Source organism: Curtobacterium sp. BRB10 (assembly GCF_031844325.1).
GTDB classification, from domain to species: domain Bacteria; phylum Actinomycetota; class Actinomycetes; order Actinomycetales; family Microbacteriaceae; genus Curtobacterium; species Curtobacterium poinsettiae_A.
In genome coordinates, this window is record NZ_JAUZVA010000006.1 from 57,216 (window position 1) to 170,501 (window position 113,286).

The window sequence follows — 113,286 nt, forward strand, 5'->3', positions numbered from 1 at the left end:
CTACGGCGGCTGGATCACGGCGGACATCGTCGGGCCGTTCAAGGGCGCGCCCGGCACGCTCGGCTGGTGACCCGGCTTCGTCAGGCGGGGCAGCCCTGACCCGGACCGACCCCTTCCGCGCGCGACGGGCCGGACCCGACCCGGGCCTCCCGGCCGGACGGCGTCAGCGGTAGGCGTACGGCGACCAGAACGGCGGCGGGAACGCACCGCCGGTCACGATCACGAGCACCTGCCAGACGAGCATGACGAGCCCAGTGCTCCCGATCACGATGCCGATCCACGACCACACCTGCACCGCGCGACGGCGACCCGCGATCCGGATCGCCCGCCAGCCGCTCAGCACGCACACCAGCCCGAACACCGCGCCGAGCAGCACGTGCCGCACGGTCGACTGCGCGGGCACGATGATGCCGAGGTAGAACGCGACCGGTCCGAGCAACACCGCGAAGGTCGCCGGGGCGGCCGGCGGTTCGTGGTCCCGAGCGACTGCTCCCATGGACGGCATGATAGCGAGTGAACCTCGCTTCGAGCGCGTCCAGGTCGCGCAGCGCGGGCACCCGACCGCGGGAACGGGCACCATGGAGGCATGCGTTCCTTCTTCCGCGTCCTGCTCGGCCTGGCCCTCGTCGTCGCGGGTACGAGCCACCTCACCTTCGCGCGCAAGGAGTTCACGGCGCAGGTGCCCGACTTCGTCCCCCTGGACGACGACACGACGGTGCTCGCGTCGGGCGTCGCCGAGATCACGCTCGGCTCGGCCCTGGTGCTCGCCCCGAAACCGGCCCGCCGCTTCGTCGGCTCGGTCGCCGCGCTGTTCTTCACGGTGATCTTCCCCGGCAACCTGTCGCAGTGGGTCAACCGTCGCGACGCCTTCGGCCTGGACAGCGACGAGAAGCGCTTCGTCCGCCTGTTCGGCCAGCCCGTCCTCATCGCGCTCGCCCTCTGGTCGACGCGCGGCCGGCGCTCCTGATGGGCGCGCCCGCAGGACAGACCGGCCCGGCCACCGGAGCGGGTTCCGGCCCGGCCCCCGGGACGGGTCCTGGGGCGGGTCCTGCGTCGGGTCCCGATCCGCTCGGGTCCGGCCCGGCGCGCTTCGGTCGGGAGGCCCGGCACCCCCTGGCAGGTCGCGCTCGTGTCGCGGACGTGGTCACCTCCACCGCGCTGCTCGTCGTGCTGACGGTCGGTGCGTTGGCAGCGGGGTGGGGGATCAGGCTCATGTCGCTGGCGTTCGTGTCGTGTGCGGCGCCCGGCAACACCTGCAACGAGACGCTGGGGGACTCGGTCGTCGTCGTGGGACCGATCGTCGTGGCGGCGGTGCTGGTCGCGACGATCGCGGTCTGCGTGCTGCGGCTCGTCCGGCGGCGGCTGACCTGGCCGGTGGTGCTCGTCGGCATGGCGGCGATCGTCGCGGTGTTCTTCGCCTCGCTGTTGCTCGTCGACAGCTCGGTCACGCACGGCATCTGAGGGACTCTTCCCGCACAGGCTGGGTTCGCGGAGCGGCTTTCCACAGCCCCCGGACCGTGCCTCGGGCGGTGGCTTCCGGTTCGCCACGCTGGAGCCATGCCTGACACCGAGATGCTCGACCGCCTGATCCGTGAACCCGTCCGCACCGACGACGACGTCGTCCGACTCGTCCAAGCCGTCGTCGAACGGCCGCTGCGACGGCAGTGCTGGGTGCTGTTCCTCGACGACCGCGGGATGTCGATCCCGTTCCTGCTGCCGATCGCTGACCTGCCGTACTCCCCGGACGAACACGTCGACGACTTCGCGGCCCTGATCGCCGACATCGTGGCGCAGCTCGGGGCCGTCGACGTCGTGCTCGTGTGGGAACGCCCCGACGCCGACCGGCTCTCCCCGGTGGACTGGGAGTGGGTCGACGCCTGCGCGTGCGCCCTCGACGAGCACTCGGTGCGGCTCCGTGCCCAGGTCGTCGTGCACTCCGGGGGAGCCGCGATCGTCGAGTTCGACGAGGAGACGCAGGCGGTGGCCTCGTGAGCGGTCAGCCCTGGGGAGCGACGTCCGGCACGTCCTGGCCGGTGAGCTCCTCGACGATCGCCTTCGCCTGCGGCCACGACTTCGCGTAGTGGTCCGGATCGGAGTTGATCTGCACCGCGTGCGCCATCTGCGTCGGGGTCATCGTCTTCCAGCCGGGGACCTTCACGAGCTTCGTGTAGAACATCGTCGCGGCCGTGTACGGGTCCATCCGCTGCTCGTACGTGCCCCAGGCGCCGTTGTCGCGCTGCTGGAACAGGCCACGGCTGTCCGGGCCCGCGGCGTCGCCGTGGTCCAGGTTCACCAGGCTCGACTCGCCGATCGCGGTCATCACCCCGACGGCCTGCGTGTGCGGCCCGATGCCGAGCGCCTGCGCGGCTTCGATCACGGATGCGGCGTTCACCAGGCGGTCCTGGCAGAAGCCGCCGACGGGTCCGGCCGGCACGACCATCCCGCCGATCGTCTTCGAGGCGACGGCCGGGCACGCGGGAGTCGGGGTGGCGGCGCTCGACTTCGCGATGCCGGCGAGCGAGTTGACGGCGATCACCACGAGGACGACCACGCCGATGCCGACCGCCACGATCCCGGCGCCGAACACCGAGGCGAGGGTGATGCCGACACGGCGCATGACGGGACCTCTCGACGGGCTGGGCGGGTGCTGGGCGGGCGGAGCGGGAAGAGCAGCACGAGCGTACGGGCGCCTCCTGGGAAGCGAGCGGCGGCCCGCCGTGGTCGCACGTTCGGGGTTCGGGGTTCGGAGTTCGGGGTTCGCACTTCGGGGTCCGCGGTTCGCCGCCGGTCGCTCGCCGCCTGGAAGGTGCGTCCCCGGCAACGAGTGACGGCTCTGGTTCATGAAGCGAGGGCTTCGCGAACCAGAACCGTCACGGGTCGTTCGTGCGCCGCGGTCACCGCCCGCGTCGACCGTCCCGTCGACCTCGACCCCGACCCAGGCGCCAGCCTCCGGCGGACAGCGACAGCGCGGCGATCACCGCGATGACGATGGTCCAGATGACACTGGTCGCGTCCATCAGACGTCGCGGTGGTCGTGCGGCGGGCGCTGCACCTTCGTCGGCTCCGTCACGAGCCCGGTCGGGGCCTTCTCGGCCTGCTTCCGTCCGTGGGTGAACCAGGTCAGGACCCAGAGCAGCACGCCCAGCGCCAGCAGCGCACCGGCGATCTGGTACTGCTGTGGGTCACGACCGGACGAGAACGGCATGACGAGCCACAGGCACGTGACGACGCCGATGACCGGGATGACGACGCCGGCTCGGAAGTGCTTGTGGTCGACCTTGTCGCGGCGCAGCACGAGCACGGTCACGTTCACGACGGCGAACACCGTCAGCAGCAACAGCGAGGTGGTGCCACCGAGCACGACGACGATGGGCGACTCCGGGTCGAGCGAGACCCACCCGATCAGCAGCAGCGAGATGAGCGTGGTGAAGACGATCGCGGTCGACGGGGTGCGACGGGCGGGGGAGATGCGGGACAGGAAGCCCGGCAGCACGCCCTGCTTGCTCATGCCGTAGAGCAGGCGCGACGCCATCATCATGTTGATCAGTGCGGTGTTGGCGACGGCGAACATCGAGATGAAGGGCAGCAGGTCGGCGATCGGGAAGTCCGGCGCGGCGGTCTGCACGACGGTCACGAGCGGGGTCTCGTTGCCGGCGAGCTCACCGATCGGCACCACGGCCACGGCGCAGATCGACACGAGCACGTAGATCACCGCGGTGATGCCGAGGCCGGTGAGCATGATCTTCGGGAAGATGCGCGAGGGGTCCTTGGTCTCCTCGGCCATGTTGACCGAGTCCTCGAACCCGACCATCGCGAAGAACGCCAGCGACGTCGCGGTGCTGATCGACAGCAGCAGGGACTTGTCCTCCGGCGTCTCGAACATCACGACCCGCGAGAAGTCCGCGTTGCCGCCCGCGATCGCCCAGAACCCGATCAGGATCACCATGACGAGACCGGACAGCTCGACCAGCGTCAGCACGACGTTCGTCTTGACGCTCTCGCTCACCCCGCGGAAGTTGATGAACATCACCGCGAGCATGAAGCCCATCGCGATGAGCATCACCACGCCGTTCGGCAGTTCGATGCCGAACCCGGCACCCAGGTTCGCCGCGAACGCCCGCGACGCCGTCGACGCTGACGTGATCCCGGAACACATCACGATGAACGTCACGATGAAGGTGACGAAGTGGATGCCGAACGCCTTGTGCACGTAGAGGGCGGCACCGGCGGTCTGCGGGTACTTCGTCACGAGTTCCAGGTACGAGAACGCTGTCAGCAGCGCGACCGCGAACGCGATGAGGAAGGGGAGCCATGCTGCCCCGCCGACCTCGGCCGCGACCTGGCCGGTCAGCGCGTAGACACCCGTGCCGAGGATGTCGCCGACGATGAAGAGCAGCAGGAGCTTGGGACCGATGACCCGGCGGAGCTCGTGCTGCTCCTGCTGTGGGCGGTCCGTCTTGGTGGTGGCCATGCGTCACCCTTTCGCGCGATGTGCCTTCCTGTCCAGTCCCACAGGGAGGTTTCTCGCGATCGCAACACGGTCGCTCGGCGACGGATACGCTCCGGCCATGGACCAGCAGTCGAACACCACCGAGGAGCCCATCGAGTTCGCGGACTTCAACGCGAAGCTCCTGGTGCTCGACGTCCTCTGCTACGACCTCGACGTCCTCGACCCCTACGACCCGGACGCCGAGGACGAGACCGACGAGGACCTCGACGTCGACGGGCAGGACGACCGGGCGCGCGAGTACTACGACGACCTCGACCTGCTGCCGTCGCACCTGTCGCTCGTCACCGAGATCACGGTGGACTCCGACCTCGAGGTGCTGCAGGACGTGCACCCCGGCTGGGACGGCTCGGACGACCGCTTCGACCCGCAGAACTGGGACGACCTGCTCGACCTGCCGGAGCTCCGCACCGTGTACGCAGCCGCGCCGCTGCCCGCCCACGTCACCGAGCGGCTCGCGGCCAAGGGCATCGAGGTCCGCTCCGCCTGAGCGGGTCTCAACCGGGACGGACCGACGGTCAGCTAGCGGTCCAGCGCCCGCAACTGTTCGGTGAACTCCTTCGCACCGCCCTGCGCCGGGTGCCGCACGGCGGTCGCCTCGATGCCGGCCAGCGCGAGTGCCCCCTGCGCCTTCCGACCGACCGCGACCACCCGGACCCGGTCCACGCCGCCCAGGGCCTCCAGCAGCGCGAGGGCGACGGGCGCTCCCGAGCGGACCTCGGCGGGTCGGGGCGTCCGGTTCGTCAGCCGGTCCGGTGCCACGAAGGGGTGGTGCGGGAAGATCGCCCACGCGACGGGGAGCGCACCGCGCCAGCCGTCCAGTGCCGCGTGCACGACGCGCGACGACGCTTCCCACGGTGCGGTCGGTTCCGGCGGGACGAGGTACTCGGGTCCGAGCTCCCGCATGCTCGTGAACGGCACACCCGTGTTCGTCATGCCACGCCAACCCGGGGCCTCGGCCACGAGCAACGTGTCGGCCCCCGACCCGGACTGCTCCAGGTACCGTGTCAGGTTCGCTCGCCGCAGCCGTCCCTCGGCCGATCCGACGTCGTACAGCGCCTCGGCGTCCGACTCGACGGGCACGGCGTCGAGCGCCGCCCAGAACGCGGCGAACCGCCCGTCCGTCTCGCTCACGGGCGCCCGAGCACCCGGCGGTAGACGTCCTCGAGCCCCGCGGCCGACCGCTCCCAGCTGAGGCGCTCCGCGTGCTCCCGCCCCGCAGCGGCGAGTCCGGCGGCGTACGGCGCATCCGTCAGGATCCGCTCGATCTCGGCAGCCCACGCCTGCGGGTCGCGGGACTCGAGGACCACACCCGTCTCCCCGTCGACCACCGCTTCGCGCAGGCCCCCGGCAGCGGCGGCCACGACCGGCACCCCGGAAGCGGAGCCCTCGAGCGCGACGAGCCCGTACGTCTCGGAGTGGGACGGCACCAGCACGGCTGCCGCGCCGCGGAACAGGAACGCCAGGTCGGCACGTGACTGCGGCCCGATGAAGGTGACGTGGTCGGCGATGCCCCGCGCCTCGGCGAGCCGACGCAGTTCGTCCACGTAGTCGCCCGCCTCACTCGAGACGTCGCCCGCGATGACCAGGGTGGGGCGGGCCTCCAGGCTGATGTCCGCGATCGCCTCGATCGCCAGGTCCAGGCCCTTGAGCGGCTGCACGCGAGCCGCCGCGACCACGTAGGGGGTGGCGGCGCGGCGCGCACCGACCGCCGCGGGGCGGAAGACGGACCCGTCGACCCCCGGCGGCACGATCCAGATGCGGGCGTCGTCACCGCCGAGCCGTGTGCGCACGGTCGACGCCTCGGCCTCGGACACCACGACGACGGCGTCCGACTCGCGGGCCAGCAGTTCCTCGCCGGCGATGCGGCCCGCGGACTCGGGGCGTTCGCCCTCGGACAGCGGCGTGGCCGGGTCGGCGGCGATGGAGTGGAACGACTGCACGTGGGGGACGCCGCGCTCGCGGGCGACGGGCAGCGCGGCCGCGCCGGAGAACCAGTGGTGCGAGTGCAGGACGTCGAACGGCCCGAGCTGCTCCAGCTCGTGACGGAACGGCTCGATGAACGCGTCGTGCTCACCCTTCGGCACCGGTTCGGCCGGCCCCGCGGACAGGAACCGCAGGCACACGCCCGGCACGAGCGACACCGAGTCCGGCTGCGTCGGGGCGGACCGGCGGGTGATGATGTCCACGTGGTGGCCTCGGTCGGCCAGCGCCTCGGCCTGGTGCCGGACGACGACGTTCATGCCGCCGACCTCGCCCGAACCGGGTTCGTCTCCGGGGGAGGTGTGCAGCGACACCAGCCCGATGTGCAGGGGTTCGGTCGTCGTGCTCACCGCTCAACCCTAGCCGCGCGGCCTCCGCTGCGACGGGCGCGCGGGTGCCACCACGACGGGCCGGCGGCCCGCCTCGTCCAGCGGGTCGGACGGGAGGCCCCGATCACCTCCCAGGATCTGCACGCGCTGGTCGCCGTGTCGCTCCCAGAACGCCGCCGTCCACGCGCACAGGGCGCCGTCGAGCAGGTCCTCGCGGTGCTTGTGCGTCGGACCGTGCAGCACCGACGGGTCGGCGAGCCGCCGCGTCAGCGGGTGCGAGTCGAGCAGCAGCGGCGGGTCGAGCGGGGTCTCGCGCAGCCGCCGGATCAGCTCGTCGAAGGCCTCGGCACGACGGGCACGTGCCTCGGCAGCGGGGATCCGGAGATCGAGCCGCTTGTACCGGGGCCGTTCCACGTCGTAGCCGAGCTCCTCCACCCCGACCAGCGTCGTGTACGGGTAGCACTCGAACATCGCCGGACCGGTGCGTCGTCGCATCGAATCCGTGTCGGAGACGTACCCGACGCCCAGCGCGGTCAGCCGGTCGAGCAGCGCTGAGCCGGCGCTCGCCGCCGATGCCTGGTTGGTCGGGTTCGCGGCGACCTTCCACCGGCCGTAGCGCTGCCCGACCTGCCGCTCGGACTCGCGGATGCCCGTCGGGTTCGTCACGACGAGCGAGGCGTCCACGGCGATCAGGGATCGTGGCCCGAGGTGCTGGGCGATCCAGTCCGTGACGGCGTCGACCCCGCGGGCCCACCCGGCGTCGGTGATCGTGCCGTCGTGGTCCATCGCCACCAGCCCGGTCTCGTTCGCGGCCTTCCGCTCGGAGCCGAGACCCCACGCCAGGTCGATGCCGAGGTACGCGTTCACCCGCCCATCCTGCCGACCCCGGCCGCAATACACCGGTGTCCGCGCGCTGAACACCGGCGTGCGCGTGTTCGACCTGGGAACACCGGTGTCCAGCGGGAGCGCGTCGGCGCACACCCGGCTGCGGGCGGGCGGCTGCCACGCGTGTACGGTCCGCTGCATGGCGAGCGAAGCGACGACGGTGCGGGTGCCGGGGCCCGACGGTGACCGCGAGGTCCGGGTCAGCAGCCCCGCGCGGGTGCTCTGGCCCGAAGCGGGCATCACGAAGCTCGACCTGGCGGAGTACCTCGTGACGGTGGGCGACGCCTTCGTCCGGGCGAACGGCGACCGGCCGATCTCGCTGCAGCGGTTCCCGGGCGGCGTCGACGGCGAGCAGTTCTTCTCGAAGAACCCGCCGAAGGGTGCGCCCGACTACGTCCGCTCGATCACGGTGACCTACCCGAGCGCCCGCTCGCACCCGCAGCTCGTGATCGACGAGCCGGCGGTGGCGGTGTGGGCCGCCCAGATGAACACGGTGGTCTTCCACCCGTGGGCCTCTCGTGCCGAGGACAGCGATCACCCGGACCAGCTGCGGATCGACCTCGACCCGCAGCCCGGCACGGACTTCGGCGACACGGTGCCGGTGGCCGAGGAACTCAGGAAGGTCCTCGACGAGGTCGGCCTGACCACCTGGATCAAGACGAGCGGCAACCGCGGCCTGCACGTGTTCGCGCCGATCCGGCCCGAGCACGAGTTCCTCGAGGTGCGGCACGCGGTGATCGCCGCGGCGCGCGAACTCGAACGCCGGATGCCAGACCGGGTCACGACGGCGTGGTGGAAGGAGGAGCGGGGGCAGCGGATCTTCGTCGACTTCAACCAGGCGAACCGCGACCGCACGATGGCCGGTGCCTACAGCCCCCGAGCTCTCGCACACGCCTCGGTGTCCACGCCGATCACCTGGGACGAACTGCGCACCGCGGACCCGACGGCCTTCACGATCCGCACGGTGCCGGAGCGGCTGCTGACCACGGGTGACCCGTGGGAGTCGATGGGGGAGCAGCCGGGCAGCATCGCCCCGCTGCTCGAGTGGTGGGAGCGGGACCTGGCGAACGGCGAGGGGGAGCTGCCGTTCCCGCCGGACTTCCCGAAGATGCCCGGGGAGCCGCCGCGTGTGCAGCCCTCACGGGCGAAGAAGCCCAGCTGATGCCGAGCGGCCGACGCTGAGCCTCAGGCTGCGGAGGAGACGTCCCGCTGACGGTCCGGGTCCTCGACGCGCGTGGTGTGCGTCGGCAACCCGATGCTGGCGGTGTGCAGGCGGGTGAGCCGCGACCAGGTGCCGCGGTGCACGTCGGTGATGCCGTCGACGATCACGAGCCGAGTCCGACCGTGACGAGTGCGAGCGCCGTGGCGGTCACGCCGGCGATGGCGCTGATGACCGCGCTGAGCTGCAGGACGCGCTGGCGCCGTGCCTCTCGGACTTCTGTGAAGGGGCTCCGCCGCGGGTGGCGGACAAGCGTGCTGGTGCTCATGTCGACCGCTTTCGATCCGGGCGTCCGGACTGGACGCCTCGTGCTGCTGACATCATCCTGGCACGGCTTCGCTAGTTCGGCTAACTACTTTTCGCCGAACGTGACAGAACAGCGACAAACGGACACCACAGTGCGTTCCGCGTCAGGACAGCACGTCGCTCAGGTCGTACGCACTCGGCACCTCGAGCTGCTCGAACCCGCACGACTTCGCGTCACGGTCGGGTCGCCACCGCTCGAACTGCACGGTGTGCCGGAACCGGTCGCCCTCCATCTGGTCGTACCGGACCTCGAGCACCAGCTCCGGCGCCAGCCGGACGAACGACGTGTCGCGACCCGACGAGAACCGTGACCGTTCCCCGTCACCGGTGACGGGCCTCCCGTCCGCATCGCGGAGCACGACGGGCTCGAGCTCGTCGATCAACGCGGCCCGGCGCTTGTCGGAGAAGGCGGAGACGCCGCCGACCTGGCGGAGCTCGCCGTTCGCGTCGTACAGGCCGACCAGCAGGGACCCGACGCCGGAGCCGCTCTTGTGCACGCGGTAGCCGATGGCTACGACGTCGGCGGTGCGGTGGTGCTTGATCTTGAGCATCGAGCGCTTGTTCGGTTCGTAGGGCCGTGCGCGCGGCTTCGCGACGACGCCGTCGAGCCCGGCGCCCTCGAAGGTGGTGAGCCATTCGCGCGCCTGTTCGACGTCCAGCGTGGTGCGGGTGACGAAGAGCGGGTCGGTCATCGCGTCGCCGAGTTGCTCCAGGCGCTCGCGGCGCTCGTCGAAGGGCAGGTCGAGGAGCTCCTGTCCGTCGACCGCCAGCAGATCGAACGCCACGAACTGCGCCGGGGTCTCGACGCTGAGCTTGGCGATCCGTGAGGCCGCCGGGTGGATGCGCTGCGACAGCGCCTCCCAGTCCAGCCGCTCGGCGCCGGGCTCGCCGGAGCGCAGGATCACCTCGCCGTCCAGGACGACCGGGTGGTCGCGGCCGCCGAACTGCGCGCGGAACGCCTCGACGAGCTCGGGGAAGTACCGGGTGAGCGGCTTGGACCCGCGACTGCCGATCTCGACGTCGTCACCGTCGATGGTCACGATCCCACGGAAGCCGTCCCACTTCGGTTCGTACCGCAGCCCGCCCTTCGTGCTGTCCGGGTCGGGGACGGTGGCGACGGCCTTGGCGAGCATCGGTGCGATCTCCATGCGTCCTGTCTACTCGCGCGCGTCGGCAGGGCTGTCTGCCTGGAGGCCCGTGCTCCGCCCGGTGGATGTGCTCGGTGAGCAGAAATGGTCGGGTCCAGTGCCGGCACCCGACCATTTCTGCTCACCATGCACTGCAAGCGTGTTCAGCGTCGGCAGTCCGGCTCCATCTCCACCTGCGTGTGCGTGTTGGCGGTGTACGAGCGGCCTTCGGCTTGGTAGTCGATGAAGATGGGTCCTGTCGAACCTGATGTTCCCTTGTCGCGTGACAGGTGGATGGCGAGGTCGAAGTGCTCACCTGCGGGAACAGACCGGCCGATCGCAGACCTCGGATCGCCCCATTCCTCCGCCAACGGCCACGACACCGACCCGGTCCTGCTGTACGGGGAGACCGGAACCAGCAGGACTTCGTGCGTCGTCACGCCGATCTGCTCCGGAGTTCTGATGCCGGTGACCACGACGGACGGGCCGCTTTCCCTGTCGATCGGGATGCCGATCGAACCATCGAGGCGGGCGCTCTGGCACCAGACAGTGCCGCTGTCGGTGAACCGGAGCGGTCCGTTCGTCGACGGTGTGCACGAGGTGATCCCGAGCGTGAGGGCCACCGCGAGAGCGGGAACTCCTGCACGTTTCACTTGGTCACCGCCCGGATGGGCGTGCCTCCCCAGTAGCCGTGTGTGCCGCAGATGCGTTTGTTCGAAGATGAGTTGTTCGTGTACGACATCGAAGCCGAAGACGACCAACCGGTCTTCGCCGTGAGGTTCACTCCGAGCGGTCCGCTGAAGTTGACTGCATTGCTCCACGTGTTCGACGTCGTCGTCTTCCGCGTGACCGTGTCTCGTCGGCTCAGCGGTGTGCAGTACTTTGCCGATGGAACAGGAGCCCTCCTGACGGAGGAGCCACCCGCGTAGCCGTTCGCCTTCACGACGTGGTTGTACACGTTGTTCTTCGAGCTCCCGAGCGGACGGCACCACTGGGCGTACTGACCGTAGGTGAAGTACGTCGAGTACGCATTGCCGCCAGTCCGCGATCCGAAGCTCACGCCTGCGGTCGACGAGCGACTTGTCGTGCCCGCCTTCGACCAGGTGCCGCCTCGCCCGCTGGCCGAGTACGCCACTCCGAGGCTGGACGAAGCCCCGGCCTTGTACGTGAACCTCCCGGTCGTCGAGCCGGCCATCGCGTAGGTCGCCCCGACCAGCACGCGACGGGTACCCAGATTCTTGGTCTTCGTCTCCCCGCACACCTGCGTCATCGGCGCTGCGCCCGAACCTTGGACCGCCGGGGCTGATCCCTCCGCGATCAAGCCGGCTTCCAGTGGAGATTCGATGGTGGTGGTTCCGGTGATCTGCAACGGTTCGGTCGTAGCTGCCCGAGCCGGCGACGTCTCCTGGTCGAAGGCAGGGTCAACCAGGAGCACTCGACCGTCGGCGTGGACGATCTTGCGGCTGATCGAGAAGGGGGCCAGTGCAGTCCCGTCCACGGCGCGGACCTCGAAGTCGACGACGGCGGACTCGTCCGCCAACGCTTCGACCGTCGCGATGTCGCCGATGGTCAACTCGAAGGCCCCACTCGCTCCGACGCGGGATGTCGCGACGCGGACGGACTCGACGGTCCGGCCCACCGTGGAGTCGGCATGGTCTCGAGCAGTTGCGAACAGTGCGACGGGCGCGCCCCTCGAGAACGGCGATCCGTCCGCCCGTGTCGCGGTTCCGTCGATCGTCGGCCCGGGGGAAGCGCTCGCTGCTGCGAACGGGGAGATCGTCATCGATGTGGCCGCAAGACCGATGCTCGCGATCAGGACTGTGAACTTGCGCATGGATTCCTCTCGTCGGGATCAGCGATCACGTCTGAACATAGTGGAATACCAAAGGTGAAACAATAGATTGCACGGCACTGCTCCTGCAGCATGAACCCGCGGCGTCGGTATCGTGGCGAGCGTGACGACCGTGCCCCCGCCGGCAGCGCCGGCCCCGGAACCGATCAGCCCCGTGCAGGCCGCCGCGCTCCGCGACGGCGTCCTGCCACCCGTCGAGCAGGTCCGGCCGGGCATCTGGACCCTCGCGGTGCCGTTCCGGTTCGGGGTGCCCGACGCGACCCTGGTCTACGTCGTCGAGGGGTCGGACGGCTCGCTCGCGGTGATCGACCCCGGGTGGTCGGCCGACGGTGGGCTCGCCGAGCTGCGGGACGGGCTCGCAGCGATCGGACGCACCCTGGACGACGTGTCGCTCGTGGCCGTGACGCACCTGCACGCGGACCACCTGGGTGCCGCGGCGGCCGTCCGCCGGGCGACGGGTGCACGTGTGGCGATGCACGGCCTCGAGGTGCGCGCGCTCGAACGGGAGCGCACCGACGCGAAGCGGAACGACGCCGACATCGCGACGTGGGGGCTGCCCGAACACCTGCGGGCCGGGGTCGTCGAGGCGTGGGGCAGCGGTCGCCGGATCGGGATGGGCCGGATCGAGGCGCCGTTCGCCGACGTCCTGCTCGAGGACGGCGACCCGCTGCCGATCCCCGGCCGGACGATCCGCACACTGTGGACTCCGGGGCACACGGCCGGGCACGTCTGCTTCCTCGACGAGCCCGACGGTCTGCTGTTCTCCGGCGACCACGTGCTGCCGCGGATCAACTCCGGCATCGGGCTCGGAGGCCGGACCGGCACGAACCCGCTCGGGGACTACCTCGCCTCGCTCGCGCGGCTCGAGCCGTACTCCGACCTCGAGGTCTGCCCGGGGCACGAGTACCGGTTCCGTGACGTCGTCACCCGCGCGCAGACCCTGGCCCGGCACCGGGAGGAACGCTCACGTCACGTCGCGGCGGCCCTCGACGCGCTGGCCCGTCCGACGCTGTTCGAGGTCGCCGCCCGGGTGCCCTTCAGCGGTGGGATCGAGTCGATGACCGGGTTCCTGCTCGCGAGCGCGCTGACGCAGACGGCCTTCCACGCAGACCTGCTCGGGCGGGCCGACGAGGTCCGGCCCGCCTGACGAGCGCCACGGACGCGCGGGTCAGCCGAGCGTCGTCGCGAGCCGCTCGATCGTCGTCTTCGCGTCGGCGAACTCCGCGGCGGCGTGCTCGGCCAGCGGTGCGAGATCCGGCAGCCGGTCGGCCAGGGTCGCGCTGACGGTGATCGGGTACAGCTTCATGCCGAGCGCGGTGCCGAGCACGATGTGCAGGACGGGGGAGCCGTGGTCCCAGCCCTCGGTCGGGGTGCCGGCGTCGTAGGTGGCTCCGCGGCTCACCACGGTGACGACGGGGCGGCCGGCCAGGGGCTGCACGCCGCCGGTCAGGATGCCGGGCACGTGGATGCGGTCGATCCAGGCCTTCAGGGTCGACGGCACGGTGTAGTTGTACAGCGGCGCACCCACCACGACGACGTCGGCGGCCAGGAGCTCGTCGATGACCGCCTGGCGCAGGGCCTCTGCCTCGGGCGCGACGGTCTCCTCCGCGGTGCGGTCGGCGGCGGCCCAGTGCAGCGCCGAGCTCTCGAGGTGGGGGAGCTGGTCGACGTGCAGGTCCCGCCGGACGACCGTGTACTCCGGGCCGCGGGCGCGCCAGGCGTCGGCGAAGGCCGCGGTCAGGGCACGCGAGCGGGAGTGGGACAGGTCGGCCGAGGAGTCGATGTGCAGCAGCGTGGGCATGTCGCCAACGCTACCGGCGCGGACCCGGCCGGGCGCGGATGCGGAAACGGCCCCGCCTGCTCCGGTGGAGGAGCAGGCGGGGCCGTCACGGGCCTCCCGTCCACCGCGCGGGCACGCGACGGACGGGAGACGTCTCAGGGTGTCAGCGCTGGGCGCGGCGACGGCGCGCGAAGCGGGCGCCGATGAGGCCGGCACCGGCGACGAGCAGGCCCAGGGCCCACGGCAGTGCGTCGGTGGTGTCCGAGCCGGTGTAGGCGAGCTGGCCACCGGTGTTGACCGGGGCGACCGGGGCCGCTGCCGGCGCGACCGGGGTCGGGTCGGCGATGCCGGCGACCGCGGTCGGCTGGACGTCGACGGCGAACGACGTGCTGAACGAACCGAAGGCGACGGACAGGTTGTGCACCGAGGCGTGCGGGAACGTGACGCCGACGATGCCGAAGTCACCGAGTTCGGGGTCCGGAGCGATCACGTCGCTGGCGACGTCCGACGTGACGGTCGGCAGGACCGTCTCGTCCTCGTCGGCCAGGATGTCGTTGCCGTACCGGTCGACGAGCCCGCCCTGGACGACGAGCGTGCCGCCCTGCTTCACGGTCGGACGACCGCCGTCGGTGAACACGACCGAGAAGGAGTCGTCGGTGGACTCGGCGTCGACCGTGTAGACGGAGCCGTCGGGCGCGATGACCCACGAGCGCTGCTTCTCGGCTTCCAGCTGCGAACGGTCGATCGTGTAGACCTGCACGCCGAGCGGAGCGCCGGCTTCGACGGTGAGTGACACGTACTGGGTGACGGACTCGGTTCCGCTCGTCGCGGTCACCGCGAACTCGTAGTCCCACGCGTCGGTCGTGACGCCGCTGAGTTCACCGGTCGAGGCGTCGAAGGTCAGACCGTCGGGGAGCTGGTCCTCGGGGGCCGCCTCGTCCTCGGGGAACTCCTCGGCGTACTCGGCATCGTCCTCGGAGAACCAGGCGAGGCTGTACTTCGGCTCCGGGAAGCCCTGCGCACGGAAGGTGTGCGAGAAGGCGTCACCGGCGGCGGTGCTCAGCTCGAGCGGGCTGTCCTGCGTGGCGCCGGCCTCGGTGGGCTGGCCGTCCTCGCCGAGGAACGCCGGCGTCTGCGTCACGGCCGCGGTGGCCTCGGACTCGACCGTGGAGGTCTCGGTCGCGCCGGGCAGCGTGCCCGTCACGGCGACGGTGATGGTCTTGCGGACGTCGGTCGGGTCGACGACGTAGCTCGCGGCCTTCGACAGGACGTTGCCGTCCTGGTCGGTCCACGAGTACTTGTACCCCGCCTCGTCGTCGAAGCCGGTGACGACGGCGACGAGTCGGGTGCCGACCTTCGCCGTGCCCTCGATGGTGACGGTGGCGTCGGCGGCCTTGGCCGTGACGTCGGGCTTCGGCGTCTCGGTCGGCTTCGGGGCCTCGGTGGCGGCAGGCGCGGTGGTCTCCGGTGCGGCCGGCTCGCCGGCCTCGGGGGTGGGTGCCGCCGGGGTCTCCTCGGCCGGAGCCGGGGTCTCGGGCGCGGTCTCGGCGGGCGGGTCCGTCGGCGTGGGCGTCTCGTCGGAGACGACCGGGGCGGGCGTCTCGGCAGCCACGACCGGCTGCGTCGTGTCGAGCGTCTCGGCGTTGGCGGCCGTCGCGGTCATGATGCCGAGGCCGGTGGTCAGGCCCACCAGTGCGACGGTGGTGCCGACGGCGCAGGCGCGACGGACGGTGGAGGTGCTGCGGTGCACGGGTTCCCCCCAGGGGTCGGTCCGGGCTCTTCGCCCGGATCATGTGAATTTGCCGAGAATGTCGGCGCTCTCGGATCGTAGCGGGATGACGTTGCCGGGCTGTGACGATTCACCGGAATGTGACCCGGGTTGGGGGTGCGTGCGGGAAACCGCCTGACCCCCGCACGCGCGGCGCGTCCTGTGGGTGCGGAAGGGCGGACGGGAGGCGCGGTGCACGCCCGCACCGCGCCTCCCGTCCGTTGGGGCCGCGTCTCAGGCGCGACGGCGACGCAGACGGTGGACCAGCAGACCGCCGCCGGCGGCGAGCAGGCCCAGCGCCCACGCGAGCGGCCCGGAGGCGTCGGCGCCCGTGTAGGCGAGGTGCCCGCCGCCTGCCGTCGGGGTCGGGTTGCCGACGGTCGCGACCGTCGGCCGCACGTCCACGTCGAACGTGGTCGAGACGTCACCGAGGGCGACCGTGATGGTGTGCGGCGAGGCGTGCGGGAACCCGACGCGGGGCTCCCACTCGCCGTACGGCAGCGTCACTTCGTCGCTGGCCACGCTGCTCGTCACGACCGGCTGCGCGCCGTCGGACTCCTTCGTGCTGTTCCCGAACGCGTCGAGGGCCGTCACCCGGACGACCATCGTCGACCCCTGGGCCACCGGGACGGCGTCGACCGGGATCGACTTCGGGCTCTCCGCGAAGACCTCGCGCAGGCCCTCGGCATCCCGGAGCCACCCCTTCGGGGACCCGATCGTGCCGACGAGCAGGCTGAGTTCCTTCGTCGCGGCGGGACGGATGGACAGGTGGACGTACTGGGTGGCAGCGCGGGACCCGTTCATGGCCATGACCTGGAAGTCGTACTCGCCGGCCACCGTCGGGGCACCGCTCAGGACCCCGCTCGTGTCACCGACGGCGAGGCCGAGCGGTGCGATCGGGTGTTCGTTGCCCGGCACGGGGAACGCCGTCGGGCCGGTCAGCAGGACGTAGTGCAGTTCCGTCGACGACCCCGTCGCGGTGAAGGTGCGCTCGATCTGCTCGCCCGCGGTGGTCTCGATGCGGATGGGCGACTCGGGCGTCGAGGGTTCCGTGAACGTGATGGTGTCCGGGGCGGCGGGCTCGTCGGTGTCCTCGCCGCCGACCACGACCTCGAACGACGTGGAGACGCCCCCCTCGGAGACCGTCACGGTCCGGGTGCCGGTGCCGCCGAAGGTCACGGTGTTCGAGGAGCCCCCGTCGTTCCACACCGCCGCGTCGGAGTCGTCCGTGCTCGTGACCGTCGACCGGGGGTAGTCCGGACCCGGCGTGGTCCGGTTGCCGTACGCGTCGACCGCCAGGCCGGCGAGCGTGAGCGGGGTTCCCTCGGCGACCGGGATGTTGGGCACGATGCGGACGCGGCCCTGCCCAGCGGCCTGTTCCCAGATCGTGCCGTCGGTCTCGACCTGCCACAGCCCGTCGTGGTTCGGGGTGGCGACACTGAACGTCACGCCCACAGGGTCGCCGGGTGCGACCGTCAGCTCGACGTACTGCGTGATCTCCGTCGAGCCGCTCAGGGCGACGACCTGGAACCGGAAGGTCCCGGCCTCCTTCGGGTCGCCGCTCAGGACACCGGTGTCGACGTTGACCCAGTAGTCGGAAGACGGGGCGTCCTGGATGGCGTAGCCGACGGTGCCGTCGCCGCCGGTGGTCTCGAAGATGCGGGTGAAGGGCGTGCCGCTGGTGGCGGTGAGCTCGATCGGGTCCTCGGCAGTGGACGGTTCCGTGAAGGCGAGGTCGCTGCCGTCCTCGGCGGCCGGGGTCGGCTCGGCCGCCGCCGGCGCCGCTGGTGCCACAGGCGTGGCCGGTGCGGTGGGTGTCGTGGGCTCTGGTGCCGGCGTTCCTGGGACGGCGGTCGGCGTCGGGTCGGTGGAGGGGCCTCCCGGCTGCTCGTCCGTGTCGACCGTCGCGACGGGCGCGACGGGCGCGACGGGCGCGACGGGCATACCGGGTGTCGCCGTGCTCGTGGTGGTCGTGGGCTCGGCCGCGACGGCGGTCGCGGTGCCGATGCCGAACGCCGACGACGCGGTGACGATGGCGACGGCTGCGCCGATGGCGGCGACCCGTCGCGTGGTGGCGGTGCAGGGCTGGTTCATGGGATCCCCCTCGGATGCGGTCGGGGCACCGGCAGGTGCCCTCATCCAGGAGATGTCCGCGTCCACGAGATCCTGACGGATGCACAGGTCTCGATCCGGTCACGGCGCTGGAGGGAGTGCGCTGGATGGCGTGCGCTGGACGGCGTACGCGCCGGCGGATCAGTCGGCGACGGCTGCTGCCGCACGCTCGAGCGCGTCGCGGAGTGCGCGGACCGCCGGGGACGACGACCCCGCGGACCGCACCACCGTGAAGATCGTGCGTCGGGGGCCCTCCGGCAGCTCGAGCAGCCGACAGGTCGTCGTCCGACCGGTCCACATCAGGTCCGGCATCAGGCTGACGGCGTTGCCCGACTCGACCAGGCGGATCTGCGTCTGCAGGTCGGCGGTCTCGTACCGGACGTCGGGCTCGAAGCCCCAGCGCCGACAGACCTGCTCGGCGAAGTGCCGCGACGCGGTGCCCCGGGGCTCCATCACCCAGGGCATGGTGCGCGCGTCCTCGAGCGACCCCACCGGGCGCAGGGCCGTGTCGAGCGGGGGCAGGGCGAGCCGGACCGCATCGGTCGTCAGGTCGGAGCGGTCGAGCCCGGGCAGGTGCGGAGCGGCATGGGCCGGGTACTGCTCGGCGATCACCATGTCGAAGTCGCGAGCCCACGTCTCGTTCAGTGCGGTCTCCGGTTCCCGCTGCACCATCTCGACCCGGACGTCGGGGTGTTCCGTGGCCATCTCGTGCAGGGCGCTCGGCATCAGGGCGAGGGCCGCGGACTGGAACACGGCGACCCGGACGCGGCCCTGCACGGACGACAGGGTCTCCTCGACCTGCGACTGCGCGTGCTCGAGGACGTCGAGCACCTGGCCCGCCGCGGCGACCAACACCTCGGCCTGCGGGGTGAGCTGCAGCCGTCGCCCGGCCTTGCGGAGGAGCTGCACGCCGGCCTCCCGCTCCAGGGCGCTCAGCTGCTGCGAGACCGCCGACGGGGTGAAGTTCACGGCCTCGGCGACGGCCGCGATCGTGCCGCGGATGGACAGCTCACGGAGGAGCACGAGACGGCGGACGTCGAGCATGGTCCGACGCTAGCCGGGCCGAGCCCGGAACGGTAGCGCAACTGAACGGTATCCATCAGGAACGCTCACTTCCGCTACTGCATCCCGGACCTCCACACTGAACCCATGACGACGTTGCACGAGGACTCCGCCATCGACCACGACGCCCTGGCGGACCAGTCCGTCGCGCTCGTCCGACAGTGGCTCGCCGAGGCCGAGACCTACCCGGTCGACGGCTCCGCGAAGCAGCTCGCCGGGGTGCTCGCCGACCCCGCGGGACTCGACTTCGCCGTCGGGTTCGTCGACGGGGTCGTGCGACCGGAAGACCTCGCCGTCGCCGCCCGCAAGCTCCGACAGATCGCCCCGGACGCCCCCGGGTTCCTGCCCGCCGCGCTCCGCGGACTCGTCCGACTCGGCGGCGGCATGGCCCCGGTGCTGCCGAACGTCGTCGTCCCCATCGCCCGACGCGTCCTCCGCAACATGGTCGGCCACCTCATCGTCGACGCCACCGACTCCAAGCTCGGCCCGGCCATCGCCGGCATCAAGCGCGACGGCGTCCGCCTCAACGTCAACCTGCTCGGCGAGGCCGTGCTGGGCGAGCGCGAAGCCGCCCGCCGACTCGAGGGCACGCACAAGCTGCTGGCCCGCGACGACGTCGACTACGTCTCGATCAAGGTGTCCTCGACCGTGCACCCGCACTCGCCGTGGGCGTTCGACCACGCGGTCGACGACATCGTCGAGCAGCTCCGACCGCTCTTCCAGCGCGCCGCAGCCGCCAGCCCGGCCAAGTTCATCAACCTCGACATGGAGGAGTACAAGGACCTCGACCTCACCATCGCGGTCTTCACGAAGCTCCTCGACGAGCCCGAGTTCCTCGGCCTCGAAGCCGGCATCGTGCTGCAGGCGTACCTGCCCGACGCGCTCGCCGCGATGCAGGAGCTGCAGGAGTGGTCCGCCGCCCGCCGTGCCCGTGGTGGTGCCGGCATCAAGGTCCGGCTGGTCAAGGGCGCGAACCTGCCGATGGAGCAGGTCGAGGCCTCGGTGCACGGCTGGCCGCTCGCCACCTGGCACACCAAGCAGGACTCCGACACCAACTACAAGCGCGTGCTCGACTGGGCGCTCACCCCCTCGCGCGTCGAGAACGTGCGCGTCGGTGTCGCCGGGCACAACCTGTTCGACGTCGCGCACGCGTGGCTGCTCGCCGGTGAGCGCGGGGTGCGGGACGGCATCGAGTTCGAGATGCTGCTCGGCATGGCGCAGGGGCAGGCGTCGGCCGTGAAGAACACGGTCGGCTCGCTCCTGCTCTACACGCCGGTCGTCCACCCGGGCGAGTTCGACGTCGCGATCGCCTACCTGATCCGTCGTCTGGAAGAGGGCGCGTCGCAGGACAACTTCATGTCCGCGGTCTTCTCGCTGGTCTCCTCGCCGCCGCTGTTCGCCCGCGAGGAAGCCCGCTTCCGCGCCTCGCTCGAGCCGCTTGCGCAGCCCGGCGGACTCGACGCACCGCCGTCGCACCGCGTCGCCGACCGGTACGCCGCCGTCGGCCGCCCCGGCCCCGGTCACTTCGAGAACACCCCGGACAGCGACCCCTCGGTCGGCGCCGTCCGCGCCTGGGGCGACGCCATCACCGCGCGGGTCGCCTCGTCGACGCTCGGTGTCCGGGCCGTCCAGGAGGCCCGGGTCGACTCCGCCACGGCGCTCGACACCGCGCTCGGCCGCGCCAAGGCCGCCGGTGCGGTCTGGGGCACCTGGTCCGGTGGCGCACGTGGCGCCGTGCTCCACGCCGTCGGCGACGCACTCGAGGCGAACCGCGCCGCGCTCATCGAGGTCATGGCGTCGGAGACCGGCAAGACCATCGACCAGGCCGACCCCGAGGTGTCCGAGGCGATCGACTTCGCGCACTTCTACGGCACCCTGGCGTCCTCGCTCGACGACGTCGACGGTGCGACCTTCACGCCCGCGGCGCTGACCTTGGTCGCGCCGCCGTGGAACTTCCCCGTGGCGATCCCCGCCGGATCGACCCTCGCTGCGCTGGCGGCCGGGTCGGCCGTCGTGCTGAAGCCCGCGCCGCCCGCCGAGCGCTCCGGGGCAGTGCTCGCCTCGATCATCGAGACCGCGCTCGACGCGCACGGGGCCCCGGCCGACGTGCTCGCCTTCCTGCAGGTGTCGGAGAACGACCTCGGGCAGCAGCTCATCGCGTCCCCGATGGTCGACCAGGTCATCCTCACCGGTGCGTACGAGACGGCCGAGCTGTTCCGCTCGTTCCGTCCCGACCTGCCGCTGCTCGCCGAGACCTCGGGCAAGAACGCCGTGATCGTCACGCCGTCGTCCGACCTCGACCTCGCCGTGAAGGACGTCGTCGCATCGGCCTTCGGCCACGCCGGCCAGAAGTGCTCGGCCGCGTCCCTCGTCGTCATGGTCGGCTCGGTCGCCAGGTCGAAGCGCTTCCGGAACCAGCTGCTCGACGCGGTGGCCTCGCTCACGGTGGGCTACCCGACCGACGCCGCGACCCAGATGGGCCCGGTCATCGAGCCGGCCTCGGGCAAGCTGCTCGACGGCCTGACGAAGCTCGGCGCGGGGGAGTCCTGGGCCGTCGAGCCGAAGCAGCTCGACGAGACCGGCAGGCTCTGGAGCCCGGGTGTCCGACAGGGCGTCCGCCGTGGCTCCGAGTTCCACCGCACCGAGTACTTCGGCCCGATCCTCGGCATGATGACCGCGGACTCGCTCGACGAGGCGATCGACATCGTGAACGAGGTCGACTACGGCCTGACCTCGGGCCTGCACTCGCTCGACCCGGCCGAGATCGGCACGTGGCTGTCGCGGATCCAGGCGGGCAACCTCTACGTCAACCGCGGCATCACGGGCGCCATCGTCCGCCGTCAGCCGTTCGGCGGCTGGAAGAAGTCGGCGGTCGGCGCGGGCACCAAGGCCGGTGGGCTGAACTACCTGCTCGGGCTCGGGTCGTGGACGCCTGCGCCGGCGGTCGCCGCGTCCGGTGTCGCCGTGTCGGGTCCGGTCTCGGCGTTCGTCCGGGCGGCCGAGGTGAGCTCGGAGGCGCTCGACCGCTCGCTGGCTTCGGACGAGCAGGCGTGGTCGACGCTGTTCGGCACCGCGATCGACGTCTCGGCGCTCAGCGCCGAGCGGAACATCGCGCGGTACCTGCCGTTCCCGTCGGTGCAGGTGCGGCTGGCCGCTGCCGACGAGGACGCTGTCCCGGAGCTCGTCCGCGTCGTCGCCGCTGCACTCCGTGCCGGCACGACGATCGAGGTCTCCACGGCCGCGACGCTGCCGTCGGCCGTCGCCTCGGCGATCCGCTCGCTGCCGATCGTCCGCTCGCTGTCGCAGACGGTGTCCGACGAGGCCTTCGCGAGCTCGGTCGCCTCGGGACCGTCGACCCGGGTGCGGCTCATCGGTGGCGACACCTCGGCGCTGTACTCGGCCGTCGGAGGCCGTCCGGACGTCGCGGTGTACGGCGGCCCAGTGACCGAGGCCGGGCGGCTCGAGATCCTGCCGTTCGTCCGCGAGCAGGCGGTGTCGATCACGGCGCACCGCTTCGGCACGCCGAACCACCTGACCGACGACCTGATCTGACCGGACCGCGGCGCTGGCGTTCGGGTCCAGCGCCGCTTGCGCAACCGAAGTGCCCCCGAACCGCGCGATCGCGTGGTTCGGGGGCACTTCGGCTCTGCGGCGTGTGGAACGTCGTGTACGTGGCTGTCCGGTCGCCGCACGGCCTCGGGTGCTTCGGAGGGACCGAGCGTTGCCTCGGGAGCGCGTCGCAACCACGGCGCGCAACCCTGAGGAGCTCCACCATGACCGAACCGTTCGCACGCCCGACCGCCCTGGCCCACGTCCGCGTCACCGTGACCGACATCCACCGCAGCAAGGCGTTCTACCAGCAGCTGCTCGGCACCGACCCGGCGATCGACTTCAGCGACCAGGTCGACGAGCCCGGCGTGCGCGAGGACCGCGAGCGCTTCTACGGCGGCTCCGTGTTCCAGCTCGGCGACCAGGTCTTCGGCCTCCGCCCGGTCGCCCCGGCGGGGCAGACGTTCAACCCGGACACCGTCGGCCTCGACCACGTGAGCTTCGTCGTGGGGTCGGTCGACGAGCTGCACCAGGCCGCTGCACGCCTCGACGCCGCGGGTGTCGAGCACGGCGAGGTGACCGACCTCGGGGACGCCGGCATGGTGATCCTGTCCGTGCAGGACCCCGACGACATCAACCTCGAGCTCGCTGCTCTGAAGGAGTGAGGTCCTCAGTCGGCGGCGGCGGGCTGTGACGCGACCATCGAGCCGGTCACGAGCTCGCGGAGTTCTGCGGGCAGCGGGACCGGACGGCGGGCGCCCTCGCGGTCGATGATGACGTGCACGAACTCACCCGTGGCGAGCAGGGCATCGTCGGACTGCCGGAACAGGCCGAACTCCCACGACAGGCTCGTGGTGCCGAGGTGCTTCGAGCGCATCCCGACCTCGATGACGTCCGGCCAGACGGCGGACTCGACGAACCGGCAGCTCGACGACACCAGGACGGCGATCCACTCCGACGAGAACGGGTCGAGCCCGGCGACCTCGCGGAACCAGTACGTCGACGCGTTGTCCATCGCCGAGTAGTAGATCGTGTTGTTCACGTGCCCGAACATGTCGTTGTCGTTCCACCTGGTGGGGTAGGTCCGACGGAACGGGTACTCGGCGATGGTCATCGGTCTCCGATCGGTGGTGCGGGTGTGGCGTGCACCGCGTCGGGCCGCAGGACGTACTCGAACGCCGCACGGGCCCGGTCGGGATCAGGGGTCTCACCGGAGATGAACTCGGCGTAGGTGAACGACTCGGAGATCCGGACGAGCAGCCGTGCGAGCTCCTCGGCCGACAACGGTGCCGGGTCGAACGTACCGGACGACTCCTGCTGCTCGATGAGTGCGGTGACCCGGGCGACGAACCGGCTCTGCACGTCGCTGTCCGAGGTGGTGAGCAGACGCATCGCCCGAGCGGGTTCGCGGGTCAGGAACGCCCGGAAGTACGGGGCGTCGATCAGGTCGGCGGTGAACCGGTCGAGCACGACGACGAGCCGGGCCGCTCCGGTCGCCCCGATCTCGTCGGCGGCGTGGGTGGCCCCGTCGAGGGTCGGGACTGCGAGGGACCACAGGATCTCGGACAGCAACCGGTCACGGTTGCCGACCCAGCGGAACAGCGACGTGCGGTCGACGCCGAGTGCTGCAGCCAACGCCCCCATGTCGATCCGTGAGCCGGCGATGAAGGTGTGACGGGCCTCCCGGAAGGCGCGCAGCGCTGAATCCGATGTGTACACGCGATCCTCTCTTGCAACGTTTTCGAGAATGATGCATCGTGGTTGCCATGTCAACGACCGTGCCCGCGACGCCCCTGCTCGAATCGGACTTCTACGGCTTCCAGCAGCAGCTCACGGAGCAGGAGCGCACGTCGCTCGGGCAGCTCCGGCAGTACCTCGAGCGCGAGGTCGCGCCCATCGCCGACGAGTACTGGGCGCGCGCCGAGTTCCCGATGCAGGTGATCGCGCCGCTGGCCGAGCTCGGCATGTACGGGCCGGGCGTCCCGCTCGTGCGGCAGTTCGAGAACTCGGCCGTGTACCGCGGCTGGGCGGCCCTCGAACTCGGACGTGTGGACGCGAGCGTCGCCACCTTCATCGGCGTGCAGTCCGGCCTGGCGATGAACTCGATCGCGGTCGCCGGCAGCGACGAACAGCAGCGCGAGTGGCTCCCGCGGATGGCCACGGGTGAGATCGTCGGGGCGTTCGGGCTCACCGAGCCGTACTCCGGCAGTGACTCGGCGAAGGGCCTGCGCACCACCGCCCGGCGCGAGGGCGACGAGTGGGTGCTCGACGGCGAGAAGCGCTGGATCGGCAACGCCACCTTCGCCGACGTCGTCGTGATCTGGGCGAAGGACGTCGCCGACGGTCAGGTCAAGGGCTTCCTCGTCACCACCGACACCGCGGGCTTCACCGCGACCAAGATCGAGGACAAGATCGCCCTGCGCGGCGTGCAGAACGCCGACATCGTCATGCAGGACGTCCGGGTGCCCGAGTCGCGTCGGCTGCAGAACGCGACGTCGTTCCGCTCGACCGCCGAGGTGCTCCGACTGACCCGCACCGAGGTCGCCTGGCAGGCCGTCGGCATCGCCGTCGGGGCGTACGAGGCCGCGCTGGCCTACGCCCGCGAGCGGATCCAGTTCGGTAAGCCGATCGCTGCGCACCAGCTCGTGCAGGACCTGCTCGTCAAGTCGCTGTCGAACATCACGGCCTCGATCGCACTGTGCACGCAGGCCTCGGCCATGCAGGACGCCGGCGTCGGCGGCGACGAGCACTCCGCGATGGCCAAGGCGTTCGCCACCGCGAAGATGCGGGAGACCGTCGCCTGGTGCCGCGAGGTGCAGGGCGGCAACGGCATCGTGCTCGACAAGGGCGTGGCCCGGTTCTTCGCCGACGCCGAGGCGATCTACTCGTACGAGGGCACGCGCGAGGTCAACACCCTGATCGTCGGTCGGGCGATCACCGGGCAGGCCGCGTTCGTCTAGCGGCCCGCCCGGCCCGCCCCGGATCGCCGGACGGGTGCGCTACCCGAGCAGCGCCGGCCGCTCCCACTCCTGGTCGAGCACGTGCTGCCCGAGGAACGCGAACACCGTCTCGTACCAGACCACGGCGTGCTGCGGAGCGAGCACCCAGTGGTTCTCGTCCGGGAAGTACAGGAACCGGTGCGGCATCGAGCCGTCGGGCGCCGCGTGGTGCTCCGCGAGCTCGGACCAGAGCCGCAGCCCCTCGCCGATCGGCACCCGGTAGTCCTTGTCGCCGTGGATGACGAGCATCGGTGACGTGATCTCGGCCACGAACCGGTGCGGGTCGTTCGCCGCGATCCCCTCGGCGTCGAAGATCGACGACCAGTACTGCGACGAGTCCGTCGTGCCGTTGAACTGCTCGAGCGCCCACAGGCTCGCGTGGGTGACGATCGCGCGGAAGCGGTCGGTGTGCCCGGCGACCCAGTTCGCCATGTACCCGCCGAACGACCCGCCCATCGCAGCGGTGCGGGTCGCGTCGATGTCCGCCCGCGCCTCGACCACGTCGGTGATCGCCATCAGGTCGGTGTACGGCGCCTGCCCCCAGGCGTTCCAGCCGCGGTTCACGAAGTCGAGTCCGTAGCCGGTGGACAGCGCGGGGTCCGGCAGCAGGACGGCGTAGCCCCGGGCTGCGAGCAGCATCGGGTTCCAGCGCCACGACCACTGGTTCCACGAGTTGAGCGGTCCGCCGTGGATCCACAGGACGAGCGGGTGCGGTCCCTCACCCTCGGGCACGACCAGCCAGCCGCGCACGCGGACGCCGTCGGCTGCGGTCGTCTCGACCTCTTCCAGGTGGGCGGGCACGTCCGGCAGGGGCGCCGGCGTCGCCAACGGGGTCACCGTGCCGTCCGCCGCGATCCGCACCGGGTGCAGCGGGGCCGCCCAGGAGGCCCGGAGCGCCACCACCACGCCCGTCGCCGCCGCCACGCGCAGGCTCGAGTACGCCCAGTCGTCGTGCGTCAGCTGCTCGACGGCTCCGCCGTCGAGGGGGATGCGGAAGACCGGCGCGCGGCCGTCCTGGTCGGCGACCGCCAGGAGCGCGCGGTCGCCGTGCTCGAACACGAGCTCGCTCGGCCAGCGGTCCCAGTCGGTCGCGACGCGGCGGGCGTCGGAGCCGTCGATCTCGGCGACCCAGACCTCCTGCTGGTTCGCGCCGGCCGGGGTGGAGCGGACGGTGCGGACCCAGGCGATCGTCCGGCCGTCGTGGCTGAGTGTCGGCATCTCGTGGTCGACGTCGACGTCGTCGAACAGCACCGTGCGGTGGCCGGTGGACAGGTCGATGGTGACGAGGGTCGAGCGGTCCCCCCGGGCCTCCCGGACGCCCACGGATGCCAGCAGGGCCGAGCCGTCGGGCGTGAGCGCGCCGCTGACGTGGTCGAGCGAGCGGCCGGGGGCCGGTGTGCGGTCGACGGGCCGGACGTGTCCGGCGCTGGCGCCGGCTGCGTCACTGTCGGTGTCGTCGCCGGCCGTGTCGGTGTCGTCGCCGGTCGTGTCGAGCGTCAGGACGTGCGTCTGCGCCGGGCCGAGGTCGTGGTCCCAGTACCGGACCGGGTAGGTCTCGTGCAGGATCGCGCGGACCTGCTTGGCCTTCCGGGTCTTCCGGAGCTCCGCGTCGGCTTCGAGCACGGTCGCGGGGTCGGACCCGGCGCCCGGCAGCAGGTCGGCGGTCAGTGCGACGACGTCCGACGACGCCGCGGTGGCCAGGACCCCACCGACGCCCCCGGCCAGGCGGGTGAGTGGGCGGGCCTCGCCACCGGTCGCGGGCAGGACCCAGAGCTGGGCCGCCTCGAGGTCGGTGGCGTCGGCGTCGGGCCGGGCGGAGACGAAGAGCAGGTCGCCGGTGCGGGTGAAGGCGATGCCGCCCTCGCCCTTGGCGGATCGCGTGAGGCGGACCGGGCGCGTGGCGGACGCGCCGGCGTCGTCCGTGTCCTCGGCCGGGGCTGCTGGCACCTGCCAGATCGACCGGCGGTACCCGGTGCCGTCCGCGTCGAGTGCACTGACCGTCAGGGCGACGCGGGTGCCGTCGGGACTGATGTCGATGCCGTCGACGCGGGGGAGCGCGACGTACTGGTCGAGGTCGGAGAACGGGGTGCTCATGCGTGCACGCTCGCCAGGTCCTCGGCCCAGAAGGCGGCGACCTGCTCGGCGACCGCGGTGCCCTGGGCGTGTCCGGCCTCGGCCGACGGCGCCTGGGTGGCGAGCGAGAGCGAGTTCGTGCCGAAGGCCTGCTGGGAGGCGCTGTCGGCCACCACGACCTCGACCGACGAACCACCGGCGCGCAGGGCCTCGACGGCGACGTCGAGCCACGGCCCGCACGGTGACGGCCCTTCGGGGCCGCAGGCGATGACGAGCACGCGCTCGTACCCGGCAGCGGCGTCGGCGTTGGTGCCGGAGCGGACACCACCGTCGACGTACGGGCGGCCGTCGATGACGACCGGTGTCCAGACGAAGGGCACCGAGCAGCTCGCCGCGACCGCGCGGGGGAGCGGCACGCCGTCGGCCGCCGTCAGCAGGCGGAAGGTGCCGTCGGTGGCGTCGACCGCGGTGACGGCGAGCGGCTTCTCCGGCCACTCGGTGGACGGGAGCGTCTCGCCGAAGGTCACCGTGCGCTCGTCGTCGCTCTGTCCGCCGACGACCTGCTGAGCGGCCTGACCGAGGCGAGCGCGGGCGTCCTGCTCGCCGGTCGCGCCCTGCAGTGCTGCGCCGATGTGCTGCTGCACAGCCTCGACGTCGATGGGGGCCGGCTCTTGGTAGGTGGTCGGCGCCGGGGTGTGCTGCTGGTCGTAGGCCTGCTGGACGGCACCGTTCCGGACGAACGCGCCGACAACGCTGCCGGCGCTGGTGCCGACGACGAGGTCGGCGGCGTCGAGGTCGACGCCGGCTTCCTGCAGGGCGACGAGGACACCGACTTCCCACGCGATGCCGGCGACACCTCCGCCACCGAGGACGAGGGCTCTGGATCCGGGAACGGGCGTGCTGACGTCGGTCATGTGTCCTGCTTACCAGCTGCGTGCGACGGGCTGGTCGAGCCCGGTGCGTCCTGTGGAGGATCCGCCTGTGGACAACCCCGTCCGCGTCGGTGGCGTGACCTAGCGTCGTGGTCATGGGGAACCAGCGTTCAGGACGGGTCGGCACGGTCGTGTGGCCGATCGTGGTGGCTGCTGCGCCCACCGCGGCGTTCCAGCTGCCGAACCTGTTCGTCGCGCCGGCGGTCCGACTGTCGCTCGTCGCGTTCGGGCTCGTCGTGCTCGTCGGAGCGGTGACGGTGCAGGTGGTCCGGACCCGACGCAGCGACGCTGCACGGTCGGTGGCCGAGGACAACGCCACCGCGGCGGAGCTCGAGCAGTCGACGGCGGTCCGGTACGCGTTCGGCCAGATCGCCACCCGGCTCGTCCGGTTCACCGAGCTGCCCAGGTCCGAGCGCCACGGCGAACTCGCGGTCGTCGCCGACCGCGTCGCCGTGGCCCTGGCGTTCTACCTGCTGCCGAAGGTGCCCGACGTCCGCGCCAACGTCTACCAGCTGTCCACCGATCTGCGGGCGCTCGAGCCGATCGGTCACGGTGGGGCCGGCGACACCGCCGGGGTCTTCCGAGCGGGCACGCCCTACGGTGACCGCAACCTCGAGTGGGTGCTGGTCGGGGGATCGCCCCGCATCGTCGGTGACCGCTCGGCCGATGTGGACGTCGACCAGGACCTGCCGGGCTTCGAGCCGCGGTACACCTCGTACGTCTCGGTGGTGATCCGGTCCGACCAGTACTCGTTCGGCATGCTCACCGTGGACTCCCCGGTCCCCGACGCGTTCACCGAACTCGACGCCAAGAACATCGCGATGATGGCGTCGTTCATGGCCGTCGCGTTCTCGCTGACCTACTCGTTCCCCGAGCGCGACCGCAATCCAAGGAAAGGCCCGTGATGCTCACACGCTCTGTCGGACGCTCGACGTACGATGCCCCCATGACGACCGTGAACCCTGCTCCGCCGTCGTTCGGGCGTGCCCGGATCTCCTCGCCGAACTGGAACGACACCACCACCGACGCCGACTACGAAGACCTCGACGTCATCGCCGCCAACATCGAACGCGAGCGCGCTGCAGCCCGGCTCCGGGTCACCGCAGCCATCGCCGCGCGTCTGGGGCGCTGACCCCTCCCGCATCGTCCACGACGAACGGCTCCCACGCGTGCGTGGGAGCCGTTCGTCGTCTGCGGAGCCCGAGCCGGATCCGGTGTCGCAGCTACGGCGCCTCGGACACGTCGATGAGCACCTTGCCGACGGTGTCCTGCTCGACCGCGTCGTGCGCCTGGGCGGTCTGCTCGAGCGCGAACCGGGTGAGCGGGAGCCCGGCGTCCTCGCCGACAGGCAGCACGCCGTCGTGCAGCGCCTCGGTGACGTCCGCGGCCGCCGCGGACAGCGCCTCGTCGCCGATCGTGTAGAGCAGCAGGAACTGGTAGCGGGCGTTCACGCTCATGTTCGGGCGGATCGGCAGGCTCGCCTCATCACCGCCGTTGTTCGCGTAGATCGACACGACGCCGTGGTTCGCCAGCACGTCGGCGACCAGCGCGGCGTTCTGCGGGATCGACACCTCGACGACGATGTCGACACCGTCCGGCGCGATCGCCCGGATGCGCTCGGCGGCGTCCTCCTCGCGGTAGTTCACGACGTGGTGGGCACCCGCCGCGGTCGCCAGTGCTGCCTTCGCGTCCGAGCTGATCGTGGTGATGACGGTCGCTCCGGCCCAGCGGGCGAGCTGGATCGCGGCGTGCCCCACGGCACCGGCTCCGCCGGCGACGAGCACGGTGAAACCGTCGAGGGCTCCGGGGCCCAGGCGTGCAGGGCCGTCCTCGTGGGTGGTGAGGGCCCGGTGCGCCGTCATCGCGGGGACGCCGAGCGAGGCGCCGACGTCGAACGAGACACCGTCGGGCAGCGGGACCACGCGCGACTCGGGCACGACCGTGTACTCCTGCGCGGTGCCGGTCGGCCGGGACGCCGCCGCCATGAAGAGCCAGACGCGGTCGCCGACGGCCAGTCCGTCGACTCCGGGGCCGACGGCGTCCACGACGCCCGCGCCGTCCTGGTTCGGCGTGATCTCGGGGAACGGCAGCCCGTCGCCGTACGTGCCGCCGGCGCGGGCCTTCCAGTCGGTCGGGTTGACGCCGGAGACGACGACGCGGACGCGGACCTCACCAGCGCCGGGTTCCGGGATGTCCCGCTCGACGAGTTCGAGGACGCTGCTGGCACCGGGCTTCGTGTAGACGATCGATCGCATGTCCCCAGGCAACCACTCGTCGCCGTCGGGGATTCCGGACGGGGGACACCGGGCCACATCGTGAGCGGAAGGTGTCGCGCGCGATCCTCGGACACGACCGTTTCTGCTCACCAGGGCCGGGGCGCACCGCGCCGCGCCTCAGCGCGCGTCGTACCCCTCGCGCGCCTCGGCGACGTCGGGCATGTGCGAGGTGGCCCAGTCCTCCAGCGGCACGAGCACGGTGCGCAGCGACCGCCCGAGCTCGGTCAGCTCGTACTCCACGTGCGGGGGGATCTCGGGGAACACCGTCCGCGTCACCATGCCGTCGCGTTCGAGCGCCCGCAGCGTCTGGGTGAGCATCTTCTGCGAGACCCCCTGTACCCGGGCCGCCACCGCCGAGTAGCGTGCGGGACCGTCGGCGAGGGCGCCGATCGTCAGCACGCTCCACCGGTCGCCGATGCGGTCGAGCAGCTGCCGACTGGGGCAGTCCGCCGCGTAGGGGCTGTACTCGAGTGCTGACATGGTGTCCTCCGTCACGCACCGCCAGGTGCCTACTTACTCGAAGAGAGTAACTCTTGTACGGTGACTGTCAACGTCACTGACGCCCAGCACGTCCACGAAGGGAACACCATGACCAACATCGTCGTCTTCGGAGGCACCGGCTACGCCGGCTCCGCCATCACCCACGAGGCACTCTCCCGCGGCATCGCCGTCACCGCGGTCGCCCGCGACACGAGCAAGCTCGAGCCGGCCGAGGGCCTCACCCTGGCGCAGGGTGACGCGTTCGACGCCGACTTCGTGTCCGAGGTGACCAAGGGCGCCGACGTCGTCATCGTCTCGCTCCACGCCGTGCAGGCCGACGGCAGCGAGTTGAAGGACAAGTTCCAGCACTTCGTCGACGCCGCCGCTGCAGCGGGTGCACGGCTCGGCATCGTCGGCGGTGCCGGCTCGATGCGCGTGTCCGAGGACGGCCCCCGCCTCTTCGACACCGACGGCTTCCCGGACGCTTTCAAGGGCGAGGCGAAGAGCCACGCGCAGATCCTCGACGCCCTCCGCACGTCGGACACCCAGGTCGACTGGTTCTACGCGAGCCCCGCCGCGGCCTTCGGCAGCTACAACCCGGGCGAGCGTCGCGGCACCTACCGTGTCTCGGACGAGGTCCTGCTCGCCGACGCCGAGGGCAACTCGGACATCTCCGGTGCCGACTACGCCATCGCGTTCGTCGACGAGATCGTCACCCCGGCGCACCACCAGACGCGCTTCGGCGTCGCCTACTGAGGCACTGCGCCTCGCAAGACACCGGTGTTCACGCAACACACCGCGGGATCCCGCGGCGTCGAGCGTGAACACCGGTGTTTTGCGTACCGCCGGGCGCGTCCAGGGCCCCCGTCAGTGCGCGACGATCGCCGGCACCGGCAGGTGGTGGCGCATGCGCACCGCCAGGTGCAGGCCGCCCCGACGGGCGAGCACGAGCGCGATGACGGCGGCGGCAGCGGCCGGCACACCACCGGCGACCATCATCCCCACGTGGGCGCCGAAGTGGTCGACGATCTGACCCATCAGCGGCCCACCGATCGCCTGCCCACCGAGCAGCACCAGGACGTACAGCGACATCACCCGGCCGCGGATCGCCACGTTCGACGACAGCTGCACGAGCGAGTTCGACGCGGTCTGGAACAGCAGTTGCGACATCCCGACGGCAACCAGCGCGACGGTGAACGGTGCGATCGCCGGGATCGACCCCGAGACGACGAGCAGGGCGCCCGTCCAGAACACCCCGCCGACGATGGTGCGGAGCCGGACGACGGCCCGGCGGGTGGACAGCAGCGCGCCGACCAGGGCGCCGATCGCCACCGCGGAGTTGAAGACCCCGTAGCCACCGGCACCGACGTCGTACACCTGTGACGCGAAGGCGGAGAGCAGCACGGGCATCGTCAACGCGAACACCGAGAAGAACGCGACGAGGATCACCGGCACGATGATCGTCGGCTTGTGCACGGCGTAGCGGAGGCCCTCCACGAGCTGGCCCTTGCCTCGCGGCGCCGGTGGTGTGCGGTGCAGTTCGGAGACCTTCAGGAACCCGAGCGTCACGATGACGGCGACGCAGGCGATCGCGTTCACGCCGAACGACCACCCCGCGCCGACCGCGACGAGCAGTGCCCCGGACAGCGCCGGACCGATCATGCCGCCGAGCTGGAACACCGACGAGTTCACGCTGATGGCGTTCCGCAGGTGCTTGTGGCCGACGATCTCGGTGACGAACACCTGCCGTGCCGGGTTGTCGATGACGGTGACCATGCCCACGAGGAACGCGATCACCCAGATGTGCCACGCCTCGACGACGCCGGCGAGCGTCAGGACGGCGAGCAGCGCGGACAGCACGGCGAAGGCGCCCTGCGTGATCATCATGAGCGCACGCTTCGAGAACCGGTCGACCAGGACGCCGCCGAGCAGCCCGAACAGCAGCATCGGTGCGAACTGGCAGGCGACCGTGATGCCGACCTGCGCGACCGACCCGGTCAGCTGCAGCACGAGCCAGTCCTGGGCGATCCGCTGCATCCAGCCGGCGGTCATCGCCACCAGGTTCGTCGCCGTGAACAGCCGGAAGTTCGGCACGGACAGGGCGATGAGCGTGTGGCGCCACGGGGGTCGCGTGGCCTGGATCGGGAGCGGTTCGGTGGGCGGGGGGAGGGTCGTCGGTGACGCGCTCACGGTGCGGGGTTCTCCGGACGTCGGTGTGGATCTGGTACCCCAACGAAACTACGTGGCCCCGGCCCATTCGATACCCCTATGGTGGCTATCACTCCATTGCGATGTCGAATGAGGTCGCACCGACGGAAGGCGCGACGTGCTCGATCCGGTCCTGTTGCAGACGTTCCTGGCCGTGGCGGAGACCGGCAGCTTCACGCAGGCCGGCACCCGGCTCGGCATCAGCCAGCCGACGGTGTCGCAGCACGTCCGGCGCCTGGAGACCGCCGTGGCGCGCACCCTCGTCGCCCGGGACACCCGCGGGGTCGCCCTGACCGACAACGGGGACGCGATGGCCGGGTTCGCGCGGACGATCCTCGCGGCGCACGCCACGGCCGACGCCTACTTCTCCGGCGCGGCCACCCGCGGGCGGCTGCGGTTCGGGGCGGCGGACGACCTCGCCATCACCCAGCTGCCGCGGATCCTGCGGGACTTCCGACGCCTGCACCCGCAGGTGAACCTCGAGCTCACGGTGAACCAGTCGTCGCCGCTGCTCCGCCGGGTGCACGCCGGCCAACTCGACCTGGTGTTCATCAAGCAGACGGCGGGGGAATCTGCCGAGGGCACCCGGGTCGCCACCGACCAGATGGTGTGGATGGCGCAGGACGGTATCGCCCTGGAACCCGGCGAACCCGTCCCGCTCATCGCGTACCAGGCGCCGAGCATCAGCCGGCAGATGGCGATCGACGCCCTCGAGGCCGCCGGCCGCACCTGGCGGATCACCTGCAACACCCGCGACGTCAACGGGGTGCTCGCCGCGGTTCGCGCGGGCATCGGCGTCGCGGTGTTCCCGCACTCGCTGATCCCGGCAGACCTGGTGAAGGTGTCGCAGCGGCTCGGGCTGCCGGACCTACCGGCGGTGGACTACGTCCTCATCGCGAACCCGACGGTGCAGCGGGAGCCGATCGACGCCCTGACGAACGCGATCCTGTCCCGCGGGGTCGTCCGCGCCGTCTGAGCGCTCGCCGCGCTACGGGCCGAGCGTCGGGGTCGTTCCGGTGCCGGTGACGTCCGGCAGCGTCACGCCCGCGAGCGGCAACAGCGCCGCCGCGACCGCCCACAGCAGCACGACCGTGCCGACGGCACCGAGCACGGTACCGAGCAGCGCGACCGGCCGCTGCCACGTGGCCGTCCGGTCGCGCAGCGTCACGATCGAGAGCACCAGCGCGAGCAGCCCGAGCACAACGCCGACACCGTGCACGGTCGCGGGAGCGGAGAACCACCAGGCCGCCAGACCGAGCGTCGCGATCCCGGTGACGGCACCGAGCACCGCTCCGGCGGTCGCGCCGAGCGGACGGCGCGGCTCCGGCACGGCGGCTGCGGGCACGGGCTGGTCGAGCAGTTCGGTCGGGAGGCCCGCCTCGCCCCCGCCGACACCCTGCGGCACCGGGGTGGGTGCGACCACGGCCGTGCTCGCGTCGGCGTGCCGGGTCGCGACGGTGGGGCCTCCGGGGGCGGTGGCTGGCGCAGCGTGCAGCACGGCGTCGAACGACCGTGTCGGTGCGGGTGCGGGTGCGGGTGCGGGTGCGGGTGTGGCGGACCGCGCGGCGGCCTGCTGGTGGGCGAAGCGTCGGGGTGTCCGGTAGCCGATCGGGCCGACGGGTTCGGGTTCGGTGCCCTCGACGACCACGTGTTCGAGGCCGGGCACCGAGAACCGGGGCTGTCCGGCGACGGGCACCGCGGGTGCGGCGGTCGGCGGCGCCGGGGTGGCCTCCGGCGACGGGGCGGTGAGCGGTGCGACGAGCGGTGTCGCGTCCGCCGAGGCGGGTGCGGCGGCGACCGGGGAGACCGGCACCACGAGCCCGGACGCAGGGACGACCGACGACGGCGGCACCGCGGGGGTCTCGAACGGCACGGTGTGCACGTTCGGTGACGTCGGGGCCGGGGGCAGCAGTTCCTGCTGCGGCGGGAAGTCCGGCACGGGGGCGTCGGCCTCGACCAGTGCGGCGATCGACGCGGGTTCGGACGTCGCTGCGTGCGCGTCGGGCGCATGCGCTGCGGGTGCCGCCGCGGCGGGTGCCTGCGCTGCGGTGGCCTGCGCTGCGGTTGTCTGCTCCGCGGTTGCCTGCGCTGCGGTTGTCTGCTCGACCGCGGTGTTCCCGGCCGGGGTGACCGTGGTCGGTGGGACCGGCGCCGCGTGAGCGGCGCGTGACGAGCCGGGGGTGGGGCGGGCCTCCCGTCCGGAGGCGTTCACGTGACCGGCAGCGGCGACTCGCTCGGCCGCGACCTCGTCGACGGGCGGCGCGGTCACCCAGGCCGGGACGGGCCGACGGGGCCGGTCCGATTCGGGCATGCGATGCGCTGCCACTGCGGCGCTCCTTCCGTCGACTGATCCATGCTCAGTTGTAGCGGCAACCGCTGGGAGGATCGCAGCCCCAGTTCGGGGTCGCCGGTACGTTCGGGTGATGACCGGAATCGAACACCGTCCCCTGGGCCCCTCGGGGCTCGTCGTCTCCACCGTCGGCCTCGGCTGCAACAACTTCGGGCGGCGGGGAACCGCGTCCGAGTCGCAGGAGGGCACCGACGCCGTCGTCGCCGCGGCACTCGACGCCGGGGTGACGCTCTTCGACACCGCCGACATCTACGGCGGCGTGCCGGGCATGTCCGAGGAGATGCTCGGACGCTCGATCCGCGGTCGCCGTGACGAGATCGTCCTCGCCACGAAGTTCGGCATGGACATGCAGGGTGCGAACGGGCCGGACTGGGGTGTCCGAGGGTCCCGCCGGTACGTGCGGCTCGCGGTCGAGTCGTCGCTCCGCCGCCTCGGGACGGACTGGATCGACCTGTACCAGATGCACCGGCCCGACGACGTGACGCCGATCGAGGAGACCCTGTCGGTCCTCGACGACCTGGTGCGCGAGGGCAAGATCCGGTACGTCGGGCACTCGAACTTCGCCGGCTGGCAGATCGCCGAGGCCGAGCTCACGGCGTCGATCGCCGGCACCACCGCGTTCGTGTCCGCACAGAACGAGTACAGCCCGCTCGCCCGGGATGCCGAGGCCGAGGTCCTGCCGGCCGTGCGGGCGTACGCGCTCGGGTTCCTGCCGTTCTTCCCGCTGTACAACGGGCTGCTCACCGGCAAGTACACGAAGGCGGGCGGCCCGGCCGACGGGCGGCTGACGACCTCGAAGCCGCAGGTGCTCGAGGACGCCCCGTGGGACGTGCTCGACGACTACCAGCGGTTCTGCGACCTCCGGGGCGTCACGATGCTGCAGGCGACGTTCGCGTGGCTCCTGGCGCAGCCGGGGCTGTCGAGCGTCATCGCGGGGGCGACGAAGCCGGAACAGATCACGCAGAACGTCGAGGCCGGCACGACGTGGACGCCGACCGAGGACGACATCGCCGACATGACGACGATCTTCGACCGGGCCTGAGCACGCGGGGCCGGTTCGCGCCGGCTGGACCCGTGGACTAGCGGGTCGCGGCGGCCAGGGCGTCGCGCAGCTCGGCAGCGGTCATCCGCGGGCCGTAGCCGGGGGTGTCCCGCTGGATGCGCCAGCCCTCGGCGAGCGGACCGGCGTCGACGACGTCGAAGCCGAACGCGTCGATGAGCTCGGTGACGGTCTGCTTGGCGGAGTCGTCGTCGCCGGCGATGACGAGGGCACGTCGGTCCGGGGTGCCGGTGGGCGTCGCGTGGCCGGTCAGGTCGTCGGCGCCGATGTGGTTGAACGCCTTCACGACACGGGCGCCGGGCAGGTGGTCCTGCAGCATCTCGGCGGTGGTCGTGGACTGGTCGTCGAGGGCGGCGATGTGGCCGTCGCGCTCCCAGTAGTAGTTGTTCGTGTCGATGACGACCTTGCCGACTAGGGGCTCGACGGGGATCGTCTCGATCGCGGCGAGCGGCACCGTCACGACGACGATCTCGCCCGCTGCTGCTGCCTCGTCGCGGGTCGCTGCGCGTGCGTCGTCGCCGAGTTCGGTGACCAGGTCGGTGAGGGTCTCCGGGCCGCGGGAGTTCGCGATGACGACCCGGTGGCCGTTCCGTACCGCGAGTCGTGCGAGCTGGGATCCGATGTTGCCGGCGCCGATGATTCCGATGGTTGTCATGGTGTCCCAGCAACGCTGCTCGACGTCGTGCATTCCCGGGGGCACGAACGCCTCGCCGGGAGCATGATGGCGGGCATGGACCACGAGTTCCGCGACGAGACCGACCAGGACCGCTACGCGATGTACGTCGACGGTGAGCTCGTGAGCGTGCTCGACTACCGCGTCAACGGTGACGCTGTTGCGTTCCCGCACACCTACACGGTCCCGAAGCACCGTGGCCACGGCTACGCGGCGCAACTCGTCGAGTACGCCGTCGCCGACGTCGAGTCGTCGACCACGAAGCGCATCGTCCCGATGTGCTGGTTCGTCGGCAAGTGGTTCGACGAACATCCCGAGAAGGCCGACCTGCTCAGCCGCGGCGCCGCGGACTGAGCACCGAACGAAGGGGCTCTCGTGCCCACCATCACCCCGTTCCTCTGGTACGACGACCAGGCCGAACAAGCGGCCGAGTACTACGTCGGACTGTTCCCCGACAGCCGCGTCGACAGCGTGAGCCGGATGCCCGACGGCCGTGCCCTGGTCGTCGAGTTCACGCTGCTCGGTGCGCCGTACCGCGCGATGAACGGCGGTCCCGGGCACCCACACACCGACGCGGTCTCGTTCCAGATCGACGTGGACACGCAGGACGAGCTCGACCGTCTGTGGGACGCCCTGCTCGCCGACGGCGGGAGCCCGATGGCGTGCGGCTGGTTGACCGACCGTTGGGGTCTGGCATGGCAGGTGACCCCGTCGATGCTGGGCGAGTTGATGAGCGGATCGGGTGATCCGGAGGCCAACGCACGCGTGTTCGAGGCGATGATGCAGATGGTCAAGCTGGACATCCCCGCACTGCAGGCCGCGGCGGCCGGTCGCTGACCCCGGACCACACGGAGCCGCCGGTAGTGTGACCGGACCAGGAGACCGCCGGCAGGCGCCGGCACAGACAGGCTGGAGCCACCATGGACCACCCGAGTTCGAGGGTCCGCAACAGCGACATCAGCCGGGCGTACACCGAGCTCGCCCGCATCACCCGTCGGGCGAGCATCCGCGCCCGTGGCTCGGACCAGGTGTTGAGCGTCGTCGACCAGTCCCTCGTCGACTTCGTCGTCCAGCACCCGGGCTGCATGGCCATCGACATCGCCCGCTACCTGCGGTTGAACCGTTCGACGATCTCGCGGCAGCTGTCCGGGCTCCTCGCGGCCGGACTGGTGCGGACGACCGACGGCGGCAGCGGCAACGCGAAGCCGCTCGAGGCGACCGACGCCGGCCGAGCGGCTCTGGAGCGGTCGGTGCAGCTGCACCGCGACGCGCTCGAGGAACGGCTCGCCGACTGGTCGGACGACGACATCGCGCTGCTCGCCGGGCTGCTGGAGCGCCTCGGCGCGTCGGACGAGGCCGGGCTCCCGATGCCGGCACCCACCGAGCCGTGACGACGTCGTTCGTCCTGCTGTCCGACACACACCTGCCGAAGCGCGCGAAGGACCTGCCGCCCGGGCTGTGGGCCGACGTCGACGCGGCCGACCTCGTGGTGCACGCGGGGGACTGGGTCGACCTGGCCACCCTCGACGCCGTGCAGGCGCGGTCCCGCCGGTTCGAGGGCGTGCGGGGCAACAACGACGGTCCGGAGTTCGACGACCGGCTGCCGCTCGTCGCCCGGTTCGGTGTCGAGGACCTGCGCTTCGCCCTGGTGCACGAGACCGGTGCCGCGACGGGTCGGGAGCGGCGGACGGACGCCGAGTACCCGGACACCGACGTGCTCGTCTTCGGCCACTCGCACATCCCGTGGGACACCGTGGCGCCGTCGGGGATGCGCTTGCTGAACCCCGGTTCGCCGACCGACCGACGTCGCCAGCCCGACCACACGTGGATGCGCGGCACGGTCAGCGGCGCCGAGCTGTCCGTCGAACTCGTGCGGCTGCCCCCGGTCGCCCGCTAGCCCCGGTCGCGTGCCTCCGTCGGCATCCGGAAGAACGCGAGCTCCCACTCCGCCGACCGCCGGAACGCCCGCGCCATCCGCCCGCGCTCGTCGGGCGTCGCGGCACGGGCCAGTTCCTCGACGAGCCGGGTCGCCTCGGCACTCGACGCCGCGAACCCCGGGTCCCCGTACGCCGTGATCCAGTCCGAGAAGGCGTGCCCGTCCGGAGCGACCCCGAGCTGCGACCCGACCCAGGCGTAGACCCGGAAGCAGGGCAGCACCGCGGCGGCGAGCACCGCACGGGAGCCGGAGTCGGCGGCCTCCTGCAGGTGTGCGAGGTACCCGGAGCACGTGGGGTGCACGGGATCGTCGGCGTGCGAGCCGGCCAGCCGACGGTGGTGCAGGTCGCGCGCCTCGTCGGCACACCCCTGCGCTGCTGCCGCCCAGAACGCAGCAGCATCGTCAGCAGCGCCAGCGCCAGCGCCAGCGCCAGCGCCAGCGCCAGCGCCGATGCCAGCGCCAGCGCCAGCGCCGGCACCGGCATCGGCGCAACCGACCCCGAGCGCCGCCAGGTGCCCCTCGTACGCCCGCAGGTAGTGGACGTCCTGCGCCAGGTACCCCGCGAACACCTCCGGTTCGAGCGTCCCGTCGCGGAGCCCCACCAGGAACGCGCAGCCGATCGTCTCGTCCAGCACCGACGCCGCATCCGCCCACCACACGTCCGTGTAGGACAGTCCAGGCAGGGCCGTCCGTGCCTGCGCGCCGTGGTCGACCGGGCCGTTGCCGGTCCCGACCGACAGCGCATCCGCTCCGCGCAGCGCCGCCGTCAGCCACTCCTTCGCCACCCCGACCGCGAGGTCCCAGTCGCCGAGCCGCGCGGCGAGCGTCGCGATCGCACTGGAGAGCGAGCACCCGGTGCCGTGGGTGTTCGTCGTCGCGACCCGGGGGCCGGCGAACACCCGCACGGTGCCGTCCGGTGCCACGAGCACGTCGTCGGAGGTCGGCCCCTCGTCGTGGCCGCCCTTCGCCAGCACCAGGACGTCCCACCGCGCCGCCACGGCACGCGCGGCATCCAGCGACGAGGCCGACGTCGATGCAGACGAACCGGAACCAGCCGCGCCCGACCCGGCCAGCTCCGCCAGCACCACGAGCTCGGCCTGGTTCGGTGTCACCAGGTCGGCGAGCGCGAACAGCGCCCCCATGGCCGACGCAGCGTCCTCGTCGAGCAGCCGGTCCCCGCTCGTCGCCACCATCACCGGGTCGACGACGACCACCGGCGGCCGGTGCTCCCGCAGCCAGTCCGTCACGACGCGCACGATGCCGGCGGTGCCCAGCATCCCGATCTTCACCGCGTCGACCACGACGTCGTCCGACACCGCGTCGAGCTGCTCCCGCAGGAACCCGACGTCCGGCACGTGCACCGACCGCACCCCGTGCGTGTTCTGTGCGACGAGCGCCGTCACGACCCCCATCCCGTACCCGTCGTGCGCGGCGATCGCCTTGAGGTCCGCCTGCATCCCGGCGCCGCCCGTCGGGTCGGTCCCGGCGATGCTCAGCACCCGTGGGACGCTCATGCGTCCGCCCCGTGGTGCGTGGCGTCGGACGGGAGGCCCGGCACGGCCCCCGCGGACCGGCCCGCCCCCGCCCCGTGGTCGGGACCCGGACCGGGTCCACCGTCCCACGCGGCCACGTACGCCGCCGCGGCGGATCCGGGGTCGGCCGCGGCGCAGATGCCCGACACGATCGCGACGCCCGCGGCACCGGCTGCCCGGAGCGGCACGACGTCGTCGAGGGTCACCCCGCCGATCGCCACGCACGGCAGGTCGGTGGCGGCGGCCAACCGGGCGAACCCGTCGTGGCCGAGGGCCGGCGGGTGGTCGGCCTTCGTCGCCGTGGGGTGCACGACCCCGACCCCGAGCAGGTCCACGGTGCCGCGCGGGAGTCGTTCGACGGCAGCCAGGTGCGCGAGCGTGTTCGCGGTGAGGCCCACGTGGGCGTCCGCTCCGAGCAGGGCACGGGCGGCCGTGACAGGGACGTCGGACTGGCCGAGGTGCACGCCCGCGACCCGGTGTCCCGCCTGCCGTGCGGCGAGGACGACGTCGAGCCGATCGTCGACCACCACCCTCGCGCGGTCCCCGACGGCGTCGGCGACCGCGGCCGCCAGGGCGAGCAGGTCACGCGCGGAGGCGTCCTTGTCCCGCACCTGCACGATCCGCACCCCGGCATGGACGGCGGCGCGGACGACCCCGAGCACCCCGATGCCGTGCCGGTCGGCCAGGGCACCGTCGGTCACCAGGTAGACGCCGAACCCGACGGACCGCAGCCCGCTCATGCCGACACCGCCCGGGCATCGACAGGAGCGGTCTCAACCGTGATCCGGGCCTCGCGGACGACGTCCTCCGGGGTCAGCGACGCCAGCCGGTCGAGGAACAGCGGCTGGAAGGTCCCCGGTCCGCCGGCGTCCCGTGCCGCCAGCTCGGCGGCGATCGTGTGCACCGCGGTGGCGGCGACGGCAGCGGCACCCGCGTCCTCCGGCGCGACCGACGTGAACGCGGCGACGACCGCGCCGAGCGCGCACCCGCCACCGGTGATCCGCGTCAACAGGTCGGTGCCGTTCGCCACCCGAACCACACCGATGCCGGGCGCGACCAGCAGGTCGACCGCACCCGACACGGCCACCGCGGCCACGAGCCTCCCGTCCGACGCAGCGACGGACGCGACCCGGGCGCCGTCCGTGCCCACCGTGCTGTCGACCCCGCGGCCACCGGCCGAGTCACCGAGCAGGGCGAGCACCTCGGACGCGTTGCCGCGCAGCACCGTGGGGTGCAGCGCGAGCAGGTCGCGCGCCAGCGCGGTCCGCACCGGCAGCGAGCCGACGGCCACCGGGTCGAGGACCCACGGGGTGCCCGCGTCACGGGCCGCGTGCACGGCCTCGAGCGCGGCGACCCGCGGTTCGGCGTGCGGGGTGCCGGTGTTCACCAGCAGGGCATCCGCGACGCGGGCGAACGGCCCCGCCTCGGTCGCCACGTCGACCATCGCGGGCGAGGCCCCGAGTGCGAGCAGCACGTTCGCCGTGACGTTCTGCACGACGGTGTTCGTGATGCACTGCACCAGCGGGGCCCGGGCACGCACGGCCTCGAGCAGTTCGGCGGTTCGGTGGGCCCAGGCAGGGGAGGGCGCAGCGTTCTCCATGGACGATCCCTTCGCGAGTACGAGCTCGAGCAGGTTCGACGGGTGTGATCTCAGCCGCTGGATGCGGCACCCCGTGTCTCGAGCGACACCGTACACGACGCCCGGTGACCACTTCGAGGCCCGCTCCGGGCACCGTGTGCCAGGGTTGGACCGTGCCAGATGCAACGCCCCCCGGGCCCCCGCCCGGCCCCCGCGACCCCGGCGACGCCTGGGCGGTCGGCCCCGACGGCACCAAGGCGTGGGGACGCTTCGGCGCCGCCGGCCTGCTCGTCGACGACGGCACCGGCCGCGTGCTCCTGCAGCACCGCGTCGAGTGGAGCCACCACGGCGGCACCTGGGGCATCCCCGGCGGCGCACGGCACCAGGGCGAAGCAGCGGTGACCGCCGCCCTCCGCGAATCCGCCGAAGAGGCCGGTGTGCCCGACGACGCGATCGCCCTGCGCCACACCGCCCTGCTCGACCTGGGGTTCTGGACCTACACGACCGTCGTGGGGCGCGCCTCCCGACCCTTCGAACCCGTCATCGCCGACCGCGAGAGCCTCGCCCTGTCGTGGATCCCGATCGACCAGGTCGACGACCTGCCCCTGCACCCCGGGTTCGGCAGGTCGTGGCCGGCGCTCCGCGCCACGGTCGCCACCACGCCGCACGTCGTCGTCGACGCGGCGAACGTCGTCGGCAGCGTGCCCGACGGCTGGTGGAAGGACCGAGCCGGCGCCGCATCGCGCCTGCTGGCGCAGGTGTCGGCGCTCGCCGCGGGCGGGGTGTCCGCGTCGTTGCTCGACCTGCCGTTCGCACGGTGGTGGCCGCGGTGGACCGTGGTGCTCGAGGGGGAGGCCCGGGCCGCTGCGGACGTGGGCGGTGCTGGTGGAGACGGCGGCGCGGACCGCGGTGCCGCCACCGGCGCCGTGGACGTCGTCCGTGCTCCGGCCTCCGGCGACGACGCCGTCGTCGAGTCCGCGCGGGCCGCGGTGCAGGCCGGCGACGGGCCGGTCGTCGTCGTGACGGCCGACCGCGAGCTCCGCGACCGCGTCGAGGCCCTCGGAGCGGTCGTCCGCGGGCCGTCCTGGTTGCGCGACCAGCTCTGAGGCACGCTCGGCAGCGAGGACCCGCGCGCCGTGTTCCGGATGGTCGCCGAGCGGCCGTCGATCGCTGCCGGTACGCTGGCCCTCCGTCAACGGAGACGCAACACGCAGGAGGTTCCCCTTGGAGCGCATCACCAGGGCCGACGACCGAGTCCACCGCCCCGCCGGGCCGTGGACCCCCACGGTGCACCGGCTGCTCGCCCACCTGCACGAGCAGGGGTTCGTCGCAGCCCCGGAACCGATCGCCCTCGGTGACACCCTCGAGACGGTCTCGTTCGTCCCGGGCGTCGCCGGGGAGTACCCCTGGACCGAGGACATCGCCAGTGAGGCAGCCCTCGTGACCAGCGCACGCCTGCTCCGCCAGTTCCACGACGCCGCCGCGAGCTTCCCGCGCAGCGCCACCGACGACCTCTGGTCGCAGGCCGACCGTGCCCCGGTCGAGACGATCGTGCACGGCGACTTCGCCCCGTACAACTGCGTCTACGACGGCATCGCCGCCGTCGGCCTGATCGACTTCGACACCGCACACCCCGGGCCCCGCGTCTGGGACGTCGCGAGTGCCGTCTACCGGTTCGCGCCGTTCACCACCGGCGCTGTCGAGGGATCGACCGCTCGCGCCCTCGACGAGCGGCTTGCGCGGGCTGCCGAGTTCTGCCGTGCCTACGCGCTCGACGAGCGCTCCCGCAGTGTCCTGGCCGAGACGATGATCGCGTCACTCGTCGCGCTCGTCACGACGATCGAGCACGAGGCCGCCGCCGGCAACCCCAAGTTCGTCAGCGACCTGCAGCACGGCCACGCCGACCTGTACCGCGCCGACGTCGCCTACCTCGAGCAGCACGCCGACGCCGTCACCGCCGCCGTCGCGTGACCACCAGCCCCGCGCGGCTCCGCACGGCGCGGTTCGCGGCGCAGGGCATCGCGGCGCCGGGGCTGCGCCCCGCCGAAGCAGTCGAGCGGATGCTGGCGGTGCAGGGGCAGGACCTCGGCCAGGTGCTCTGGGCCATCGGGGTCCGCGCTCCGGGATCGACGCGGGACGACGTCCGCGCCGCATTCGACCGCGGGGAGCTCGTCCGCTCGTGGCCGATGCGCGGCACCCTGCACGCCCTGCGCCCCGACGACCTCCGCCTGCTGCTCTCGCTCACCGCCGAACGGACGCTCCGCACGATCGCCCGACGCGCCGCCGAGCTCGGCATCGACGACGCCCTGCTCGGCCAGGCCCGTGACGCGACGATCGCGGCCCTGGTCGGTGGTCGAGCGCTGGTCCGTGACGACCTGTTCGCGGCGTACCGCGCTGCCGGCATCGACCCGTCCGGAGGTCGCGGCTACCACCTGGTCCTGCAGCTCGCGCAGGAGGGCCTCGTCGCGTGGGGCCCCACCGCCCGCGTCGGGCAGGGGCTCGTGCTGCTCGACGAGTGGGCACCCGCCGCCGGTGCGTTGCCGGACCGCGACGAAGCCCTCCGCCGGGTCCTGCTCGGGTACCTGCGTGGCCGTGGCCCAGCGACCGAGGTCGACGCCGCGAGCTGGACGAAACTGCCGCTCGGTGACCTCCGCCGGGCCCGGGCCGCGGCTGGGGACGCGGTCGAGGACCTCGGCGACGGACTCCTCGACCTCGCCGACCGGCCGGCATCCGCCCGCCCGGCAGCCGCGCGCGTCCCCACCGGGCACCTGCTCCCCGGCTTCGACGAGTACCTGCTCGGGTACGCCGACCGGTCGGCGCAGCTCGACCCCGCCCTCGCCGACCGGGTCGTCCCCGGCGCCAACGGCATGTTCCTGCCGATGGCCGTCGTCCGGGGTCGCGTCGTCGGCACGTGGAAGCGCACCGAGCGCCGGGCCGGGCACCTCGTCACCGTCACACCCTTCGGTGCCCTCGACGCGTCGTCCGTCCGTGCGCTCGAGGCAGCGGCCGCGCGGTACGCGGGGTTCCTCGGCGCGCCCGTCGCGACCACGGTGGTCTGACACGACCACCTGCGGGCCGCGCGCGGACGCTGCCCGGCTGCACCGGCCCTCTCCCACCGGTACGGCCACCCCGCCGCTGGCGCGTCGGTGCGGAACCGGCGGCACGGGCCCAGACCGTACCCAGCAACCATGCGGCGGACTCCGACACTGCCTCCGGTAATGTCGCAGGGCCATGACGGACAGCCCGGCCGACGCCACCCCCTACGAAGTCCTCGGCGTCCCCGCGACGGCTGATGACGAAGCGCTCCGCCGCGCCTATCGGCGGGCCGCCCGCGAGACCCACCCCGACCTCGGCGGCGACGCCCAGCGCTTCCGGCAGGTCCAGCTCGCGTGGGAGCGCATCGGCACGCCGGCAGCCCGGCGCGCGTACGACGTCGGGTTCCGCGCGTCCGGCATGTCCGGTCCGTCCGCGGCCGCCGCCGGCAGGGGTGACACCGGTCGCGACGCCTACGCACCCCCGGCAGCGCGTCGCGACACCCGCCCCCGGGCCCGGTCCCACGGACACCCCGGCGGTCGGTCGCGCGAGGTCTTCCTGCAGGCCGAACGCGAGTGGGTCGGGCTCGGCGACCCCATCGAGGACCCCTACGATCCCACGCTGATCCGCTCCGCGCCGCGGCACATCCGGCGCCTGCTCGCCGAGGCCCTGGCCGAGGAGACCACAGCCTCGATCGTCTCCGACATGGGGATCGGTGTCACCGTGTGGCACGACCTCGACGCCGGGGCCGAGGGCAAGCTCGACCACGCCGTCCTGACCCCGAGCGGACTCTGGGCCGTCGAGTCCATCGACTGGGGCGCTCCGGTCCGCATCGAGCACGGCGAGATCGTCGGCGAGACGCTCGCGCCGGGGGAGCGACCCGTCAAGGAACTCGTCCGCGCCGCCCGTGCCGTGCAGAAGCAGACCCGGGTGCGGTTCTCCGGGCGGCTGCTCGTCGTGCCGGACGCCGCCGTCACCGAGGACGTGCAGCTCGTCGGCTCCCCGAAGAAGCCCACCGCGCTCGTCGTCCGCCGGAGCGCGCTCGCCCAGGTGCTGAACGGCGTCCGGTCGCCGGCCGGTTCCGTCGACGTGTTCGAGATCCGCGACCGCCTGCAGCAGACCGTCCGCTTCGTCTGACCCGCTGACTCAGTAGCCGCGGAGCTTCTCGAGGTCGCGGCGCTCCCGCTTGCTCGGCCGACCGGCGCCGCGCTCGCGCATCGGCACGAACCCGGCCTCTTCCTTCGACAGCCGCGGCGGGGTCTTGTCCTCGAAGTGCTTCGCGGCCTCGGGGGCGCTCGTCCGCTTCAGGATGATGCCGGTCACCACGACGATGCGGTCGAAGCCGTTCTGCCGCACCCGCACCTCGTCACCGGGGCCGATCGGCTGCGCCGGCTTCGCGCGCTCCCCGTTCACCCGGACGTGACCGGCCTTGCACGCGGCGGTCGCGGCCGACCGGGTCTTGGTGATCCGGACGGCCCAGATCCAGCTGTCGACCCGGGCCTTCTCCATGCCGACACTCTAGGCGGCCCGTACCCTGGGCCGGTGCATGCGGACGAACAGGCGGCGATCGCGCGGGCCCGTGCGCTCGGGGTGCTGCACGATGCCGCGATCGGTGACCGCCTGGTGGTCCGGGCGCACCACGGGGACGGCGCGCAGGACGCCCTCGGCGACCTGGTCGCCCGGACGCCCGACTCCGTGACGATCGCCACCCGCCGCGGCCCGGTCGAGGTCCGGCTCGCCGACGTCGTCGCCGCGAAGCCCGTCCCGCCGCCCCCGCCCGCGCGGCGCTGACGCGCTCGGCTCGTCTGGTGCGAGGTGCCGTCCTCCGTGCGACCGCTCGTGGGTCGCACGGAGGACGGCACCTCGCACCACTCGCTCAGCGCCTCGCACGGTGCGAGCCCACCCCGGCGAGCCGCAGGCCCCCGCACCCTGCTCCCGACATACGCTCATCCCATGGCAGTCCCCGTCCCGCTCGGCACCGAGGACCGCACCGCCCGCCTGACCCTCCGCCGCCCGGACTCCTGGCGCCGCGAGGACTCAGCCCAGGCGGACCTGCGCGTCACCGGCGACGACGTCGTCCTCACTGTCCGATCCCGCCCCAGTGACCGCGCGATCGGCGACGAGAACACCGGCCTGCTCGAACGGCTGCCCGGCTCCGTCGAGGGCCTGCTGCTCGTCGGCTGCGACCCGTGGACCACCGCCGGCGCCCCGGCCCGGTTGGTCGAGTACGTCCGGCCCGACGAGCACGGCGACGTCGCCGGCACCCACCTGCTCTTCGTCACCGGTCGGCACCGCGTCGACCTGACGATCGAACGCCCGCTCGCCCGGCTGCTCAAGACCGACGACCTCGTGCTCGCGGTCCTCGAGAGCGTCCGCGCCACCGAGACGGTCCCGGTCCGCCCCGAGCGCAACCTCGAACCCCTTCCGGCCCCCGCCCCGACGACACCGCTCGAGGGTCCCCGGCTCAGCGCGGACGCGATCGGCACCCTGCAGAGCCTCGCCGGACGCCGGTGGAACCCCACGCTGCTCCGCACCGCGGCGGGCCGCGAACTCATCGAGGCGGGCCTCGTCGGCCGGCTCGGCACCCTGCCGGAGTCGACCCAGACCCTCCTCGAACCCTGGCAGGGCGATGCCCAGCCGGTCACGCTGGAACAGCACCTGCCCGACGGAGGCGAGTCGCGCCTCCAGGCCTGGTCGCAGACCGTCGTCGACGGGACCGACGCGGCGGGCGCCGTGGTCGCGTCCGTCACGCCGGACCGGGCCGTCGCGCTGCTGGCCGGGAGGCTCGGCATCGGTCCGACGTGGACCTTTCCGTTCCGCACGGGGTCGCTCCCAGGGCACCTGCTCGGCCGCAGGCTGGCCGGCGGTCCGGACGCACCGGACCTGCCGGAGGCCCTCGTCGAGGCGGACCCGCGCCTCGCGCGGTTCTGGGCCGCGCCGTGGACCGTCTCGTACCTGCGTCGACCCGGCAAGCCGAAGCCGATCACGATCGTGCGTGCCGAGGGGCATGGGTTCGCGCGGGTGGGCGCGACGAAGGCCGGGGAGACCGCCTTCCGGACGGACTCCCCGGCCAACGTCTACCGGTCGGTGGTGCGGGCGCTGCTGGGCTGAGCGCGCCCGGGTTCTCCCACTACGCGGCGGGGCCGGCGGTCAGGGTGATCGTGACCGTCTTCGCGGCGCCGGTGCTGTCGGTGTAGCGGACGCTCACCTCGTCGCCCACCGAGTGAGACTGCACGACCTTGGTGAGCTGGTCCGAGCTCGTGACCGCGGTGCCGTCGATGCTCGTGATCGTGTCCCCGGCGGTCAGGCCGGCGCTCGCGGCGCCGGAGCCCTCGACCGTGCCGGCGACGGCGACGCCGCCCGTGGTGCCGGAGGTGTTGCTGACCTCGACCCCGAGGAACGCGGGCAGCCCGATGGTGATCGTGCTCGAGGACTCCCCGGCGAGGATCTTCTCGGCGATCGTCTTCGCGGTGGTGATCGGGATGGCGTAGCCGGTGACGTCGGCGGTGCCGGAGGACGCTGCCGTGGCCATGCCGACGACCTCGCCCTCGCTGTCGAGCACCGGTCCGCCGGAGTCGCCGGAGACGATGTCCGCCGAGATCTCGATCAGGCCGGTCAGGGACTCGGTGCCAGTGCCGGACTCGCTCTGCACCTGGATGTCCTGGTCGGTCGCGGTGACGGTGCCCTCGGCGGCGACGAGGTTGCCGGTGCCCTCCGCGTTGCCGACGTCCTTGACGGTGTCACCGGTGCTCGGCTCGCCGTCGTCGTCGAGCGTGACCGTGGACAGCCCGGAGGCGTTCTCGAGCTTCAGGACGGCGACGTCGTTGGTGGCGTCGGCCCCGACCACGTCGGCTTTGTACTCCTTGCCGGTGGTCTCGTCGGTGACGGTGATGCTCGTCGCGCCCTGGATCACGTGGTTGTTCGTCAGGACCGTGCCGTCGGAGGTCAGGACCATGCCGGTGCCGGCCGCCTGTGATGACTCGTCGTAGTTCAGGACGGTGTTGATCGTCACGACGCCCTTCTTGTCGGCGGCCGTCGCTGCGGTGGCGGGGGACTGGGTCGTGCCGGTGCCGGTGCTGCCGTCGCCGCTGGTGCCGCTGCCGCTGCCGTCGCCGGGCACCGTGAAGCCGTTCGTCCCGTCGCTGCTGCCGGTGCCGCCGGTCCCGTCGGTGCCGGATCCGGTGTCGGGCAATGTGGTGGTGCCCTGCGACTGGCTCGACGTCGTGGTCGTCCCCTGCGACGACAGGCCGAGGGCGGTGCCACCGGCCGCACCGACGATGGCGAGTGCAGCGATGCCGGAGCCGATCATCAGTCCCAGCCGACGCGGGCGCTTCGTCGTACCGGAGTGGTTCGCGGTCGCCGCCGAGTACGCCCAGGCGTGGTTCGCGCCGGCGAGGGCGGGGCTGCCGATCAGGTACGGGCCGCGGCCGTCTGGCGTGTAGGCGTAGGGGCCGGAGCCGTCCGGACCGTAGAGGTAGGGACCCGAGCCGTCGAACGCGTACGCCGGGCGCAGGGAGGCCGGGTCGGCGTGCGGCGCCTCCCAGTGCATCCCGGGAGCCTGCTGCTGCGCGGCGGGGGTGCCGTCCTCGTCGTGGTCGGCGGCTGCGGGGTTCGGGGTCTCGTTCATCGGTGCTCTCCGGTCGTCCCTCGACGGCCCGGTCGGGCGTCGATGGAGACCAGTACAGGGCGCTTTCCCATGACGAGCCTATGAACGAACCCTGCGCACGCTCCGGGCTTGCTCGGGGGACGCCGAGTGGGGCTCCGGCGTTAGGGTGGCCTTACTTCCATGCCTCCGTCGACGTCCACGCCTCCGGCTCCCAGCTCCGTCCCCCGACTCGTCGGTGCGACCGTGCTGGCGGTCGTCGTCCTCGCCGTGGCCTGCGCGCTGTCGATCGCGTACGGCTCGCGGCCGATCCCGCTCGGCACCGTCCTCGACACGGTGCTGCACCCCGGTCGGAGCGACGAGGTCGGGCTCATCGTGCTCGGCAATCGCGTGCCCCGCACCGTCGTCGGACTGCTCGCCGGAGCCGCGCTCGGAGTGGCCGGAGCGGTCATGCAGGGCGTGACGCGGAACCCGCTCGCCGACCCGAGCGTCCTCGGCATCAACTCCGGTGCGACCCTGGCCGTGGTTGCCGGGATCGCGGTCTTCGGGGTGAGCGGCACGGCCGCCTACCTGCCCTTCGCGTTCGTCGGGGCCGCCCTCGCCGCCCTGCTCGTGTACGGGATCGCAACCGTTGCCCGGCGCGGCCTCTCACCCGTCGGACTCGCCCTCGCCGGAGCCGTGGTCGCCGCGGCGCTGTCGTCGGTCACCACCGCGGTGCTCGTGACCGACCAGAGCCTGCTCGACCAGTTGCGGTTCTGGCAGGTCGGTGCCCTCGCCGGCAAGGACCTCGGCACGGCGGGTATCATCACGGCGCCGGTGCTCGTCGGGCTGGTGATCGCGTTCGGTCTCGGTCGGTCGCTCAACACCCTCGCGCTCGGGGACGAACTCGCGGCGTCGCTCGGGCAGCGGGTCGTGCTCGTCCGCGCCGTGGGCGGCCTGGTCGCGGTGCTGCTGGCCGGGTCCGCGGTGGCCGCCGCCGGTCCGATCGCCTTCGTCGGGCTCGCCGTGCCGCACGCGGTCCGCCGCCTCTCCGGACCGGACCACCGCTGGACCATCCTGCTGTCGGCGATCGTCGCCCCCGCACTGCTGCTCGTCGCCGATGTGATCGGTCGCGTCGTGGCGTACCCGGGGGAGCTGCAGGTCGGCATCGTGACGGCGTTGATCGGGGCGCCGGTGTTCATCGCGCTCGTGCGGTCGAGGGCGGTGCGGGGACTGTGAGGCAGTCGTTCAGCTCCGGGCGTCCCCGGTCTGGCGGTCTGCGCCGCTCGGCCGGGCTCCGCCGTGAGGTCGCGGTGCTCGTCGCCGTGGTGGCGGTCATCGTGGTGCTCGTCCTGGTCGGGCTCGGCGCCGGGTCGATCCCGCTCACCCCGGGGCAGGTGCTCGCCGCCCTGTTCGGCCAGGGGGACCGGATCTCGGACTTCGTCATCGGGCAGCTCCGCGGGCCGCGGGTGCTCGGTGCCGTCCTCGTCGGCGCCAGCCTCGGCGTCGCCGGTGCCATCGTGCAGAGCGTCGTGCGGAACCCGATCGCGAGCCCCGACGTCATCGGCATCACCTCGGGGGCCAGCGCCGCCGGACTCACCGCCATCGTGCTGTTCGGTGCCAGCGGCGGCACCCTCTTCTCGGTCGTGCTCGTCGGCGCCGTGGCGGTCTCGATCGTCATCGCCGGGCTCGCCTGGCGACGGGGGATCACCGGTAACCGGGTGATCCTCGTCGGGATCGGCGTCGCGGCGATCTGCCTGAGCGTCACCGGCTGGATGCTCACGAGCGGCACCGTCACCCAGGCCGGCACCGCGCTGCTCTGGCTCTCCGGCAGCCTGAACGCCGTCGACCGCGACCTGGTCGGAGTCCTCGGCGTCGCGTTCGCCGTGCTCGGCGTGCTCGCGCTGCTGCAGTCCGCCCGCCTCCAGGTGCTGAGCCTCGGGGACGAGGTCGCCGCCGCGCTCGGACTCCGGCCGGACCGGGCGAAGGTGCTCCTGCTCCTCACTGCCGTGTGCCTGACCGCCGCGGCCGTGGCCACCGCGGGGCCCGTGTCGTTCGTGGCGCTGATGTCCGCACCGATCGCCCGACGCCTGGTCGGCGGCGGACGGGTGGCTCTCGCGCCGGTCGCCGCCGTCGGTGCCGCGATCACGCTCGGCAGCGACCTGCTGGCACAGTTCGCGATCCCCGGCAACGCACTGCCCGTGGGCGTCGTGACGGGCGTCGTGGGGGCGCCCTACCTGCTCTGGTTGCTCGCGCGGGGACGGTGACGTCGGGTCGCACGGGTCGCTGACAGCGCTCGGGCGTTCGCGGATCGCGGAAGTCCCTCCACAGTCCCAGATCGGGGCTGCCGCTCGGGCCTTCGTTTCCGATACGCTGGTGGGCCAAGAGGAGGAGGTCCACCGATGCCAGATCCAGTGGTCCCGCAGCCGGGCGGTCAGAAGACCCCGGAGCAGCGGCTGGTCGACACCACGCTGACCTTCAGCATGGACATGGGCGCGGCGCTCACCGCCGAGTCCGGTGTCTCGACCGAAGAACGTGAAGCCGTCAACGCCCTGCCCTCCGGGTCGGCGTTGCTCGTGGTCCGTCGTGGCCCCAACGTGGGTGCGCGGTTCCTCCTCGACTCCGACGTCACGACGGCCGGTCGGCACCCCGACGCCGACATCTTCCTCGACGACGTCACCGTGTCGCGCAAGCACGCGCAGTTCCTGCGCCACGGCACGAGCTTCAGTGTCAAGGACAACGGCTCGCTGAACGGCACGTACTTCGACGGTGTCCGCATCGACGAAGCGCTGCTCACCGACGGGGCCGAGGTCCAGGTCGGCAAGTTCCGCCTGACGTTCTACGCATCTCGGGTCGACCTGGCGCGCCTGGCGAACGCGTAGTGGCCGCACGGTCCGCTGCGGCCCGGGCGGGGTCCGCGGCGCCGGACCTGCTCACCATCGGGCAGGTCCTCGCTCGCCTCAAGCCCGAGTTCCCGGACCTGTCGAGCTCCAAGCTGCGGTTCCTCGAAGAGCGCGAGCTCGTCACGCCGATCCGCACGGCCAGCGGGTACCGCAAGTTCTCCGCTGCCGACCTCGAGCGGCTCCGGGTGATCCTCGGACTGCAGCGTGACCACTACCTGCCGCTCAAGGTCATCAAGGACTACCTGGCCGATCTCGATGCCGGGCGCGAACCCGTCCTGCCCGGCGGTGGAGACGCCCCGAAGCCGTCGATCCTCGGTCGCGAACGTCGGTACACCCGCGACGAAACGGTCCGGGCAGCCGGCGCCTCGCCGATGCTCCTCGCCGACGCGGTGTCGGCGTCGCTGCTCCCGGCCACCGACACCTACGGCGACGACGGCGTCTCCGTGCTGAAGGCCCTGGTCGAACTGCAGCGCACGGGTATCGAGCCGCGACACCTCCGCACGCTGCGCAGCACTGCCGAGCGCGAGGTCGGTCTCATCGAGTCCGCCCTCATGCCGGTGTCACGCCGGGGCGACGCGACCTCGCGGGCCAAGGCCACCGAGCTCGCGCGTGAGATCGCCGGGCACCTCGAGATCATCCGGTCTAACCTCATCCGCCAGGCCATCGGTCGTCTCGACGCATGACGCCGTCCGGTGCTCCGACAGGGCTTGTGTGTCAGTGGTCGAGGCGTATCCTCGACACGCCGGACGCGCCGGGTCGGATGTCCCGCGCGGGAGCGGTCGGAGTCGCTACCGTGGACCTCGGAACAACTCTCAACCCGTCGTTGAAGCTTCGGGTGGGAGCTCGATCGTCGTGGAAGGCAAGCTCATGAGTGGGAACGACACCCCTGGCACCGAGTCCGATGTGACCCGGTACGACCTCGGGCTGCTCTTCACCGATGGTCTGCCCGAGCACGACGAGCAGAACGGCTACCGCGGCACCGTCGCCGCACGGGCAGCCGGCATCTCGTACCGACAGCTCGACTACTGGGCCCGCACCGAGCTCGTGCAGCCGACGATCCGCGGGGCCGCCGGGTCCGGATCGCAGCGCCTGTACGGGTTCCGCGACATCCTCGTGCTCAAGCTCGTGAAGCGCCTGCTCGACACCGGCATCTCGCTGCAGCAGATCCGCACCGCGGTCAACCAGCTCCGGGAGTCCGGCGTCTCCGACCTGGCGCAGACCACACTGATGTCCGACGGCGCTTCGGTGTACCTGTGCACCTCCGACGACGAGGTCATCGACCTCGTGTCCCGCGGCCAGGGTGTCTTCGGCATCGCGGTCGGCAAGGTCCTGCGCGAGGTCGAGAGCTCCCTGGTCGAGCTCGACGCCACCGCCGCGGCCGACCCCTCCGACGAGCTCGCCGCTCGTCGCGCTTCCCGCGCTTCCTGACGAAGTTCTCGTCCCGCGGCTCGCCAGCGCGGTCACGAACCGTCGCCTGCGTGTCGCCGAGTGGTCACGAACTGTCGGCTGCGCGGCCGTCGGCCGACAGTTGGTGACCGCTCGGCGGACGTGAGCGGCATGTCGTGACTGCTGGGCGAGCTGGAGTCGGGATTGTCTGCCGGGGCTGGGGTGGGCCTCCTGGCAGTCGCCGTGTGGTCACGAACCGTCGCCTGCGTGTCGCCGAGTGGTCACGAACTGTCGGCTGCGCGGCCGCCGGCCGACAGTTCGTGACCACTCGGCGGACGTGAGCGGCACGTCGTGACCGCTGGGCGAGCCGGAGTCGGGCGTGTCTGCCGGGGCTGGGGTGGGCCTCCTGGCAGTCGCCGTGTGGTCACGAACCGCCGTGGGCGTGTCGCCGAGTGGCCACGATCTGTCGGCTGCGCGGCGGCGGACCGACAGTTGGTGACCGCTCGGCGGACGTGAGCGGCATGTCGTGACCGCTTGGCGAGCTGGAGTCGGGCGTGTCTGGCGGGGCCGGGGTGGGCCTCCTGGCAGTCGCCGTGTGGTCACGAACCGCCGTGGGCGTGTCGCGGAGTGGCCACGAACTGTCGGCTGCGCGGCGGCCGGCCGACAGTTGGTGACCGCTCGGCGGACGTGAGCGGCATGTCGTGCCCGCTCGACCGCAACGACCTACGCGGCGCCGCCCTCGGCGTACGGACCGATCTTGCCGGTGCGCATGATGCGCTCGAGCAGCTGGTCGAAGTTCTTTGCCATCTCCTGCGCGGACTCACCGGGCCAGACGTGCAGTGGCTTCGCCGCACCCTGCGCCTGCTGCAGCGACGTGCGCTCCGGCAGCTGCGGGGAGAGCACGAGCGGGCCGAACATGTCCCGGAGCTCCTTGATGCGGAACTGGTGCTCGAGCGACTGCACCCGGGCACGGTTCACGATGATGCCGAGCGGCTGCAGGCGCGGGGAGAGTCCGCGGCGGATCTCCTCGATGGCGCGGAGCGCACGGTCGGCGGCGGCGACGGAGAACAGGCCGGGCTCGGTGACGACGGTGACGCGGTCGGACGCGGCCCACGCCGTGCGCGTCAGGGCGTTCAGCGACGGCGCGCAGTCGATGAGGACGAGCTCGTAGTCCTGCTCGACGTTGGCCAGGGCCTCTTCGAGCTTCCAGATGTCGCGGATCGACGGGTGCGGCCCGTCGAAGTTGATGGCGGAGGGCGACCCGACCATGACATCGATCTTGCCCTGCGACCCCTTCGTCCAGCCCGAGGGGGCGATCGCCTGACGGACGATCTTCTCCTTCGGGTTCTCGAGGACGTCGGCGACGTTGAGGTGGCCGGCGAGGTTGATGTCGAGGCCCGTGGAGACGTCGGACTGCGGGTCCAGATCCACCACCAGCGTGCGCAGTCCCTTGGCGAACGCGGCCGAGGTCAGGCCGAGCGTCACCGTCGTCTTGCCGACACCACCCTTGAGGGAGCTCACGCTGAGTACATGCACGTTGAGCAACGTTACCGCCACTAGGGTTGTCTCACCTCAACCCGGGCTGAAAGGGACGTCGTGTTCACGAAGATCCTCGTTGCGAACCGTGGCGAGATCGCCATCCGCGCGTTCCGTGCCGCCTACGAGTTGGGGGCCCGTACGGTGGCCGTCTACCCGTACGAAGACCGGAACTCCCTGCACCGCCTCAAGGCCGACGAGGCCTACCTGATCGGGGAGCGAGGTCACCCGGTCCGGGCGTACCTGGACGTCTCCGAGATCATCCGCGTCGCCCGCGAGTCGGGGGCCGACGCGATCTACCCGGGGTACGGGTTCCTGTCCGAGAACCCGGAACTCGCCGCGGCAGCGGCCGCGAACGGCATCACGTTCATCGGTCCGGGCGAGCACGTACTCGAGATGGCGGGCAACAAGGTCACCGCCAAGGAACACGCGATCGCGGCCGGCGTCCCGGTCCTCGCGAGCACCCCAGCGAGCCGCGACATCGACGAACTGATCGCCGGCGCCGACGCGATCGGGTTCCCGGTCTTCGCCAAGGCCGTCGCCGGTGGCGGCGGCCGAGGCATGCGCCGGGTGGAGACGAAGCCCGAGCTGCGCGACGCACTCGAAGCAGCGATGCGCGAGGCCGACAGTGCGTTCGGCGACCCCACGATGTTCCTCGAGCAGGCCGTCATCCGTCCGCGCCACATCGAGGTGCAGATCCTCGCGGACGCAACCGGCACCGACGCGGGCACGATCCACCTGTTCGAGCGGGACTGCTCGGTGCAGCGGCGCAACCAGAAGGTCGTCGAGATCGCGCCGGCACCGAACCTCGACCCCGCGATCGCGCAGGCACTGCACCGTGACGCCGTGGCCTTCGCCCGGTCGATCGGGTACGTGAACGCCGGCACCGTCGAGTTCCTGCTCGACACCGAGGGTGAGCGCCAGGGCCAGCACGTCTTCATCGAGATGAACCCGCGCATCCAGGTCGAGCACACGGTCACCGAGGAGGTCACCGACGTCGACCTGGTGCAGTCGCAGATGCGCATCGCGGCGGGGGAGACCCTCGCCGACCTGGGCCTGGCACAGGGAACCGTCGCCGTGCACGGCGCGGCGCTGCAGACCCGCATCACGACCGAGGACCCGACGCAGGGCTTCCGTCCGGACACCGGCCGGATCAGCACCTACCGCAGCCCCGGCGGCGCCGGCGTCCGGCTCGACGGCGGCACGGTCGCCACCGGCGCGCAGATCAGCCCGCACTTCGACTCGATGCTCGCGAAGATGACGTGCCGCGGCCGGGACTTCCCGGCGGCGGTGTCCCGGGCCAAGCGCGCACTCGCCGAGTTCCGCATCCGCGGCGTCAGCACGAACATCCCGTTCCTGCAGGCCGTGCTCGAGGACCCGGACTTCGCCCGCGGTGACGTCTCGACGAAGTTCATCGAGGAACGCCCGCAGCTCTTCGGCGGTCACGTCTCGAAGGACCGTGGCACGAAGGTGCTCACCTGGCTCGCCGACGTCACGGTGAACAAGCCGAACGGTGAGCGGTCGCCGCTGGTCACCGACCCGGCCGACAAGCTCCCTTCCACCGACCTGACGGCCCCGGTCCCCGCGGGGCAGCGCGACCGCCTGCTGGCGATGGGTCCGGCCGAGTGGTCGAAGGCCCTGCGTGCCCAGACGGCCCTCGCGGTGACCGAGACGACGATGCGTGACGCCCACCAGTCGCTCCTCGCCACCCGGGTCCGCACGAAGGACCTCGTCGCCGTCGCACCGCACGTCGCGCGGCTCACCCCGCAGCTGCTCAGCGTCGAGGCCTGGGGTGGTGCCACGTACGACGTGGCACTCCGGTTCCTCGGGGAAGACCCCTGGGAGCGCCTGGCCTCGCTGCGCGAAGCGATGCCGAACATCCCGATCCAGATGCTGCTGCGCGGCCGCAACACCGTCGGGTACACGCCCTACCCGACCGAGGTCACCGACGCCTTCGTCGACGAGGCGGCTCGATCCGGCGTCGACGTCTTCCGCGTGTTCGACGCGCTGAACGACGTCAGCCAGCTGCGTCCAGCCCTGGAGGCCGTGCTCGCGACCGGCACGGCCGTCGCCGAGGCGGCGCTCTGCTACACCGCCGACCTCCTCGACCCCGCCGAGGACCTCTACACGCTCGACTACTACCTCCGGCTGGCGGAGCAGATGGTCGAGGCCGGCGCGCACGTCATCGGCATCAAGGACATGGCGGGGCTCCTCCGTGCCGGTGCGGCCGAGAAGCTCGTCACCGCCCTGCGCGAGCGCTTCGACCAGCCCGTGCACGTACACACCCACGACACCGCCGGCGGCCAGCTCGCGACCCTGCTCGCCGCCTCGCGCGCCGGGGCCGACGCCGTGGACGTCGCCGCAGCACCGATGGCCGGCACGACCAGTCAGCCGAGCATGTCCGCCCTGGTCGCCGCCCTGGCCCACACCGAGCGCGACACCGGCCTGTCCCTCGACGCCGTCGGTGACCTCGAACCCTACTGGGAGTCGGTCCGTCGCGTGTACGCACCGTTCGAGTCCGGGCTCGCCGGGCCGACCGGGCGTGTCTACAAGCACGAGATCCCCGGCGGTCAGCTGTCGAACCTCCGGCAGCAGGCGATCGCCCTGGGGCTCGGCGACCGGTTCGAGCAGGTCGAGGACTGGTACGCCGAGGCGAACCGGATCCTCGGGCGCCCGACGAAGGTCACGCCGTCGTCGAAGGTCGTCGGCGACCTCGCGCTGCAGCTCGCAGCGGTCGGTGCCGACCCGGTCGACTTCGAGCAGAACCCCGACAAGTACGACATCCCGGACTCCGTCGTCGGGTTCATGGCCGGCGAGCTGGGCGACCTGCCCGGTGGCTGGCCCGAGCCGTTCCGCTCGAAGGTCCTGGCCGGTCGCGACGTCCGACTCGAGATCACCCCGGTGCCCGCCGACGAGCGCGCGCACCTCGAGACCCGCGGGCCCGGGCGTCAGCAGGCCCTCAACCGCCTGCTCTTCCCGCAGCCCACGCAGCAGTTCCAGCGCGTGCGGGAGCAGTACGGCGACCTGTCCGTCGTCCCGACCGTCGACTACCTGTACGGGCTGCGCCCCGGACAGGAGCACAGCGTCCCGCTCGGCAAGGGCGTCGACGTGTTCGTCGGGCTCGAGGCGATCGGCGAGGTGGACGCCAAGGGCATCCGCACGGTCATGGCGACGATGAACGGGCAGCTCCGCCCGGTCGCCGTCCGAGACCGTTCGGTCGAGGTCGAGACGAAGGCGGCCGAGAAGGCCGACGCGTCCGACCCGAAGCACGTGGCCGCGCCGTTCTCCGGCGTGGTGACGCTCAAGGTCGCCGTCGGTGACGTCGTCGAGGCCGGTACGCCGGTGGCGAGCATCGAGGCGATGAAGATGGAAGCGGCCATCACGGCGCCCGTGTCGGGCACCGTCGGCCGACTCGCGATCCCGGTGACCCAGCAGGTGGACGCCGGCGACCTCCTGGTGGTGCTGCAGTAAATTGACCGTTCGTCCCATCCGCCTGTTCGGCGACCCCGTCCTCCGTTCGCCGGCCGACCCGATCCGACCCGAACTGCTCGGGAGCGCCGGGGTCCGTGACCTCGTGCAGGACCTCATCGACACCGTCAAGGAGCCGGGGCGTGCCGGGGTGGCCGCGCCCCAGATCGGCGTCGGGCTCCGTGCGTTCTCGTACAACGTGGACGGTGCGGTCGGCTACGTCCTCAACCCCGAGCTCGTCGAGGTCTCCGGGGAGCCCGAGCTCATGGAAGAAGGGTGCCTCTCCGTCCCGGGGCTCGGGTACCCGACGCGTCGCTTCCCGTACGCGAAGGTGCGGGGTGTCGACGTCGACGGCGCGGAGGTCGTCCTCGAGGGCACGGGCCTGATGGCCGAGGCGCTCCAGCACGAGTGCGACCACCTCGACGGCACCGTCTACGTGATGACGCTCGACCCCGAGGTCCGCCGCCAGGCACTGCGAGACATCCGCGCGCAGGACTGGTTCCACTGAGCGCTCCCACAGTCCCGCGTTCGCGAGCTGTGAACAGTGGTGTGACACCCCCACGGGGGATTGTCGCTTTGTCCTGACGAGGGGGTACCGTGCTGCTGTCGGCCTCCCACCGACGACCATCCCATCCCCCCAGGACTCCCGCATGACCAGTCAGAATGACGAGCTCAGCTCGCACCGCACCCGCACCAACCGTCGACCGGCCGAGACCACCGTCACGACCGGTTCGACCGCCGTCCTCGACGCCCCCGCGACGGAGCAGTCGCCGGAGGCCTGAGCCCCGCAGGCGCCCCCGGCGCCCACTGCGCGGCCTGGAGGCCCGGATCACGTCCGACGCACGTGATCCGGGCCTCTCCCCATCGGTACGGCCGACCCGCCGCTGGCGCGGCGCGTCGGAACCGGCGACGGTGGCCCAGGCCGTTGCGTCCACACCCGCGCGCACCCGGCGGGATCGGGCGTACCTGGTCGAAAGGAACGACCAGGTACGCCCGAATCGACCCGGTACGCCCGAAACGACCCGGTACGCCCGAATCGACCCGGTACGCCCGGCGAGTGCTACGAGCGACTGCGGCGCCGACCCTCGATCACCGGCGTCGCCGTCGTCTGCACCTTCGACCCGGAGTAGATGTGGTCGATGTCCGCGGCGAAGTCCTGCAGGATCACCGACCGCTTGATCGTGAGCTTCGGTGTGAGGTGCCCGGAAGCCTCGGTCAGGTCCGTGTCGAGGATCGTGAACGACCGGACCGACTCGGCGCGGGAGACCCGGCCGTTGGCGGCGTCGATGGCCTCCTGGACGGCGGAGAGCACGCGCTCGTCGTACGCGGCCTCGTGCCCGCTCAGCGTCGGGGTGATGCCGCGGGACTCGCACCAGCCGGGGAGCATCTCGCGGTCGAGCGTCACGAGTGCTGCGACGAACGGCTTGCCCTCGCCGACCACCACGACCTGGCCGATGAGCGGGTGCTCGCGGATGCCGTCCTCGAGCGGTGCCGGCGCGACGTTCTTGCCGCTCGCGGTGACGATGAGCTCCTTGGCGCGGCCGGTGACGGTGAGGACCCCGTCGGCGTCGAGCCGGCCGAGGTCGCCGGTGCGGAACCAGCCGTCGGCGAAGGCGTGCTCCGTCGCCTCGTCGTTCCGCCAGTACCGGTCGAAGACGTCGACGCCGCGGATCAGGATCTCGCCGTCGTCGGCGATCCGGACCTCGATGCCGGGCAGCGCGCGGCCGACCGTCCCGATGCGGAGTTCCCGGGCGCGGTTGACCGTGGCGGGAGCGGTGGTCTCGGTCAGGCCGTACCCCTCGAGGATGAGCACGCCGATGGAACGGAAGAAGTGCGAGAGCCGGGGGGAGAGCGGTGCCGAACCGCTGACGGCGTACTCGACCCGTCCGCCGAGGGCGTCGCGGAGCTTGGCGTACACGAGCCGGTCGAACAGCTTGAACTTGAGCCCGAGCAGGAACGGCACCCTGCCGGCTGCGAGGGCCTCGGAGTGGGCGACCGCGGTGTCGGCCGCCGCCCGGAAGATCCTGCCCTTGCCACCGAGGTCGGCCTTCTGCTCGGCGGAGTTGTAGATCTTCTCGAACACCCGCGGGACAGCGAGCAGGAACGTCGGCTTGAAGGTCGACACCGCTCGCATCAGGTCCTTGGTGTCCGGCTCGTGGCCCACGAGGACGCCGGCGGACACCGACATCGCGGCGATGAACCGGGCGAAGACGTGGGCCAGTGGGATGAACAGCAGGGTCGAGGCGCCGTCGGCGACGACCTCGGGCATCGCCTCGCTCGCGCCCTCCACCGTGGCGGTGAAGTTGTCGTGCCGCAGGACGCAGCCCTTCGGTCGGCCGGTGCTGCCCGAGGTGTAGATGATCGTGGCGTCGTCGTGCCCGTGCACGTTCGCCGTCCGGGCGTCGAGTTCTTCGTCGGTGACGTCCTCGCCGAGCCGGGTCAGGTCGTCGAGGCCGCCACCGTCGATCGTCCAGTGCTGGCCCAGGGACGGCAGGTCGGGCGCGATGGAGGCGACGCGGCGTGCGTGCTCCTCCTGCTCGACGACGATCGCGACCGACTCGGAGTCGGACAGGATCCAGCGCACCTGGTCGGGGGAGCTCGTCTCGTAGACGGGCACGGACACCAGGCCGGCTGTCCACACGGCGAAGTCGACCAGGGTCCACTCGAGCCGCGTGCGGGACAGGATCGCGACGTGCGCGCCCGGTTCGAGCCCGGCTGCGACGAAGCCCTTCGCGATGCCGCGCACCCGGGCGAGCGTCTCCGCCGCGGTGAAGGTGGTCCAGGCGTCGCCGTGGCGCTGGGCCAGGATCGGACGGTCGGGCGTCAGGCGGACGCGGTCGCCGAGGAGCCGCGCTGCCGAGCCGTGGTCGGGGGCGACGGGACCTGCGCTGGGGGGTGTGGCGTGCCTCCCGGCCGACGGCGTGGTCCCGGTGGCGGCACTGCCAACGCTGGACGTGTCGGTGGAGGCGCTGCTGCGTGCAGGACGCTGATCGTTCACGGTGACTCCCTTGTCTGCCGATTCGACTCGAGTGCGCCTCAACACCGAGGCGACACCGCCAGCATAGGACGCGTCACCGGGCGTTCCGCGACTTCGCGGCGAACCGGTAGGCTCGTTGCTCGTGCACGCCATCGGAATCGACATCGGGGGCACCAAGATCGCGGGTGCGGTCGTGACGGAACTGGGCGAGATCGTCGCCGAGGACCGCGTGGCCACCAACGCTGCGGACCCGAACGCCATGCTCGACGACGTCGTCTCGATGGTCGAGCGACTCAGCTCGCTCCACCAGGTCGGCGCCGTGGGGGTCGCCGCCCCCGGGTTCATCGACGCCTCGCAGTCGATCGTCTACTACACGCCGAACATCCGCTGGCGGAACGAACCGCTCCGGCAGAAGCTGCAGCAGCGCCTCGGCGACCTGCACATCACGGTCGACAACGACGCGAACGCCGCCGGCTGGGCCGAGTTCCGGTTCGGCGCCGGTCGGCTCGTGTCCGACATGACCATGCTCACCATCGGCACGGGCGTCGGCGGGGCCATCGTGACCGAGGACCGCCTGTTCCGCGGGGGCTTCGGCACCGGCGGCGAGATCGGCCACCTGCGCATCGTCCCGAACGGGCTGCCCTGCGGCTGTGGCGCCCGAGGCTGCATCGAGCAGTACGGCTCGGGCCGTGCCCTGCAGCGCATGGCGAACGACGTCGCCGACGCCGGCGGCATCGGTTCGGCCCTGGCCGACGCCCGCGCGGACAACGGCGGCCAGCTCGACGGCAAGATCGTCGGCGACCTGATCCTGGCCGACGACCCGGGTGCCCTCGCGGCCCTCCGCCGGCTCGGTCGGCACCTCGGCGAGGCATGCGCGTCGCTGTCCGCGGTGCTCGACCCGCAGCTCTTCGTGTTCGGCGGCGGCGTCGCCAGCGCGGGGGACCGGCTGCTCGACCCGATCAAGCAGGCGTACCTCAACAACCTCCCGGCCCGCGGGTACCACCCGGAGCCGGACTTCGTGATCGCCGAGCTCGTCAACGACGCCGGCGTCGTCGGTGCCGCCGACCTCGCCCGCATCCACGCCCGCACGGCGTAGGGTCGGGCCTCCCCATCACCCGGGCCACCCCCTTCTCACCACCTGGAGTCGTCGATGACCTACTGGCTGCTGAAGAACTTCGTGCTCGGCCCGCTCATCCTCACCCTGTTCCGGCCGTGGGTGGTCGGGCGTGAGCACGTCCCGACCTCGGGCCCGGTCATCTTCGCGTCGAACCACATCTCGTTCATCGACTCGGTGATCCTGCCCGCGGTGCTCGACCGTCGACTGTCGTTCCTGGCGAAGAGCGACTACTTCACTGGCCGCGGGCTGAAGGGCTGGGCGACGAAGACGTTCTTCAACGCCATCGGCCAGCTGCCGATCGACCGCTCCGGCGGCAAGGCCTCCGAGGCATCGCTCCGCACCGGCCTGCAGGTCCTGGCGCGCGGTGAGCAGCTCGGGATCTACCCCGAGGGCACCCGCAGCCCCGACGGCAAGCTCTACCGCGGCCGCACGGGCATCGCCCGGATGATCCTCGAGGGGCGCGTGCTCGTCGTCCCCGTTGCCATGGTCGGCACGCGCGAGGTGCAGCAGATCGGGCAGCGCTTCCCGAAGATCAAGCGCGTCGGGGTCGTGTTCGGCAAGCCACTCGACTTCTCGCGGTTCCAGGGGTTCGAGACCGACCGCTTCATCCTGCGCAGCGTCACGGACGAGGTCATGCACGAGCTCGCAGGCCTGAGCCGTCAGGAGTACGTGGACGTCTACGCCACCAGCGTGAAGGAGCGGGCGAGCTCCGCGCGCGAGGCCGTCATGCGGGAACGGAAGTCGACGCCTGCACGTTAGGCTCTGATGGTCCCGGCACCCCGCCGGGACGCCCATCGACGACGCGTGGCCCGGTGCCGCTCAGCGTCGTCGGGCCGCCCGCACAGAACACCGAGGTAACGCCCTTGCCCGAGTCGACCGACTTCGTCGCCCTGCAGGATCCGGACGTCATCGAGGGGCTCGACTATTGGCGGACGCTCCCGATCAAGCAGCAGCCGACCTGGCCGGACGCCGCCGCTGCCGAGGCCGCCTCGGCCGAGATCGCCACGCTCCCGCCGCTCGTGTTCGCGGGCGAGGTCGACAAGCTCCGCGAGCGGCTCGCCGCAGCCGCGCAGGGCAAGGCCTTCCTGTTGCAGGGCGGTGACTGCGCGGAGACCTTCGCCGGGGCCACCGCCGACTCCATCCGCGACCGGGTGAAGACGATCCTGCAGATGGCCGTCGTGCTGACCTACGGCGCCTCGATGCCCGTCATCAAGATGGGGCGCATGGCCGGGCAGTTCGCCAAGCCCCGCTCGAGCGACTTCGAGACACGTGGCGACGTCACGCTGCCCGCCTACCGCGGCGACATCGTGAACGGCTACGACTTCACGCCGGAGAGCCGGACGGCCGACCCGCGCCGCCTGGTGCAGGGGTACCACACCGCCGCTTCGACACTGAACCTGGTCCGTGCCTTCACGCAGGGGGGCTTCGCCGACCTGCGCCAGGTGCACTCGTGGAACAAGGGCTTCGCATCGAACCCCGCGAACGCCCGCTACGAGCACCTCGCCAAGGAGATCGACCGCGCGATCCGCTTCATGGACGCCTGCGGTGCCGACTTCGAGGCGCTCAAGCACGTCGAGTTCTACGCCTCGCACGAGGGGCTGCTGATGGACTACGAGCGCCCGATGACCCGCATCGACTCGCGTTCCGGCCTGGCGTACGACACGTCCGGTCACTTCATCTGGATCGGTGAGCGCACGCGGGACATCGACGGCGCCCACGTGGACTTCCTGTCGCGGGTGCGCAACCCGATCGGAGTGAAGCTCGGCCCGACGACGAGCGTCGACGACATGAAGGCGCTCGTCGACAAGCTCGACCCGAACCGTGAGCCGGGTCGCCTGACCTTCATCACGCGGATGGGCGCGGGCAAGATCCGCGACGAGCTGCCCAAGCTGCTCGAGGCGATCAAGGGCATGGACGCCAACCCGCTGTGGGTCACCGACCCGATGCACGGCAACGGCCTGACCACGCCGACGGGCTACAAGACCCGCCGCTTCGACGACGTCGTGGACGAGGTCCTCGGCTTCTTCGAAGCCCACCGCCAGGTCGGCACGTACCCGGGCGGCATGCACGTCGAGCTCACCGGTGACGACGTCACCGAGTGCCTCGGCGGCTCGGAGCACATCGACGAGGCCACCCTCGCCACCCGCTACGAGTCGCTGTGCGACCCGCGCCTCAACCACATGCAGTCCCTCGAGCTCGCCTTCCTGGTGGCCGAGGAACTCGGCGCGCACCAGCCCGACCGCGCGTAACGCAGGAACCGTCTCGTCGAAGCGACAGAACCCCGCGGCGTGTTCGCGGGGTTCTGTCGCTCTCGTGTGTCGGACGGGAGGCCCGTGGCGGCGTCGCCACGGGCCTCCCGTCCGTCCTGGGGTCGCGGCCGAGGCCGAAGGTGCGGAGCGTCGTCATCTGCTGCTCGCGAAAGCGACAGTGTGCCGCCGAACGGTGGGAGCACACTGTCGCTGCCGCGACCGTGTCGGCGCGACCCATGCGGCGCCTTGCCGGCGCTACTGGTCGTAGGACAGGGTGATCGTGTCGCCGCGGTGGACGGTGGCGCCGGCGCCCGGGTCGGTGCCGGTGACCGGCAGCTTCGACTTCCAGTCGTAGAAGCCGCAGAGGATGTTCGTGCAGTCGGGCACGGAGACCTCGAGACCGAGGTCCTCGAGGGTCTTCGTCGCCTCGTCGATCGTGGGCCGTTCCGCTCCGAGGTCCGGCACGGTGATCGGCGTCGGCCCCTTCGACACGACGACGTCCACCGCCGACCCGCGCACGGCGGGGGAGTCCTGCACGGCGGCGGAGACGATCTGACCCGCGGGCACGGTGTCGCTGTACTCTTCGGTGCGGGCACCGAGGATCAGTCCGACCTCGTCGAGCGCGGCGGAGGCCTCGTCGACCGTCTTGCCGACCACGTCGGGCACCGGGCCGAGCGACACGGTCAGGGTGACCGGTCCGGTCTCGCCGTAGGCCTGCACCGTCGTGAGGTCGAGCGCCTTGCCGCCGGGCGCCCGACCGGTCGCCGCGACCACGGTGTCCTTCGGGGCGTCGGCGGAGAACTCGTACCGGTCGTCCTGCAGCTCGAAGTCGTCGTCGAGCGCCGCCGTCACGGTGGAGAGCGGCTGACCGACGATCGCCGGCAGCGGGATCATCCGGGGGCCGTTCGACACGACGATCTGCACCGCCGTGCCCTTCCGCACCACGCGCTCCGCGGCCGGCTTCGTCGTGGAGACCTGCCCCTTCGCGACGACGGCGTCGAACCGTGTCCCGGTCTTCGACGCCGCCTGCAGGCCCTGTGCTTCGAGCAGCTGCCGGGCCTGCGAGACCGACTTGCCCGTGACTTCCGGGATGCGCACGTTGCCACCCGGCCCGGGGCCGAAGTACCAGCCGAAGCCGGCTCCGATCAACGCGAGCACGACGACCACGGACAGCAGGATCCAGCCGCGCTTCCGACGCTTCGCCGACTGGTCGGCGAGCCGCTGTCCGGCGGGGGAGAGCACGCCGGGCTGTGCCCCGGTACGACGGGGGCCCGGAGCGTTGCCGCGGGCACGGGCGGGCGCTCGACCGCGGTCGCCGGTGGCCCGGTCGCCGGACCGGTCGATGATGGCGGTCTCGTCCGCTCCTGCTGCTCCTGCGGCCCCGACCGAGGCCGCGGCGGCTGCGGCGCCGAGCGTGCCGGCGCCACCGGAGGGCAGGATCGCGGTCCCGTTCTCGGGGCGGAGCACGGCCGTGCGGTACTGGCCGGTCGCACGCTGCTGGTTCCCCGACACGTGGTCGAGCATCTCGCGGGCGTCGCGAGGGCGGTCCTCGGGGTCGCGTGCGGTCGACCAGGCGACCAGCTCGTCGAGCTCCGGCGGCACCCCGGACACCGCGGCACTCGGCGCCGGCACGGAGTCGTTGGCGTGCTGGTAGGCGATCTGCATCGGCTGCTCGCCCTTGTAGGGCTGCTCGCCGGTGAGCATCTCGTAGAGCATGATGCCGAGCGCGTAGATGTCGCTGCGCGAGTCGGCGGCACCGCGCGTCACGAGCTCGGGGGACAGGTAGGCGATCGTCCCGAGCAGGGCCGCGCCGGTCGCCGTGTTCGCGGTCGTGGCCCGGGCCAGGCCGAAGTCGCCGAGCTTGATGCGGCCGTCGTCGGCGAGCAGGACGTTCTCGGGCTTCAGGTCGCGGTGGACGATCCCGGCGCGGTGGGCCGAAGCGAGGCCGGCCAGCACGGCGCGCAGGATGTCCGTCGCCTGCTCGGGCGTCAGGGCGTGGTGTTCCTGCAGCAGGTCCCGCAACGTGATGCCGGGGATGTACTCCATGACGATGTAGGCGATCTCGCCCTCGGCGCCCTGGTCGTAGACGCCCACCAGGTTCGGGTGCGACAGCCGTGCGGCCGAACGGGCCTCCTGGATGAAGCGCTCACGGAACGCCTGGTCGTCGGCCAGGTGCCCGTGCATGATCTTGATCGCGACGCGTCGCTCGAGGCGCACGTCGGTCGCGAGGTAGACGGTCGCCATGCCCCCGCGCGCGATGCGGGAGCGGACGCGGTACCGCTGATCGATCATGCGACCGATCATCGGGTCCGTGGCGGCGTTGGTGGTCATCGGCGGCATTCTACGAATCGAGACCGTACTCGGACGCCCCGGCGCACCGGCCGTGACCCAATCTCGATCTTCCGGATGAGGCTCAGAGGGTCGCCAGCCAGCCCTCGGCGGCGCTTGCCCAGGTGGCGTAGGCCTTCGGGTAGGCGGAGAGCTGCACGGCCTGGGCCGCGTCGGTGATGCTCATCGACGACCAGCCGGGCACGTCGAGCAGCCCGCGGGTCGTGCCGGCGTTCGGGTTGTTCCGCCCGCCGAAGAACAGCGCGGTGGCGTGCGCCGGGTCCTGCAGTGCCGCCGCGCTGCCCCAGCCCTGGCTCGGACGCTGCTGGAACAGACCGACCGAGTCGCGGTCGCCGTGCGCCAGGTTCCGGAGGCTCGACTCCTGCATCGCTGCGGCGAGGGCCACGACGATGCCGCGGTCCGGGACGCCGAGCGATCGACCGACGGAGACGATGGTCGCGGCGTTCTGGCGCTGCTCGGCGCTCAGGCCGACGGCGCCGCTCACCGCAGCGCTGGCAGCGACCGCGGGGGCGGCGGTGGCGTTCGACGACGGGATGACGAGCGTCTTGCCGGCGTAGATCGTGCTCGTGTACGACAGGCCGTTCGCCGACAGGAGCGACTTGACCGAGACGTGGTGCGCGGCGGCGATCGACGCCACGGTGTCGCCGGCGCTGATCTTCACGCTCGACTTGGTCGACGGGGCCGAGGCGGTCGACACCGACGGCGTCGACGACGAGCCGTGCGGCACCTGCAGCGTCTGGCCGGGGTAGATGACGCTGCGCTGCGACAGCTTGTTCGCGCTGAGGAGCGCCGTGGTCGACACGCCGACGCGGGACGCGATGCCGGAGACGGTGTCGCCGTGCTTCACGTGGTAGCTCGAGGTGTCGGCCCCGGAGCCGCCGGTCGACCCGGAGGTCCGCACCGCGGTCGTGGTGACGGCGGGCGTCGATGCCAGGTGGAGCGTCTGCCCGGGGTGGATGATCGTGTTCCAGCCGAGGCCGTTGCGCACGAGGATCTCCTGCGCGGACAGGCCGAAGCGGGCGGCGATGCCCGAGACCGTGTCGCCGTGGTGGACGGTGTAGCTCGTGGGCACAGCGGCGGTGGGGGCCTTCGTGGTGGCGGCGACCGTGCGCGCGACGGTCTGCGACGGACGGGCGACGGCGGTGCCGAACACCGGGCGGTCGGTCACGGCGCGGTCCTGGTCGACGTGGCGCTTGTGATTCGCGTCGGCGTCGTCGTGCCGCGGCTCTGCGTGCGCGACCGGGCCGGTCAGACCGGCGGTCACGGCGATCGTGCCCGCGAGCACGATGGGCATGGTGGCGAACCGGGCGGATCGTGCGCGCCGGGCGACTTCGTCTGCAGCGTGGTCCACGGGTTTCTCCTGATCTCGACTGAGCCGTGCGCACGCGTGCGCGCACTCACAGGTGCCACAACGCTGGCATGGCCTGATTCCCAAGTCAACCAGAGAGTCAGATGGGGTGGATGTGACGAATGTGACGAACGAGGCGGCTTCACTCCGGCGGTCACTCTGGCACCATGGGCGTGTGAGTGCCGCACCCGCCGACGACCTGTCCCTCTCCGAACGCTGGCTGACCGTCCCCGAGCTGGTGGACATGTTCAGCACGAGCCCCGGACGGATCCACCGACTCTTCGAGCAGAAGACCCTGCTGGCAGCCCGCGTCGGCGGTGTGCTGCGCGTGCCGGTCGAGTTCCTCGAGGACGGCGAGCCCATGCCCGAACTCCGCGGCACGCTGATCGTGCTCGGCGACAACGGCTTCACCGACGACGAAGCGGTGCGCTGGATGCTCACCGTCGACGACGCGATGGGCACCACGCCGATCGCGGCGCTGCGCGCCGGCCGCAAGGCCGAGGTGCGTCGCATCGCCCAGTCGCTGCTCTAGACGCGTTCCGGACGGACAGGAGGCCCGGTGCCAGCTGGCGCCGGGCCTCCCTTCCGTCGTGTGGCCGTGTCTAGGACGACCGGCGGCTGACCGTGTCGGCCAGCGACGCGAGCTGCTCGCGCGCCGACGGCGTCAACGGCGAGGCGTCGAGCGCCGCCTTGGCGCGCTGGACGTGCCGCTCGATCGACCGCTCCACGGCGGCCACGGCACCGGACTCGGTGAGGGTCGCGCGGAGCATCTGCACCTGCTCCTCGTCGAGGTCGGGGTCACCGAGGAGCTCGTCCAGGAGCTGCCGCGGACCGCTCGCCAGCGTCTTGCGCGCCGAGGCGATGAGGACGGTGCGCTTGCCCTCGCGCAGGTCGTCGCCGGCCGGCTTGCCGGTGACCTCGGGGTCGCCGAAGACCCCGAGCATGTCGTCGCGGAGCTGGTACGCCACGCCGAGGGGGAGTCCGAAGGCGCGGAGGCCCTCGAGCTGGGAGTCGCTCGCGCCGGCGACCAGGGCGCCGACGACCAGCGGGGCCTCGATCGAGTACTTCGCCGACTTGAAGACGATGACGCGCTGGGCGCGGAGCAGGTGCTCGGACTCGTCGATGACGGGCCAGGCGGTCTCCTCGTGCACGTCGAGGTACTGCCCCGCCGTGACGTCGAGGCGCATCGCGTGGAACTCCTGGCGGACGATGCGGGCCCGCACCGGGTCGAGGAGCGCGAGGCCCTCGTCGAACACTGAGTCGCTCAGCGAGAGCAGCAGGTCGCCGAGGAGCAGCGCGGAGTTCGTGCCGTACTGCCCGCGGTCGCCGACGAAGCCGGACTCCTCGTGCAGGGACTCGAAGCGGCGGTGCGCTGCCGGACGCCCACGACGGGTGTCCGAGCGGTCCATGATGTCGTCGTGCACCAGGGCTGCGGCGTGGAAGACCTCGAGCGCTGCGGCGACCGTGACGACCGCCTCGGCGGTGGTCTGCCGCGAGCCCTCGGCGAGAGGGTCGAACGAGCCGGAGCGCCCCGCGACCGACTGCCATCCCCAGTAGCAGAACAGGGCCCGGAAGCGCTTGCCGCCGGACAACAGGTCTCGGGCGTACCGGTCGAACGGCGCGAGGTCGGGGCTGATCGCGAGGAGCCGTTCACGCTGCTCGTCGAGTGCCCGGTCGATACGCGCCGATACGAGGTCCACTAATCGCGTACTCTCAGCCACGATCCCTACCCTAGTGGAGTGGTCGGGGCATAGAATCGGCCCACTCAACCCGTGTTTTCCAACCCCGCGTCGATCCCAGGAACAGAGGGAACCAAGATGCCGCTCTCGGAACAGGAGCAGCGCCTTCTCGAAGAGATGGAGCGCAGCCTCTACCAGAACGATTCCGATTTCGTGGCTCGTGTCACACGTCGACAGGGTCGTCCGACGTACACAGCCATCACGCTCGGGGTGCTCGGCGCACTCGCCGGGGTCGCCATCGTCATCGTCGGCCTCGTCATCAAGGCGCCGCTGCTGGGCATCCTCGGCTTCGTCGTGATGCTCGCCGGTGTCCTGTTCGCGCTGCGCCCGGGCATGCGTGCCCCGAAGGCGAAGCCCGCTCGGCCGGGCAAGCCCGCGTCCGGTGGGTCGGCGCGCCCGTCCACCGGTGGTGGCGGGTCCTTCATGGACCGGATGAACGAGCGCTGGGACAAGCGCAACGACCAGAGTCAGTAGCTGCCGGGGTTCAGCAGGACTCCCTCCACACTCCTCCACGGGGTCGGCCTTCGGGTCGGCCCCGTTTCGTGTTCACGGGGCCGGCGGGGTCCTTGCTGCGGTGTCCGGCCGGGGTCGTGTCCGCGCGAGTGGTCACGACATGCCGCGTGCTGGCCGCCGGGTGTGCAGGAACCGTCGGCTGGGGTCCGAGCGAGCGACAGTTCGTGACCACTCGGCGTCGCGGCGGCAGCACGTCGTGACCATGCGCTGACCGGCGGCCGGGCGGGGTGGAGCCGACCGCGCGCCCGCGGGAGCACCGCGGTGGTGGTGGGGCGGGCCTCCCGGCCGGTGGTGGACCGCCGCCGGTGTCCGCGCGAGTGGTCACGACATGCCGCGTGCTGGCCGCCGGGGGTGCAGGAGTCGTCGGCTGGGGTCCGCGCGAGCGACGGTTCGTGACCACTCGGCGTCGTGCGCCCGCGGCGCGCCCCGGAGTGCTCCACCGGCTGCGAAAGTCCTCCACTTTCCTCCACGCCGGCTCCGGTGCCCGTGAACCGCATGGATCCGGGCATCTGCGGCCGTCCCCGCGGGTTGCGTGCCGCTCTCCGTGCCCCCAGTAGGGGTGTCTCGGGCGGAAAAGGGAGCGGATTCCTGGGCGTGGGGAGGGGAGTGGAGTAAAGTGGGGCTCGCAACGGTCCGGTGGAGCGGAGGGGAGGCCCGACGTGCTGCTCGGTACTCATGCCCCGAAGCTCGACGAGAAGGGTCGCGTGATCCTCCCCGCCAAGTTCCGGGACGAACTGTCCGGCGGGCTCGTGATGACCCGCGGCCAGGAACGCTGCGTCGTGGTCTTCAGTGCCCGGACGTTCGAGGAACTCCACGAACGCATCCGGACCGCCCCGATGACGTCGAGGCGCACCAGGGACTACATGCGTCTGTTCCTCTCGGGAGCCAGCGCCGAACAGCCCGACAAGCAGAACCGCGTGACGATCCCGCAGAACCTCCGCGAGTACGCGGGGCTCGAACGGGACCTCACGGTCATCGGCAGCGGTGACCGTGCCGAGATCTGGTCCACCCCCGCGTGGGAGGCCTACTACGCCGAAGCCGAAGAGGCATTCGCCGACAACGACGAGGAGGTGATCCCGGGGATCTTCTGATCCGCGGATCGGGACTCCCAGCCGTGAAGCCCTGACGCCACTTCCCCGGTGTCAGGTCGCATGGATGGGGATCCGGACCCACGGCCCAGGAGACGAGGGGCTGCACATGGCCGAGAACGACAACGAGACGCCACGCTTCCCGCACACCCCGGTGATGCTCCAGCGCATCGTCGACCTCTTCACGCCGACGCTCGAGGGCCCGGGCAAGGTCGTCGTCGACGCCACGCTCGGCATGGGCGGCCACTCCGAAGGCCTGCTCGAGCGGTTCCCGGAGCTCACGCTCATCGGGCTCGACCGCGACACCGACGCACTCGGCATCGCGGGGGAGCGCCTGGCCCGCTTCGGCGACCGCGTCCGGCTCGTGCACACCGTGTACGACGGCATCGTCGACGCGATCGAGGGCGAGGGCTTCACGAAGGTCGACGGCGTGCTCTTCGACCTCGGGGTGAGCTCGCTGCAGCTGGACCGTGCCGACCGCGGGTTCGCGTACAGCCAGGACGCCCCGCTCGACATGCGGATGGACCGGACCGAGGGGCAGACCGCCGCCGACGTCCTGGCCACCTACGACGAGGGCGAACTCCGCCGCATCTTCCAGCGCTACGGCGAGGAGAAGCTCGCCGGCCGCTACGCCCGAGCGATCGTCGAGCGGCGGGCGACGAAGCCGTTCGAGATGTCCGGCGACCTGGTCCAGGTGCTGCACGACGCGACCCCGGTCGCCATCCAGCGCCAGGGGCACCCGGCCAAGCGTGTCTTCCAGGCGCTCCGCATCGAGGTCAACGCCGAACTCAGCGTGCTCGAGCGGGCGATCCCGGCGGCGCTCGACGCCATCGCGGTCGGCGGCCGGATCGTCGTCGAGTCGTACCAGTCCCTCGAGGACCGCATCGTCAAGCGGGCACTGGTGGAGCGCACGAAGTCGAGCGCCCCCGCCGGCCTGCCGGTGGAGCTGCCCGAGCACGCCCCCACCTTCTCCCTGATCGTCAAGGGCGCCGAGCTGGCCGACGAGGCCGAACGCGCCGCCAACCCCCGAGCAACCCCCGTGCGCCTGCGCGCGGCCGAGCGGATCCGGAACTGACATGAGCACGAACCTCGCACTCGTCGACCCTGCGGTCGTCCCGTCGCGGGCCCCGCGCCCCGACCGTCAGCACCGTCCCGAGCTGGTCGAGGTCACCCCGACCGCGGCCCAGCGCCGGGCACGCCCCCGCATCGGGTACGCCGTGGTGGCCGTCGCCGCGCTCGGGATCCTGCTGCTCGCGCAGCTCGGCATCAGCATGGTGCTCAGCCAGGGCGCGTACACGCTCAACTCGCTGACGGCCGAGCAGACGAACCTGTCCCGCACGCAGCAGTCGCTGTCCGAGCAGCTCCGGGTCCTCGACTCGCCGCAGAACCTGGCCCGCAACGCGCAGTCGCTCGGCATGATCGCGAACTCGACGCCCGTGTACCTCGACCCGAAGACCGGTCGGGTCTACGGCACGCCGACGCCGGCCAAGCCCGACGAGGCCACGGCGTCCACCGAGAACCAGGTGCCGAACTCGCTGCTGAACGACGTCCCGCTGGCCACGAAGCCGGGCGACACGTCGACGAGCAAGGAGACGGGCACGACGAGCGCGACGAGCGCGACGAGCGCGTCGAGCGCGTCGAGCACGTCGAGCAGCACGTCGGGCACCACGAACGCCACGGGATCCACCGACAGCACCGCCACGTCTGAGAAGACGAGCGGTGCCAGCGCGTCGGACCAGGGGACGGCGAAGTCGTCCGTAGAGTCCGACGCGAACCCGCTCCAGGCGCCCTCCACCCGGTGACCGGCGGGTCCGCCGCACCCTCAGCACCGCCCGGGAAGGACCGCACCGCGTGACGAAGACGATCCGCAACCGACGCCTGCGCTACAGCATCGTGATGCTCGCCGTGATCGCCCTCGTCGGCGTGTTCGTGGTGCGGCTCGTCGACATCCAGGTCGTCCAGGCGTCCGAGCTGAACAAGGCGTCGGCGCAGAAGCGCAGCATCCCCGTGACGATCTACGGCACCCGCGGGTCGATCGTGGACCGCAACGGCACCGAACTCGCCGACAGCGTCACCCGGTACAACATCACGACCTCGCCACGCCTGGTGAAGGGCTTCGAGGGCAAGCTCGGCGGCACCCGCATCAAGGACGTCAGCGTCGGCACCGCCCTCAGCGCGCTGGCGAAGGCCTCCGGCGGTGACGTCGCGACGATGCGGAAGAACATCGCCGCGAACCCGAAGTCCGACTTCGCGTACCTGGTCAAGGGCCTCGACGTGCAGCACTACGAGGCCGTGCGTGCACTCGGCATCCCCTGGCTGTACCCGGAGCCACAGGCAGCGCGGGTGTACCCGACGGGTGCGACCACGGGCAACCTCACCGGCTTCATGGGCACCGACGGCGCCCAGGCCGGTCTGGAGTACTCCTACAACCAGTGCCTGGCGGGCACGAACGGCTCCGAGACGTACGAGCGCGGCGAGGACGGCGTGCAGCTCCCGGGCAGCACCGTGACCACGAAGAAGGCCAGGGACGGCGGCACGCTCGAGACCACCATCGACAGCGACCTGCAGTACATGGCGCAGCAGACCATCGCGTCCGCCGCCAAGACCCTGCAGGCGGAGTCCGCGACGGCGACGGTGACGAGCGTCAAGACGGGCGAGCTGCTCGCGGTCGCCGACTACCCGACCGTGGACCCCAACGACGTCGACGCCACGACCGACAAGGGCGCCTTCGGGTCCCGCGCGTTGACGGCGTCGTACGAGCCGGGCTCCACGATCAAGGCCGCCATCGCCGCTGCGCTGATCGACCAGGGCAAGTCGAACCCCACCGACCAGGCCGTCGTGCCGTACTCGCGCACGTTCCCCTGGGGTGGCACGATCCACGACTCGGAGTTCCACGCTACCGAGAACCTCACGCTGACCGGCATCCTGCAGAACTCGTCGAACGTCGGCATCACCGAGCTCGGCGCACGACTGACGGCACAGCAGCGCTTCGACTACATGAAGAAGTTCGGACTGTTCGAGCCCGAGACCGCGATGGACTACCCGGGCCAGCCGTCGATGGACTACGGCACGAGCCCGGACTGGGACCAGCAGACGAACATCAACTCGATGTTCGGGCAGGGCATCTCGACGACCGCGGTCCAGGTCGCGAGCGTGTTCCAGACGATCGCGAACGACGGTGTCCGGATCCCGCTGCACTTCGTCAAGGGCTGTACCACGGCCGACGGCAAGACGATCGACGCGCCCGACGTGCAGAAGCAGCGGGTCGTCTCCGCAGCAGCCGCCACGCAGGTCACCGACATGCTGCAGAGCGTCGTCACGGGTGGCACGCTGGTGGGCATGAAGCCGATCTCCGGCTACAACATCGCCGCGAAGACGGGGACCGCCGAGGTGGCCGAGGGGTCGCAGGGCTACGGCGGTCAGCGCATCACGTCGGTGGCCGGAATGGCACCCGCCGAAGACCCCCAGTATGTTGTCACGGTGACGTTCACGAAGCCGCAGACCAACAAGTGGTCCAGCGGAGCGGCTCCGGCGTTCCGCACACTCATGTCCCAGGTGCTCGAGAAGTACCGAGTAGCCCCCTCCGCGTCCGAGGCGAAGCTCTACCCGTCCACGTGGTGAGGAAGAAGGAACACTTGTCCGCACGGATCCCCCCGGTCCTCCGACCCGAACACCCGACCCCGAGGGCCGTCTCCGAACTCGCCAACGCGTTCGGTCTGCGAGTCGTCGGCTCGGTCGACAGCATCGAGACCACCGGGGTCACCCTGAGCGCCACCGAGGTGCAGCCGGGTGACCTGTTCGTCGGCGTGCACGGTGCGAACCGGCACGGCGCACAGTTCGCGACGGAGGCCGCCGAGCGCGGCGCCGTCGCCGTCCTGACCGACCAGGACGGCGTCGCACTGGTCGAGCCGTCCGGGCTGCCGGTGCTCGTCGTCGACGACCCCCGCGCTGCCCTCGGCGACGTCGCGGCGTGGGTCTACCGCACGCACCCCGACGAGGCCACCGACCTGCCGCAGCTGTTCGCCGTCACCGGCACGAACGGCAAGACGAGCACGTCCTACATCCTCGAGGGCATCCTCAAGCAGCTCGGCCTGGTCACTGGCCTGAGCTCGACCGCCGAGCGCCACATCGGTTCGCTCAGCGTGACGAGCCGCCTGACCACGCCCGAGGCCAGCGAGATGCACGCGCTCCTCGCCCGCATGCGCGAGAGCGAGGTCCGCGCGGTCGCCGTCGAGGTCAGTGCCCAGGCCCTCAGCCGGCACCGCGTCGACGGCATCGTCTTCGACGTCGCGGCCTTCACGAACCTGTCGCACGACCACCTCGACGACTACGCCGACATGGAGGAGTACTACCAGGCGAAGCTCCCGCTGTTCCAGCCCGAGCACGCCCGTCGCGGCGTCGTCTCGCTGGACACCGACTGGGGTCACCGCGTGGTGCAGGACTCCCGCATCCCGGTCACCACGATCACCGTGCACCCCGACGTCGAGGCCGAGTGGCACGTCGACATCGTCGAGGCGCACGCCGCCTACACCGAGTTCCGTCTGACCGGCCCCGAGGGCCGCGAACTGACCACCCGTGTGCCGCTCATCGGCTGGCACATGGCGGCGAACGCGGCACTCGCGATCGTCATGCTCGTCGAGGGCGGGTTCGAGCTGGGTGCCATCGCGCACGCGCTGGAGAGCAACCACCGCCGCTACCCCGACGAGGACGACGCGAGCGAGCGCGACGGCGGGACGCACCGCGTCTCCGCCATCGAGTGCTACCTGCCCGGCCGCACCGAGCGCGTCTCCGGCGAGCACGGCCCGAGCGTCTACGTCGACTTCGGCCACAGCGCCGACGCCTTCGAGAACACCCTCGCCGCGGTCCGGCAGTTCACCTCCGGCAAGGTCCTCATGCTGTTCGGCGCCGACGGCGACCGCGACACCACGAAGCGCGGTGACATGGCCCGCGTGGCGGCGGCCGGCAGCGACATCCTCGTCGTCACCGACCACCACCCGCGCTTCGAGGACGCCGCGTCGATCCGGAAGACCCTGGTCGACGCCGCACGTGCGGCGTACCCCGACCACGAGATCCACGAGGTCAGCCCGCCCGAGGCGGCGATCCGCACGGCTGTGAGCCTGGTCGGCGAGGGGGACTCGATCCTCTGGGCCGGCCCGGGGCACCAGGACTACCGCGACATCCAGGGCGTCCGCACGCCGTACTCCGCCCGCGACGAGGCCCGCGCGGCCCTGCGCGAGGCCGGCTGGGAGCCCAACTCCGGTCCGGCGGAGGACGTCCGATGATCGCCATGACCCTCGCCGAGATCGCCACCGCGGTCGGCGGCGAGCTGATCGGCGGCGCGCAGGCGACCGACGTCGCCGAGCCCGGCGACCTGGTCGTCGAGGGCTCGGTCGAGACCGACTCGCGCCTGGTCCGCCCCGGCAGCGTCTTCTTCGCCCTGCCCGGCGAGGTCACCGACGGCCGTCGCTTCGTGCCCGCAGCGGTCGACGCCGGTGCCGCCCTGGTCGTCACGCCCGACCGCGTGGACACCAGCGCGCCACAGATCGTCGTCGCCGACGGGTACGAGGCCCTCGCTGCGCTCGCCCACGAGGTCGTCACGCGCGTCCGGATGAGCACCGCGGACCGCGTCGACGCCGACGGTCGCCCGGCGCCCCTGCTGGTCGTCGGCATCACCGGCTCGAACGGCAAGACGAGCACGAAGAACATGCTCCGCACGATCCTCGAACAGCACGGCGCGACCGTCGCGCCCGAGGGGTCGTTCAACAACCACGTCGGCGCACCGATCTCGATGCTCCGCATCACGGACGACACCCGGTACCTGGTGGTCGAGATGGGTGCGAGCGGCGTCGGCCACATCGCCAAGCTCGTGTCGATCGCCGAGCCCGACGTCGGCGTCGTCCTCAAGGTGGGCCTCGCGCACGCCGGCGAGTTCGGCGGCATCGAGGCGACGCAGCGTGCGAAGTCCGAGATGGTGACCGACCTGCCCGAGACCGCCACGGCCCTGCTCAACGTCGACGACGACCGCGTGGCGTCGATGCGTGACCTGACGGCCGCGCGGGTGGTGGGCTTCGGCACGTCGGCCGAAGCCGACTACCGCGTCTCCGGCATCGAGACGGACCGCAGCGGCACCCGCTTCACCCTCACCGCGCCTCCCCGCCGCCCCGAAGGCGACCGCCCGACGGACGCGACCCTGACTGGAGGCCCGGATCACGTCGACGTGCGCCTCGCGATCCTGGGTGAGCACCACGCGATGAACGCGTCCGCCGCGCTCACCGTCGCCCACCTGTGGGGCGTCCCGCTCGCCGACGGCGCCGCGGCGCTCGCGTCGATGACGCGGGCCGAGCGCTGGCGCATGGAGCTGCTCCAGGGCGGCCCCGAGGGCGTCACCGTCATCAACGACGCCTACAACGCGTCGCCCGACTCCACCGCGGCGGCGCTGCGGACCCTGGCGCAGATCGTGCGCCCGGGGGAGCGGACCGTCGCCGTGCTCGGTGAGATGGCCGAGCTCGGTGAGTACTCCGTCGAGGAGCACGATCGCATCGGTCGGCTCGTCGTCCGCCTCGGCATCGGACAGCTCGTGGTCATCGGCCGCGGCGCGATGCCCATCCACCAGGCCGCCACCCTCGAGGGATCGTGGGACGGCGAGTCCGTGTACATCGAGGACGTCGACGACGCCGTCCGTGCCATGCAGGAGATGCTCCGCCCCGGCGACGTCGTCCTCGTCAAGTCCTCGAAGTCTGCCGAACTGCGATTCCTCGGCGACCGCCTCGGAGGTGTCACCGAATGATCGCGCTCCTCGTCGCCGGCGCCACGTCGCTGGTGTTCACGTTGCTGCTCACCCCGTTCTTCATCAAGCTCTTCCACCGTCTCGGGTGGGGGCAGTTCATCCGTGACGACGGTCCACAGTCCCACCACACCAAGCGCGGCACAGCCACCATGGGCGGCATCGTCCTGATCATCGGTGCGGTGATCGGGTACTTCGTCGGTCACCTGGTCGGGCGTGACTCGATCACGCTGTCCGGTCTGCTCGTGCTGTTCCTGATGGTCGGGCTCGGGTTCGTCGGCTTCATCGACGACTTCCTCAAGGTGCGGCGTCAGCGGAGCCTCGGGCTCGGCGGCTGGGCGAAGATCCTCGGCCAGGTCATCGTCGGCGTCATCTTCGCCACGATCGCCCTGGTCGTGCCGACGTCGAACGGCAAGCCCCCGGCGTCCACGATGATCTCGGCGATCCGCGACGTGCCGTGGCTCGACTTCATGGCGCTCGGCACGGTCATCGGCACCGTGTTGTTCCTCGCCTGGATCGTGCTGCTGACGGTGTCCACGTCGAACGGCGTGAACGTGGCGGACGGGCTCGACGGCCTGGCGACGGGATCGAGCATCCTGGCGATCGGCTCGTACGTCATCATCGGCTTCTGGCAGTCGAACCAGATGTGCGGCGGCGCCCGCCTCGACTCGAACACCGAGCACGCCTGCTACACGGTGTCCAACCCGCTCGACCTCGCCGTGGTGGCGGCCGCGGTCTGCGGTGGGCTGATCGGGTTCCTCTGGTACAACACGTCGCCCGCGCAGATCTTCCTCGGGGACACCGGCTCGCTCGGGCTCGGCGGCGCCCTGGCCGGTCTCGCGATCCTCAGCCGGACCGAGCTGCTGCTCATCCTCATCGGTGGCCTGTTCTTCATCGTCACCGGCTCCGTCATCCTCCAGCGGGCCTACTTCAAGATCACCCACGGCAAGCGCATCTTCCTGATGAGTCCGCTGCACCACCACTTCGAACTGAAGGGGTGGGCCGAGGTGACCGTCGTCGTCCGCTTCTGGATCATCGCCGGACTCTTCGTCGCGGCGGGGGTCGGACTCTTCTACCTCGAATGGATCGCACGCGTTGGTTGACCCGGTGTCCTCGCCGTCCCGCCTCCACTCCCTCGACAGCTGGTACTCCGAGGGGTGGAAGGGGCTCAACGTCGCCGTCCTCGGCCTCGGTGCCACCGGGTTCTCGGTCGCCGACACGCTGGTGGAACTCGGCAGCGAGGTGACGGTCTACTCGTCCGACGCCCCCGCCGACAGCGTCGAGCTGCTCGACGTGATCGGTGCCCGGTTCCTGCAGACGCCGCTCGACACCGTGCCGGACGCCCTCGTGCGGCAGGCACCCGACGTCGTCATCGTGTCGCCGGGGTTGCCCCCGCACAACGCCACCGTGCAGTGGTCGGTGACGAACAGCACCGTCTGGGGCGACATCGAGCTCGCCTGGCGCGTGCGCGACAAGGTCGTCCGCGGCCCGGTCGCGGCCCCCTGGATCACGATCACGGGCACGAACGGCAAGACGACGACGACACAGCTCACGACCGCGATGTACGAGGCCGGCGGCCTGCGTGCCGTCGCGTGCGGGAACATCGGCGTACCGGTGCTCGACGTCGTCCGCGACCCGGTCGGCTACGACGTGCTCGTCGTCGAGCTCTCGAGCCACCAGCTGCACTACGCGGCCTCCTCCGGCGACGGCGCCGTGGTGCCGCTCGCCAGTGCCTGCCTGAACATCGCGGACGACCACCTGGAGTGGCACGGCTCCGCCGAGGCGTACCGCGCGGCGAAGGCCAAGGTCTACGAGCGCACCGTGATGGCGTGCGTCTACAACACCTCGGACGAGGCCACCCGGCAGATGGTGCAGGAGGCCGACGTGGTGGAGGGCTGCCGTGCGGTCGGCTTCACCCCCGGCGTCCCCGCTCCCGGCGACGTCGGCATCGTCGAGGACGTGCTGTGCGACCGGGCGTTCACCGAGGACCGCCGCAACAGCGCGCTCGAGCTGTCGACGATCGCCGACCTCGAGGCCGCCGGGCTCGCCAGCCCGCACATGACGATGAACGTCCTGGCCGCCGCTGCCCTGGCCCGTGCTGGCACCGTCCAGCCGAGCGCCATCCAGTCGGCCGTCCGGGCGTTCCGCGCCGACCACCACCGCACCGAGCTCGTGGCCCAGGCGGACGGCGTCGCGTGGGTCGACGACTCGAAGGCCACCAACCCGCACGCCGCCACCGCGTCGCTGGCGTCGTTCGACACCGTCGTGTGGATCGTGGGCGGCCTGTTCAAGGGCGTCGACATCGACGGCTTGGTCGAGCGCTTCGGCCCCGGCGTGCGCGCCGTCGTGGTGATCGGCACCGACCGGACCCCGGTCCTCGAGGCATTCGCGCGACACGCGTCCACGGTCCCGGTGCTCCAGGTGGAGACGACGGACACTGATCAGGTCATGCGCGAGGCGGTCCGGCATGCCGCATCGGTCGCGAGGCCGGGCGACACCGTCCTCCTCGCCCCGGCGGCGGCGTCGTTCGACCAGTTCGGCTCCTACGCCGACCGGGGGCAGCGTTTCGCGGCCGCGGTCAACGAGCACCTGGGAGGAGAAGTCGATGGCGACGACACCGACGGATCTTCCGAACAGCCGTAACGGCCGGACCGCGTCGACCCCACGACGGACCAACGGCGCGATCGTCGCCGTCAAGAACGTCTTCGTCGCGGAGTCCAGCACCTTTTACACGATCCTCGGCGTCACGCTGTTCCTCGTCGTCTTCGGCGTCGTGATGGTGCTGTCCTCGTCGAGCGTCGAGGAGTACGCGGCGACCCACGACTTCTTCGGGGCGGCGTCCCGCCAGGGCCTGTACGCCGTGCTCGGCGTGCCGCTCATGCTCATCGCCAGTCGGGTCCCGACCCGGATCTGGCGGAAGTGGGCGATGCGGCTGCTCGGTGCTGCGCTCGTGCTGCAGCTGCTCGTGTTCACCCCGCTCGGCATCGACATCCAGGGCAACCGGAACTGGATCGGGCTCGGGTCGTTCACCGCGCAGCCGTCCGAGGTCGTGAAGCTCGGCCTGGTGCTCGGCATCGGCGCCATCATCTACGTCAAACGGGACAAGCTCGACGACTGGAAAGAGGTGTTCATCCCGATCGGGATCGCCTCGATGCTCTCGCTCGGCCTCGTCGTCCTCGGCGGTGACCAGGGCACCGCCATGGTCATGCTCATCCTCGTGTTCGGCGCGCTGTACATCGGTGGCGTCCGCGCGCGGCACCTGCTCGTCGGCCTCGGTGCGTTCGCCGTGATGCTGCCGTTCGTGACGATGGCGTCGGCCTCGCGTTCGACCCGCATCAGCGCCTGGTTGTCCGGGTGCACCGACACCAGCCAGTACCAGGACATCTGCTGGCAGCCGGTGCACGGCATGTGGGCGCTGGCGTCCGGCGGCGTGTTCGGCGTCGGCCTCGGCAACTCGAAGGCGAAGTGGTCGTGGCTGCCCGAGGCGGACAACGACTACATCTTCGCGATCATCGGCGAGGAGCTCGGCCTGATCGGCGCCGTCGTGGTGCTCAGCCTGTTCGTGGTGCTCGCCGTCGGCATGATCAAGATCATCCGGCAGTCCCGCGACCCCTTCGTGAAGACGGTCACCGGTGGCATCCTCGCGTGGATCATCGGCCAGGCGCTCATCAACATCGCCGTCGTGCTCGGCCTGCTGCCCGTGCTCGGCGTGCCCCTGCCACTCATCTCGGCCGGTGGATCGGCGCTCATCATGACCCTGGTGGCGATCGGCGTCGTGCTCTCCTTCGCTCGTGACCTGCCCGGCAAGAACGACCCCGGCCTGACGAACGCCCCACTCGGCCGGACCTCCACGAACGGATCACTGCGGTGAGCAAGTACCTCTTCGCCGGCGGCGGCACCGCCGGCCACGTCAACCCCCTGCTCGCGGTCGCCGACCGACTGACCGAGCGGGAGCCCGGCGCCGAGGTGCTCGTGCTGGGCACCGCCGAGGGACTGGAGTCCCGCCTCGTCCCGATGCGCGGCTACGAGCTGCTGACGATCCCGCGCCTGCCGTTCCCGCGGAAGCTCAACGGCGCGGCCCTGCGCTTCCCGCAGCACTTCGCGGCGGCGGTCAAGCGGACCGAGCAGATCATCCGCGACCACGAGATCGAGGTGGTCCTCGGGGTCGGTGGCTACGCGGCCGCTCCGGCGTACATCGCCGCCCGCCGCACCGGCACCCCGATCGTCGTGCACGAGCAGAACGCGAAGCCCGGGCTGGCGAACCGCCTCGCCGCGTTCCTCACCGAGCACGTCGGACTGACCTTCTCGAACACCCGCCTGCGCCACGGCCGCGTCGTCGGCATGCCGCTCCGTCGCGAGATCGAGTCGCTCGACCGCCGGGCCCTACGGTCCGAGGGGCTCGCCGAGTTCGGACTCGACCCGGACCGACCCGTGCTGCTCGTGACCGGTGGCTCCTCGGGCGCGCGGAGCATCAACCGGACGATCAACAAGTCCGCCGCCGCCATCGTCGGAGCCGGCTGGCAGGTCCTGCACGTCGTGGGCGCCGCGTCGGACATCGGCCCGAGCGACCTCGACGGGTACCACGTGCTGCCCTACTGCGACCGGATGGACCTGGCGTACGCGGCGAGTGACTTCGTCGTGTCGCGCTCCGGTGCCGGCATGGTGTGCGAGCTGACCGCCGTCGGGCTGCCGAGTGTGCTCGTGCCGTACCCGGTGGGGAACGGTGAGCAGCGCCACAACGCGAAGGACGTCGTCGACGCCGGGGGAGCCGTCCTGGTGGCCGACGGGGAATTCGACCAGGACTGGGTGACGTTCCAGCTGCTGAGCATCCTGCAGGACCGCTCCCGCATCGCGGACATGACCGTGCGGGCGGGCAGCGTCGGCCACCGCGACGGCGCCGACCGGATGACCGACCTGGTCCTCGACGCCGCGAAGCAGGCCCCCAGCACCACGGAGGAACGATGACCATCAAGCCGGACCTGACCCAGCCGATCCCGGACGACCTGGGCACGGTGCACTTCGTCGGCATCGGCGGCGCGGGCATGAGCGGGATCGCCCGGATGTTCCTCGCCGCCGGGCACCGCGTGACGGGCAGCGACTCCCGCGAGACGGAGACGACCGGCACGATGCGCGACCTCGGCGCGACCGTGCACATCGGTCACGACGCCGTGAACGTCGGCGAGGCCGACACCATCGTCGTCACGAGCGCCCTCTGGCCCGACAACCCCGAGCTCCTCGAGGCGCAGCGCCGCGGTCTGCCGGTGCTCCACCGTTCGCAGGCCCTCGCCGCCCTGATCGCCGAGCACCGTCTGGTCGCGGTCGCCGGTGCGCACGGCAAGACCACCTCGACCGGCATGATCGTCACCGCGATGGTCGAGCTCGGTCTCGACCCGAGCTTCGTCAACGGCGGCGTCATCCAGTCCCTCGGCACCAGCTCGGCCCCGGGGTCGAGCGACCTGTTCGTGGTCGAGGCCGACGAGTCCGACGGCTCGTTCCTGCTCTACGACGTCGCCGTGGCCCTGATCACCAACGTCGACGCCGACCACCTGGACCACTACGGCAGCGAGGAGGCCTTCACCGAGGCCTTCGTCGAGTTCGCCACGAAGGCGAGCGAGCGCGTCGTCATCTCGAGCGACGACGCCGGTGCGAAGACGGTCACGGCCGGCATCCGCCAGCGCGCCGACGCCCCCGAGGTCGTCACGTTCGGCGAGGCCGTCGACGCGGACGTCCGCATCGAAGGCATCACCGAGTCCGCCGGCGTCGAGGTCGACTTCCGCGCCGGGGGTGAGGCGTACCACCTGACCCTCCGCGTGCCCGGCCGGCACAACGCGATCAACGCCGTCGGCGCCTTCGCGGTGCTGACCGGCCTCGGCGTCGCCCCGGCCGACGCGGTCCGCGGGCTGGAGGCGTTCGGCGGCACCCAGCGCCGCTTCGAGCTGCACGGCGTCGAGCGCGGCGTCTCGGTCTACGACGACTACGCCCACCACCCGACCGAGGTCGCCGCGGCGCTCAAGGCCGCCCGCAACGTCGTCGGCGACGGCCGCATCATCGCGATCCACCAGCCGCACCTGTACTCGCGCACCCGTCTGATGGCCGGCGACTTCGCCAAGGTGTACGAGGAGCTCGCCGACCACACGGTCGTGCTCGACGTCTACGGCGCCCGCGAGGACCCGGAGCCCGGCGTGACCGGCGCCCTGGTGCAGGAGCGCTTCGCCGACCAGTCGCGCGTCGAGTTCCTGCCCGACTGGGACGAGGCGGCGGCCCGCGCGGCCGCGGTCGCCCGGGACGGCGACATCATCATGACGCTCAGCTGCGGCGACGTGTACCGGATCATCCCGCAGGTGCTCGGCGCCCTGGGCACCGACGGAGCGTCGTCCCGGTGAAGCGCCCCGAGGGGTTCGACGAGGGGGACGCCCGCAGGGACGCCCCGGCCGAGGGTGCCGACGCGCCCGGGCAGCGTCGTGGTCCCTCGAAGCCGCGGCTCCCGTTCCGCGGACGCGTCGCCGACGACCGGGAGGCCCGTCCCGCGTCCGCCCCGGAAGCGCCGGTCGACGAGACGGTCGACGAGACCGCCGGGTCGACCCCCGCGGATCGGCCCGCCGCCGGCACGTCGGGTCCGCACCGGGACCGCGTCGGCGCGTTCGCCGGAGCGGCTGGACGCCGGTTCGGCGCCGGGCTCTCCACCGTCGCCGACCGCCTGCGTGAGTACACCCCGAACGAGGACCACCGGGACCCGGAGGCCGACCGCCGCGACGCGGGACGCCGAGCGGCCACGAGCGGTGGAGCCGACCACGACGCGACCGTGACCGACGTGCTCGACGCGACCGGGGCCTCCCGGACCGATCAGCACGCCGAGGCGCCCATCGGGGCACGGGTGCGCGCTGCCGAGACCGCCCGCGAGGCGCGCATCGCGAAGCGGCGCCGCCGACTGCTCGAGCGTGCCGAGGTCCGCCGGTTCACCCGGCGCAGCCGGCACCGTCGCGCCGCGTGGATCACGGCGGCCAGCGTCGTCCTGGTGCTCGGGGTCTCGATCCTCGTCGCGGTGTTCTCCCCGCTGATGGCCCTCCGCACGATCGAGGTCAAGGGCACGAACCGCGTCGACGAGTCCGCGCTGCGCCAGGCCCTGTCCGACCAGATCGGCACGCCCCTGGCCCGGCTCGACTTCGACGCGATCAAGCGGGACGTCGCCGGGTTCCCGCTCATCGAGAGCTACGTGACCGAAGAGGCCCCGCCGCACACGCTCGTCGTCACGGTGACCGAGCGCACGCCGGTCGTCGCGGTGCGCTCCGGGAGCACCTTCGACCTCGTCGACCCCGCGGGCATCGTCGTGCAGTCGTCGCCGAAGCGGCCGGCGACCATGCCGCTCGCCGACATCGCCCGTGCGCGACTGGGGTCTTCGAGCTTCCGCACGATGACCGAGGTCGTGCTGGCGCTGCCCTCGACGGTCCGGTCCCAGGTGACGCGCGTCGCCGGGTCGACCGCCGACGACGTGACCCTGACCCTGAAGGACGGCTCGACCGTCGTGTGGGGGAGCCCGGACGACTCGGACGCCAAGGCCGAACTGCTCGCCGCGTTGGTCAAGGACCACGCGGCGCGCAACCCGGGCGTCGTCGTCGAGTACGACGTGTCGGCACCGGACAACGGCGTGATCCGCGCGGAGGACTGAATTGCCGGACCTGATCGGCGACACGCGGCGTGGCGGGGCGACACTGCGCCGAACGCACCCGTAGCGTCGAAGCCAGCACCACATCTACCAGCATTGCCCCTGAACTTCAAGTAGAGGTTGAGGGTTCGACCGGAGGCCTGACTGACGTGACCACGAACCACAACTACCTCGCCGTCATCAAGGTCGTCGGTGTCGGCGGCGGCGGCGTCAACGCCGTCAACCGCATGATCGAGCTCGGTCTCCGTGGCGTCGAGTTCATCGCGATCAACACCGACGCCCAGGCCCTGCTGCTCAGCGACGCGGACGTCAAGCTCGACGTCGGCCGCGAGATCACCCGCGGCCTCGGTGCCGGCGCGGACCCCGAGGTCGGCCGTCGTGCCGCCGAGGACCACGCCGAAGAGATCGAAGAGGCCCTCGCCGGCGCGGACATGGTGTTCGTCACCGCGGGCGAGGGTGGCGGTACCGGCACCGGTGGCGCACCGGTCGTCGCGCGCATCGCGAAGTCCATCGGGGCGCTGACCATCGGTGTCGTCACGAAGCCCTTCAGCTTCGAGGGCAAGCGTCGCCAGTCCCAGGCCGAGAACGGCGTCGCGGGCCTCAAGGACGAGGTCGACACGCTCATCGTCGTCCCGAACGACCGCCTGCTCGAGATCAGCGACCGCGGCATCTCCATGGTCGAGGCGTTCGCCACGGCCGACCAGGTGCTCCTCGCCGGCGTGCAGGGCATCACCGACCTCATCACGACCCCGGGGCTGATCAACCTCGACTTCGCCGACGTCAAGAGCGTCATGCAGGGTGCGGGGTCCGCGCTCATGGGCATCGGCTCGTCGCGCGGTGCCGACCGTGCGATCAAGGCGGCCGAGCTCGCCGTCGCGTCGCCGCTGCTCGAGGCATCCATCGACGGTGCGCACGGCGTGCTGCTGTCGATCCAGGGTGGCTCGAACCTCGGCATCTTCGAGATCAACGACGCCGCGCGTCTGGTGCAGGAAGCCGTGCACCCCGAGGCGAACATCATCTTCGGTGCGGTCATCGACGACACCCTGGGCGACGAGGTCCGCGTGACGGTCATCGCTGCTGGCTTCGACGGTGGCGAGCCGGCCCAGCAGCAGAAGGAACGTCGCTCGAGCTACGTCGACCCGGAGTCGAGCGCCGCGGCGCCCGTCGCCGCCTCGACCGGCGCGATCGAGGACTCCACCACGTCGAGCCCGTCCTGGGCATCGCAGGAGCACCAGCCGCCGGTGCAGCGCGCCGCCGACCCGGCGTTCGACGACGACGACGAGCTCGACGTCCCCGACTTCCTGAAGTGACCCACCCTTGGTAGCCGACACGCGCCTCCAGGCCTCGTCTCACGACGACGGGCTGGAGGCGCGTGTTGCGTCCGTCAGGAGCGGCATCGCCGACGCGGCGCGAGCCGCAGGGCGCTCGCCCGACGAGCTGACGCTCGTCGTCGTCACGAAGTACCACCCGGCGTCGCTCGTCCGCGAGCTCGCCGCGCTCGGCGTGACGGACGTGGGCGAGAACCGCCACCAGGAGGCGCAGGCGAAGGCCGCCGAGCTGGCGGGCCTCGGCCTGACCTGGCACTTCGTCGGGCAGCTGCAGTCGAAGAAGGCCCGCCAGGCCCGGCGGTACGCCCACGTCGTGCAGTCGCTCGACCGAGGCTCCGTCGTCGACGCGTTCGCCGCGACCGAGGCCGAGCCGGAGCCGCCGGTCATCGACGGCTTCGTGCAGGTGAACCTCACCGACGACCCCGGCCGCGGCGGGGTGCAGCCGGAGGACGTCGAACCGATGGTGACGCGTGTGCTGGCCGCCGGGACCATCCGGCTGCGGGGTGTCATGGCGGTCGCGCCCCTCGACGAGGAGCCCCGAGCCGCCTTCGCCCGACTCCGCTCGATCTCCGAACGGGTCGTGTCGCTCGAGCCCGGTGCCAAAGACATCTCCGCCGGCATGAGCGGGGACTACGCCGAGGCGATCCTCGAGGGCGCGACACACCTGCGGATCGGCACCGCAATCACGGGAAACCGGCCGCCCGCACCCTAGCCTCGTTGCAGGGCACCACGAGCACGAACCCCGGAGGAACCATGGCCAACCCGCTGAAGAAGACGATGGTCTACCTCGGCCTCGCCGATGAGGAACTCGACTACGAGGACGAGCAGCAGGCCGAGCCCGCGCGCCAGCAGGCAGCCCCTGCTCGCCAGGCCGCCCCGGCGCCCGCCGAACCGCAGGAGGCCCCCGCCGCGGCAGCAGCCCCGGCGGCCGCTCCCGCAGCGGCTCCGGCTCCCACCAAGACGCACACCCACCAGCGCGGCGCCCAGGTCACTCCGCTCCGCCGCTCGCACACGACCGCACAGAAGGCGACCCCGGTCCAGGAAATGAACGAGATCCTCACCGTCCACCCGCGCGAGTACAAGGACGCCCAGTCCATCGCCGAGAGCTTCCGTGACGGCATCCCCGTCATCATCAACCTCTCGCAGATGACCGAGGGCGACGCCCGACGCATGATCGACTTCGCCTCGGGGCTGTCGCTCGGCCTGTTCGGCAAGATCGAGCGTGTCACGAACAAGGTCTTCCTCCTCTCCCCGGCGCACGTCGCAGTGAGCGGTGAGCCCGCTGAGGTAGAGTCCGACATCGAGGCGAACTTCTTCGCCCAGTCCTGAGCCGTACCCGGCACACCCGCCCCTGAGCGTCGTCTGACGACGCTCGCCCGAGACGAGCGAGCCCCATCGTGTCCGTGATCCTAGGGATCATCTCCCTCGCGTTGCTCCTGTACTTCTTCGTGATGTGGGGGCGCTTCGCGCTCGACCTCGTGCAGAGCTTCAACCGTTCCTGGCGGCCGCGCGGGGGCATGCTGGTGGTGTCCGAGTTCGTCTACACGATCACGGACCCGCCCATCCGAGCGGTGCGACGGGTCCTCCCGCCGCTCCGCCTGGGGCCGGTCGCGCTCGACTTCGGCTGGACGATCGTGATGCTCGTCGTCATCATCGCCCGGTTCGTGGTCGCTGCTCTGGCACGCAGTATCTGAGCGGACTCCCGTCCGCGACACGCGCCACGCCAGGCGCGGGTCACGGTTCCGCCCCGTCGTCGGTGTACGGTGGTCGGGATCGATGCCCGCTCCGGTGGCGCATCCGCACCGCACGGCGCGACTGGTACATTCGGTCGCACCGCACGCGGTTCCACACGTTCAGCAGTTCTATTGAGGTGACGGCAATGGCTTTGACGCCGGAAGACGTAGTCAACAAGCGGTTCCAGCCGACGAAGTTCCGCGAGGGCTACGACCAGGACGAGGTCGACGACTTCCTCGACGAGGTCGTGGTCGAGCTCCGTCGCCTGACCGCGGAGAACGACGAGCTCCGCCAGCGCCTGCAGGCGGCCGAGTCGGCCCCGCAGCCGACGCAGGCCGAGCAGCCCGCTCCCGCCGCCGAGCCGGAGCCCACCCCGGCCCCGGTCGAGGCAGCACCGGAGCCCGCTCCGGTCGCCGCGGCGGCGCCGACCACCACGGTCCCCGCCGACGAGGACACCGAGGGCACCACGAACCTCCTGACCCTGGCGCGTCGTCTCCACGAGGAGCACGTCCGCGAGGGCATCGAGAAGCGCGACGCGCTCATCGCCGAGGGCACGGCCCAGGCCGCTCGCCTGGTCTCCGAGGCCGAGGCGAAGCAGCGACAGATCATCGCCGACACCGAGAACACGAACCGTCAGCGTGTTGCCGTGCTCGAGCAGGAGCAGCGCCAGCTCGAGGGCAAGATCGACGAGCTCCGGACCTTCGAGCGCGACTACCGTGCGCAGCTCAAGAGCTACATCCAGGGGCAGCTCTCCGAGCTCGACTCCTCGGGCGAGCAGTCCGGTCTCACCCCGGCGCCGGCTTCGGCGCAGGGCTTCGGCAACTGACGTTGTCGCGACCAGCATCACGAGCGAAGGTCAGTGTCCGCGCGATCGCGGCACTGGCCTTCGCCGCTGTCGTGGTGGTGGCGTTCGACCAGGTCGCCAAGACGCTGGTCGTCGCGAACCTGCCGTACGGCACCCCCGTCCCGGTCCTCGGTGGAGCGTTGCAGTTCCTGTACGTCCGGAACCCGGGGGCTGCGTTCTCGTTCGCGGTGAACATGACCTGGGTGTTCTCGGTCATCTCGGCCGCGGTCGTCGTCGCGATCATCGTGTACTCGCGTCGCATCCGGTCGATGTGGTGGGCCGTCGTGCTCGGCATGCTGCTCGGTGGCGCGTTGGGCAACCTGCTCGACCGGCTCTTCCGTGAGCCCGGCTTCGGGCGGGGCCACGTCGTCGACTTCATCTCGACGCCGTGGATGATGCCGGCGATCTACAACGTCGCCGACTCCTTCATCTGCATCAGCATGGTGGTCTTCGTGCTGCTGGTGATCCTCGGGGTGAACCTCGACGGCACCCGCACGCTCTCGGCCAAGCGCCAGGCGCAGGTCGACGCGGCGGAGCCGCTCGACAGCGGGGCCGCGTTCTCGTCGGCCGATGCCGCTCTCGACGAGCCGACCCGCGCCTCCAGGCCGGGGGACCGCGACCGTCGTGACACGCTGGGCCACGACGCCACGTGAGCGAATCGCGTTCTCTCCCCGTGCCCGACGGGCTCGCCGGTGAGCGTGTCGACGCAGCCATCGCGAAGCTCCTCGGTTTCAGCCGGTCGTTCGCGGCCGACGTCGTCGCCGCCGGTGGCGTCCGCGTCGACGGTGTGCCCGTCGACAAGTCGGACCGGCTGCACGCCGACTCCTGGCTCGAGGTCGAGTGGACCCCGAAGGAGCCGCCGCGCATCGTTCCGGCGGCCGTGCCGGGCATGACGATCGTGCACGACGACGAGGACATCGTCGTCGTGGACAAGCCCGTCGGCGTCGCCGCGCACCCCTCGCCGGGGTGGGACGGGCCCACCGTGCCCGGGGGCCTGGCCGCCGCCGGTTTCACGATCGCGACGTCCGGCGCCGCTGAACGTGCCGGGATCGTGCACCGGCTCGACGTCGGGACCTCGGGTCTGATGGTGGTCGCGAAGACCGAGCTGGCGTACACGCACCTCAAGCGGGCGTTCAAGGAGCGCACGGTCGAGAAGGTCTACCACGCACTCGCGCAGGGCCACCCGGATCCGACCTCGGGCACGATCGACGCCCCCATCGGCCGGCATCCCTCGAGCGACTGGAAGTTCGCGGTCACGTCGGAGGGCAAGCCGAGCGTCACCCACTACGAGACGCTCGAGGCCTTCCGCGCCGCCACCCTGCTCGAGGTGCACCTGGAGACCGGGCGCACCCACCAGATCCGGGTGCACATGGCGGCGACACGCCACCCGCTCGTCGGGGACACGATGTACGGCGCCGACCCGGTGCTCGCGGCCGAGCTCGGGCTCACGCGCCAGTGGCTCGACGCGGTCCGGCTGGGCTTCGACCACCCCCGCACGGGCGAGTGGGTGTCGTTCGAGGCGCAGTACCCGGACGACCTGCAGGCAGCGCTCGAGCAGATCCGGAGCGCGTCGCTCTGACCCGCCCGGCGGCTTGCGCCGAGGGGTCGCGAACCGTCGGCTGCGGCGCCGCCAGGCGACGCCTTCCGCACCCGCGGCGGTCGGCCCGCGGCGTGTCCTGCCCCCTCGGCGGCGCGCCCCGCGCGTGTCGCCATCCGATGCCGGACGGGAGGCACGGTGCGGCCCCGCCCCGCGCCTCCCGTCCGCCCCGACGCGCGCGGGAATGTGGGCGGCCGCGGTTAGGCTGTTCCCACACCGCAGCACACCGTACGAACCGGAGGTTCCGTGTCGGATTCCGACTCCTTCGTCCACCTGCACGTGCACAGCGAGTACTCGATGCTCGACGGTGCCGCCAGGCTCTCCGACCTCGTGGCGGAGACCGCCGCGCAGGGGATGCCCGCCGTGGCGGTGACCGACCACGGCAACATGTTCGGCGCCTTCGAGTTCTGGAAGGCCGCCAAGGCCGGTGGCGTCAAACCGATCATCGGGACCGAGGCGTACATCACGCCCCGCACGCACCGCTCGGACAAGACCCGTGTGCGCTGGGGGGACGGCGGGGGCGACGACGTGTCCGGCGCCGGGTCGTACACGCACATGACGATGTTCGCCGAGAACACGACGGGCATGCACAACCTGTTCCGGCTGTCGTCGAAGGCGTCGCTCGAGGGCTACTACTTCAAGCCCCGCATGGACATCGAGCTCCTGCAGGAGTACCACGAGGGGATCATCGCCACCACGGGCTGCCCCTCGGGGGAGATTCAGACGCGCCTGCGCCTCGGCCAGTACGACGAAGCGGTGCAGGCGGCCGCCGACTACCGCGACATCTTCGGCAAGGAGAACTACTTCGCCGAGGTCATGGACCACGGCCTCGAGATCGAACGCCGGATCATGAGCGACCTGATCCGCCTGGCGAAGGACCTCGACATCCCGCTGGTCGGCACGAACGACCTGCACTACACGCACGCCCACGACGCCAAGTCGCACGCGGCACTGCTCTGCGTGCAGTCCGGCTCCACGCTCAACGACCCGAACCGCTTCAAGTTCGACGCCGACGAGTTCTACCTGAAGACCCCGGCGCAGATGCGGCACGTCTTCCGCGACAACCTCGAGGCCTGCGACAACACGCTGCTCATCGCGGAACGCTGCAACGTCGAGTTCGACACCTCGGCGAACTACATGCCGAAGTTCCCGGTGCCCGAAGGCGAGACCGAGCACTCCTGGTTCGAGAAAGAGGTCGCGAAGGGGCTGGAGTACCGGTACCCGGGAGGCATCTCGAAAGAGGTGCAGGACCGCGCCGACTACGAGGTCGGGATCATCAACCAGATGGGGTTCCCGGGCTACTTCCTGGTGGTCGCGGACTTCATCAACTGGTCGAAGAACAACGGCATCCGCGTCGGGCCGGGGCGTGGGTCCGGTGCCGGCTCGATGGTCGCGTACGCGATGCGCATCACCGACCTCGACCCCATCCGGCACGGCCTGATCTTCGAGCGGTTCCTCAACCCGGACCGCGTCTCGATGCCCGACTTCGACGTCGACTTCGACGACCGGCGCCGCGGTGAGGCGATCAAGTACGTCACCGAGAAGTACGGGTCGGAGCGCGTCGCGCAGATCGTCACGTACGGCACGATCAAGGCGAAGCAGGCGCTCAAGGACTCCTCGCGCGTCCTGGGGTTCCCGTTCGGCATGGGCGAGAAGCTCACGAAGGCGATGCCGCCGCCGGTGATGGGCAAGGACATCCCGCTCACCGGGATCTTCGACAAGGACCACCCGCGCTACAAGGAGGCCGTCGACGTCCGCACCGTGGTCGAGACCGACCCCGAGGCGAAGACCGTCTTCGACACGGCGCTCGGGCTCGAGGGGCTGAAGCGCCAGTGGGGCGTCCACGCTGCCGGCGTCATCATGTCGAGCGACCCGCTCATCGACATCATCCCGATCATGAAGCGGGAGCAGGACGGCCAGATCGTCACGCAGTTCGACTACCCGGCAGCGGAGTCGCTCGGCCTGATCAAGATGGACTTCCTGGGGCTCCGCAACCTCACGATCATCAGTGACGCCCTCGACAACATCAAGACGAACCGGGGGATCGACCTCGACCTCGAGACCATGGGCCTGGAAGACCCCGAGGCCTACGCGCTCCTGCAGCGCGGCGACACCCTCGGCGTGTTCCAGCTCGACGGCGGGCCGATGCGCGGCCTGCTGCGGCTGATGAAGCCCGACAACTTCGAGGACATCTCCGCGCTCATCGCCCTGTACCGCCCGGGCCCCATGGGTGCGAACTCGCACACGAACTACGCGCTCCGCAAGAACGGCGAGCAGCCGATCACGCCGATCCACCCGGAGCTCGAGGAGCCCCTCAAGGACATCATCGGCACGACCTACGGCCTGATCATCTACCAGGAGCAGGTCATGGCCATCGCGCAGAAGGTCGCCGGGTTCTCCCTCGGCCAGGCGGACATCCTCCGCCGCGCGATGGGCAAGAAGAAGAAGTCCGAGCTCGACAAGCAGTACGCGGGCTTCCAGCAGGGCATGAAGGACAACGGGTACTCGGACGCGGCGATCAAGACGCTGTGGGACATCCTGCTGCCCTTCTCCGACTACGCGTTCAACAAGGCGCACTCGGCGGCCTACGGTGTGGTGTCCTTCTGGACCGCGTACCTCAAGGCGCACTACCCGGCCGAGTACATGGCGGCCCTGCTGACCTCGGTCGGTGACGCCCGCGACAAGCTCGCCCTGTACCTCAACGAGTGCCGCCGGATGGGCATCAAGGTGATGCCGCCGGACGTCAACGAGTCGATCGGCTTCTTCGCGGCGGTCGGCGACGACATCCGCTTCGGCATGGGTGCCATCCGCAACGTCGGGTTCAACGTCGTCGACGACATCGTCAAGGCCCGGACCGAGAAGGGTGCCTTCGAGTCGTTCCACGACTTCCTCCGCAAGATCCCGATCTCGTCGGCGAACAAGCGCACGGTCGAGTCGCTCATCAAGGCCGGTGCCTTCGACGAGTTCGGCGACACCCGACGTGCCCTGGTGGAGATCCACGAGGGCGCGGTCGAGGGTGCGGTGAAGGTCAAGCGCGACGAGGCCCACGGCAACGTCGGGTTCGACTTCGACTCGCTCTTCGCCGAGGCAGCCGAGGACGCCCCGAGCGCCGCGGTGTCCCAGGTGCCGGACCGACCGGAGTGGTCCAAGCGCGACAAGCTCGCGTTCGAGCGGGACATGCTCGGGCTCTACGTGTCCGACCACCCGCTCGCCGGGCTCGAGATCGAACTCGCGAAGCACCAGTCGATCACCATCGCCGACCTGCTGACCGCCGACGACTCGATCGAGGGCGAGACGGTCACCGTCGCCGGCCTGCTGACGAGCGTGCAGCACCGGGTGGCGAAGACGAGCGGCAACCCGTACGGCATCGTCGACATCGAGGACTTCGGTGGCCAGATCGGCGTGATGTTCCTGGGCAAGACGTACCAGGAGTTCGGCCCGTCCCTGGTGCCCGACTCGATCGTCGTCCTGCGCGGCCGCGTCAACGTCCGCGACGACGGCAAGGCCCTGCACGCGGTGAGCATGTTCCAGCCGAACGTCGGCGACGCGATGGGTTCCGGCCCGCTCACCCTGTCCCTGCCCGAACGCCAGGCCACGACGAGCACGGTGACGGAACTCGCCGCCGTGCTCGGCCGCCACCAGGGTGACACCGAGGTCCGGCTGAAGCTGCTCAAGGACGACGTCGCGCGCACCTTCGAGCTGCCCTTCCCGGTCAACCTGACCCCCGACCTGTTCGGCGAGCTGAAGAGCCTGCTCGGACCCCGCTGCCTGGTGTAGTCCGATGGCACTCGACCGCACGGCATGAGCGCTGGCCGGCCGGCACCGCCCGTCCTCCGGGCGTTCGGCGTGCACGACCGGCCGCTCGTGCGGCTCGGCGGCGGGCGCGGGCTGACCTGGCGCGCCGGGGACGTCGTCCTCCGGCCCTCTGGTGACCCACTGGAGGCCCGGTGGCGGTCCGACACGCTGGCGCGGCTCGTCCACTCGGCGGGGTTCCGGTCGCCACGCCCGGTCGCCACGGAGTCCGGGGAGTGGATCGTCGACGACGGCACCGGCGACGGTTGGGAGGCCTGGCGGTGGGTCGACGGTCGCACCGACCCCACGCGCGTGGACGAGGTGATCGCCGCGGGTGCAGCGTTCCACCGCGCGATCGCCCACCTGCCACGCCCCGAGTTCCTCGACCATCGCGACGAGCCCTGGAGCCGGGCGGACGGCATGGCCTGGGGCGGAGCAGCCCTGCCCGACGACCCGACGCTGGACCGCCTGGCCGCGACGTTCCGGCCGGTGACGTCAGCGTCGCAGCTCGTCCACGGTGATCTGCTCGGCAACGTGCTCTTCACGCCGGGCGAGCCGCCCACGGTGTTCGACTGGGCACCGTACTGGCGCCCGGCGGGCTTCGGCGCAGCGATCGATGCGGTGTGCTGGCACGGGGTCGACGCGAGTCGGCTCGGCGTGCTCGGCTCCGACGTCGCGGAGTGGCCGCAGCTGCTCGTCCGTGCGCTGGCGTTCCGGATCGCCACGCTGCACCTGCTCGACGCGTGGGACGCCGACCAGACGGCTCGCCACCGGCCCGTGGTCGACGCGGTCGTGCAGCACGCCGCCGGTACGCTGGAGGCCTCATGATGCAGCGAATCGACCTCCGCGGCGGCCTCCCCGCCCGTGCCGAACTCCTCCGACTCATGCCCCGCGCCGCGGGTGACGTGACGCACGCGGTCGACGCTGCGCGCGAGTTGATCGAGGACGTCCGACACCGCGGGGCCGCGGCCCTGCACGACCAGGCCGAGCGCTTCGACGGCGGGGCCCCTGCGAACGTCCGGGTCCCCGCTGCCGAGATCACCGCCGCCGTGGCCGGGCTTACCCCCGAGGTCCGAGCGGCACTGGACGAGGCCATCCGCCGCGTCCGGGCCGCGAGTGCCGCGCAGATCCCCGCCCCGTCCGTGACCACACTGGCCGACGGCGCCGAGGTCCACCAGCGCTGGCAGCCGATGCGCCGCGTCGGGCTCTACGTGCCCGGTGGCAAGGCCGTCTACCCGTCCAGCGTCGTGATGAACGTCGTCGCGGCCCAGGTCGCGGGCGTGCCCTCGATCGCCCTCGTGTCGCCGCCGCAGCGCGACCACGGCGGAGCGGTGCACCCGACGATCCTCGCCGCGGCGGGGCTCCTCGGCGTCGACGAGGTCTACGCGATGGGGGGTGCCGGAGCCGTCGGCGCGATGGCCTACGGCGTCGCCGAGATCGACCTCGAGCCGGTCGACCTGGTCACCGGGCCGGGCAACAACTACGTCGCCGCCGCGAAGCGACTGGTGCGCGGTGTGGTGGGCATCGACTCCGAGGCCGGCGCGACCGAGATCCTCGTGATCGCGGACGACACCGCCGACGCCGGGTTCGTGGCCGCCGACCTCATCAGCCAGGCCGAGCACGACGAGCAGGCCGGCAGCGTGCTGGTGACGACGTCCGCGGCGTTCGCCGACGCGGTGGAGGAGGCCATCCCGGAACGCACGGCGGTGCTCGGGACGGCTGCGCGCCTCCAGGCCGCCCTGGACGGACCGCAGTCCGCGATCGTCCTGGTGGACTCGCTGAGCGACGCGGCGACCGTGAGCAACGCCTACGGACCGGAACACCTCGAGATCCAGACGGTCGACGACGACGCGGTGCTGGCCGACATCGACGCCGCCGGCGCGGTGTTCGTCGGGCCCAGCACGCCGGTGAGCCTGGGGGACTACCTGGCCGGGTCCAACCACGTGCTGCCGACCGGTGGCCAGGCCCGCTTCGGGTCCGGGCTGTCCGCGTCGACGTTCCTGCGACCCCAGCAGATCGTCCGGTACACGCCCGAGGCCCTGGCCGAGGTCGCGCCGCACATCGTCGCCCTGTCCACCGAGGAGCAGCTCCCCGCGCACGGGGCCGCCGTGACGGAGCGCACGAACCGATAGCCTGGGGAACGACATGTTCTGCCCCTTCTGCCGCCACCCGGACTCCCGCGTCGTCGACTCACGGACGAGCGACGACGGAACCTCCATCCGCCGCCGTCGACAGTGCCCCAACTGCGGTCGACGGTTCTCGACCACCGAGACCGCGTCGCTCAACGTCGTGAAGCGCAACGGTGTCACCGAGCCGTTCAGCCGCGACAAGATCGTCTCCGGCGTGCGCAAGGCGTGCCAGGGGCGCCCGGTCACCGACGGTGACCTGGCTGTGCTCGCACAGCGCGTCGAGGAGACCGTACGGTCCTCCGGATCGAGCCAGATCGACGCGAACGACATCGGCCTCGCGATCCTCGCGCCCCTGCGGGAGCTCGACGAGGTCGCCTACCTGCGGTTCGCGAGCGTCTACCAGGCGTTCGACTCGCTCGAGGACTTCGAGGACGCCATCGGCCAGCTCCGCCGCGACCACCACGCGGCGTCCGACACGGCCGCCGGGTCGTCCACACCGTCCGGCACGCGCGCGTGAGCGGCATCGCCGAACGCATCGTGCGCGGCGGCTACCGCGTCGTGTTCCGGTCCGTGTTCGCGAACATGGACCCGGAACGTGCCCACCACCTGGCGTTCGCCGTGATCGCGGGGCTGCCTCGCGTGCCCTTCCTGAGCGGGGTCGTCGAACGCTTCTGCCGTCCCGCAGCGGCCGACGGCGTCACCACGATGGGCATCCACTTCCCGTCGCGCTTCGGCCTGGCGGCAGGGTTCGACAAGGACGCCCGCGGCATCGCCGGTCTCGGCCTGCTCGGCTTCGGCCACGTCGAGGTCGGCACCATCACCGCCAAGCCGCAGCCCGGCAACGAGCGCCCGCGCCTGTTCCGGCTGATCGGCGACCGCGCCCTGATCAACCGCATGGGCTTCAACAACCACGGCGCCGCTGCGGCCGCCCGACGCCTCGAGCGTGCCCGCCGCAACCCCGGTCGCCCCGTCATCGGCGTGAACATCGGCAAGAGCCGGGTCGTCTCCGTCGAGGACGCCATCGACGACTACCTCGAGTCCACCCGTCGGCTCGCGACGTTCGCGGACTACCTGGCGGTCAACGTCAGCTCGCCGAACACGCCCGGTCTGCGCGGACTGCAGGAACTCGACCAGCTCCGACCGCTGCTGTCCGCGGTGCGTGACGCCGCCGGCCGGACTCCGGTGCTCGTCAAGATCGCACCGGACCTGACCGACGAGCAGATCGACGCGATCGCAGGCCTCGCGGTCGAGCTCGGCCTGTCCGGGGTGATCGCCAACAACACGACGATCTCCCGCGACGGGCTGACCGCGGATCCGTCCGACGTCGAGGCGATGGGTGCCGGGGGACTCTCCGGTGCGCCGCTCGCCGCCCGCTCGCTCGAGGTGCTGCGTCGCGTCCGCGCCGCGGTGCCCGCCGACTTCTGCGTCATCGCCGTCGGTGGTGTGACCACCGAGCAGGACGTGCAGGACCGCATCGACGCCGGAGCCACGCTCGTGCAGGGCTACACGGCGTTCCTCTACGAGGGACCGACCTGGGCGGCGCGCATCAACCGGCTGCGCCGTCGGCGGCTGCGTCGCGCCGCGCGGTAGCCGCGCGGACCACTGCGCCGCCGAGTGAGCAGAACACGCCGTGGCTCGCCGATCGACCCGTCGTGTCCTGCTCACTCGATGATCGATGTCGGGCGGGGGAGCGGGAACGACGAAGCGCCGCCCGGCATGCCGGGCGGCGCTTCGTCGTGTGCGTGTGGCTACAGCGTGGGGTACTGCCCACGCCGGACCTGGGGCTTCGGCAGCCGCAGGAAGCGCAGCTGCCACGCCCGCGTGAGGATGTAGAGGAACGTGCCGCGCTGGAACTCGCCGAACTTGGTGGTGAGCTTGCGACGGAGCGACAGCCACAGCACCACGCAGTCGATGATGAACAGCGCCACGAACGCCCACACCAGCAGGAGCGAGTAGGACGCGATCACGGTCTGCGCGGCCGCGAACCCGACGATCAGGAACAGCACGAGCACGGGCATCATGACCTCGCCGACGTTCCATCGGGCGTCGATCCAGTCGCGGACGAAGCGTCGCTGCTCACCGCGGTCCTTCGCCGGCAGGTAGCGCTCCTCGCCGTTGGCCATGCCGACCCGGGCACGCTCGCGCTCCGAGTTGAGACGTGCGCGGGCGGCCTTCTTGTCGACCGGCGTGTTGCCCACGAGGGGGCGGCGGTTGGCTGCCTCTCGCTCGCGGCGGGACGGCGTGGGGCGGCCCTTGCCCCGCTCGAGGAGCTCGGCCTCGGTCGGTTCGACGGTCGTGTTGGTCTTGGGGGCTGCCTTCGCCACGGTGCGTTCCTAACGGCGGTGTGCGTGCGGGATCTCCTCTAGATTACCGGGCATGACCGACAGCGAACAGCACAGCCCCGCGACCGACCCCGCGCTCCTCGACGCCCTGCGCGAACACGTGCAGGGGGCACTGCCGACGACGATCGCCGACCTGTCCGCGCTGGTGCGGCTGCCGTCGGTCTCGTGGTCGGCGTTCGACCCGGCGAACGTGCAGGCGAGCGCCGAGGCCGTCGCGGACCTCGCGCGGTCGACGGGCGTCTTCTCGGACGACGCGGTGCGCATCGTCCGCTCGGCCGTCGACGGCTCGACGGCGGACGCCGAGGCCTCCGGTGCGGAGCTCGGCCAGCCGGCGGTGCTCGCGGTGCGCCCGGCGCGGAACGGCAAGCCGACGGTGATGCTCTACGCCCACCACGACGTGCAGCCCCAGGGCGACGACGCGCTGTGGGAGACGCCGCCGTTCGAGCCGACCCTGCGCGGTGACCGCCTGTACGGCCGCGGCGCCTCGGACGACAAGGCCGGTGTGATGACGCACATCGCGTCGCTCCGCGCGGTGCACGCCCGGTTCGGGGACGACCTCGACCTCGGGATCGTGCTGTTCGTCGAGGGCGAGGAGGAGTTCGGCTCCCGCTCGTTCCGCACGTTCCTGCGCGAGCAGAAGGAGCACCTCGCCGCAGACGTCATCGTCGTGGCGGACAGCGACAACTGGTCGACCGAGGTGCCGTCGATCACGGTCTCGCTGCGCGGCAACGTCACCTTCAAGCTCACCCTGACCACGCTCGAGCACGCCAGCCACAGCGGCATGTTCGGGGGAGCGGCCCCGGACGCGATGATCCCGATGGTGCGGCTGCTCGCCTCGCTGCACGACGCCGACGGCTCGGTCGCCGTCGAGGGACTGACCTCGTACGAGGCCGACGTGCCGGAGCGCTCCGAGGACGAACTCGCCGCCGACGCCGCTCTCGTTGCCGGTGTGCGCCCGATCGGCACCGGCGCCGTGCTGTCCCGCATGTGGTTCCAGCCGTCGATCACGGTGACCGGCATGGACGTGCCCAGCGTCGCGAACGCCTCGAACACCCTGCTGCCCACGGTCTCGGCACGGGTCTCGGTCCGCGTCGCCCCCGGACAGGACGCTCGCCAGGCCTACACGGCCGTCGAGCGGCACCTGCGCGAGCACGTCCCGTTCGGTGCGCGCCTGGAGATCACCGAGCCGGACAGCGGCGACGGGTTCCTCGTCGACACCGCCGGCTGGGCCGTCCAGGAGGCCCGCACGGCGATGCGCGAGGGCTGGGGTGCAGAGGCGGTCGAGCAGGGCATCGGCGGGTCGATCCCGTTCGTGTCCGACCTCGCCGCGGAGTTCCCGGACGCGCAGATCCTGGTCACCGGCGTCGAGGACCCGGACACCCGCGCGCACAGCCCGAACGAGTCGCAGCACCTCGGTGTCCTGCACCGTGCCATCGCGTCCGAGACGATCCTGCTCGCCAGGCTCGCGACGCGCAGCTGAGGGTGCTTACAATCGACGCCAGGCGCGGTGACCAGCACCGCCCGGAGGGAGACGCGCGATGAGCGACACCATCACCGAAGCACCGGCGACCGAGACCCCGTCGCACGGCGTCCTCCTGAGCGACGCCGCCGCCGGCAAGGTGGCGAGCCTGCTCGAGCAGGAGGGCCGCGACGACCTGCGCCTGCGCCTCGCGGTCCAGCCCGGTGGCTGCTCCGGCCTGATCTACCAGCTGTACTTCGACGAGCGCCTGCTCGACGGTGACGTCACCGCCGAGTTCGACGGGGTCGAGGTCGTCGTCGACAAGATGAGCGTCCCGTACCTCGACGGTGCGACGATCGACTTCGAGGACACGATCCAGAAGCAGGGCTTCACGATCGACAACCCCAACGCGCAGGGCAGCTGCGCCTGTGGCGACAGCTTCCACTGATCACCAGCGATCCGACACGCGAGCGGGGAGCGACCGGGACGGTCGCTCCCCGCTCGCGTTCGTGTGACCGGACGTGGGCGGAGGGGCGCACCAGGGTGCGGAGCAACCAGGGTGGAACCGGCCCTCGGGCGTGCGGATCGGGGCCAGAGCCGTGTCGTGTGTGCGCGAGCGGTACCGAGCTGCGAGTAAGCTAGGAGTGTTCCAATCAAGCTGGGAGCCAGCCATGCGCCGCCTTCGTGCGGCTCGCCGTCGGACTCGACGGGCTGACCTCCGAAGCTCACGTCTTTTGCGAGAGGTAACAGTGCGTTCGAATCGCCGTATACGTTGGGCGGCCGTCCCGGTGGCCGTCGGTCTGGTCATCGCACTGGCTGGCTGCACGCAGCAGCAGATGAACGGATGGCTCCCCGGGACGGAGGAGACGAAGGACGTCACCAACCACACCAGTCGCATCGTCGGCCTGTGGACCACGAGCTGGGTCGTTCTCCTCGCCGTCGGACTCATCGTCTGGGGCCTCGTCATCTGGGCCGCGATCGTCTACCGCCGCCGGAAGGGCCAGACCGGCCTGCCCGTGCAGATGCGGTACAACATGCCGCTCGAGATCTTCTACACGATCGTGCCGCTGATCCTCGTGCTCGGCTTCTTCGCCTTCACCGCGAAGGACCAGGCCGCGATCGAGAAGCCCTTCGCCGACCCGGACGCCACCGTGCACGTGTACGGCAAGCGCTGGGCCTGGGACTTCAACTACATCAACAAGGACAACCCCGAAGAGAGCGTCTACTACCAGGGCATCCAAGCCCAGGAAGAAGAGAACGCCAACGGGGCGATCGACGAGTCGCAGCTGCCGACCCTCTACCTGCCGAAGGGCAAGAAGGTCGCGATCGAGCTCTCCTCGCGCGACGTCGACCACTCCTTCTGGGTCATCGACTTCCTGTACAAGAAGGACATGCTCCCGGGCAAGACCAACTGGGAGTACTTCATCCCGGAGAAGCTCGGCACCTACCAGGGCAAGTGCGCGGAGCTCTGCGGTGAGTACCACTCGCTGATGCTCTTCCAGGTGAAGGTCGTCACGCCGGCGCAGTACCAGGACTACCTCGACACCCTGAAGGACCAGGGCAAGGTCGGCCTGCTCGGCGACGAGTACAACACCAACACCAACGAACCGAACAACAAGGCGCCGGTCGAGGCGTCCAGCGAGAACAAGTAGGGGCTCGTCAGATGACAACGTCACTCGTCGGCCAACCGATCCAGACCTCGTCGCCGGACTTCCAGGCGTCGAAGGTGGGTCGGAAGGGCAACATCGTCGTCCGGTGGATCACCTCCACCGACCACAAGACCATCGGGTACATGTACCTGATCGCGTCGTTCGTCTTCTTCCTGCTCGCAGGTGTGATGGCGCTCGTGATCCGTGCCCAGCTCTTCGAACCCGGCCTGCACGTGGTCGCGACGAAGGAGCAGTACAACCAGCTGTTCACGATGCACGGCACGATCATGCTGCTGATGTTCGCGACGCCGCTGTTCTCCGGCTTCGCGAACGCGATCATGCCGCTCCAGATCGGCGCGCCCGACGTCGCCTTCCCGCGACTCAACGGCTTCGCCTTCTGGCTCTACCTGTTCGGCTCGCTCATCGCGGTCGGTGGCTTCCTCACCCCGCAGGGCGCCGCCTCGTTCGGCTGGTTCGCCTACGCGCCACTGAGTGACACGACGTTCACACCGGGGCTCGGCGGCACACTCTGGGTCTTCGGGCTCGGCATGACCGGCTTCTCGACGATCCTCGGCGCGGTGAACTTCATCACCACGATCATCACGATGCGTGCCCCGGGTCTGACCATGTTCCGCATGTCGATCTTCACCTGGAACACCCTCGTGACGGCGCTCCTCGTCCTGATGGCCTTCCCGGTCCTCGCGACGGCGCTCTTCGGCCTCGGTCTCGACCGCGTCTTCGACGCGCAGATCTTCAACCCGGCCAACGGCGGGGCCCTGCTCTGGCAGCACCTGTTCTGGTTCTTCGGGCACCCCGAGGTCTACATCATCGCGCTGCCGTTCTTCGGCATCGTCTCCGAGGTCTTCCCGGTGTTCAGCCGCAAGCCGATCTTCGGGTACAAGACCCTGGTCTACGCGACCATCTCCATCGCGGCCCTCTCGGTCACGGTGTGGGCGCACCACATGTACGTCACGGGTGGCGTCCTGCTCCCGTGGTTCTCGCTCATGACGATGCTGATCGCGGTTCCGACCGGCGTGAAGATCTTCAACTGGGTCGGCACCATGTGGCGCGGGTCGGTGACCTTCGAGACCCCGCTCCTCTGGGCGCTCGGCTTCCTGATCACCTTCACGTTCGGTGGTCTCACCGGCGTGATCCTGGCGTCGCCGCCGCTCGACTTCCACGTGTCGGACTCGTACTTCGTCGTGGCGCACTTCCACTACGTCGTCTTCGGCACGGTCGTGTTCGCGATGTTCTCCGGCTTCTACTTCTGGTGGCCGAAGTGGACCGGCAAGATGCTCAACGAGCGCCTCGGCAAGATCCACTTCTGGCTCCTGTTCATCGGGTTCCACACCACGTTCCTCATCCAGCACTGGCTGGGCGTCATCGGGATGCCGCGTCGCTACGCGACCTACCTGCCGAACGACGGCTTCACCTGGATGAACCAGCTGTCGACGATCGGCTCGATGATCCTCGCGATCTCGTTCCTGCCGTTCATCTTCAACGTCTACGTGACCGCCCGGAACGCACCCAAGGTCGCCGTGAACGACCCGTGGGGCTACGGCCGTTCGCTCGAGTGGGCGACCTCCTGCCCGCCGCCGCGCCACAACTTCACGTCGATCCCGCGCATCCGTTCGGAGTCCCCGGCCTTCGACCTGAACCACCCCGAGGCCGGTGTGCCGATCGGTGTCGGTCCCGCGAAGGACGCCCCCGATGCCCCGACCTACGACGCCGCGAAGGGCGAGGTGAAGTAAGGCCATGCGCGCGAACACCAACCTGTTCTGGATCCTCTTCGGGTTCTTCATCCTGGCGGACGCCGCCTACACCACGTGGGCGATGATCTACTACGGCGAGCCCGAGTGGGTGGGCACCGTGGCGATCGGCCTGACGGGCCTGATGTCGGCGTTCATCGCCTTCTACCTCGGCAAGGTCATGTCGTCCCAGGGCGGGGTCCTGCCCGAGGACCGTCCCGACGCCAACATCGAGGACGGCGACGCCGAGCTCGGGCACTTCAGCCCGTGGTCCTGGTGGCCGATCCTGTTGGCCGCCGCCGTCGGCGTCTGCTTCTTGGGCGTCGCAGCCGGCCTGTGGATCGTCCCGATCGGGCTCGTCCTCGTGGCGATCACCCTGGTCGGCTGGGTCTACGAGTACTACCGCGGCAACTTCGGGCACTGACCCGGCGCTGCAGCACACCTGACACTTCGGGCGGCACCAGAACGGTGCCGCCCGAAGTGCGTCCGGGGGATCGATCCCCGGTTCGGATCCGGAACAAACGGGCCCGCCCGCGACTTGACTGGAGCGGACCTCCCACCACAGCGAAAGGAGTCACCTCAGGTGACCGACAAGCGCACCCTCATCATCTTCGGCGCGACGGGCGACCTCGCCTCCCGCCTGCTCCTGCCGGGCCTCGGCACGTTCCTGCAGAGCGGCCGCGCCGTCCCCGTGCAGTTGATCGGCACGGGCCGCAGTGAGCGCAGCCCCGAGAAGTGGAAGGACATCGTCACGCAGTCCTTCGCGTCGCAGGACGTCAAGGGGCCGGAGGTCGACGCTACCATCGAGTCGACCCAGTTCATCCAGGGCGACCCCACCGACCCGAAGCACCTCGAGGCCCTCCTGGCCGCGGCCGACTCCGAGCCGATCCTGTACTTCGCCCTCCCGCCGCAGATCGCCTCCGACATCTGCGAGGCGCTCGAGCACGTCGAGCTGCCCGAGGGCACGACCCTGGCGTTCGAGAAGCCCTTCGGCACCGACGTCGCCAGCGCGCGGGCCCTCAACGAGACGGTGCTCAAGCTCGTCCCCGAGGAGCGCGTCCACCGCACGGACCACTTCCTCGGCCGCACCACGGTGTTGAACATCATCGGTCTGCGCTTCGCGAACCGCCTGTTCGAGCCGATCTGGAACGCCGAGAACATCGAGAAGGTCGACATCTTCTACGACGAGACCCTCGGTCTCGAGAACCGCGCGCAGTACTACGACGAGGCCGGCGCGATGGTCGACATGATCCAGTCGCACCTGCTGCAGATCCTCGGCATCGTGACGATGGACGCTCCTGCCGACATCGACTCCGTCGAGTTCCGCTCGTCCCTCGCCCGTGTGCTCCGTTCGACCGAGCTCAAGGGCGGCGACCCGAAGGTCGCGTCCCGTCGTGCCGTCTACACGGCCGGCACCATCGACGGCAAGGAACTGCCCTCGTACCAGGACGAGGACGGCGTCGACAAGTCGCGCGCGACCGAGACGCTCGCCGAGATCTCGGTCGAGGTGGACACCGCCCGCTGGAAGGGCGTCCCCTTCACCCTCCGCTCCGGCAAGGCCCTCGGTGCCAGCCGCAAGGAGGTCCTGATCACCTTCAAGCCGGTGACGCGCCTGCCGTCCGGCCTGTCCGGTCGCCCGAAGACGGACACGCTCCGCATCGTCCTGAACCCGGACGAGATCGAGCTGACGGTCTCGGCGAACGGCGGCGGCAACCCCTTCGAGATGGGGCAGATCGCCCTGTCCTCGTCGTTCGCGGACGGCGAGCTGACCCCGTACGGCGAGGTGCTCAACGGCATCTTCCACGACGACCCGCTGCTGTCCATCCGCGGTGACGTCGCCGAGCGTTGCTGGGAGATCGTGGAACCGGTCGTCGCCGCCTGGAAGGCCGACGAGGTCCCGCTCGAGGAGTACCGCGCCGGTTCGCGCGGCCCGGCGGACTGGGAGTCGTCGTCCTGACGGACGCGCTGCCGACGTCCTGAGCGGACGCCCTGACGGACGGGAGGCCCGGTGCCAGCTGGCACCGGGCCTCCCGTCCGTCGTGGGGTCGCGTGCAGAGCACCGCACGGCGCGTCAGGCGGGGGAGCCGGCGCGCTCACCCTCGCCCGTCCACGACCGCGTGCCGCCGTCGTGGACGGGCAACCGCGTGCGGTGACCGACGGTCGCACCACGGGCGCGCTCGATGGCGTCCGCTGCCGACACGAGGGTCAGGTGCGACAGCACCTGCGGGGTGTTGCCGATGTGGTGTCCGGTGGCGACTTCGATCTCCTCGGAGAGCATGCCGACGTCGTTCGCGTACCCGACGAGGACGTCCATCAGGTGCTCGGCGTCCTCGACCCGGCCGGAGGCGGCGTACTGCTCGACCAACCAGAACGAGCAGGCCAGGAACGGGTGTTCGGCACCGGACAGCCCGTCGAAGCCGGCGGTCGTGCGGTAGCGGAGCACGAGGCCGTCGGCGCCGACGCGCAGGTCCTCCTCGATCGCGCGCACGGTGCCCGTCATCCGGGGGTCGTCGGCGCGACAGAACCCGACCTGCGGCAGGACGAGCAGACTCGCGTCGACCTCGTCGGTGTCGTAGTGCTGGCGGAACGAACCGCGCTCGGCGTTCCAGCCGTGCTCCTCGATCTCGGCGCGGACGGTGTCGCGGAGGGTGCGCCAGCGGTCGACCGGTCCCTCGAGGCCGAACTCCTCGACCGCGGCGACCCCGCGGTCGAACGCGGCCCAGATCATCACCCGCGAGTGCGTGAAGCTGCGCCGCGGGCCGCGCATCTCCCAGATGCCGTTGTCCGGCTCCTGCCAGTGCTCCTCGACGTAGCCGAGCAGCGCCCGCTGCAGCGCCCAGGAGTCGGCGTTCTCCTCGACCCCGAGCTCGCGTGCGTCGTGCAGCGCCGCGAGCACCTCGCCGAAGACGTCGCCCTGGTACTGCGTCGAGGCGCCGTTGCCGACCCGCACGGGCGTCGACCCGAGGTACCCGGGCAGCTCGGGTAGTTCGCGTTCGGGGAGCTCGCGTTCGCCGGCGATGCCGTACATGATCTGCACGTCGGCGGGGTCGCCGGCGATCGCGCGCAGCAGCCAGCCCCGCCAGTGCGTGGCCTCGTCGCGGTAGCCGTGGGCGATGAGCGAGGCGAGCGCGAGGGAGGCGTCGCGCAGCCACACGTACCGGTAGTCCCAGTTGCGTTCGCCGCCCGGGTCCTCCGGCAGGCCCGTGGTCGCGGCGGCGACGACGCCACCGGTGTCGCCGTGGGTCATCGCGCGGAGGAACACCAGCGACCGTCGAGCGGCGTCGGCGTAGCGACCGGGGGTCCGTGCGGGAGCGGTCCACGACGTCCACCACGAGATGGTGTGCGCGAGGGCCGCGTCGACGTCGAGCGGCTCGGGTGGTTCGCGGTGCGACGGGTACCAGGTGAGCACCGTGTCGAGCACGTCGCCGTCGTGGATCGTCGTGACGGCGGTGTGCCGGTGGTCGTCGGCTCGGAACCGCGGCCCACGGACGATCACCGAGCCGGGACCGGCCGTCGCGAGCAGCGCCGGTTCGACCTCGTCCCCGATCTGCCGGATCCACGGCAGGGCCCGCGAGTAGTCGAACCGGATCCGGAGCGTCTGCCGGAGCTCGACGCTGCCGCGGAGCCCACGCACCCGCCGGACGATCGAGGGCCGGTGCGCGCCGACGGGCATGAACTCGGTGACCTCGACCACGCCGTCGCGGGTGGTCCAGACGGTCGAGAGCACGAGGGTGTCGCCGTGGTAGTGCCACTGTGCGGTGGCGTCGTCGTCGACGGGCCGCAGGGTCCAGTGCCCGTGGTCTTCGGTGCCGAGCAGCGACGCGAAGGTGGACGGGCTGTCGAAGCGCGGCAGGCACGCCCAGTCGATGGTCCCGTCACGGCCGACCAGGGCAGCGGTGCCGGTGTCGCCGATCAGGGCGTGGTCCTCGATGCGGTTCGGCGGTGTGTGCGGTGCAGCTGTGGGCGGTGCGGCCGGCTCGGTGCTCATGGACCGATCGAACACCCGATGCCCGTGCGCCGCGGGCAGCGTCGGGGGCTCTGATCCGAGATCGTGATGAAGGGTCGCTCAGGCCGGGTCGGAGGCGTCGGACTCGATGATGCCGACCCGCGCGAGCTCGCTCCACAGGCCGGCGCCGTCCGGTGCGTACACCCAGGGCGCCGACGAGTCACGGGAGCGTTCCTGTGCACGTGATCGACCGCCGGCCAGGACCGCCTCGCTCGTGGACAGCTGCCGGATGGCGACGCCCGCGACGTTGTCCGGGTGCTCGCGCGAGAAGTCGCCGTAGAGGCTCTCGTCGTGCTGTCCGTCGTCGCCGACCAGGAGCCATCGGATGTCCGGGAAGTCCTTCGCGAGCCGCCGGAGGTTCTCCTGCTTGTGCAGCTGGCCGCTGCGGAAGAACCGGTCGTGGGTGGGGCCCCAGTCGGTGAGCAGGAGCGTGCCGGACGGGTACATGTTGCGCGACAGGAAGCGCTGCAGCGTCGGGGCGACGTTCCACGCCCCGGTCGACAGGTAGACCGTCGGGGAACCGGGGTGCTGCGCGAGGATCCGCTCGTACAGCACGGACATGCCCGGCACCGGGCGGCGGGCGTGCTCGGTCAGGACGAACGAGTTCCAGGCGGCGAGCATGGGGCGGGGGAGCGAGGTCACCATGACGGTGTCGTCGATGTCGGACAACAGCCCGAAGCGGGTGTCCGGGTGGACGACGAACACGTCGGCCTCGACGTCGCGTCCACCGCCTGCCGACAGCCGCACCGTGCGCCAGCCGGGCTCGAGGTCGATCGGGACGATGGTGTCGACGACGCCGCCACGGTCGGTCTCCACCACGTGGGAGACCCCGCCGGCGGTGACGGTGACCTCGGCGTGGTCGACGGCGACGCTCGTGAAGCTCTTCCAGCCGCGGACGCCCGCGTAGGAGACGTCGGAGGCGAGACCCCGGCGCGTCAGCAGCACACGGCACAGGATACGCACCCAACCGGGCGCGCCGTAACCGGTGTACGGGACCACCGTGGGGACGAGTCCGCGACGGCGTGCACGGTGCTCGCGGAACTCCTGGACGGCGTCCTCGATGCGGGCCGCGCGGTGCAGGAGCGGCTCGGCCAACGACGGCTCGTGGGGCGTCGGGTCGGGCATGGCGTCATCATCCCATGTGCGCCTGACGAAACCCGCGCGCTCCGCGGAACTGGTGAGTCGCAGCCACGTTCCAGGCGCGTTCTGCGAAAGTTGTCCCCGTCACACCAACCAACCGCGCTGGAGCGCAAGAGGAGAACACGTGCTCGTCACCGAGGTAACGAACGCTCTGCCGGGGGGATCATCACTGCTCAGGAACGAGCCGGTCCAAGCCCGCAGTTCGGCGCGCCTCGCCGGCCTCCTCGACGCCGCAGCCGCGGTGATCGACGAGATCGGGTTCGAACGGCTCACGACCGCCATGGTCGCCGAGCGCGCGGGGGCGTCGATCGGCACCGTCTACCGGTACTTCCCGGACCGCATCGCCGTGGTCGAGGCACTCGCGATCCGCTGCACCCAGCGGCTCGCCTCGCGCTTCGTCGAGGCGCTCGACGCCAGCGGCGCCGAGATCTGGCAGGACGCCAACGACGCGCTCATCGACCTGACCGCCGAGATGTACCGCACCGAGCCCGGCTTCCGAGCCATCCGCTTCGGCGACCCGGCGGACACCGGCACGGGCGACGCCGAGGACCGCATGGGGGCGCTGGGTGCGACCGTCGGCCAGATCATGCGGGACCGCTTCGGTCTCCCGGACGACGAGCGCATCACCCGCGCCTGGGTCGTCCTCGCCGAGTCCGGTCACGCGGTGCTGGCGCGAGCGCACCGCGACCGCGAGCACCCCGACACGGAGCTGATCGAGGAGTACCGCCGGATGAACCGTGCGCACCTGGAATCGGTGATCGCCGCGTCCTGACGTTCCCGTCGGCCCGCGCGACACGCCGAGGACCGAACCGACCCGCCCGCGCCTCCGAACACCGAGGCGCGGGTGTCGTCGTCCCCGCTGGATCGCGCCGTGTCGGTGGTGACCCCGGCGCGACCGGTGGTCCGAAACCCGTCACGCGGCGACGCGACCGAACCGATGTCGGAACCCCCGGGTACTCTCATCCGGAGTCGGGCTACCTCCGAACAGAAGGGCACCCCATGATCGAGTTCCGCTCGGTGCGCAAGACCTACCCGGACGGCACGACTGCGGTCGAGCACTTCGATCTGGTCATCCCGTCCCGGACCACCACCGTCTTCGTCGGATCCAGCGGCTGTGGCAAGACCACGCTGCTCCGCATGATCAACCGCATGGTCGACCCCACCTCCGGGACCGTCGAGATCGACGGTTCCGACGTCGCCGGGATCAACCCCGTCGAGCTCCGTCGCCACATCGGGTACGTCATGCAGAACTCCGGACTCCTGCCGCACCGGAAGGTCGTCGACAACATCGCGACCGTCCCGCTGCTGACCGGCGTCTCCAAGGCCGATGCGCGCGAGCGCGCCCTCGCGCTCATGGACACCGTCGGCCTCGACCGCGCCTTCGCCGACCGCTACCCCTCGCAGCTCTCCGGCGGCCAGCAGCAGCGCGTCGGTGTGGCCCGCGGGTTGGCCGTCGACCCGAACATCCTGCTCATGGACGAGCCGTTCGGTGCGGTCGACCCGTTGGTGCGCAACGACCTGCAGGACGAGCTCATCCGCCTGCAGCGTGAACTCGGCAAGACCGTCGTCTTCGTGACGCACGACATCGACGAAGCGTTCAAGCTCGGCGACCAGGTCGTCATCCTCAAGAAGGGCGGCGAGATCGCCCAGCAGGGGACGCCGGCCGAGATCCTCGCCGCACCGGCCGACGACTTCGTCGCCACGTTCATCGGCGCCGGTCGCGGGCGCCGCGCGCTCCGTGTCGAGCAGACCCCGACCGGTCCGATCGTCGTCGACGGTGACGGCCGCGCCGCCGGTGTGCTGACGGGCCCGGTCGGGGTCGTCGACGCCGCCGCGGCCGTGCCGCAGTCCGACGCCCGCGCAGCAGAGGCCGGAGCGTCCCACGACGCACCGGGTGCTCCGGCGCAGGGTGGGGGCACCCGGTGAAGTGGGTGCTGGCGAACCTCGACACGATCTGGGACAACACGCTGTCCCACCTCGCGATCGCGATCCCGCCGATCATCGTCGCGTTCCTGCTGTCGATCCCGATCGGGTGGCTGGTGGTCCGGCTCCAACGCCCCGGTGGGTCGCGCTTCGCGTCGGGTGTGGGTAGCAGCATCGTCACCCTCGCCGGCCTGCTGTACGCCATCCCGTCGCTCGCCCTGTTCGTCGCGCTCCCGAGCATCATCGGCACCGGTCTGCAGAGCCCGGTCAACGTCGTCATCGG

General features: G+C 71.3%; 108 protein-coding genes and 1 riboswitch (2 of these 109 running past the window's edge). Of the genes, 71 read left to right on the forward strand and 37 right to left on the reverse strand.

All coding sequences use genetic code 11. The features are described from left to right. On the forward strand, positions 1-70 hold the 3' end of the coding sequence (locus Q9R26_RS13725; RefSeq protein WP_311227585.1) for a DUF427 domain-containing protein. It extends 431 nt beyond the left edge of the window; the window shows 70 of its 501 coding nt (coding positions 432-501); the start codon falls outside the window, past its left edge; its stop codon occupies positions 68-70. A gap of 93 nt (positions 71-163) precedes the next feature. Here the strand turns inward: Q9R26_RS13725 and Q9R26_RS13730 are convergent, their stop codons facing one another. Then, a complete protein-coding gene (locus Q9R26_RS13730; RefSeq protein WP_182065569.1) occupies positions 164-496 on the reverse strand; it encodes a hypothetical protein in 333 nt (110 codons plus the stop codon). Between the two features lie 90 nt (positions 497-586). Between Q9R26_RS13730 and Q9R26_RS13735 the strand changes: the two genes are divergently transcribed. From Q9R26_RS13735 to Q9R26_RS13745, 3 genes are all read left to right on the forward strand, one after another. After that, a complete protein-coding gene (locus Q9R26_RS13735) occupies positions 587-967 on the forward strand; it encodes a membrane protein (protein WP_027465186.1) in 381 nt (126 codons plus the stop codon). A 173-nt stretch (positions 968-1,140) separates the two neighbouring features. Further along, entirely contained in the window at positions 1,141-1,461 is a 321-nt protein-coding gene (locus Q9R26_RS13740; protein WP_182065567.1) for a hypothetical protein, read from the forward strand. Between the two features lie 96 nt (positions 1,462-1,557). Further along, positions 1,558-1,992 (forward strand): hypothetical protein, encoded by a 435-nt coding sequence (locus Q9R26_RS13745; protein WP_182065566.1) that lies wholly within the window; start codon positions 1,558-1,560, stop codon positions 1,990-1,992. 4 nt (positions 1,993-1,996) lie between these two features. Here Q9R26_RS13745 and Q9R26_RS13750 read toward each other — a convergent pair whose 3' ends face one another. Together Q9R26_RS13750 and Q9R26_RS13755 are read right to left on the reverse strand one after the other, a co-directional pair. Beyond that, positions 1,997-2,617 carry a hypothetical protein gene (locus Q9R26_RS13750; RefSeq protein WP_182065565.1) on the reverse strand — a complete coding sequence of 207 codons (621 nt, stop codon included), beginning with the start codon at positions 2,615-2,617 and terminating at the stop codon, positions 1,997-1,999. A 399-nt stretch (positions 2,618-3,016) separates the two neighbouring features. Continuing rightward, positions 3,017-4,471, reverse strand: a complete 1,455-nt coding sequence (locus tag Q9R26_RS13755) for an APC family permease (RefSeq protein ID WP_311227586.1) — start codon at positions 4,469-4,471, stop codon at positions 3,017-3,019. A gap of 97 nt (positions 4,472-4,568) precedes the next feature. Here Q9R26_RS13755 and Q9R26_RS13760 point away from each other — a divergent pair, with 97 nt between their 5' ends. After that, positions 4,569-4,997: a DUF6892 domain-containing protein gene (locus Q9R26_RS13760; RefSeq protein ID WP_182065563.1), complete on the forward strand. Its 429-nt coding sequence runs from the start codon at positions 4,569-4,571 to the stop codon at positions 4,995-4,997. A gap of 32 nt (positions 4,998-5,029) precedes the next feature. Here Q9R26_RS13760 and Q9R26_RS13765 read toward each other — a convergent pair whose 3' ends face one another. From Q9R26_RS13765 to Q9R26_RS13775, 3 genes are read right to left on the reverse strand one after another with little or no spacing between them, the layout of a single operon-like run. Continuing rightward, a complete protein-coding gene (locus Q9R26_RS13765) occupies positions 5,030-5,641 on the reverse strand; it encodes a uracil-DNA glycosylase (RefSeq protein WP_259577471.1) in 612 nt (203 codons plus the stop codon). Beyond that, positions 5,638-6,840 (reverse strand): glycosyltransferase, encoded by a 1,203-nt coding sequence (locus Q9R26_RS13770; protein ID WP_182065561.1) that lies wholly within the window; start codon positions 6,838-6,840, stop codon positions 5,638-5,640. Before Q9R26_RS13770 ends, Q9R26_RS13765 begins: the two co-directional genes overlap by 4 nt. Before the next feature lie 9 nt (positions 6,841-6,849). Next, entirely contained in the window at positions 6,850-7,686 is an 837-nt protein-coding gene (locus tag Q9R26_RS13775; RefSeq protein WP_311227587.1) for a DUF429 domain-containing protein, read from the reverse strand. A 157-nt stretch (positions 7,687-7,843) separates the two neighbouring features. Here Q9R26_RS13775 and ligD point away from each other — a divergent pair, with 157 nt between their 5' ends. Continuing rightward, entirely contained in the window at positions 7,844-8,866 is a 1,023-nt protein-coding gene (gene ligD / locus Q9R26_RS13780; RefSeq protein ID WP_311227588.1) for a non-homologous end-joining DNA ligase, read from the forward strand. A 23-nt stretch (positions 8,867-8,889) separates the two neighbouring features. On the opposite strand, the gene Q9R26_RS13785 is transcribed toward ligD, so the two are convergent. The 5 genes from Q9R26_RS13785 to Q9R26_RS13805 form a co-directional block, all read right to left on the reverse strand. After that, positions 8,890-9,033 (reverse strand): hypothetical protein, encoded by a 144-nt coding sequence (locus Q9R26_RS13785; RefSeq protein WP_155896788.1) that lies wholly within the window; start codon positions 9,031-9,033, stop codon positions 8,890-8,892. Continuing rightward, positions 9,030-9,191 (reverse strand): hypothetical protein, encoded by a 162-nt coding sequence (locus tag Q9R26_RS13790; RefSeq protein ID WP_163343780.1) that lies wholly within the window; start codon positions 9,189-9,191, stop codon positions 9,030-9,032. Before Q9R26_RS13790 ends, Q9R26_RS13785 begins: the two co-directional genes overlap by 4 nt. A gap of 142 nt (positions 9,192-9,333) precedes the next feature. Further along, the gene (locus Q9R26_RS13795) at positions 9,334-10,377 is read right to left on the reverse strand and encodes an ATP-dependent DNA ligase (protein WP_311227589.1); all 1,044 of its coding nucleotides are present in this window, start codon (positions 10,375-10,377) and stop codon (positions 9,334-9,336) included. A 143-nt stretch (positions 10,378-10,520) separates the two neighbouring features. Beyond that, a complete protein-coding gene (locus Q9R26_RS13800) occupies positions 10,521-10,979 on the reverse strand; it encodes a hypothetical protein (protein ID WP_311227590.1) in 459 nt (152 codons plus the stop codon). 26 nt (positions 10,980-11,005) lie between these two features. Next, positions 11,006-12,190, reverse strand: coding sequence for a hypothetical protein (locus tag Q9R26_RS13805; RefSeq protein WP_311227591.1), 1,185 nt, complete (start codon positions 12,188-12,190; stop codon positions 11,006-11,008). Positions 12,191-12,311: 121 nt separating this feature from the next. Between Q9R26_RS13805 and Q9R26_RS13810 the strand changes: the two genes are divergently transcribed. Next, positions 12,312-13,355 carry an MBL fold metallo-hydrolase gene (locus Q9R26_RS13810; RefSeq protein WP_311227592.1) on the forward strand — a complete coding sequence of 348 codons (1,044 nt, stop codon included), beginning with the start codon at positions 12,312-12,314 and terminating at the stop codon, positions 13,353-13,355. A gap of 21 nt (positions 13,356-13,376) precedes the next feature. On the opposite strand, the gene Q9R26_RS13815 is transcribed toward Q9R26_RS13810, so the two are convergent. The 4 genes from Q9R26_RS13815 to Q9R26_RS13830 form a co-directional block, all read right to left on the reverse strand. Further along, positions 13,377-14,009: an FMN-dependent NADH-azoreductase gene (locus Q9R26_RS13815; RefSeq protein ID WP_209050656.1), complete on the reverse strand. Its 633-nt coding sequence runs from the start codon at positions 14,007-14,009 to the stop codon at positions 13,377-13,379. Positions 14,010-14,151: 142 nt separating this feature from the next. Further along, entirely contained in the window at positions 14,152-15,738 is a 1,587-nt protein-coding gene (locus tag Q9R26_RS13820; RefSeq protein WP_259577478.1) for a putative Ig domain-containing protein, read from the reverse strand. Positions 15,739-15,990: 252 nt separating this feature from the next. Beyond that, entirely contained in the window at positions 15,991-17,850 is a 1,860-nt protein-coding gene (locus tag Q9R26_RS13825; protein ID WP_311227593.1) for a hypothetical protein, read from the reverse strand. Positions 17,851-18,009: 159 nt separating this feature from the next. Next, positions 18,010-18,912: a LysR substrate-binding domain-containing protein gene (locus tag Q9R26_RS13830; protein WP_311227594.1), complete on the reverse strand. Its 903-nt coding sequence runs from the start codon at positions 18,910-18,912 to the stop codon at positions 18,010-18,012. 105 nt (positions 18,913-19,017) lie between these two features. Between Q9R26_RS13830 and Q9R26_RS13835 the strand changes: the two genes are divergently transcribed. Continuing rightward, complete coding sequence (locus Q9R26_RS13835; protein WP_311227595.1) at positions 19,018-22,482, forward strand: bifunctional proline dehydrogenase/L-glutamate gamma-semialdehyde dehydrogenase; 3,465 nt, start codon at positions 19,018-19,020, stop codon at positions 22,480-22,482. A gap of 221 nt (positions 22,483-22,703) precedes the next feature. After that, on the forward strand, positions 22,704-23,144 hold the full coding sequence (locus Q9R26_RS13840) for a VOC family protein (protein ID WP_182065547.1): 441 nt from the start codon (positions 22,704-22,706) through the stop codon (positions 23,142-23,144). A 5-nt stretch (positions 23,145-23,149) separates the two neighbouring features. On the opposite strand, the gene Q9R26_RS13845 is transcribed toward Q9R26_RS13840, so the two are convergent. Together Q9R26_RS13845 and Q9R26_RS13850 are read right to left on the reverse strand one after the other, a co-directional pair. After that, the gene (locus Q9R26_RS13845; protein WP_311227596.1) at positions 23,150-23,593 is read right to left on the reverse strand and encodes a thioesterase family protein; all 444 of its coding nucleotides are present in this window, start codon (positions 23,591-23,593) and stop codon (positions 23,150-23,152) included. After that, the gene (locus tag Q9R26_RS13850) at positions 23,590-24,198 is read right to left on the reverse strand and encodes a QsdR family transcriptional regulator (protein WP_071247243.1); all 609 of its coding nucleotides are present in this window, start codon (positions 24,196-24,198) and stop codon (positions 23,590-23,592) included. Before Q9R26_RS13850 ends, Q9R26_RS13845 begins: the two co-directional genes overlap by 4 nt. A gap of 47 nt (positions 24,199-24,245) precedes the next feature. Between Q9R26_RS13850 and Q9R26_RS13855 the strand changes: the two genes are divergently transcribed. After that, positions 24,246-25,439: an acyl-CoA dehydrogenase family protein gene (locus Q9R26_RS13855; RefSeq protein ID WP_311227597.1), complete on the forward strand. Its 1,194-nt coding sequence runs from the start codon at positions 24,246-24,248 to the stop codon at positions 25,437-25,439. A 39-nt stretch (positions 25,440-25,478) separates the two neighbouring features. On the opposite strand, the gene Q9R26_RS13860 is transcribed toward Q9R26_RS13855, so the two are convergent. Together Q9R26_RS13860 and Q9R26_RS13865 are read right to left on the reverse strand one after the other, a co-directional pair. Then, positions 25,479-27,572: an alpha/beta fold hydrolase gene (locus Q9R26_RS13860; protein ID WP_311227598.1), complete on the reverse strand. Its 2,094-nt coding sequence runs from the start codon at positions 27,570-27,572 to the stop codon at positions 25,479-25,481. Continuing rightward, positions 27,569-28,465, reverse strand: a complete 897-nt coding sequence (locus tag Q9R26_RS13865) for a patatin-like phospholipase family protein (RefSeq protein WP_311227599.1) — start codon at positions 28,463-28,465, stop codon at positions 27,569-27,571. Before Q9R26_RS13865 ends, Q9R26_RS13860 begins: the two co-directional genes overlap by 4 nt. 113 nt (positions 28,466-28,578) lie before the next feature. Between Q9R26_RS13865 and Q9R26_RS13870 the strand changes: the two genes are divergently transcribed. Together Q9R26_RS13870 and Q9R26_RS13875 are read left to right on the forward strand one after the other, a co-directional pair. Continuing rightward, positions 28,579-29,388: a hypothetical protein gene (locus Q9R26_RS13870; protein ID WP_182065539.1), complete on the forward strand. Its 810-nt coding sequence runs from the start codon at positions 28,579-28,581 to the stop codon at positions 29,386-29,388. A 41-nt stretch (positions 29,389-29,429) separates the two neighbouring features. Next, complete coding sequence (locus Q9R26_RS13875) at positions 29,430-29,615, forward strand: hypothetical protein (RefSeq protein WP_111093138.1); 186 nt, start codon at positions 29,430-29,432, stop codon at positions 29,613-29,615. Positions 29,616-29,706: 91 nt separating this feature from the next. Here the strand turns inward: Q9R26_RS13875 and Q9R26_RS13880 are convergent, their stop codons facing one another. Both Q9R26_RS13880 and Q9R26_RS13885 read right to left on the reverse strand, forming a co-directional pair. Further along, a complete protein-coding gene (locus tag Q9R26_RS13880; protein WP_209134772.1) occupies positions 29,707-30,738 on the reverse strand; it encodes an NADPH:quinone reductase in 1,032 nt (343 codons plus the stop codon). A 138-nt stretch (positions 30,739-30,876) separates the two neighbouring features. Continuing rightward, positions 30,877-31,239, reverse strand: a complete 363-nt coding sequence (locus Q9R26_RS13885) for a helix-turn-helix domain-containing protein (RefSeq protein WP_071247254.1) — start codon at positions 31,237-31,239, stop codon at positions 30,877-30,879. A 108-nt stretch (positions 31,240-31,347) separates the two neighbouring features. On the opposite strand from Q9R26_RS13885, the gene Q9R26_RS13890 reads away from it, so the two are divergent. After that, positions 31,348-31,995, forward strand: coding sequence for an NAD(P)H-binding protein (locus Q9R26_RS13890; RefSeq protein WP_311227600.1), 648 nt, complete (start codon positions 31,348-31,350; stop codon positions 31,993-31,995). 111 nt (positions 31,996-32,106) lie between these two features. On the opposite strand, the gene Q9R26_RS13895 is transcribed toward Q9R26_RS13890, so the two are convergent. Then, a complete protein-coding gene (locus Q9R26_RS13895) occupies positions 32,107-33,429 on the reverse strand; it encodes an MFS transporter (protein WP_311227601.1) in 1,323 nt (440 codons plus the stop codon). Between the two features lie 136 nt (positions 33,430-33,565). On the opposite strand from Q9R26_RS13895, the gene Q9R26_RS13900 reads away from it, so the two are divergent. After that, positions 33,566-34,423: a LysR substrate-binding domain-containing protein gene (locus Q9R26_RS13900; protein ID WP_017886578.1), complete on the forward strand. Its 858-nt coding sequence runs from the start codon at positions 33,566-33,568 to the stop codon at positions 34,421-34,423. Positions 34,424-34,435: 12 nt separating this feature from the next. Here Q9R26_RS13900 and Q9R26_RS13905 read toward each other — a convergent pair whose 3' ends face one another. Then, a complete protein-coding gene (locus Q9R26_RS13905; protein WP_311227602.1) occupies positions 34,436-35,758 on the reverse strand; it encodes a hypothetical protein in 1,323 nt (440 codons plus the stop codon). 112 nt (positions 35,759-35,870) lie between these two features. Between Q9R26_RS13905 and Q9R26_RS13910 the strand changes: the two genes are divergently transcribed. Then, on the forward strand, positions 35,871-36,839 hold the full coding sequence (locus Q9R26_RS13910) for an aldo/keto reductase (RefSeq protein ID WP_311227603.1): 969 nt from the start codon (positions 35,871-35,873) through the stop codon (positions 36,837-36,839). A 37-nt stretch (positions 36,840-36,876) separates the two neighbouring features. Here the strand turns inward: Q9R26_RS13910 and Q9R26_RS13915 are convergent, their stop codons facing one another. Then, positions 36,877-37,512, reverse strand: a complete 636-nt coding sequence (locus Q9R26_RS13915) for an NAD(P)-binding domain-containing protein (RefSeq protein ID WP_311227604.1) — start codon at positions 37,510-37,512, stop codon at positions 36,877-36,879. A gap of 75 nt (positions 37,513-37,587) precedes the next feature. Between Q9R26_RS13915 and Q9R26_RS13920 the strand changes: the two genes are divergently transcribed. From Q9R26_RS13920 to Q9R26_RS13935, 4 genes are all read left to right on the forward strand, one after another. After that, complete coding sequence (locus Q9R26_RS13920) at positions 37,588-37,884, forward strand: GNAT family N-acetyltransferase (RefSeq protein WP_209134762.1); 297 nt, start codon at positions 37,588-37,590, stop codon at positions 37,882-37,884. A 21-nt stretch (positions 37,885-37,905) separates the two neighbouring features. After that, the gene (locus Q9R26_RS13925) at positions 37,906-38,367 is read left to right on the forward strand and encodes a VOC family protein (protein WP_071247264.1); all 462 of its coding nucleotides are present in this window, start codon (positions 37,906-37,908) and stop codon (positions 38,365-38,367) included. Between the two features lie 83 nt (positions 38,368-38,450). Beyond that, on the forward strand, positions 38,451-38,921 hold the full coding sequence (locus tag Q9R26_RS13930) for a MarR family winged helix-turn-helix transcriptional regulator (protein ID WP_259577497.1): 471 nt from the start codon (positions 38,451-38,453) through the stop codon (positions 38,919-38,921). Further along, complete coding sequence (locus tag Q9R26_RS13935; protein WP_182065521.1) at positions 38,918-39,427, forward strand: metallophosphoesterase; 510 nt, start codon at positions 38,918-38,920, stop codon at positions 39,425-39,427. Before Q9R26_RS13930 ends, Q9R26_RS13935 begins: the two co-directional genes overlap by 4 nt. On the opposite strand, the gene thiD is transcribed toward Q9R26_RS13935, so the two are convergent. The 3 genes from thiD to thiM all read right to left on the reverse strand — a co-directional run bounded on the left by thiD (position 39,424) and on the right by thiM (position 42,598). Further along, positions 39,424-40,980 (reverse strand): bifunctional hydroxymethylpyrimidine kinase/phosphomethylpyrimidine kinase, encoded by a 1,557-nt coding sequence (thiD, locus tag Q9R26_RS13940; protein WP_311227605.1) that lies wholly within the window; start codon positions 40,978-40,980, stop codon positions 39,424-39,426. The two genes, Q9R26_RS13935 and thiD, sit on opposite strands and share 4 nt — an antisense overlap. Then, positions 40,977-41,738, reverse strand: coding sequence for a thiamine phosphate synthase (gene thiE, locus Q9R26_RS13945; RefSeq protein ID WP_311227606.1), 762 nt, complete (start codon positions 41,736-41,738; stop codon positions 40,977-40,979). Before thiE ends, thiD begins: the two co-directional genes overlap by 4 nt. Next, positions 41,735-42,598 carry a hydroxyethylthiazole kinase gene (thiM, locus tag Q9R26_RS13950; RefSeq protein ID WP_311227607.1) on the reverse strand — a complete coding sequence of 288 codons (864 nt, stop codon included), beginning with the start codon at positions 42,596-42,598 and terminating at the stop codon, positions 41,735-41,737. The genes thiE and thiM overlap by 4 nt, the downstream gene beginning before the upstream one ends. After that, positions 42,587-42,682: riboswitch (TPP riboswitch) on the reverse strand. (Overlaps the previous gene by 12 nt.) A gap of 68 nt (positions 42,683-42,750) precedes the next feature. On the opposite strand from thiM, the gene Q9R26_RS13955 reads away from it, so the two are divergent. The 4 genes from Q9R26_RS13955 (at position 42,751) to Q9R26_RS13970 (ending at position 46,747) form a co-directional block, all read left to right on the forward strand. Further along, the gene (locus Q9R26_RS13955; RefSeq protein ID WP_209134750.1) at positions 42,751-43,683 is read left to right on the forward strand and encodes an NUDIX domain-containing protein; all 933 of its coding nucleotides are present in this window, start codon (positions 42,751-42,753) and stop codon (positions 43,681-43,683) included. A gap of 118 nt (positions 43,684-43,801) precedes the next feature. After that, on the forward strand, positions 43,802-44,548 hold the full coding sequence (locus Q9R26_RS13960) for a phosphotransferase enzyme family protein (RefSeq protein ID WP_259577502.1): 747 nt from the start codon (positions 43,802-43,804) through the stop codon (positions 44,546-44,548). Beyond that, a complete protein-coding gene (locus Q9R26_RS13965; RefSeq protein ID WP_311227608.1) occupies positions 44,545-45,636 on the forward strand; it encodes a winged helix DNA-binding domain-containing protein in 1,092 nt (363 codons plus the stop codon). The genes Q9R26_RS13960 and Q9R26_RS13965 overlap by 4 nt, the downstream gene beginning before the upstream one ends. Before the next feature lie 172 nt (positions 45,637-45,808). Continuing rightward, a complete protein-coding gene (locus Q9R26_RS13970; protein ID WP_311227609.1) occupies positions 45,809-46,747 on the forward strand; it encodes a DnaJ domain-containing protein in 939 nt (312 codons plus the stop codon). 9 nt (positions 46,748-46,756) lie between these two features. Here the strand turns inward: Q9R26_RS13970 and Q9R26_RS13975 are convergent, their stop codons facing one another. Then, positions 46,757-47,119 carry an RNA-binding S4 domain-containing protein gene (locus Q9R26_RS13975; RefSeq protein ID WP_110860116.1) on the reverse strand — a complete coding sequence of 121 codons (363 nt, stop codon included), beginning with the start codon at positions 47,117-47,119 and terminating at the stop codon, positions 46,757-46,759. Between the two features lie 33 nt (positions 47,120-47,152). On the opposite strand from Q9R26_RS13975, the gene Q9R26_RS13980 reads away from it, so the two are divergent. Continuing rightward, the gene (locus Q9R26_RS13980; protein ID WP_311227610.1) at positions 47,153-47,401 is read left to right on the forward strand and encodes a hypothetical protein; all 249 of its coding nucleotides are present in this window, start codon (positions 47,153-47,155) and stop codon (positions 47,399-47,401) included. Positions 47,402-47,563: 162 nt separating this feature from the next. Next, positions 47,564-48,721: a hypothetical protein gene (locus Q9R26_RS13985; protein WP_311227611.1), complete on the forward strand. Its 1,158-nt coding sequence runs from the start codon at positions 47,564-47,566 to the stop codon at positions 48,719-48,721. A 19-nt stretch (positions 48,722-48,740) separates the two neighbouring features. Here Q9R26_RS13985 and Q9R26_RS13990 read toward each other — a convergent pair whose 3' ends face one another. Then, positions 48,741-50,237: a trypsin-like peptidase domain-containing protein gene (locus Q9R26_RS13990; protein ID WP_311227612.1), complete on the reverse strand. Its 1,497-nt coding sequence runs from the start codon at positions 50,235-50,237 to the stop codon at positions 48,741-48,743. 159 nt (positions 50,238-50,396) lie between these two features. Between Q9R26_RS13990 and Q9R26_RS13995 the strand changes: the two genes are divergently transcribed. The 5 genes from Q9R26_RS13995 to Q9R26_RS14015 all read left to right on the forward strand — a co-directional run bounded on the left by Q9R26_RS13995 (position 50,397) and on the right by Q9R26_RS14015 (position 54,523). Beyond that, complete coding sequence (locus Q9R26_RS13995) at positions 50,397-51,431, forward strand: iron ABC transporter permease (RefSeq protein ID WP_182065503.1); 1,035 nt, start codon at positions 50,397-50,399, stop codon at positions 51,429-51,431. Continuing rightward, positions 51,428-52,459: an iron ABC transporter permease gene (locus Q9R26_RS14000; RefSeq protein ID WP_259362774.1), complete on the forward strand. Its 1,032-nt coding sequence runs from the start codon at positions 51,428-51,430 to the stop codon at positions 52,457-52,459. The genes Q9R26_RS13995 and Q9R26_RS14000 overlap by 4 nt, the downstream gene beginning before the upstream one ends. 135 nt (positions 52,460-52,594) lie before the next feature. Next, positions 52,595-53,074 (forward strand): FHA domain-containing protein, encoded by a 480-nt coding sequence (locus Q9R26_RS14005; RefSeq protein WP_051596676.1) that lies wholly within the window; start codon positions 52,595-52,597, stop codon positions 53,072-53,074. Further along, entirely contained in the window at positions 53,074-53,778 is a 705-nt protein-coding gene (locus tag Q9R26_RS14010) for a MerR family transcriptional regulator (RefSeq protein WP_182065501.1), read from the forward strand. Before Q9R26_RS14005 ends, Q9R26_RS14010 begins: the two co-directional genes overlap by 1 nt. 184 nt (positions 53,779-53,962) lie before the next feature. Then, complete coding sequence (locus Q9R26_RS14015) at positions 53,963-54,523, forward strand: MerR family transcriptional regulator (protein WP_027465231.1); 561 nt, start codon at positions 53,963-53,965, stop codon at positions 54,521-54,523. A gap of 681 nt (positions 54,524-55,204) precedes the next feature. On the opposite strand, the gene Q9R26_RS14020 is transcribed toward Q9R26_RS14015, so the two are convergent. Then, positions 55,205-56,017, reverse strand: a complete 813-nt coding sequence (locus tag Q9R26_RS14020; RefSeq protein ID WP_027465232.1) for a ParA family protein — start codon at positions 56,015-56,017, stop codon at positions 55,205-55,207. Positions 56,018-56,077: 60 nt separating this feature from the next. Between Q9R26_RS14020 and Q9R26_RS14025 the strand changes: the two genes are divergently transcribed. The 3 genes from Q9R26_RS14025 to Q9R26_RS14035 all read left to right on the forward strand — a co-directional run bounded on the left by Q9R26_RS14025 (position 56,078) and on the right by Q9R26_RS14035 (position 60,267). Next, complete coding sequence (locus tag Q9R26_RS14025; protein ID WP_311227613.1) at positions 56,078-59,488, forward strand: pyruvate carboxylase; 3,411 nt, start codon at positions 56,078-56,080, stop codon at positions 59,486-59,488. Between the two features lies 1 nt (position 59,489). Beyond that, a complete protein-coding gene (locus tag Q9R26_RS14030; RefSeq protein ID WP_182065497.1) occupies positions 59,490-59,993 on the forward strand; it encodes a peptide deformylase in 504 nt (167 codons plus the stop codon). Positions 59,994-60,135: 142 nt separating this feature from the next. Next, positions 60,136-60,267, forward strand: a complete 132-nt coding sequence (locus Q9R26_RS14035; RefSeq protein WP_259362772.1) for a hypothetical protein — start codon at positions 60,136-60,138, stop codon at positions 60,265-60,267. Between the two features lie 278 nt (positions 60,268-60,545). Here Q9R26_RS14035 and Q9R26_RS14040 read toward each other — a convergent pair whose 3' ends face one another. Further along, on the reverse strand, positions 60,546-62,483 hold the full coding sequence (locus Q9R26_RS14040) for a long-chain fatty acid--CoA ligase (protein ID WP_311227614.1): 1,938 nt from the start codon (positions 62,481-62,483) through the stop codon (positions 60,546-60,548). A 121-nt stretch (positions 62,484-62,604) separates the two neighbouring features. Between Q9R26_RS14040 and Q9R26_RS14045 the strand changes: the two genes are divergently transcribed. The 3 genes from Q9R26_RS14045 (at position 62,605) to Q9R26_RS14055 (ending at position 65,828) form a co-directional block, all read left to right on the forward strand. Then, positions 62,605-63,558 carry an ROK family glucokinase gene (locus Q9R26_RS14045; protein ID WP_017886608.1) on the forward strand — a complete coding sequence of 318 codons (954 nt, stop codon included), beginning with the start codon at positions 62,605-62,607 and terminating at the stop codon, positions 63,556-63,558. A gap of 54 nt (positions 63,559-63,612) precedes the next feature. Further along, positions 63,613-64,338 (forward strand): 1-acyl-sn-glycerol-3-phosphate acyltransferase, encoded by a 726-nt coding sequence (locus Q9R26_RS14050; RefSeq protein ID WP_071405408.1) that lies wholly within the window; start codon positions 63,613-63,615, stop codon positions 64,336-64,338. Between the two features lie 104 nt (positions 64,339-64,442). Continuing rightward, positions 64,443-65,828: a class II 3-deoxy-7-phosphoheptulonate synthase gene (locus Q9R26_RS14055; protein WP_182065493.1), complete on the forward strand. Its 1,386-nt coding sequence runs from the start codon at positions 64,443-64,445 to the stop codon at positions 65,826-65,828. A gap of 255 nt (positions 65,829-66,083) precedes the next feature. Here the strand turns inward: Q9R26_RS14055 and pknB are convergent, their stop codons facing one another. Together pknB and Q9R26_RS14065 are read right to left on the reverse strand one after the other, a co-directional pair. Beyond that, entirely contained in the window at positions 66,084-68,159 is a 2,076-nt protein-coding gene (gene pknB, locus Q9R26_RS14060) for a Stk1 family PASTA domain-containing Ser/Thr kinase (protein ID WP_311227615.1), read from the reverse strand. 82 nt (positions 68,160-68,241) lie between these two features. Continuing rightward, complete coding sequence (locus tag Q9R26_RS14065) at positions 68,242-69,528, reverse strand: LysM peptidoglycan-binding domain-containing protein (protein ID WP_311227616.1); 1,287 nt, start codon at positions 69,526-69,528, stop codon at positions 68,242-68,244. 172 nt (positions 69,529-69,700) lie between these two features. Here Q9R26_RS14065 and Q9R26_RS14070 point away from each other — a divergent pair, with 172 nt between their 5' ends. Then, complete coding sequence (locus tag Q9R26_RS14070; RefSeq protein WP_182065489.1) at positions 69,701-70,057, forward strand: Rv2175c family DNA-binding protein; 357 nt, start codon at positions 69,701-69,703, stop codon at positions 70,055-70,057. Between the two features lie 70 nt (positions 70,058-70,127). Here Q9R26_RS14070 and Q9R26_RS14075 read toward each other — a convergent pair whose 3' ends face one another. Further along, positions 70,128-71,246, reverse strand: coding sequence for a polyprenyl synthetase family protein (locus Q9R26_RS14075; RefSeq protein WP_311227617.1), 1,119 nt, complete (start codon positions 71,244-71,246; stop codon positions 70,128-70,130). 96 nt (positions 71,247-71,342) lie between these two features. Here Q9R26_RS14075 and Q9R26_RS14080 point away from each other — a divergent pair, with 96 nt between their 5' ends. The 25 genes from Q9R26_RS14080 (at position 71,343) to Q9R26_RS14200 (ending at position 100,326) form a co-directional block, all read left to right on the forward strand. Continuing rightward, entirely contained in the window at positions 71,343-71,738 is a 396-nt protein-coding gene (locus Q9R26_RS14080) for a DUF3040 domain-containing protein (RefSeq protein WP_111091079.1), read from the forward strand. A gap of 698 nt (positions 71,739-72,436) precedes the next feature. After that, entirely contained in the window at positions 72,437-72,868 is a 432-nt protein-coding gene (mraZ, locus tag Q9R26_RS14085; protein WP_311227618.1) for a division/cell wall cluster transcriptional repressor MraZ, read from the forward strand. Positions 72,869-72,974: 106 nt separating this feature from the next. Then, entirely contained in the window at positions 72,975-73,940 is a 966-nt protein-coding gene (gene rsmH, locus Q9R26_RS14090) for a 16S rRNA (cytosine(1402)-N(4))-methyltransferase RsmH (RefSeq protein ID WP_182065485.1), read from the forward strand. A 1-nt stretch (position 73,941) separates the two neighbouring features. Next, positions 73,942-74,667 carry a hypothetical protein gene (locus tag Q9R26_RS14095; protein WP_311227619.1) on the forward strand — a complete coding sequence of 242 codons (726 nt, stop codon included), beginning with the start codon at positions 73,942-73,944 and terminating at the stop codon, positions 74,665-74,667. 49 nt (positions 74,668-74,716) lie between these two features. Continuing rightward, entirely contained in the window at positions 74,717-76,486 is a 1,770-nt protein-coding gene (locus Q9R26_RS14100) for a penicillin-binding protein 2 (protein ID WP_311227620.1), read from the forward strand. A 14-nt stretch (positions 76,487-76,500) separates the two neighbouring features. Next, complete coding sequence (locus tag Q9R26_RS14105; protein WP_182065479.1) at positions 76,501-78,147, forward strand: Mur ligase family protein; 1,647 nt, start codon at positions 76,501-76,503, stop codon at positions 78,145-78,147. Next, positions 78,144-79,652, forward strand: coding sequence for a UDP-N-acetylmuramoyl-tripeptide--D-alanyl-D-alanine ligase (gene murF / locus Q9R26_RS14110; protein WP_262137730.1), 1,509 nt, complete (start codon positions 78,144-78,146; stop codon positions 79,650-79,652). The genes Q9R26_RS14105 and murF overlap by 4 nt, the downstream gene beginning before the upstream one ends. Next, positions 79,649-80,752, forward strand: a complete 1,104-nt coding sequence (mraY, locus tag Q9R26_RS14115; RefSeq protein WP_262137735.1) for a phospho-N-acetylmuramoyl-pentapeptide-transferase — start codon at positions 79,649-79,651, stop codon at positions 80,750-80,752. Before murF ends, mraY begins: the two co-directional genes overlap by 4 nt. Before the next feature lie 4 nt (positions 80,753-80,756). Continuing rightward, entirely contained in the window at positions 80,757-82,292 is a 1,536-nt protein-coding gene (murD, locus tag Q9R26_RS14120; protein ID WP_311227621.1) for a UDP-N-acetylmuramoyl-L-alanine--D-glutamate ligase, read from the forward strand. Continuing rightward, positions 82,255-83,520 carry a putative lipid II flippase FtsW gene (gene ftsW / locus Q9R26_RS14125; RefSeq protein ID WP_182065473.1) on the forward strand — a complete coding sequence of 422 codons (1,266 nt, stop codon included), beginning with the start codon at positions 82,255-82,257 and terminating at the stop codon, positions 83,518-83,520. Before murD ends, ftsW begins: the two co-directional genes overlap by 38 nt. Then, positions 83,517-84,614, forward strand: coding sequence for an undecaprenyldiphospho-muramoylpentapeptide beta-N-acetylglucosaminyltransferase (murG, locus tag Q9R26_RS14130; protein ID WP_311227622.1), 1,098 nt, complete (start codon positions 83,517-83,519; stop codon positions 84,612-84,614). The genes ftsW and murG overlap by 4 nt, the downstream gene beginning before the upstream one ends. After that, positions 84,611-86,032, forward strand: a complete 1,422-nt coding sequence (gene murC / locus Q9R26_RS14135) for a UDP-N-acetylmuramate--L-alanine ligase (protein ID WP_311227623.1) — start codon at positions 84,611-84,613, stop codon at positions 86,030-86,032. The genes murG and murC overlap by 4 nt, the downstream gene beginning before the upstream one ends. Further along, positions 86,029-87,315: an FtsQ-type POTRA domain-containing protein gene (locus Q9R26_RS14140; RefSeq protein ID WP_311227624.1), complete on the forward strand. Its 1,287-nt coding sequence runs from the start codon at positions 86,029-86,031 to the stop codon at positions 87,313-87,315. The genes murC and Q9R26_RS14140 overlap by 4 nt, the downstream gene beginning before the upstream one ends. Positions 87,316-87,461: 146 nt before the next feature. After that, complete coding sequence (gene ftsZ, locus Q9R26_RS14145; protein ID WP_027465251.1) at positions 87,462-88,622, forward strand: cell division protein FtsZ; 1,161 nt, start codon at positions 87,462-87,464, stop codon at positions 88,620-88,622. Positions 88,623-88,629: 7 nt separating this feature from the next. Continuing rightward, a complete protein-coding gene (locus tag Q9R26_RS14150; RefSeq protein ID WP_311227625.1) occupies positions 88,630-89,352 on the forward strand; it encodes a YggS family pyridoxal phosphate-dependent enzyme in 723 nt (240 codons plus the stop codon). A gap of 41 nt (positions 89,353-89,393) precedes the next feature. After that, positions 89,394-89,969: a cell division protein SepF gene (locus Q9R26_RS14155; RefSeq protein WP_311227626.1), complete on the forward strand. Its 576-nt coding sequence runs from the start codon at positions 89,394-89,396 to the stop codon at positions 89,967-89,969. A gap of 68 nt (positions 89,970-90,037) precedes the next feature. Then, positions 90,038-90,334, forward strand: coding sequence for a YggT family protein (locus tag Q9R26_RS14160; protein ID WP_110892747.1), 297 nt, complete (start codon positions 90,038-90,040; stop codon positions 90,332-90,334). Positions 90,335-90,519: 185 nt separating this feature from the next. Beyond that, entirely contained in the window at positions 90,520-91,200 is a 681-nt protein-coding gene (locus Q9R26_RS14165; protein WP_311227627.1) for a DivIVA domain-containing protein, read from the forward strand. Between the two features lie 2 nt (positions 91,201-91,202). Further along, complete coding sequence (gene lspA, locus Q9R26_RS14170) at positions 91,203-91,871, forward strand: signal peptidase II (protein WP_311227628.1); 669 nt, start codon at positions 91,203-91,205, stop codon at positions 91,869-91,871. Next, entirely contained in the window at positions 91,868-92,797 is a 930-nt protein-coding gene (locus Q9R26_RS14175) for an RluA family pseudouridine synthase (RefSeq protein WP_110864623.1), read from the forward strand. Before lspA ends, Q9R26_RS14175 begins: the two co-directional genes overlap by 4 nt. A 315-nt stretch (positions 92,798-93,112) precedes the next feature. Then, a complete protein-coding gene (dnaE, locus tag Q9R26_RS14180; RefSeq protein ID WP_247737870.1) occupies positions 93,113-96,592 on the forward strand; it encodes a DNA polymerase III subunit alpha in 3,480 nt (1,159 codons plus the stop codon). A 24-nt stretch (positions 96,593-96,616) separates the two neighbouring features. Continuing rightward, positions 96,617-97,435 (forward strand): hypothetical protein, encoded by an 819-nt coding sequence (locus Q9R26_RS14185; RefSeq protein WP_311227629.1) that lies wholly within the window; start codon positions 96,617-96,619, stop codon positions 97,433-97,435. Continuing rightward, a complete protein-coding gene (gene hisD, locus Q9R26_RS14190) occupies positions 97,432-98,739 on the forward strand; it encodes a histidinol dehydrogenase (RefSeq protein ID WP_311227630.1) in 1,308 nt (435 codons plus the stop codon). The genes Q9R26_RS14185 and hisD overlap by 4 nt, the downstream gene beginning before the upstream one ends. A gap of 13 nt (positions 98,740-98,752) precedes the next feature. Next, entirely contained in the window at positions 98,753-99,253 is a 501-nt protein-coding gene (gene nrdR / locus Q9R26_RS14195; RefSeq protein WP_111023127.1) for a transcriptional regulator NrdR, read from the forward strand. Then, entirely contained in the window at positions 99,250-100,326 is a 1,077-nt protein-coding gene (locus Q9R26_RS14200; protein ID WP_182067182.1) for a quinone-dependent dihydroorotate dehydrogenase, read from the forward strand. The genes nrdR and Q9R26_RS14200 overlap by 4 nt, the downstream gene beginning before the upstream one ends. Positions 100,327-100,484: 158 nt before the next feature. On the opposite strand, the gene Q9R26_RS14205 is transcribed toward Q9R26_RS14200, so the two are convergent. Beyond that, positions 100,485-101,060, reverse strand: coding sequence for a DUF3043 domain-containing protein (locus Q9R26_RS14205; RefSeq protein ID WP_311227631.1), 576 nt, complete (start codon positions 101,058-101,060; stop codon positions 100,485-100,487). A gap of 52 nt (positions 101,061-101,112) precedes the next feature. On the opposite strand from Q9R26_RS14205, the gene Q9R26_RS14210 reads away from it, so the two are divergent. The 6 genes from Q9R26_RS14210 to Q9R26_RS14235 all read left to right on the forward strand — a co-directional run bounded on the left by Q9R26_RS14210 (position 101,113) and on the right by Q9R26_RS14235 (position 107,891). Further along, entirely contained in the window at positions 101,113-102,558 is a 1,446-nt protein-coding gene (locus Q9R26_RS14210; protein WP_311227632.1) for a dipeptidase, read from the forward strand. A 58-nt stretch (positions 102,559-102,616) separates the two neighbouring features. After that, entirely contained in the window at positions 102,617-102,985 is a 369-nt protein-coding gene (locus Q9R26_RS14215; protein ID WP_209130802.1) for an iron-sulfur cluster assembly accessory protein, read from the forward strand. Between the two features lie 301 nt (positions 102,986-103,286). Continuing rightward, complete coding sequence (gene coxB / locus Q9R26_RS14220) at positions 103,287-104,189, forward strand: cytochrome c oxidase subunit II (protein ID WP_111233526.1); 903 nt, start codon at positions 103,287-103,289, stop codon at positions 104,187-104,189. Positions 104,190-104,200: 11 nt separating this feature from the next. Continuing rightward, positions 104,201-105,937, forward strand: a complete 1,737-nt coding sequence (gene ctaD, locus Q9R26_RS14225) for a cytochrome c oxidase subunit I (RefSeq protein ID WP_311227633.1) — start codon at positions 104,201-104,203, stop codon at positions 105,935-105,937. Positions 105,938-105,941: 4 nt separating this feature from the next. Continuing rightward, entirely contained in the window at positions 105,942-106,358 is a 417-nt protein-coding gene (locus tag Q9R26_RS14230) for a cytochrome c oxidase subunit 4 (protein WP_182066670.1), read from the forward strand. Positions 106,359-106,517: 159 nt separating this feature from the next. Then, positions 106,518-107,891, forward strand: coding sequence for a glucose-6-phosphate dehydrogenase (locus Q9R26_RS14235; RefSeq protein ID WP_311227634.1), 1,374 nt, complete (start codon positions 106,518-106,520; stop codon positions 107,889-107,891). A gap of 114 nt (positions 107,892-108,005) precedes the next feature. Here Q9R26_RS14235 and Q9R26_RS14240 read toward each other — a convergent pair whose 3' ends face one another. Further along, on the reverse strand, positions 108,006-109,922 hold the full coding sequence (locus tag Q9R26_RS14240) for a glycoside hydrolase family 15 protein (protein WP_311227635.1): 1,917 nt from the start codon (positions 109,920-109,922) through the stop codon (positions 108,006-108,008). A gap of 78 nt (positions 109,923-110,000) precedes the next feature. Next, a complete protein-coding gene (locus tag Q9R26_RS14245; protein ID WP_182066667.1) occupies positions 110,001-111,065 on the reverse strand; it encodes an App1 family protein in 1,065 nt (354 codons plus the stop codon). Positions 111,066-111,204: 139 nt separating this feature from the next. On the opposite strand from Q9R26_RS14245, the gene Q9R26_RS14250 reads away from it, so the two are divergent. The 3 genes from Q9R26_RS14250 to Q9R26_RS14260 form a co-directional block, all read left to right on the forward strand. Then, on the forward strand, positions 111,205-111,852 hold the full coding sequence (locus Q9R26_RS14250) for a TetR/AcrR family transcriptional regulator (protein WP_182066666.1): 648 nt from the start codon (positions 111,205-111,207) through the stop codon (positions 111,850-111,852). Between the two features lie 227 nt (positions 111,853-112,079). Continuing rightward, the gene (locus Q9R26_RS14255; RefSeq protein ID WP_182066665.1) at positions 112,080-113,006 is read left to right on the forward strand and encodes an ABC transporter ATP-binding protein; all 927 of its coding nucleotides are present in this window, start codon (positions 112,080-112,082) and stop codon (positions 113,004-113,006) included. Further along, a protein-coding gene (locus Q9R26_RS14260) for an ABC transporter permease (RefSeq protein WP_182066664.1) crosses the window boundary here: on the forward strand, positions 113,003-113,286 show its start. 433 nt of this gene lie beyond the right edge of the window; 284 of the gene's 717 nt are visible here — the first part of the coding sequence; the start codon lies at positions 113,003-113,005; the stop codon falls past the right edge of the window. Before Q9R26_RS14255 ends, Q9R26_RS14260 begins: the two co-directional genes overlap by 4 nt.

Bases quoted from the DNA above. Each gene is read 5' to 3' on its own strand.
- Q9R26_RS13730 (WP_182065569.1), bottom strand. From the start codon at position 496: ATGGGAGCAGTCGCTCGGGACCACGAACCGCCGGCCGCCCCGGCGACC.
- Q9R26_RS13735 (WP_027465186.1), top strand. From the start codon at position 587: ATGCGTTCCTTCTTCCGCGTCCTGCTCGGCCTGGCCCTCGTCGTCGCG.
- Q9R26_RS13745 (WP_182065566.1), top strand. From the start codon at position 1,558: ATGCCTGACACCGAGATGCTCGACCGCCTGATCCGTGAACCCGTCCGC.
- Q9R26_RS13750 (WP_182065565.1), bottom strand. From the start codon at position 2,617: ATGCGCCGTGTCGGCATCACCCTCGCCTCGGTGTTCGGCGCCGGGATC.
- Q9R26_RS13755 (WP_311227586.1), bottom strand. From the start codon at position 4,471: ATGGCCACCACCAAGACGGACCGCCCACAGCAGGAGCAGCACGAGCTC.
- Q9R26_RS13760 (WP_182065563.1), top strand. From the start codon at position 4,569: ATGGACCAGCAGTCGAACACCACCGAGGAGCCCATCGAGTTCGCGGAC.
- ligD (WP_311227588.1), top strand. From the start codon at position 7,844: ATGGCGAGCGAAGCGACGACGGTGCGGGTGCCGGGGCCCGACGGTGAC.
- Q9R26_RS13790 (WP_163343780.1), bottom strand. From the start codon at position 9,191: ATGAGCACCAGCACGCTTGTCCGCCACCCGCGGCGGAGCCCCTTCACA.
- Q9R26_RS13795 (WP_311227589.1), bottom strand. From the start codon at position 10,377: ATGGAGATCGCACCGATGCTCGCCAAGGCCGTCGCCACCGTCCCCGAC.
- Q9R26_RS13805 (WP_311227591.1), bottom strand. From the start codon at position 12,190: ATGCGCAAGTTCACAGTCCTGATCGCGAGCATCGGTCTTGCGGCCACA.
- Q9R26_RS13815 (WP_209050656.1), bottom strand. From the start codon at position 14,009: ATGCCCACGCTGCTGCACATCGACTCCTCGGCCGACCTGTCCCACTCC.
- Q9R26_RS13825 (WP_311227593.1), bottom strand. From the start codon at position 17,850: ATGAACCAGCCCTGCACCGCCACCACGCGACGGGTCGCCGCCATCGGC.
- Q9R26_RS13830 (WP_311227594.1), bottom strand. From the start codon at position 18,912: ATGCTCGACGTCCGCCGTCTCGTGCTCCTCCGTGAGCTGTCCATCCGC.
- Q9R26_RS13835 (WP_311227595.1), top strand. From the start codon at position 19,018: ATGACGACGTTGCACGAGGACTCCGCCATCGACCACGACGCCCTGGCG.
- Q9R26_RS13840 (WP_182065547.1), top strand. From the start codon at position 22,704: ATGACCGAACCGTTCGCACGCCCGACCGCCCTGGCCCACGTCCGCGTC.
- Q9R26_RS13845 (WP_311227596.1), bottom strand. From the start codon at position 23,593: ATGACCATCGCCGAGTACCCGTTCCGTCGGACCTACCCCACCAGGTGG.
- Q9R26_RS13855 (WP_311227597.1), top strand. From the start codon at position 24,246: ATGTCAACGACCGTGCCCGCGACGCCCCTGCTCGAATCGGACTTCTAC.
- Q9R26_RS13860 (WP_311227598.1), bottom strand. From the start codon at position 27,572: ATGAGCACCCCGTTCTCCGACCTCGACCAGTACGTCGCGCTCCCCCGC.
- Q9R26_RS13865 (WP_311227599.1), bottom strand. From the start codon at position 28,465: ATGACCGACGTCAGCACGCCCGTTCCCGGATCCAGAGCCCTCGTCCTC.
- Q9R26_RS13870 (WP_182065539.1), top strand. From the start codon at position 28,579: ATGGGGAACCAGCGTTCAGGACGGGTCGGCACGGTCGTGTGGCCGATC.
- Q9R26_RS13875 (WP_111093138.1), top strand. From the start codon at position 29,430: ATGACGACCGTGAACCCTGCTCCGCCGTCGTTCGGGCGTGCCCGGATC.
- Q9R26_RS13880 (WP_209134772.1), bottom strand. From the start codon at position 30,738: ATGCGATCGATCGTCTACACGAAGCCCGGTGCCAGCAGCGTCCTCGAA.
- Q9R26_RS13885 (WP_071247254.1), bottom strand. From the start codon at position 31,239: ATGTCAGCACTCGAGTACAGCCCCTACGCGGCGGACTGCCCCAGTCGG.
- Q9R26_RS13890 (WP_311227600.1), top strand. From the start codon at position 31,348: ATGACCAACATCGTCGTCTTCGGAGGCACCGGCTACGCCGGCTCCGCC.
- Q9R26_RS13905 (WP_311227602.1), bottom strand. From the start codon at position 35,758: ATGCCCGAATCGGACCGGCCCCGTCGGCCCGTCCCGGCCTGGGTGACC.
- Q9R26_RS13910 (WP_311227603.1), top strand. From the start codon at position 35,871: ATGACCGGAATCGAACACCGTCCCCTGGGCCCCTCGGGGCTCGTCGTC.
- Q9R26_RS13915 (WP_311227604.1), bottom strand. From the start codon at position 37,512: ATGACAACCATCGGAATCATCGGCGCCGGCAACATCGGATCCCAGCTC.
- Q9R26_RS13920 (WP_209134762.1), top strand. From the start codon at position 37,588: ATGGACCACGAGTTCCGCGACGAGACCGACCAGGACCGCTACGCGATG.
- Q9R26_RS13930 (WP_259577497.1), top strand. From the start codon at position 38,451: ATGGACCACCCGAGTTCGAGGGTCCGCAACAGCGACATCAGCCGGGCG.
- thiD (WP_311227605.1), bottom strand. From the start codon at position 40,980: ATGAGCGTCCCACGGGTGCTGAGCATCGCCGGGACCGACCCGACGGGC.
- thiE (WP_311227606.1), bottom strand. From the start codon at position 41,738: ATGAGCGGGCTGCGGTCCGTCGGGTTCGGCGTCTACCTGGTGACCGAC.
- thiM (WP_311227607.1), bottom strand. From the start codon at position 42,598: ATGGAGAACGCTGCGCCCTCCCCTGCCTGGGCCCACCGAACCGCCGAA.
- Q9R26_RS13970 (WP_311227609.1), top strand. From the start codon at position 45,809: ATGACGGACAGCCCGGCCGACGCCACCCCCTACGAAGTCCTCGGCGTC.
- Q9R26_RS13975 (WP_110860116.1), bottom strand. From the start codon at position 47,119: ATGGAGAAGGCCCGGGTCGACAGCTGGATCTGGGCCGTCCGGATCACC.
- Q9R26_RS13985 (WP_311227611.1), top strand. From the start codon at position 47,564: ATGGCAGTCCCCGTCCCGCTCGGCACCGAGGACCGCACCGCCCGCCTG.
- Q9R26_RS13990 (WP_311227612.1), bottom strand. From the start codon at position 50,237: ATGAACGAGACCCCGAACCCCGCAGCCGCCGACCACGACGAGGACGGC.
- Q9R26_RS13995 (WP_182065503.1), top strand. From the start codon at position 50,397: ATGCCTCCGTCGACGTCCACGCCTCCGGCTCCCAGCTCCGTCCCCCGA.
- Q9R26_RS14005 (WP_051596676.1), top strand. From the start codon at position 52,595: ATGCCAGATCCAGTGGTCCCGCAGCCGGGCGGTCAGAAGACCCCGGAG.
- Q9R26_RS14015 (WP_027465231.1), top strand. From the start codon at position 53,963: ATGAGTGGGAACGACACCCCTGGCACCGAGTCCGATGTGACCCGGTAC.
- Q9R26_RS14035 (WP_259362772.1), top strand. From the start codon at position 60,136: ATGACCAGTCAGAATGACGAGCTCAGCTCGCACCGCACCCGCACCAAC.
- Q9R26_RS14050 (WP_071405408.1), top strand. From the start codon at position 63,613: ATGACCTACTGGCTGCTGAAGAACTTCGTGCTCGGCCCGCTCATCCTC.
- pknB (WP_311227615.1), bottom strand. From the start codon at position 68,159: ATGACCACCAACGCCGCCACGGACCCGATGATCGGTCGCATGATCGAT.
- Q9R26_RS14080 (WP_111091079.1), top strand. From the start codon at position 71,343: ATGCCGCTCTCGGAACAGGAGCAGCGCCTTCTCGAAGAGATGGAGCGC.
- rsmH (WP_182065485.1), top strand. From the start codon at position 72,975: ATGGCCGAGAACGACAACGAGACGCCACGCTTCCCGCACACCCCGGTG.
- Q9R26_RS14095 (WP_311227619.1), top strand. From the start codon at position 73,942: ATGAGCACGAACCTCGCACTCGTCGACCCTGCGGTCGTCCCGTCGCGG.
- murF (WP_262137730.1), top strand. From the start codon at position 78,144: ATGATCGCCATGACCCTCGCCGAGATCGCCACCGCGGTCGGCGGCGAG.
- mraY (WP_262137735.1), top strand. From the start codon at position 79,649: ATGATCGCGCTCCTCGTCGCCGGCGCCACGTCGCTGGTGTTCACGTTG.
- ftsW (WP_182065473.1), top strand. From the start codon at position 82,255: ATGGCGACGACACCGACGGATCTTCCGAACAGCCGTAACGGCCGGACC.
- murC (WP_311227623.1), top strand. From the start codon at position 84,611: ATGACCATCAAGCCGGACCTGACCCAGCCGATCCCGGACGACCTGGGC.
- Q9R26_RS14155 (WP_311227626.1), top strand. From the start codon at position 89,394: ATGGCCAACCCGCTGAAGAAGACGATGGTCTACCTCGGCCTCGCCGAT.
- Q9R26_RS14165 (WP_311227627.1), top strand. From the start codon at position 90,520: ATGGCTTTGACGCCGGAAGACGTAGTCAACAAGCGGTTCCAGCCGACG.
- dnaE (WP_247737870.1), top strand. From the start codon at position 93,113: ATGCTCGACGGTGCCGCCAGGCTCTCCGACCTCGTGGCGGAGACCGCC.
- Q9R26_RS14185 (WP_311227629.1), top strand. From the start codon at position 96,617: ATGAGCGCTGGCCGGCCGGCACCGCCCGTCCTCCGGGCGTTCGGCGTG.
- hisD (WP_311227630.1), top strand. From the start codon at position 97,432: ATGATGCAGCGAATCGACCTCCGCGGCGGCCTCCCCGCCCGTGCCGAA.
- nrdR (WP_111023127.1), top strand. From the start codon at position 98,753: ATGTTCTGCCCCTTCTGCCGCCACCCGGACTCCCGCGTCGTCGACTCA.
- Q9R26_RS14210 (WP_311227632.1), top strand. From the start codon at position 101,113: ATGACCGACAGCGAACAGCACAGCCCCGCGACCGACCCCGCGCTCCTC.
- Q9R26_RS14215 (WP_209130802.1), top strand. From the start codon at position 102,617: ATGAGCGACACCATCACCGAAGCACCGGCGACCGAGACCCCGTCGCAC.
- ctaD (WP_311227633.1), top strand. From the start codon at position 104,201: ATGACAACGTCACTCGTCGGCCAACCGATCCAGACCTCGTCGCCGGAC.
- Q9R26_RS14230 (WP_182066670.1), top strand. From the start codon at position 105,942: ATGCGCGCGAACACCAACCTGTTCTGGATCCTCTTCGGGTTCTTCATC.
- Q9R26_RS14240 (WP_311227635.1), bottom strand. From the start codon at position 109,922: ATGAGCACCGAGCCGGCCGCACCGCCCACAGCTGCACCGCACACACCG.
- Q9R26_RS14245 (WP_182066667.1), bottom strand. From the start codon at position 111,065: ATGCCCGACCCGACGCCCCACGAGCCGTCGTTGGCCGAGCCGCTCCTG.
- Q9R26_RS14255 (WP_182066665.1), top strand. From the start codon at position 112,080: ATGATCGAGTTCCGCTCGGTGCGCAAGACCTACCCGGACGGCACGACT.